The organism is Pseudomonas sp. TMW 2.1634, assembly GCF_001703595.1.
In the GTDB taxonomy this organism is placed as follows: domain Bacteria; phylum Pseudomonadota; class Gammaproteobacteria; order Pseudomonadales; family Pseudomonadaceae; genus Aquipseudomonas; species Aquipseudomonas fragi.
Genome location: NZ_CP016849.1, coordinates 4673187 through 4787601, shown reverse-complemented (window position 1 = coordinate 4787601; position 114415 = coordinate 4673187). Strand labels below are relative to the sequence as shown.

The following is a 114415-nucleotide window of genomic DNA, read 5'->3' as shown; positions in this document are numbered from 1 at the left end:
CAGAGCAATGATGTGCTGGGCGGCTGGATGTCCTTGGCCCTGGCCGTGAAGAGCGCCGGCACCCTGCAGGACCAACAGAACGCCATTGACCAGTGGCGCGCGCAGAACCCCACTCACCCGGCCGCCCTCCAGCTGCCAACACCGCTGATCAAGCTCAAGGAACTGGCCAGCCAGCCCCTGACCAGGATCGCCCTGCTGCTGCCCCAGGACGGCCAGCTGGCCTCGGTGAGCAAAGCCCTGCGCGATGGTTTCATGGCTGCGCACTACCAGGCCCAGCAAGCCGGGCAAAACCCGCCAAGCATTCAGTTCTATGACAGCTCGCGCCTGACCTCGCTGGACGACTTCTACCGTCAGGCCCAGGCCGACGGCGTGCAACTGGTGGTGGGCCCACTGGAGAAATCCCTGGTCAAGCAACTCAGCAGCCGTCAGCAATTGCCGATCACCACCCTGGCCCTGAACTACAGCGAAGGCACTCAAGGCCCGGCGCAACTGTTCCAGTTCGGCCTCGCGGCTGAAGACGAAGCCCGTGAAGTGGCGCGTCGCGCCCGGGCCGACGGCCTGACCCGTGCTGGCGCGATGGTGCCAGTCGGCGAATGGGGCGACCGCGTACTCAAGGCCTTCCGCCAGGAATGGGAAGCACACGGCGGCACCGTTGTCGGCGTTGAACATATCGACAAGCCTGTGGCCCTCGCCCAGCAAGTCGCCGATCTGGTGCAACTGCGCAAAAACGGCGGCTCGGCCGAGCCAACACGCCGCCAGGACATGCAGTTCCTGTTCCTCGCCGCCACCCCGCAGCAGGCCCAGCAGATCAAGCCGACCCTGAACTACCAGTACGCTGGCGACCTGCCGGTTTACGCAACGTCCCATGTGTTCAGCGCCAGCGGCGACCAGAACCAGTACAACGACATGAACGGCATCCGCTTCTGCGAAACCCCCTGGTTGCTCGACCCGAGCAACCCGCTGCGCCAGCAAGTGACCGCACAATGGCCACAAGCCGGCGGCAGCCTGGGCCGCCTGTACGCGATGGGCATTGACGCCTACCGCCTGGCCCCGAGCCTGGGCCAGCTCAAGGCCCTGCCCGACAGCCGGATTGACGGCATGTCCGGCAGCCTGAGCATGAGCCCGGCACAGCGCGTGGAACGCCAACTGCCGTGGGCCGAATTCACCAATGGCCAGCCCCAACGCTTGCCGGCTACGACCAACTGATGCCCGAACGCTCAAGCCAGCAAGCTGGCAAGGATGCCGAGCGCCTGGCGCTGCGGCATCTTGAGCAACAGGGTTTGCGCCTGCTGGCGCAGAACTGGTCATGCAAGCGTGGCGAGCTGGATCTGGTCATGCTTGACGGCGATACAGTAGTATTCGTCGAAGTTCGTTACCGCCAACATGCGCAATGGGGTGGCGCACTGGCCAGCATTGATGCACGCAAGCGTCAAAAGCTGGTACTGGCCGCCCAGCACTTTTTGCAGCAACAAGCGCGCTGGGCCAATCACCCGTGCCGCTTTGACGTAGTGACAATGGACAGCACAACACCCCGATTGAACTGGCTACGGAATGCCTTTGACAGCCAGTAGCGCTGCCAGGCCGATTCCAGCACCCTTTTTTAACGATTTTGCTTTGCTTTGCGGGCTGCACATTCTTGTGCCGGGAAGTCACCCAGCTACACCTGGATCACGCCCGACCAGCCGCCCTACTTAAGGTCACATAGATGGACATGCAATCCCGGATCCGCCAGCTTTTTCAGGCCAGCATCGACACCAAGCAGCAGGCAATGGAAGTGCTCGCCCCCCATATCGAGCAAGCCAGCCAGGTGATGGTTAACGCCCTGCTCAACGAAGGCAAGATGCTCTCGTGCGGCAATGGCGGGTCGGCAGGCGACGCCCAGCACTTTTCATCCGAGCTGCTCAACCGCTTCGAGCGCGAGCGCCCGAGCCTGCCCGCCATCGCACTGACCACCGACACGTCGACGATCACCTCGATCGCCAACGATTACAGCTTTAACGAGATCTTCTCCAAGCAGATCCGCGCCCTGGGCCAGCCCGGCGACGTGCTGCTGGCCATTTCCACCAGTGGCAACTCGGCCAATATCATCCAGGCGATCCAGGCGGCCCATGACCGCGAAATGATCGTGGTCGCCATGACCGGCCGCGACGGCGGCGGCATGGCCTCGCTGCTGCTGCCCGAGGACGTGGAAATCCGCGTTCCGTCCAATGTCACCGCACGTATTCAAGAAGTCCACCTGCTGGCGATCCACTGCTTGTGCGATCTGATCGACAGCCAACTGTTCGGGAGTGAAGAATGACTTTTAATCGACTAGGCCTGGTAGCCCTGACCCTGTGTCTTGGTCTGACCGCCGGTTGCAGTTCGGTACTGACCGCCACCCGCGACACCCCTATCGAAGATGATCGCGGCACCCGCACCTTCGGTAGCAAGATCGATGACTCCCTGATCGAAACCAAGGTCGCCGTGAACGTGGCCAAGGCCAACCCGGACCTGGACACCGGTTCGCACATCGTGGTCACCAGCTACAACGGTATCGTGCTGCTGGCCGGCCAGACCCCGCGCGCCGACCTCAAGGCCCAGGCCGAGCAGGCAGCAGCCTCCGTGCAGCGAGTGAAGAAGGTCAACAACGAGTTGCAGGTCATGGCACCGTCGTCGATCCTGGCACGCAACAACGACGCCTGGCTGACCACCAAGATCAAGACCCAGATGCTGACCGACAGCGCCATTCCCGGCTCGCGCATCAAGGTGGTCACCGAGAACGGTATCGTCTACATGCTCGGCCTGGTCACCAAGCAGGAAGCCGCCCGCGCCACCAGCCTGGTACAGAGCGTTTCCGGGGTACAGAAAATCGTCAAACTGTTCGAGTACATCGACTGACAGCCCCCTCTGGCAGGCACAAAAAAGGCGACCTCTTCAGGTCGCCTTTTTTATTACTTCACCACTTTCAGGCTCGGCCGGCCCGTAGGGCGCGGCGGCTCGGAGCCTGGTGGCGGACCGTCGTCATCCGGCTCAACCTCGTCATCAGCCTCCAGAGGCTCTTCCAGGTCGAACACCATGCCCTGGCCGTTCTCACGGGCATACACGCCCAGGATTGCGGCAATAGGCACATACAACGTGTGTGGCACACCACCAAAACGCCCTTCAAAGCTTACCGCTTCGTTGTCCATGTGCAGTTGGCGCACGGCGGTTGGCGAAACATTCAGGACAATCTGCCCGTCACTGGCAAAACCCGCAGGCACTTGCACCTTGGGGTAGTCAGAGTTAACCAGCATGTGCGGAGTGCAATCGTTATCAACGATCCACTCATAGAGCGCACGCACCAGATAAGGTCGACTTGAATTCATCGAGGGCTCCTAAGCCTTAGCGCATGTCGCGTTCGACACCAGACAGACTCGCCTGGAAAGCCTCACGCGCAAATTGGCGCTCCATATAGTCGAGCAACGGCTTGGCTGGCCGCGGCAATTCAATACCCAAAACAGGCAAGCGCCAGAGTATCGGCAATAGACAGCAGTCGACCAGACTTTGCTCATCACTGAGGAAAAAAGGTTTGTCGGCAAATAATGCAGAAACACCCGTCAGGCTTTCGCGCAGCTCCTTGCGGGCCTGCACACGCGCCGGCTCCTTGGTCCGCGAATCAAGGATCAGGTCAACCAGCGCACACCAGTCGCGCTGGATGCGATGGATCAACAGGCGGCTATTGGCCCGCGCTACCGGGTAAACCGGCAGCAACGGCGGATGCGGGTAGCGCTCATCCAGATATTCCATCACCACGGTCGACTCCCACAACGCCAGGTCACGATCGACCAGGGTTGGCAGGCTGCCGTAGGGGTTCACTTCGATCAGCTTCGGCGGCTGACGGCCCGCCTCCACACTGATGATCTCGGCGCTGACACCTTTCTCTGCGAGCACAATGCGTACCCGGTGGGAATAGTGGTCGGCGGGGTCGGAGTAACAGGCCAACCGATTGGTCACGCCCATGGCGGTCCTCCTCGCTTGTTGAAATTATCGGGAGCGGAAAAACGAACGCGCCCAAGGAACGCCTCTGATAACCACAACCCGGGTGGCAGGCAAGGTCATTGACCCCACCTGCCACCCGACCTGCACTGTTACCTTTTCAGAGACACCCTTGGGCGCGCACGATTAACAGCATTGCGTGTAACTATATCAGTGCACATCTTTCCAGTATTCGCGCTTGAGCAGATAAGCGAATACAAAGAGGAAGGCCAGGTAGATCAGCACGTAAGTACCGATGCGCTGATGCTCCAGCTTCACCGGGTTGGCCGAGTAGGCCAGGAAGGTCACAAGGTTCTTGATCTTCTCATCGAACTGCTCTTCTGTCAGGGCGCCGGTTTTTGGCAGCACTGTCAGCTGGTCGCACGCTTCATGGGTCAAAGGCGTACCGGTGAGCGGATCATACTGCTTCTTGCCGTCTTCGACGATCTGTACTTGCTTGCAACCGATCACCTGACGACCTTGCAGCGGCGCCAGCACGTTAGGCATGCCCACGTTCGGGAAGACCTTGTTGTTCACACCCCAAGGGCGTGACGGGTCTTCGTAGAAGGCACGCAGGTAGCTGTACAGCCAGTCGGTGCCGCGCACACGAGCTACCAGGGTCAGGTCAGGCGGTGCAGCACCGAACCAGGCCTTGGCGTCGTTGGGCTGCATGCCGATGTTCATGTGGTCGCCAATCTTGGCACCGGTGAACACCAGGTTATCAAGCATGACTTCATGGGGGATGCCCAGGTCGTCGGCTACGCGCTCGTAACGCTGGAACTTGGCACTGTGACAGCCCATGCAGTAGTTGGCGAATGTACGCGCGCCGTCCTGCAGGGCAGCCTTGTCAGAAACATCGATGTCGACCTTGTCGAGCTGCACACCCTGTTCTGCCGCAAAGGAGAACACAGGCATTACCGCGAGCATCAATACAGCAAATAGCTTTTTCATCAGCCAGTCACCCTTTCCGGAACCGGTTTGGTCTTCTCAAGCCTGGTGTAGAACGGCATCAGAATGAAGTAGGCGAAGTACAGGAACGTACACACCTGCGACAGCAGCGTGCGGCCCGGGGTCGGTGCCAATACACCCAACACGCCCAGGATCACGAAGGAGATGCAGAACACCCACAGCCATACCTTGCTCATCCAGCCCTTGTAGCGCATGGATTTGACCGGACTGCGATCAAGCCACGGCAACACGAACAGCACGGCAATCGCGGCGCCCATGGCAATGACGCCAAGCAGCTTGTCCGGGATGGCCCGCAGGATCGCGTAGAACGGCGTGAAGTACCAGACAGGGGCAATGTGCTCCGGCGTCTTGAAGGCGTTAGCCTGTTCAAAGTTCGGTTTTTCCAGGAAGTAACCGCCCATTTCCGGGAAGAAGAACACAATCGAGCAGAAGATAAACAGGAACACCACCACGCCGACAATGTCTTTGACGGTGTAGTACGGGTGGAACGGAATGCCGTCCAGCGGTATGCCGTTTTCGTCCTTGTGCTTCTTGATGTCCACGCCGTCGGGGTTGTTGGAGCCGACTTCGTGCAGGGCCAGAATGTGCAGCACCACCAGCCCCAGGATCACGATAGGCAAGGCCACCACGTGCAGGGCGAAGAAGCGGTTCAGGGTAATCCCGGAGATCAGGTAGTCACCCCGAATCCACTGGGTCAGGTCGTTACCGATCACCGGAATGGCACCGAACAGCGAAATGATCACCTGGGCGCCCCAGTAGGACATTTGCCCCCAAGGCAGCAGGTAACCCATAAAGGCTTCAGCCATCAGGGCCAGGTAGATCATCATGCCGAACAGCCAGACCAGCTCGCGGGGCTTCTGGTACGAGCCGTAGAGCAGGCCGCGGAACATGTGCAGGTAGACGACGATAAAGAACGCCGATGCACCGGTAGAGTGCAGCAAGCGCAGAATTGAACCGTATTCGACGTCACGCATGATGTATTCGACAGAAGCAAAGGCTTCTTCAGCCGACGGCGTGTAGCTCATGGTCAGCCACACACCGGTCACGATCTGGTTGACCAGAACGAGCAATGCGAGAGAACCAAAGAAATAGAAGAAGTTGAAGTTCTTCGGGGCGTAGTACTTGCTGAGGTGGTCTTCCCACATTTTGGTGGCGGGGAAACGGGCATCAACCCAATCCATGAACTTGCTCATTACGCGTTCTCCCCATCGAGGCCAACGACAACAATGTTGTCCGTCTCATAGTAGTAGGGCGGTACTGGCAGGTTCAGCGGGGCTGGTTGGGCCTTGTAGACGCGGCCGGCCAGATCATAGTGCGAACCATGACAAGGGCAGAAATAGCCACCGACCCAGTCCTTGCCAAGATCTACAGGCGCGACCTCAGGACGGAATGTAGGCGAGCAACCCAAGTGGGTGCAAATACCGATCAACAACAGAATCTCTGGCTTGATCGACCGCAACTCGGGGTTCACATAAGCAGGCTGATCAGATTGCTTGGAGTCCGGGTCAGCGAGCTGCCCTTCAATCTTCTTCAGGTTTGCCAGGATCTCCTCGGTGCGACGTACGATGAATACCGGCTGACCACGCCACTCAGCAATCATTTGCTGACCTGGCTCAACCTTTGCAATATTCACTTTCACCGGTGCGCCAGCGGCTTTCGCCTTGGCACTGGGAAACCACGACCCCACGAACGGGACCGCCGCCCCCACCGCTCCTGCAGCACCCACCACGGATGTGGCTGCTACGAGGAAGCGACGCCGGCCGACATTTACGCCGTCATTGCTCATTCAGTCCTCTCCCATCAGCTTTGTGGCCTGTTAAATCAGGCATCTACTAAATATGCATCTATTACTTATAAAAATTTTGCAGAATGGTAATGAAAAGCCCCTAGTCTTACAAGGTAATTACCGCTCTGGGGCGGCTACAAGCCTTGTAGTATAGGCGTTTGCTGGATGTGGCAAGTTGTCACACCGCTAAATCATCGCCCATAAAAAAAGCCCAGCTCCCGAAGGAGGCTGGGCTTTTTGAACGAAGCTGCGAATTAACGCTTCGAGTACTGCGGACGCTTACGCGCTTTACGCAGACCGACTTTCTTACGTTCAACTTCACGAGCATCGCGAGTAACGAAGCCAGCTTTGCGCAGAGCGCCACGCAGGGTTTCGTCATACTGCATCAGTGCGCGAGTGATACCGTGGCGGATTGCGCCAGCTTGACCACTTACACCACCACCGATCACGGTGACGTAGATGTCGAATTTCTCGACAGTCTCAGTCAGTTCCAACGGCTGACGAACTACCATGCGGGCAGTTTCGCGACCGAAGAAATTCTCCAGAGTGCGGTTGTTGATGGAGATGTTACCGGTACCCGGACGCAGGAAAACGCGAGCGGTTGCGGTTTTACGACGGCCAGTGCCGTAGTTTTGAGTCGCCGACATAATGAACTATTCCGTTAAAACTTCAGTTCTTGGGGCTGCTGAGCAGTATGAGGGTGAGCAGCGCCCGCATAGACTTTCAGCTTACGGTACATGTCGCGACCCAGTGGGTTTTTAGGCAGCATGCCTTTAACCGCGGTCTCGATCACGCGCTCAGGAGCTTTGGCGATCAGCTTTTCGAAGTTGATCGACTTAATCCCGCCCGGGAAACCGGAGTGAGAGTAGTACATCTTGTCAGTGGTTTTAGCACCAGTAACACGGATTTGCTCAGCGTTGATAACAACGATGTAGTCACCGGTGTCAACGTGCGGAGTGTATTCCGGCTTGTGCTTGCCACGCAGACGGCTCGCGATCTCGGTGGCCAGACGACCCAGGGTCTGACCAGCAGCGTCGACGACAAACCAGTCGCGCTTTACTGTTTCTGGTTTAGCAGTAAAAGTTTTCATTCTTTATAGCCTCAGGGGCCGCCCTGTAAATTAGACGGCGGATCTTACTGAATAGTGCGTACTTTGACAAGTCAAAGGCAGCCGGATACAGACGCTATCGGGGGCTCGGGTCAGCGCGTCCGTTCAACGGCAAGATTCTTCGGCAGGCGGCGCATCACTTCCACTGCAGAAAGAGGTGGGCAATTATCCAGATTGCGCAAAAAATTACAACCTGCTTTTATGTTTGTTTACCCGAAGGAGCACCCGATGGACTACCGAAAGCTTGGCCGCACCGACCTGAACGTAAGCGCAATCGCCCTCGGGACCATGACCTGGGGCGAGCAGAACACCCAGGCTGAAGCCTTCGAGCAGATCGCTTACGCCAAAGATGCCGGCATCAATTTTATCGATACTGCCGAAATGTACCCGGTACCGCCCAAGGCCGAAACCTACGCCACCACCGAGCGCTATATCGGCAACGGGTTCAAGGAGCGCGGTGATCGCGCCGACTGGATCCTGGCCAGCAAGATCGCCGGCCCCGGCAACGGTATCGACTACATCCGTGACGGTAACCTCAAGCACAACCGCACCCATATCGTGCAAGCCCTGGACGCCAGCCTCAAGCGCCTGCAAACCGACTGGATCGACCTGTACCAGTTGCACTGGCCGGAACGCAGCACCAACTTCTTCGGCCAACTGGGCTACACCCACGACGCCGACGAAGCCTTTACCCCGCTGGAAGACACCCTCGAAGCGCTCGACGAACAGGTCAGGGCCGGCAAGATCCGCCATATCGGCCTGTCCAACGAAACGCCGTGGGCCACCATGAAGTTCCTGCAACTGGCCGAAAGCCGCGGCTGGCCACGCGCCGTATCGATCCAGAACCCCTACAGCCTGCTCAACCGCAGCTTTGAAGTGGGCCTGGCGGAGATCGCCATTCGCGAACAATGCGGCCTGCTCGCCTACTCGCCCCTGGCGTTCGGCATGCTCACTGGCAAGTACAGTGGCGGCGCCCAACCGCCAAAAGGCCGCCTGAGCCTCTACAGCCGCTTCTCGCGCTATTCAAACCCGCAGGCCGTGGCTGCCAGCGAGCGTTATGTGGCCCTGGCCCGCGAACATGGCCTCGATCCGGCGCAAATGGCCCTGGCTTTCGTTACCCGCCAACCGTTCGTTACCAGCAATATCATTGGCGCCACGACGATGGAGCAACTCAAAAGCAATATTGCCAGCCACGACCTGAAGCTATCGGATGAGGTGCTGGCGGGCATTGAAGCGATCCACAAGGACCAGCCAAACCCGGCGCCTTGACCCACCGCCCCCCCTTGTGGGAGCGGGCTTGCTCGCGATGCAGACGCTGCGGTGTTTCAGGCAAACCCCCTGGATGCCATCGCGAGCAAGGCCGCTCCCACAAAAACAGCAACCTCTGGACACACAGGAAAAAACATAAGACGATCCAGCCGCAAGTTGACCAATTTCACCTATAAGAATAATCAAAATATGTCTATGTCTAATCAACTCTCCACGCCCCTGCGGCGCGTCAATATTTTGGCCATCGATCGGGTGTTCGCCTCGACCCTGATGCATGCCAAGGACTTCTTTCACCTCGCCAGCCTGCGTCACGGCAAGCAACTGGGCCAAGGCCTGACCCCCACCTTCGAGACCCGCCTGGTGAGCCCCGACGGCAAGCCGGCCACCAGCTTCAGCGACGTGGTGCTCCCCGTGGACGGCGCCCTGGAGGACACCGACATCATCATCCTCCCGGCCTTCGGTGATGACTTCGACACCCTCTGCCAGCGCTACCCGCAAGTAGTGCCCTGGCTGCGCGAACAACATGCCCGCGGTGCAGTGCTGTGCGCCGAGGCCACCGGGGTATTCTGGCTCGCCGAAGCCGGGCTGCTCGACGGCAAGGAGGCCACCACCTACTGGCGTTTTTTCGATACCTTCGCCCGTCGCTACCCCCAGGTACACCTCAACCAGGACAAGCACCTCACCGACGCCGACAACCTCTACTGCGCCGGCGGGCCGACCTCGGCCTGCGACCTCTATATCTACATGATCGAGCGTTTTTGCGGCGCCACCATCGCCCAGGCCGTGGCCCGCGACATCCTTTACGAAGTGCAGCGCAACTACACCCCGGGGCGCATCGGCTTTGGCGGCCAGAAGCTGCACCAGGACGTGATCATCCTGCAAATCCAGCACTGGCTCGAAGAGCACTTCGCCGACAAGTTCCGCTTCGAAGACGTCGCCCGCGATCACGGCATGAGCATCCGCAACTTTATGCGCCGCTTTCAGCTGGCCACCGGCGACAAACCCCTGCACTACCTGCAGCGCCTGCGCATAGAAACCGCCAAGGGCCTGCTCTCGGCCACCCGCAAAAGCATCAAGACCATCAGCTACGACGTGGGCTATGACGACGCCAGCTTCTTCGCGCGACTGTTTCGCCAACATACCGAGCTGTCGCCAAACCAGTATCGTCAACAGTTCCTGCACGCCGGTGTAAATCAAGTCGCTTAAAAACTAAGCGATGGACTACACACCAAGCAGAACAGTCTGATTTCTCCGCCCGCCCGAAAAGCCTCTGATAAAAAACGCCCTCAACAGGGGGCACCCACAAGAAGAGGCTTTACCGGCCCTGCGGCGGAGGTAAACAGCATGGCGCACACACTCAACCACCACACCCTGCCCACACTCTCCATCGGCGCCTTGGGGGGCACCGTGAGCATGCGTGCAACACAATCCGGCACGGGGGCCACCCCAGCGCTCACTGGCGAAGCGCTGCTTGAGGACATTTCGCAACTGCATGAGGGGCTGGAGGTGCGTGTCGACACCCTGTGCCTGATACCGAGCGCATCCCTGGACTTCAACCTGATGCTTGAAGTGCTGATCTGGGCCCAGGAGCAAGTGAAGCTGGGGGTGCAAGGCATCGTCATTACCCAAGGCACCGACACCCTGGAAGAAACCGCGTTTTTCCTTGATCTGCTGTGGAATGCCGATGTGCCACTGGTGTTGACCGGGGCCATGCGCCCCAGCGACCGCCCCAGTGCCGACGGCCCCGCCAACCTGCTCGATGCCGCCAGGGTGGCTATGGATACACAAAGCCGCAAGCGCGGCGTTCTGGTGGTCATGAACGACCAGATTCACCAGGCCCTGCATGTGCGTAAAACCTCATCGATGGCTCTGGAAGCCTTCAGCTCCCCCCTGTTCGGCCCCGTGGGGCTGATGATCGAAAACCGGGTCTGCTATCTGCGAAAAACTGGCGCACGCACCGTTCTGCCCATGCCCCGCTCCATTCATCACCGGGTGGCCCTGCTGCCCACCACCCTGGCAGCCGACACGGTGTTGCTGGAGCACATACTGGCCTTGGGATATGACGCGCTGGTGGTCAGCGCTTTCGGCGGCGGCCATGTCAGTGTCGACTGGGTGGACCTGATCGACCAGATCACCACCGAAATTCCGGTGCTGGTGGCAAGCCGCACAGGCTCAGGCCCAACCGCCGAAGCGTGCTACGGGTTTATCGGCAGCGAGATGGACCTGATCGACCGCGGCGCGGTGATGTGCGGGTTTCTGTGCCCGTACAAGGCGCGCATCCTGATATGGCTATTGATCGGCGCAGGCATGGGCCGCGAAGTCGCCAAACATGTACAGCGCCTGGGGTTCAAGGCTGCCGAAGCCTAGAAGCGAGCGCGCAAAAAAAAAGCCTGCAATGCAGGCCTGTTTCTCGACTAGGGTTTGTGCGCCCGCGTCAGGTATTCGTGAGACTGCATTTCCAGCAAGCGGCTGAGGGTGCGCTGGAACTCAAAGTTCAGGCGCCCGCCCTTGTACAGGTCTTTAAGCTCAACTTCGGCCGAGATGATCAGCTTGACGTTGCGGTCGTAAAACTCATCGACCATGTTGATAAAGCGCCGGGCGATATCGTCCGTTTTCACTTCCATTTGCTCGACACCGCTGAGAATCACAGCGTTGAAGATCTTGCCAAGCTCGATGTAGTCGTTCTGGCTGCGCGGGCCGTCGCACAACTCGCGGAACTCGAACCAGGCCACATCATCACAGGTGCGCAAGGCGCGGATGGTGCGGTTTTCGATGATCAGATCATCGTTTTCGATCGCCCTGTTGGAGTTATGCGTCAGCGCCTTGAAGCTCTCACGCAGGCTCTTCTCGGACTCTTCGTTGAGCGGGAAGTGAAACAGTTCGGCCTGCTCGAGGTGACGCAAGCGATAGTCGACGCCGCTGTCGACGTTGACGATTTCAGTGTTCTGCTTGATCAGGGCAATGGCGGGCAAGAAGCGCGCACGCTGCAGGCCGTCCTTGTACAGACCGTCCGGCACGATGTTCGACGTGGCCACCAGGGTGACGCCGTTTTTAAACAGCTCTTCCATCAGGGTGCCGAGAATCATGGCGTCGGTAATGTCCGACACAAAGAATTCGTCAAAGCAGATCACCCGCGCCTCATCGGAGAAGCGCTTGGCGATGATGGTCAGCGGGTTCTTTTCGCCATTGAGGGTGCGCATTTCTTCGTGCACGCGCTTCATGAAGCGGTGGAAGTGGGTACGCACCTTTTCCTTGAACGGCAGGGCGTCAAAGAATGTATCGACCAGATAAGTCTTGCCACGGCCTACGCCGCCCCAGAAGTAGAGGCCCTTGACCGGGGTCAGCTCCTTTTTGCCGAACAGCTTGCCAAACAGGCCGGGCTTGCTCTGCGAGGAAGCGACCAGGTCGTCATACAGACGCTGCAAATGGCGCACAGCGTTTTCCTGCGCGGCATCATGGAAGAAGTCCGGGCGTTTCAGATCTGCTTGATATCGTTCTAGAGGCGTCATAATTCGTTAGCAAGGCAACAAAAACGGGCCGACACTGTAGCGACGACCCTTGGGAATGGCAATCAAACCTGAGACGAAACGTCGCAGTTTCTCAGTCTTGCGCTGGCACCAGGGCCAGGCGCAAGGCTTCGATCGCCGCATCACGCGCCGCACTGTCGGCAAAAGCCGGGCTGTCGGCCACACAGGCGTCGCCCAGCCAGACGCTGAAGCTCAGCGCGTCGCTGCGTACATCCAGCGGCTCACCGGCTTGCAGCTGCTTGGTCACCTGCCCCGCCGTCTTGCCATCGGCAAAACTGCGCGACAACAGCAATTGCTCGCCATCGGCTGCCAGCAGGCGGAAACGGAAACTGCCGTCTTCGTCACGGAAGCTGACAAAACGCGGGCCCTTGACGGCTTTTTTCTTGCCGGAGGCGGCGGTTTGCGCGGCACTGACAAACGAACGCAGGCCAACCGCTTCGCGCAACTGGGTAAGGAAAGGTGCCGCGATTTTGCGAGCTTTTTGCGCGCCGGCCAGCAGGATGTCTTCCATATCGTCAGGACGCGACATCAGGTCGTGGTAACGCTCGCGGGACTCGCCCAGCTCGGCATCCAGCAACTTGAACAGACGCTCCTTGGCTTCGCCCCAGCCCAGGCCCTGCAACAGTTCGCTGCGGAACTCGGCCGCCTGCACGGGTGTCGAGAACGCCTGATACAGGGTGAACAGGTGCGCGTTGTCCGGGTCTTTGGCTTCGCCCGGCGCACGGGAGTCGGTGACGATGCGCGAGATCGCGCTTTTCATGTCCTTGGCGCTGCTGAACAACGGGATGGTGTTGTCATAGCTCTTGGACATCTTGCGACCGTCCAGGCCCGGCAAGGTGGCCACGCTTTCTTCGATCAGCGCTTCGGGCATGGCGAAAAACTCTTTGCCATTGCCGAACAGGTGGTTGAAGCGCTGGCCAATGTCGCGGGCCATTTCAACGTGCTGGATCTGGTCACGACCCACCGGCACCTTGTTGGCGTTGAACATCAGGATGTCCGCGGCCATCAGTACCGGGTAGCTGTACAGGCCCATGGTGATACCTGCATCCGGGTCTTCGCCGTTTTCCAAGTTCTTGTCCACCGAAGCCTTGTAGGCATGGGCGCGGTTAAGCAGGCCCTTGGCTGCCACGCAGGTCAGCAGCCAGGTCAGTTCGGGGATTTCCGGGATATCGGACTGGCGGTAGAAGGTCACACGCTCCACATCCAGGCCGGCGGCCAGCCAGGTCGCGGCGATTTCCTGACGCGAGCGCTGAATGCGCAGCGGGTCATCGCACTTGATCAGGGCATGGTAGTCGGCCAGGAAGTAGAACGAATCGGCATTGGGGTCGCGGCTGGCCACGATCGCAGGGCGGATGGCCCCGGCGTAGTTGCCCAGGTGCGGCGTACCGGTGGTGGTGATGCCGGTGAGGATACGAGTACGAGAGGTCATGGGTAATCGCTTATCAGGCTGCAATCAATTCGAAAGGCGTGGCGCTACCAACTCTTTGAGCTCGGGCAGCTTGCCGTGAAAAAAGTGTCCGCATTCTGCCACTTTCAGCAGCTCATGGGGGCGCGACAGCTCGTTTGACCAGTTATAGACCAGCTGCGGATCGATCACTTCGTCGGTTTCGGGCTGGATAACGGTGATCGGGCAGTTGTGGGGCAAGGTGTCTTCGTCACGCAGGCGCATCACTGCCGGTGCCACCATAAACAGCCGCGCCAGCTGCTCGCCTTCAGCTTCGAGCCGGCCACCCAGGCTGGCAGCAACAAAACCGCCGAACGAAAAACCGAGCAGGGTGATCGGCAAGTCCGGGTGTTTAGCCCGCAACCAGCGAGCGGCGGCCAACGCATCGTCCACTTCACCGCTGCCCATGTCGTGGCTGCCTTCACTGGCGCCGGTGCCACGGTAATTAAATCGCAAGGTAACCAGGCCAGCATCACGGGCAGTGCGCTGCAGGGTCGAAACCACTTTATTCATCATGGTGCCGCCCTGTACCGGATTGGGGTGGCACAGCAGCGCAAGGCCCTTGGGCTCAGCAGAATCAAGGTAGAGGGCTTCAAGCTGGCCGACCGGGCCAGCAATTACTACGGGGGTTTCGCGGGTAAGCAAGAGGGAACTCCGTGACCTCAGATGGGGTCGACTCGTCTAGCTGATAGATTCTGTCTGACATATTTGCGAGTGCATCGCGGTATACAGCGCAGGTCCGAGCCGTTAACGTAAAGCAAAGCCGTTTATAGAGGAAGGACTCGTGGAACACTCGCTCTTGATTTGGTTGTTGCCGACTCTCGCCCTGGTTGCCGGTGTCGCCATTGGTTTTCTGGTTGCTCGTCTGCTGCCCAATGCCGTGCCTAACCGCACGCAGCGTCAGCTGGACGACATCCAGGAACGTTTTGACAGTTACCAAAGTGAAGTGGTTACCCACTTCAACACCACCGCCAACCTGGTGAAGAAACTCACTCAGAGCTATCAGGACGTGCAAGAACACCTCGCCGAGGGCGCCAACCGTTTGGCCCTGGACGAGCAGACTCGCCAACGCCTGCTGGCTGCCCTGCACCCGGATGTGCCACAACCGCATCGCGAGCGCATCACCCCGCCGCACAGCACCGAGCCGCCTTTGGACTACGCACCAAAAAGCCCCAACGGCCCGGGCATGCTCGATGAGCATTACGGCCTGAAGAAGTAAAAGTTGCACACAACAAAAAGCCCCGCGATCTGCAAGGATCGCGGGGCTTTTTGTTGTGTGTCTTGCGCCCCCGTAGCAGCTGCCGCAGGCTGCGATCGACGACAAAGTCGTCGCAAGATCAGCCGTCACCGTGTATCAGGCAAACCCCGCACCCAGGGTTTGCGACTGCTGCGCAGCCGGACGCAGCCTTCGGCAGCTGCTACGAGGTACTGATCAAGGGTACTGCTGCACCTGACCCGGCTGCTGATACTGCATGCCCGGGATTGGCGCCAGGGTCACCTGCACGCGACGGTTCTGTGCGCGGCCATCTGCGGTGGCGTTGCTGGCAATCGGATCAGCCGGGCCCATGCCTTTGACCGACAGGTACTGGCCGCTGACACCTTGAGACGTCAGGTAGGTCGCTACGCTTTGCGCACGCTGCTGCGAGAGCTGCATGTTGTAGTTGTAGTTACCGGTGCTGTCGGTGTAACCCACGATCTGGATCAGGTTCTGGTTGTTGAATTGCTTGAGCGAGTTGGCCAGGTTGTTCAGCGGCTGATAGAAACTTGGCGCAATGTTGGCCGAGCTGGTTGCAAACGTGATGTTGCCCGGCATCACCAGGGTGATGTTGTCGCCCTGGCGCTGAACTTCAACGCCCGTGTTGGCCATGCTCGCACGCAGGGCTGCTTCCTGCTTGTCGGCGTAATAGCCATAACCCGCAGCCCCCAGGCCCGCCACAGCGGCGCCGATCAACGCGCCCTTGCCACGGTTGTTATGGTCGATCGCAGCACCCGCCACAGCACCGGCCAGAGCCCCCAGGCCACCGTAGGTGGCGGTCTTGCTCAAGCCCGTGCCGGAAGATGCCTGGCCCTGGTTGTCATACGGGTTGGGCGTAGCGCAGCCGGCCAGCAAGGCAACCGCACTTGCAGCAACAATCAAACGACGCGAAATGAACATGGTGAAGCTCCTGATCAATCTTTCTGGGGGCAAAGGCCATAGGCATTAGACCTTTATAGGCGTTGGAACACGACCAACGGTAAAAATTCCTTTGATCGAAAACATTTGCACTGAATCAACAATAGTCGCCCGATCGCCTGCCCACAAATCCCGATTCAGAACTTCACCCCCGCCGTCAGCGCCATGAAATCGCGATCACTGAGGGTGTTGTAGCGACCGCCAAAGAAGTTGGTGTATGACAGGCTGGCGGTGTAAGTGTTTTGGTACTCACCGTCCAGGCCCAGGCTGATGGCCTTGCGGCCTTCCTCGAAGCTGGCGTCAGGCCCCGGCGAGTAGCCGCTGACGTCATGGGACCACCCCAGGCTGGGCTTGAGGTTCACCCCGGGCAGCACGCTGTTGTATTGCCACACCGCCCGGCCACGGTAGCCCCAGGAAGTGGCCGTGGTGAAGCCGTCAGTGCCTGCGGAGCCAAACACCGGGTCACGCCCGTAGCGCAGCCCGGACGGGCTATCCAGGCCAGCCACATGTGTCACCCCCACTTCGCCGGTGACCGTCAGGCGATCGGCCCCCATCGCGTTATCGAACACATGACTCAGGGAGGTCTGCAACTGTGTGACTTCCTTGCGCCGATAACCCTGCACATCCGCGCCAGGCGTCACGGTCAGTGGCGATGCATCGGCAAGGCCGGGCAGCAACGTGACATTGGCGTACAACAGGTCGTTGCTGTTGAGTTGCACCGGGGCATTGGGCCGGTAGCTCAATTCACCTTTCCAGGCCGTGCCTGTGGATAACGTGGTGGCAAAACTCACACCGTACAGGCGGATATCTTCGGGGTACTCGACGTAATAGCTGGAATTACCGGCCACGATCATCGGCGCCAGCCCGCCCGCGCCCGCCGCTGCGTTGTAGGCCGATTGCGCTGCAGCGCCGGCGCTGAGGATCGGGTCGCGGCTGTGGTAATTCATGAAATAGGCGCCGAACTCGGTGTCCAGCGGCTCGAACATATAGTGCATGGCCAGGCCAAATTGCCCGCTGTTGCGCGCATTGCGGTTGGCGCCACGGCGCACCAGCACGCCCTCCTCGTTCACCTCTGCACCCGCCGATGTGAGCGCCGCCAGGTCAGCGACATCCAGGGCCGAGCGCTTGCTCATCACCCGGTAGTTGCCGCTGCAGCCGTCGGCAATCACGTCAGACTGGGAGAAAAATGTGCCGCAGTTGTCCGCCTCGGACGGTTCCCAGTCCAGTTGGTAGAAGGCGTCGGCCGAGAGGTTGTCGGTGAGGTTTTGCGACACATAGAACAGATTGACCGGTACCAGGCCGTCTTTGTATTCCGTGCCCGGCCGACGATAGGCCGCGGGGTCGGTGGGGTTGATGGCATTGATGCCACCGCCGATAAACGCACCTTCGCCCCAACTGACCACCTGCTTGCCCAGGCGCACCGCGCCGGGTTGATCGGCAATGGCGTAGTTGTGATACACGAATGCATCGAGCAGTTGCGCGCCGGCCGATTGCGCACTGGCCCGGCGACCACTGTCACTGATGGCCTTGAAGGGGCGGCTGTCGTCCTGCAGCTCGAAGTCGTACCAGTATTTGCCGCGCACATACAGGCCGCTGTCGCCGTACTTCAGCTCCAGGGCGTGCATGCCGGTGAAGATTTTCGAGAAAGTCTCGCCGCGCTTGAAATTGAGACGGCCATCATCGGAAATCTGCGACTGGCCCGTTCCGCCGTTATTGGCGCCGATCAGCTTGCTGTCGGCCCTGGCGGTGGACCAACTGGCGCCAATGGACAACTCGGAATCGATCTGCCCCTCGACCGGGCCGACATTGAAGCTCACGCCCCAGGCGGACGTCGACGCGAGGCTGACTGCCAGCGCCAGCTTGGCGTGGCGCCAGGACCGGTGGACTGAGGACATCGATACTTCTCCGTGGGCACACTGCGATAGGCCCGCAAGGATGAAGCAAATCTGGATTTTGACAAGAACACTCCTACCCTCGTAGCAGCTGCCGAGGAACGAAGGCTGCGTCCGGCGACGCAGTCGTCGTAAAACCTGAGTTCGCTGCCTACCTGTTAAGCCGCAGACAAAGGTTTTACGATCGCTTCGCAATCGGACGCAGCCTTCGTTCCTCGGCAGCTGCTACGGGATATTTGGCGATTAGTGCATCTCGGTAAATGCCAGTTTCACACCCAGCGCCACCAGTACCGCGCCCATCGTGCGGTCAAACCAGTGGCCCATGCGGGCAAAACCGGTACGCACGCGCTGATGGCTGAACAGCATCGCGACCATGCAGAACCACACCCCGGTGGCCACTGCCAGGTACACGCCATAACCGGCCTGAATCGACAGCGGGGTATGCGGGTTGATCACCACGGTAAACAGCGACAGGAAAAACAGCGTCGCCTTGGGGTTCAGCCCGTTGGTCACGAAGCCCGAGGTGAAAGCACCGCGCGCCGTGCGTTCGCCCACCGGCAAGCTGGCCGCCAGCGCTGCAGGGTCGGCCGGCTTGGCCCGCAAGGCCTTGATGCCGATATACAGCAGGTAAGCCGCCGCCAGCCATTTCAGGGCGTTAAACAGCACAATCGATTGCGACACGATAATGCCAATACCCAGCAACGAATAACCGACATGGACGAAAATCGCCGTGCCCACACCAAAGGCGGTAAACATCCCCGCGCGGCGACCGTGAGTGACGCTCTCGCGCACCACCACGGCAAAATCAGGCCCGGGGCTGGCCACCGCCAGCAGGTGAATCAGGGCAACAGTCAAAAATTCTGTCCAGTACATGCGCCGCTCCATTACAAATTGTTTCTTCTGTTAGGCTCGCCACATTACGCCTTCATTTCACAGCACAAAAGGTACAGTTGATGACTAACACTCAGCGCGCCGTATTCCTTGATTACACCTCACTGGACCTGGGCGATCTCGACCTTGAGCCGCTGCGTCGCGCCTTCGGCGACGTGCAACTGTGCGCAGACACCACGCCAGCCAATGTGATCGAGCGTCTGCAAGGCGCCCGTGTGGCCATCAGCAATAAAGTCGTGCTCAACGCCCAAACCCTGGCGGCCTGCCCGGACCTGAAGCTGATTCTGGTGGCGGCCACCGGCACCAACAACGTCGACCTTGAGGCCGCCCGCGCCCGGGGCATCACCGTGGCCAACTGCCAGGGCTACGGCACGCCGTCGGTGGCGCAACACACCCTGGGCCTGCTGCTGGCACTGGCCACGCGCCTGGTGGACTACAACAAGGCCGTGGCCGATGGCCAGTGGCAGCAGTCGAAACAGTTCTGCCTGCTGGATTTTCCGATTGTCGAGTTGGAAGGCAAGACCCTGGGCCTGTTCGGTCACGGCGAGTTGGGCAGCGCGGTGGCGAAACTGGCCGAAGCGTTCGGCATGCGCGTATTGATCGGCCAGATCCCCGGGCGCCCGGCCCGTGCCGGGCGCCTTGCGCTCGACGAACTGCTGCCCCAGGTCGACGCCCTGACCTTTCACTGCCCGCTCACCGAGCACACGCGTAATTTTATCGGCGCCCGCGAACTGGCCCTGCTCAAGCCCGGTGCCTTCGTGGTCAACACCGCACGCGGCGGCATGATTGACGAACAGGCACTGGCCGACGCCCTGCGCAGCGGTCACCTGGGCGGCGCCGCCACCGATGTGCTGAGCGTCGAACCGCCCCGCGACGGCAACCCGCTGCTTGCCGCCGACATTCCGCGCCTGATCATCACCCCGCACAGCGCCTGGGGCAGTCGTGAAGCCCGGCAGCGGATCGTCGGCCAACTGGCGCAAAACGCCGAAGCGTTCTTTAACGGTACAGCGCTGCGGGTCGTCAGTTGATAGACTGCGCCCCTTTTTGAGGAGCAGATTATGGATCCGCGCAGTGAAGTACTGCTTCGTCAGCCTGAATACTTTCAAGGCTCGGTGCTGTTGGTCGGCTTGCCGGCTGACGAGTTGCTGAACGAATTGCCCGATGCCCACGGCTGGTGCTGGCATGCCGGTGACCAGGCCGTGCTCGACGCCCGTTTTGCCGGGCGCGTGCAGTTCGGTGTCGATATCCCTGAGCGGGCGTTCGACACCGCCGTGGTGTTTCTGCCCAAGTCCAAGGAGTTGAGCGACTACGTGCTCAAGGCCGTGGCCGCCCGCCTGCCGGGTGCCGACGTGTTTCTGGTCGGTGAAAAAAAGGGCGGCATCGAAGGCGCCTCCAAGCAACTGATCCCGTTTGGCAAACCGCGCAAGCTCGACAGCGCACGGCACTGCCAGCTGTGGCAAGTGACCGTGGAAAACGCGCCTGCGGCACCGGTGCTGCATGAGCTGGCGCAACATTACGAACTGCCGCTGGCCGAAGGCCCGCTCAAGGTCGTGAGTTTGCCCGGCGTGTTCAGCCACGGCCGCCTGGATCGCGGCAGCGCCCTGCTGCTTGAGCATCTGGACAAGCTGCCCAGCGGCCACGTGCTGGACTTCGGCTGCGGTGCGGGCGTGCTCGGGGCTGCGGTCAAACGTTGCTACCCGCACAACAACGTCACCTTGCTCGACGTGGATGCTTTCGCCACTGCCAGCAGCCGCCTGACCCTGGCCGCCAACGGCCTGGAAGGCGAAGTGATTACCGGCAACGGCATCGACGCCGCGCCGATGGGGCTGAACACGATCCTGAGCAACCCGCCGTTCCATGTCGGGGTACACACCGATTACCACGCCACCGAGAACTTGCTGCAAAAAGCAGCCAAACATCTGAAATCAGGCGGCGAACTGCGGATTGTGGCCAACAGCTTCCTGCGCTACCAGCCGCTGATCGAAGAGCATTTCGGTGCCTGTTCGGTCAAGGCCGAAGGTCAGGGGTTTCGCATCTACAGCGCCAAGCGTCGTTGATACGTTGTAAAAATAAGGGCTTGCCGGATCGGATTTGCCTAGGCAGAATCCGCTCCGTCCTAGGGGAGTAGTCTCCCACGAGCGTCAAGCTCGTCCGGCATACGTCAACATACTTGGTCAACAGACCATGGCGTATGCGACCCAGGTGTCCGCACAGACGGACCGGGGTTTGACAAGACCTATGACACGAACACCTTACCCGGGGCGGGGAGGCTGTACGTGTCATAGCCGTGTCGACCCGCCCCTGGAAACCACCTGATGATGCTCGATTCCCTGCTTGTCCCTACTGCAATCGTTGCCTTGGCCGAAATCGGCGACAAGACACAACTCCTTGCCCTCATTCTGGCCGCACGCTTTCGCAAACCCTGGCCGATCATTGCCGGTATCGTGGTCGCGACCCTGGCCAACCATGCTGCAGCCGGTGCCGTAGGTGCCTGGTTCAGTACCTTCTTCAGCGATGCCATGTTGCACTGGATCCTTGCCGCGAGCTTTACCGCCACCGCGCTGTGGACCCTGGTGCCCGACAAGATGGACGACGACGAAGCCAGCACCGCACGCAAGTACGGGCCGTTCGTGACCACGCTGATCACCTTCTTCATTGCCGAAATCGGGGACAAGACCCAGGTGGCGACCGTCATGCTCGCCGCGCAGTACCCGGACTTGTGGCTGGTGATTATCGGTACCACCCTGGGCATGTTGATTGCCAACGTGCCGGTGGTTTTGGCGGGCAACTTTGCCGCCGACAAACTGCCGTTGACCCTTATCCGCCGCTTGGCTGCCACTGCGTTCGTGGTACTGGCCGTCGTGGCGGTGTACAAGGCAATGCAGATCAGCGGCTGGGTGTAACCCAGACTTTGTGTGGGAGCGGGCTTGCTCGCGATACAGGCACTGCGGTCTTTCAGTTGAACCGCGTAGACGCCATCGCGAGCAAGCCCGCTCCCACAACAAGCGTCACGATTTCGGCGCTTGCTGATACAGCGGCATGACTTTTGGAATGGCCGCTTGCAGCGCCGCGATCCGGCTGCTGGAGGCCGGGTGGGTGCTCATGAATTCCGGCGGTGCATTCTGTGATTGCTGGGCCATTTTCTGCCACAGGGTGATCGCCGCATTCGGGTTGTAACCCGCACGGGCTGCCAGCTCCAGGCCGATCAGGTCCGCTTCGTTTTCATTGCTGCGGCTGTTGGGCAAGGTCAGGCTGTAGTTCACCACCGTGTCAGCCAGCCCCAGGCTGTCCTGCCCCAACCCCAACAAGGCGCCAGCACCCTGCTTGGCGATCTCGATACCGTAGGCCTTGGACATGGATTCACGCCCGTGCTCACGCAAGGCGTGGGCAATTTCATGGCCCATGATCGCGGCAATTTCATCGTCGCTCAGATTGAGCTGTTCGATGATCCCGCTGTAAAAGATGATCTTGCCGCCAGGGCCGCAGTTGGCGTTAAGTTCATCACTCTTGATCAGGTTCACTTCCCAGTTCCATTGCGCGGCATCCGGGCGAAAGGCCGGGGCCTGGGCAATCAACCGGTTGGCAATGGCCTGCAGGCGCTTGGCGTTGGCGCTGGTTTTGTCCAGGGCGCCCTTGGTACTGGCCTCGCTGACCGTCTGCTGGTACGACTGCGCGTACATCTGATCAACCTGCTGGCTCGACAGCATGCTGAACATGTACTGCTTGCGCTCTACGCCCACGGCGCCGCCATTGGTGGTATTCACCGCCTGACAGCCGCCCAGCAACAACCCGGCGCCCACGGCGCACACTACCGCTAACTTACCCATCAAAGCTCTCCATAAAGATGCTGCGCATCGTATCTCAACCCGGCGTCAGGCACTCGGGGGCATTGAGTTTGGGATCATTGACCAGATTGGCCAAAGGCCGTTCGCGCAACGCCATCTGCTGGCTGGCCAGCAGTGCCTGCAGCACATGCAGCGGGGTTTGCGGGTCAAGCCAGGCCTGCTGGCCGGCCTCATCCAGAATCAGCGGGCGGCGCTGGCTGGCGGCAGCCTGGGTGATCACCGCAGTACTGAGCCACACATGCCCGGCCACCGGGTAGGCCTCCCAGATACCGGCAAAAAACAGCGAGGAGCCCTCCCCCGGGGTTAGCCAATAGGGGCGCTTGCGGGTCGTGCCGCGCCACTCGTAAAAGCCGTTGGCCGGGATCAGGCAGCGACGCTCGCGCAAGGCATCGCGAAACATGGGCTGTTCGACCACAGTTTCGGCACGGGCGTGGGCCGGGGTACGCGACAGGTCAGTGAGCCAGGCCGGGGTCAGGCCCCAGCGCGCCCGCGCCAGTTCTCGCTGGCCAGGCTCGGCCCCCGCACGCAGGATCAATACCGAATCATTGGGCGAAATGTTCCACTGGGCCTGCTGATCCGCCGGAAAACCGGGCAAGGCTGCAAACGCAGGGTTCCAGCGAAACAGGGCAAAACGTCCACACATGGGGCAGCACAACTCTTCTTTTATATAGCACTGAAAAAACCGCTGCAGGCGTCAGCAGATCAGTACATCTGCAACGCTGTCGGGCTCATCGCCCGCCACCGGCGTGGCCGCATTGTACGCATCGATCAACGCGCGTGCGCAGCGCGCCTGATCATCGGCTACCGCCAGCCCCAACAACCCCAAGGCCGGCAACTCCCCGGTACCGCCAATCAAATCACGGCCCTGCAGGGTCGCCGCTATGCCTTCACTGGCCAGCATGCCCAGCAACAATTCGGCTTCCATCAGGTTTTCCGGCTCGTAGATGCGTTGCATGGTCTTCACTCACTACTCATTCTCGGTCTGTACATCGAGCATCCATTCATGACCATCGGTCTGAAGATGGAAAAGGATCGGTCGGCAACACACCGGGCAATCTTCAATGTAGCTTTGATCGCCCCCCGAAAGATCCAGTACCGCTTCTGCCGGCTCGCCACAATAGGGGCATTCATAGCGTTCAGTTTCAAGCATCGCGGTCTCCAGAGTGACTTGTGCGTATAATCGCCGGTCTATTAGCAGGGCTATTATTTTTGCCCTGCCCTGCGTACCAACCCTAGTCGTTTCCAACAAGAGAGCATGATGGGCCAATTCGATAGCATCCGACCTTACGACGACGCCGAAGTACCAGCAGTGCTGGCCCGGCTGCTCAGCGACAAGGCGTTTCTGGATATCCTGACCCACTTTCGCTTTCCGCGCCTGGCTGGCGCTTTCGGCTGGCTGTTAAAACCACTTATAGCTCATCGCCTGCGCAAAGAGTTCGCCAGCGTCAATTCGGTTGCGTCCTTGCAGGACAAGGTCGAGGTTTACGTCGACCGCACCATCGAGCATGCCACCGACGGCGTGACCTACACGGGCGTCGAGCAACTGAAGTCTGGCAGCGCCTACCTGTTTCTGGCCAACCACCGCGATATCGTGATGGACCCGGCCTTCGTCAATTACGCCGTGTACCACGCCGGCCTGCCGACGCCGCGCATTGCCATTGGCGACAACCTGCTGCAAAAGCCGTTTGTCAGCGACCTGATGCGCCTGAACAAGAGCTTTATCGTGCACCGCTCGATCACCGGGCGCCGGGAAAAGCTCGCGGCCTATCAACTGTTGTCGGCCTATATCAACCACTCGATCCGTAACGACTGCCAGTCGATCTGGATTGCCCAGGCGGAAGGCCGGGCCAAGGACGGTGATGACCGCACCGACTCGGCGATCCTGAAAATGTTTCATATGAGCCGCAAGGACGAGCCGTTTGCCGAGGTCATCCAGTCGCTGAACCTGACGCCGGTGTCGATCAGCTACGAATACGACCCCTGTGACCAGGCCAAGGCCCGCGAGCTGTACATACGCGCCACCACGGGCACCTACAGCAAGGCCCCGGGCGAAGACGACACCAGCATCGCCAACGGCATTACCGGTTATAAAGGCCGCGTGCATGTGAACTTTGCCGCCCCGGTGACCGAACCTTTCGAGGACAGCAAATTGCTTGCCGCGGAAATGGATCGTCATATTCTCAGCGGCTACCGCCTGTTCCCGGCGCACTACCTGGCGTATGCGCAGTGGGCTGAGGCTGAGGCCGAGCTGCAAGTGCCCACCGCCGCCGAGGTATTCGGTGCCGAAGAGCTGGCCAAGGCCCAACAGGAATGGCAACGCCGCCTGGACGCCTGCCCGGCCGAGCATCGCCCGTATCTGGTGCTGCAGTATGCGATGCCGGTGCGTAACCAGTATCGGATCAAGGCGGGGTTGCCCCTGTAACCCCATCCACCCTTGTGGGAGCGGGCTTGCTCGCGATGGCATCAACACGGTCAAGCAGAACGACCGAGTCGTCAGCATCGCGAGCAAGCCCGCTCCCACAAGGGTAATTTCTGCTGTCACCGTATCGCCATGTAGAGAGGCCACTCTGTGGCCCCTCGACACCGACACGGAGCTTGTCATGTTGCACGCAGAAAACCAGGACCGCCTGTACCTTATCGCCCCCAGCGACGAACAGCAGGCATTGATCGAGGGCTTGGCCTTTAACGTGCAAGACCGCCACTGGCTGGTTTACTGCGCCCTGAGCGGCCACGCCCATGCCGACCTGCCCGAGACCGACCTGCTCACCGGCGTCAGCCGCCTGGAGCTGTACGCCGAAGCGGCCTGAAACCTTCGAACACAAAAAAGCCCGAACTCCACGAGTTCGGGCTTTTTGTTTTGCCTGCGATTACTCGCTGAGCAAACGACCGATGGTCGGGTCCTTGAACACCCGTGTCAGGGCGTCGCTGAGCACGTCACTCACCAGCTTGGTGTTGGTTTCCTGATTCGGCGCCATGCCGAAGCGCTGGTCCAGCGAGGCACCATAACGGCCGCTATAGGTACGGCCACCGTTCTTCACATCGGAGCGGAAGGTCGCGCCGATGGTAGCCTCAGTCACGTACATGGTGTCCTTGGGCGACTGGTACTTGAGTTCGGCCAGGGTCACGGTCAGGGTTGGTGCGTTCATCGCGTTGGCTGTCGGGGTGAAACCCAGCAGGCGCACGGCCGCTTCGGCCTGGGCTTGCAGCTTGGGAATCAAGTCGGCACTGCTGACGCTGATCGCGCTGGTTTCCGGGTACATACCACCGCGGGTGCCCAGGGTTGGCGAAGGACGACCGTCCACCACACGCACCACCACTGGCTGGCCACGACCCACGGGGGCGAGCTGGGTGGTCAGCTTGGGTTGCGGGCTGAGTTGTTGCGGGCTGTGGGCGCAGCCGACCAGGGTCAAACTGGTCACAGTAATCAAACCGAACAACAGGCGTTGCAACATGCTTATCTCTCCAGGACTGGGTATAACAGGCCGTCAGTATAGGGTGCCGGACGCCTGCGAACTAGCTGCAAGCTGTCACCCTCCTGTCATGGCCAATTCATCCTGATGTCACCTGCTCAGGGCATAGTCGCAACGACTGACTCAACAGGTGCCGCCATGAACATGCTCTTGACCCTGCTCGGCCTCAACCGCCCCAACCGCTGCTTCGCCCGCCTTGATCCGGCAGGCCGCTGCCAGGCCTTCAAGCAATGCAAACAACCGCCGGTCGGCGACAGTTGGGTCGAAATCGAAGAAATCCGCCTTAACTGGTTGCACCAGGTGCTACCCGCCAACGCCCGTATTGCCTCGCCCGCACGGCGTTCGACGGTGCAACCGCTGCTGGGCCTCTGACCGGCGCACCAATAAAAGTCATTTAACAGGATCAATTGCCCACGTTTCTTCGCTACAATCTCCCCCCGATTATAAGGACGTCTCCTGATCGGGCCCCGCAACATCGCTAATGCGCTTGCATTGGCACCCCAAAACCGCCCACAGAGAGCCGCCCACACAGATCATGTGAAGCTGGTGCGCTTGATTTTCATGGCGTAACCCCCACTTTTTGCATGATCTGCCAGAGCTGTCATCACGCTCGGCCCCTGGTTCGGTGCCTGGCTTGCGACAGCCCTTTTTTGAGGTTCACGTATCCAAAAGAGCGTGAAAAAAAAACGGGTTTCACAACTTCACAAGAGTGTGGCGAGCAAATGAAAAGTTTTGCGTCTGAACATGCACCATTAGCGTCTGAAATTGCTTCACCAAGCAGGATCGAAGTCGGCTCCACAGCACAAGACTGAAGCCTGTCCGCTCACGGATTTGGTTGCACGAACGGACGCTCTAGACATTAAGTCGAATTGCCTCCCGGGGACTGAAATGCGTTCATATGAACCTTGAAGGCCCGGTTGGTGGCGTCCGCTGAAGCTGCAAGAAATTGCGAAGAATCGGACATGGCGATCCTGGCCACGAGTGGCCCGGGGCTAATCAGACACACGCCCCGGACACCTGGCAGCTATGCCGTCAATTTGGTGCCGTAGATTTTGGAGACGCGTTAATGGCGCATAACGAAGCAGTCGACGTAGTACTGGTTGGAGCGGGCATCATGAGTGCCACCCTCGCCGTACTGCTCAAAGAGCTCGACCCCGGCATTAAGCTGGAAGTTGTTGAGCAGATGGACTCGGGTGCCGCGGAGAGTTCCAACCCGTGGAACAACGCAGGTACCGGTCACGCTGGCCTTTGTGAGCTGAACTACACACCGCAGGCCGCCGACGGTTCGATCGACATCAAGAAGGCTGTGCATATCAATGCCCAGTTCGAAGTGTCGAAACAGTTTTGGGCCTACCTGGCACAAAAAGGCACCTTCGGTTCATGCAAGTCCTTCATCAGCCCGGTTCCTCACCTGAGCTACGTTGAAGGCGAAAAAGGCGTGTCCTTCCTGAAAAAACGCTTTGAGGTGCTGAGCAAGCACCATGCGTTTGCCGACATGGAATACACCGAAGACAAAGCCACGATGGCCGAGTGGATGCCCCTGATGATGCCGGGCCGCCCTGCGGACCAGCACATCTCGGCCACCCGTGTGGAGCATGGCACCGACGTCAACTTCGGCGCCCTGACCCAGCAACTGCTCAAGCATCTGGCCAGCGCACCGGACACCCAGATCAAGTACAGCAAAAAAGTCACCGGCCTCAAGCGCAACGGCAGCGGCTGGACGGTGAGCATCAAGGACACCAACAGCGGCAACACCCGCCACGTTGATGCCAAATTCGTGTTCCTCGGTGCCGGTGGCGCGGCCTTGCCGCTGCTGCAAGCTTCGGGCATCGAAGAAAGCAAAGGCTATGGCGGCTTCCCGGTCAGCGGCCAATGGCTGCGTTGCGACAACCCGGAAGTGGTCAAGCTGCACCAGGCCAAGGTTTACAGCCAGGCCGCAGTGGGTTCGCCACCGATGTCGGTGCCGCACCTGGACACCCGTGTGGTGGATGGCAAAAAGTCGCTGCTGTTCGGGCCTTATGCCGGTTTCACCACCAAGTTCCTCAAGCACGGTTCGTTCCTTGACCTGCCGATGTCGATCCGCCTGGGCAATATCGGGCCAATGCTGGCCGTGGCTCGCGACAACATGGACCTGACCAAGTACCTGGTCAGCGAAGTGCGCCAGTCGATGGAACAACGCCTGGAGTCCCTGCGTCGTTTCTATCCGCAGGCCAAGGCTGAAGACTGGCGTCTTGAGATTGCCGGGCAACGGGTGCAGATCATCAAGAAAGACCCGAAAAAAGGCGGCGTCCTGCAGTTCGGCACCGAACTGGTTGCGGCCAAGGACGGCTCGCTGGCCGCTCTGCTGGGTGCTTCGCCAGGCGCTTCGGTCACCGTTTCGATCATGCTCGACCTGATCGAACGCTGCTTTGCGCAAAAAGCCACGGGCGAGTGGGCGGCCAAGCTCAAGGAAATCTTCCCGGCACGGGAAAAGGTCCTCGAAACCGACGCCGACCTGTACCGTGAAATCAGCACCCGCAACTCCGAGTTGCTGGAACTGGTTGCACCACAGAGCGCCAATACCAGCATCGCGTAATGCCACACTGACGTTTCACACGTCAAAAAAAGCCCCTCGCCCTGTTTCAGGGCGAGGGGCTTTTTTGTTGCCCTGTATCGGGGCGCTGCAAAGGCGTAAGCCCAATGCAAGGTAACTCGTGAATCAGAACGTAGCAGCTGCCGAAGGAACGAGGCTGCGTCCGACATGGTGCGGCACTCCGACGAAGCCGCCGGACGCAGCCTTCGATCCTCGGCAGCTGCTACAGGGGGTGGGTCAACCGCGAGCCTGGTCGATCAGCTCGATGTACTCGTCTGCATTGCGCTGGTCCTTGATGATGTCCACGAACGTCTGACCCTGTTCGTCTTTACCATCCAGGTCGTAGCCGGCTTCCTTGAAGAAAGTCAGGAAGCGCCCAAAGTCATCGATGCGCAGGCCACGGTAGGCCTTGATCAGTTTGTGCAGCGACGGCGAAGTGGCGTCCACGGGCTCAAAGTCCAGGAACAACTTGATCTGCTCGTCGCCGATCTCGTCACCAATCAACTGCTTTTTGTCTTTACGCATATCCGGCTCCAGCCTGCTGATACTTCACGGGGCCCGCAGTTTACCCAAGGCTTATCGCGCGCGCACGCTGCCGGTGTGCAAGTCGGCCCAAATATGGCCATTGGCATAGGTCAAAAATTGTACATAGAGCGTGTCGTTGCGCAGCAGGTCAATCACCACGCGGTACTGGCTCTGCGGGTAGGAAAGGCTCAGGGTTCGGGTCTTGCTGTCGAACGCGGGCTTTTTAAGGCTTTTGCTTTCACCATCGAACGAAATCAGCACCTGGCGCACGGTCGCACCCTGGCTCATGGGCTTGCCCTTCAGGCGCACCAGCAAGGGCGAAGTGACCGGGATCGGCTGTTGGTTGGACTGGCGCTGGCTGCCCACCACCACCGAGTACGAAGTGACCAGCATCAGTTGTTGCTGCTCGGGCACCTCGCTGCGTAACTGCAGGTCATCGGCAGGCAGAAACTGCCCATGCAACAACGGCGTAGCCACAGGTGCCGCCGCCAGAGGCAGGCTGGCCAGCAGCAGGCTCAGCGCCGCACTGCGAAATAGAAGGCTCATGTCAGGTTCCAGAAAGCGGGAAGCAGCACTCTAGCATGTTGCCCGCCCGCCCCTTCTACTGCGCAACCAGTTGCCCTTCGACGATCCGCACATGCTGTGGATGAAAGCGCGCAAGGCTGCTGCGATGGCCGACACTGACAATGCTCAAGCCCGGCAGTTGATCGATCAGGGCCTGGTACACCATCGCTTCGTCCTCCTCATCCATTGCCGAGGTCGATTCGTCCATATACAGCCATTGCGGGCGATACAGCAGCGCCCGGGCAAAGGCCAGGCGCTGCTGCTCACCACCCGACAGCAGCCGCTGCCAGTGGTTAACCTCGTCGAGCTTGGGGATCAGGTGCTCCAGGCGGCACGTGCGCAGCACCTGTTCATAACGTTCCGGCGCGTAGGCATCACCGGTCTGTGGATAACTCAGGGCATCGCGCAGGGTGCCAATGGGCAAGTAGGGTTTTTGCGGCAAAAACAACGCCCGCTCACGCGGTAAACGGATTGCCCCGCCACCCCGCGGCCATAGGCCGCCCATCGCCCGCAGCAAGGTACTTTTGCCGCTGCCGGAGCGCCCGCTGAGCATCAGCCGCTCACCGTCCTGCACCTGCAAACTGGCGCCATGCAACAGTGGCCGACCATCGGCCAGATCCAGGCTCAGGTCTTTGATCTGCAACTCTTCGCCCTGGTGCTGTACATCAATCGCCGGCAAGCGCTGCTCATTGTCGGTCATGGCCTGACGAAAGCTCAGCAGACGATCGCAGGTGGCACGCCATGCCGCCAGGGTCACATAGGCATCGATAAACCAGCTGAAGTTCTCTTGCACATTGCTGAAGGCCGAGTTGATTTGCATCAGCTCGCCCAGCTCGATCTTGCCGGAAAAGTAGCGCGGCGCGGCCACGACAAACGGAAAGATAATCGCGATCTGCGAGTAACCGGCAGTGAAAAACGTCAGGCGTTTTTGCACCTTCATTTGCGTCCAGAAGTTTTTCCAGACCTTGTTGAAACGGGTACTCAGGCGCTCATGCTCATTGGCCTCGCCGTTGTACAAGGCAATGCTTTCGGCATTTTCACGGACCCGCACCATCGAGAAACGCAAGTCAGCTTCGAAGCGCTGTTGCTGGTTGCTCAGGCCGATCAGCCGTCGACCGATCAAATGCGCCAGCCAGCTGCCCACGGCGGCGTACAACAGTGCGCACCAGAACATGTAACCGGGAATGGTGATGCCAAAAACCTCAATGCTGCCCGATACACCCCACAGGATGATCGAAAACGACACCAGACTGACTACGTTGCGGATCAACCCCAGGCCCAGAGTGAGCGTGCTGTCGGTGAACGAATTGATATCTTCACTGATGCGCTGGTCAGGGTTGTCGGTATAACCGCCCTGCTCCAGCTGGTAGTAGTTCTTGTGCGCCAGCCAGCGGGCAAAGTGCTGTTCAGTCAGCCAGCGACGCCAGCGAATGGTCAGCATCTGGGTCAAATAGAGCCTGTACACCGCACCGACAATACCTGCCGCGGCAATGATCCCGAAGTAACCAATCAGGCTCCAGAACGCCTTGGCGTCCTTGTTTTCCAGCGCGTTGTAGAAGTCCTTGTACCAGTGGTTGATCCACACCGAGATGCCCACGCTGACCAGCGACAGGGCCACCACGGCGATCAACAGCAACCACGCCTTGGCACGTTCTTCACTGCGCCAGTAAGGGGTTATGAGGCGCCAGACCCGAGGGATGAAATTCCCACGCACAGCATCATTCACGACAGAAGGCTCAGCGTTCTGATTCATCGTTCAGGCTCGTTGGGAGTAAAGAGCAACCTGCAAGCCGGTCAGGACGACCGGCCCACGACGCTGGGACACGTCTTGTTACAGGTTAGAAGCTGCAGCCGTCAGCATGCAAGGTGCATTGCACGCGACTACAGCTCCCGTTCAGCGTCGCACCGGACGCTTCTGCAATTTGCGCTGCAAGGTTCGGCGGTGCATGCCCAGGGCGCGGGCCGTGGCCGAAATATTGCCTTCATGCTCACCCAGCACGCGCTGGATATGTTCCCACTGCAGGCGATCCACCGACATCGGGTTATCCGGCACCAGGGTTTCGAGGTCGGCATGCTGGGACAACAAGGCGGCGAGCACGTCATCCGCGTCCGCCGGCTTGCACAGGTAGTTGCAGGCCCCGCGCTTGATCGCTTCGACAGCGGTGGCAATGCTCGAATAACCGGTGAGGATCACCACGCGCATTTCCGGGTCGAGCTCCAGCAGCTTGGGCAGCAGGACCAGGCCGGAGTCACCGTCCATTTTCAGGTCCAGTGCCGCGAAATCGGGCAGGTCCTGCTGGGCCAGGATCAGCCCTTCTTCGGCGGAGCCGGCGGTGCTGACGCGAAAACCGCGGCGGCTCATGGCGCGGGCCATCACGCGGGTAAAAGTGGCGTCGTCATCTACCAACAACAAATGCGGCAGTTCTTCGCCTTCGACCTGAATTTCTTCACTCATTTTCATTTCCTCGGGCGACACGTGGCAGGCGCAGCTCAGTGAGCGTACCGCCATCCTCATGACTGTAGAGTTTTACCGAGCCGCCAGCGCGGGTCACGCTGGCCTTGCTCAAGAATAGGCCCAGACCGAAGCCTTTGCCCTTGGTAGTAAAAAAGGGTTTGCCGATTTGCTCGGCGATGGCCAACGGTACACCCGGACCGTGGTCACGGATACTGATGGTCAGATCAACCGCATCCCAGTCCACCGTCACTTCCAGCCCTTCCGGGCACGCATCGGCGGCATTGTTGAGCAGGTTGAGCAGCGCCTGGGTCAAATCCGGAGGGGGCGCCAGGCGCGGAACCGGCGCGTGGCCCAGGCACTGGAAGCGATAGGTGGCCTCGGGGCGCATCAAGTGCCAGCGGTTCAGGGCTTCATCCAGCCATTGCGTAACGTCCTGGACTTCAATCGCCAGACGACGGTTGGCCTCGGCGGCACGCACCAGTTGCTGCAGGGTTTCCTTGCACAGCTTGACCTGATCCTGCAGCACGCTCAAATCGTCCTGCAATTCGGGATCAAGGTGATCGCGGCGCATCTCCTTGAGCAGCACACTCATGGTCGACAACGGCGTGCCCAGTTCATGGGCGGCACCGGCCGCCTGCGTGGCCACGGCCAGCAATTGCTGGTCACGCAGGCCTTCTTCACGGCGCAAGGCGCGCAGTTCTTCCTGGCGGCGCAGCTCTTCGCCCATCTTGGCGGCAAAGAACGTAATCACGGCCGCAGACAGGGCAAAACTCAACCACATGCCATAAATCTGCAGCTTTTCGCGGAAGAACGGCACCGTGTCTATCGGGAACGACTGCGACAGCAACAAGGTGTAGAGCGCCAGCGCAATCCCGGTCAACACCAGCGAATAGCGCCACGGCAGCGTGACCGCAGCGATGGTCAGCGGCACGAGGTAATACGACACAAACGGGTTGGCCGAGCCACCCGAAAAGTACAGCAGGGCACTGTGGATAAACAGGTCGCAAGCCAGCTGCAGGGCGTACTCCAGCTCGGTGACCGGCCAGGTGGTGCGTAACCGGATTGCGGTAAACGCGCACAACAGCATGGAAAACCCGAGGGTGATACTCAGCTGAAACCACGGCAGCGGCAGCAGGTTGAACAGATAGGCAAAGCCCACTGAACCCGCTTGCGCGGCCAGCACCAACATGCGGATAAACGTAAGACGCCAGAGGTTCTGGCGTGTTGCGGACAATAACTGAACGGGGGCGAGCATGAGCTCTCCTGATGAGCGCTCCAGGCGGATCACCGGGAGTATAACCAAGCAGGCGGCCTGACAGGCAAAAGTGCGGCAAAGAGCCACAGTGTTTTTTATGAAAAAGCGGCTAATGGCCTGCATCTGGGCAAACTGTGTGGGAGCGGGCTTGCTCGCGATGGCTTCGACGCGGTCTGGCTGACACACACCGGTGCCTGCATCGCGAGCAAGCCCGCTCCCACAGGGGACAAAGAAGTAGCCGCCAAATGTATCGAAAATGTAAGCGGGCGAACTGATAGCCGTTAATTAGAGTCATATGGCCATTACTGTCCTCATTCAAGGAGCTTCCATGTCCACTTTCCAACGCACCGCTGCCCTTTTGACCCTGAGCATCGGCGCGCTTGCCAGCCTGCCGGCCCTGGCTGACGACATTCACTACAACCAGATTTCCCTGCGCGCCGAAGCCAGCCAGGAAGTGCCTCGCGACTTGATGATCGTGACGCTCTACACCGAAGCGCAAAACACCGACGCCGCCAAGCTGGCCGCAGAAATCACCACCGCGATGAACAAGGCCATCGGCCAGGCTAAATCGGTCAAGGACGTCACCCTGCGCCAGGGCAATCGCAACAGCTACCCGATTTACGACAACAAAACCCAGAAGATCACCGGCTGGCGTGAACGTGCAGAGCTGCGCCTGGAAAGCACCGACTTTGCAGCCCTGTCCAAGCTTACCGGCGACCTGATGCAAACCCTGAAAATGGGCAGCATGCAGTTCACGGTCGCCAATGCCACGCGCAAAACCAGCGAAGACGCGCTGCTCAAGGACGCTGTCAATGCCTTCAAGGCCCGCGCCCAACTGGCCACCGATGCGCTCGGCGGCAAGGGTTACAAGATCGTCAACCTGAACCTCAACACCAACGGCTACCCGCAACCCTACCTGCGCAGCGCAATGATGATGAAAGCCGCCGCCCCGGCAATGGACTCGGCGCCCACGCCTGAAGTCGAAGCTGGCACCAGCGAAGTCAGCATGAGCGCCGACGGCGTGATCGAAGTCCAGATGCAGTAAACCTGGCTCCACCGCACAAGCCCCTGACGCCCCCGCGCGCCAGGGGCTTTTTTATGCCCGCGGGAAAAACCCGGCAGACCGTCCTAGTATTAAACAACGCTCCCAAGGCTCGATGTCACTAATCAGCATGTTCCTGGACGGTAGTCTGAATAAGTAACAACCCTGACCTGAAACAGTGCAGCCACCGTGGCTGGAGTCGCAAAACGTGTAAGCAAATACGTCAAAAACGCCGACGCAAACGATCAAATGCGTCATAACTTATATAAAAGCGACATTCTTGTACGATCGTTCCACGTTTTTAATCAGCAACCGCTTTCGGATATTGCATTGGGTATGGGCTGTGCATAAGTATCGCCGGGTCGACTCACAAGGTCGCCCTCAAACCAAAAATGATAAAAATCATGAGGCCACCATGTTCAAACACGCGGTCATTCCGTTTTTAGTAGGCGCCAGCCTGTTGGCAAGCGCACCTTTCGCCCACGCAGCGACCAACCTGGTGTTTTGCTCTGAAGGCAGCCCGGCGGGTTTTGACCCGGGCCAGTACACCACCGGTACTGACTTCGATGCGTCGGCCGAGACCATCTACAACCGTTTGAGCCAGTTCGAACGTGGCGGTACCAAGGTTGAACCCGGCCTGGCGACCAGCTGGGATGTCTCGCCGGATAACCTGACATGGACCTTCCACCTGCGTGATGGCGTCAAGTTCCACACCACGCCGTACTTCAAGCCGACCCGCGATTTCAACGCTGATGACGTGCTCTTCACGTTCAACCGCATGCTCGACAAGGACATGCCGTTCCGTAAGGCCTACCCCACCGAATTCCCATATTTCACCGACATGGGCATGGATAAAAACATCGCCAAGGTGGAAAAGATCGATGACAAGACCGTCAAGTTCACCCTGAACACGGTTGATGCCGCATTTATCCAGAACCTGGCCATGAGCTTTGCCTCCATCCAGTCCGCCGAGTACGCCGACAAGCTGCTCAAGGAAGGCAAAATGTCCGATATCAACCAGAAGCCGATCGGCACCGGCCCGTTTGTGTTCAAGAGCTACCAGAAAGACTCGAACATCCGCTACACCGGCAACAAGGACTACTGGAAGCCTGAAGACGTCAAGATCGACAACCTGATCTTTGCCATCACCACCGACCCGTCGGTACGTATCCAGAAGCTCAAGAAGAACGAGTGCCAGGTCACCCTCTTCCCGCGCCCGGCCGACCTCAAGGCCCTCAAGGAAGACCCCAACCTGAAGATGCCGGAACAGGCAGGCTTCAACCTCGGTTACATCGCCTACAACGTGATGGACAAGATCAAGGGCAGCAACGAGCCCAACCCGATGGCCCAGCTCAAGGTTCGCCAGGCCCTGGACATGTCGGTGAACAAGCAGCAGATCATCGACTCGGTGTACCAAGGTGCCGGCCAACTGGCCGTTGGCGCCATGCCGCCAACTCAATGGTCGTATGACACCACCATCAAGGACGCCCCCTTCGACCCGGTAAAAGCCAGGCAACTGCTCAAGGAAGCCGACGTGAAGGAAGGCACCGAGATCGTGCTGTGGGCCATGCCGGTTCAACGCCCGTATAACCCAAATGCCAGGCTGATGGCTGAAATGCTCCAGTCGGACTGGAGCAAGATCGGTATCAAGGCCAAGATCACCAGCTACGAATGGGGCGAGTACATCAAGCGTTCCAAAGGCGGCGAAAACGGCGCGATGCTGATTGGCTGGAGCGGCGACAACGGTGACCCGGACAACTGGCTCGGCACCCTGTTTGGCTGCGACTCGCTGGAAGGCAACAACTTCTCCAAGTGGTGTAACCCCGACTACGACAAGTTGGTCAAGGCCGCCAAGGCCACCACTGATATTGCCGAGCGCACACGGCTCTACAAAGAAGCCCAGCAGATAATCAAGCAGCAGGTGCCGATGACACCTATCGCACACTCGACGGTGTTTCAACCGATGCGCAAGAACGTAGAGGACTTCAAGATCAGCCCGTTCGGTCTGAACTCCTTCTATGGGGTCAGCATCAGCAAATAAACAGGACCGGTGAATGCGGCTACAGCTCCGCATTCATCTATCTACCAGGACGGTGGAAATCACCTACAGCCTAAAGCTACTTCTGACTACATCAGAGGCTATAGGACGCAGAGACAATTCCTACAGATTTGTCAGACCCCATGCATTTACCGCTGAATGCCGACTGCTTAACGTCGACAAACAGCCGGTCCATTGCAAGGGTGCGGTTGCGTAGATGATGAAATCGACGCCCTGACGCGTACGCCTTTGATCAAGGCGCGCTCAGGACTCAAAAACAAGAAGAAGGACAGGGCACGCCATGCGCAACCCTCTGGTTTTATCTGTACTTATCAGCGCCGGCGTACTTGCCGGCAGCCCGCTCGCCAGTGCCGCCAACAGCCTGGTGTTTTGCTCCGAAGGCAGCCCGGCCGGTTTTGATACCGCGCAGTACACCACCGCCACCGACAATGACGCGGCCGAGCCGATTTACAACCGCCTCGCCGAATTTGAAAAGGGCGGCACCGCTGCCGTCCCGGCCCTGGCCACGAGCTGGGATGTGTCCGAAGACGGCCTGACCTGGACGTTCCATCTGCGTGATGGCGTCAAGTTCCACACTACCAAGTGGTTTACCCCGACCCGCAACTTCAACGCCGATGACGTGCTCTTCACCTTCAACCGCATGCTCAACCCCGAGCATCCGTTCCGCAAGGCCTACCCGACCGAGTTCCCGTACTTCACCGGGATGAGCCTGGACAAGAACATCGCCAGCGTCGAGAAAACCGACCCGATGACCGTGGTCATGAAGCTCAACACGGTGGACGCCGCCTTTATCCAGAACCTGGCCATGAGCTTTGCCGCGATCCTGTCGGCCGAGTACGCCGACCAGTTGCTCAAGTCCGGCAAGCCCAGCGACATCAACCAGAAGCCTGTAGGCACCGGCCCCTACGTGTTCCAGCGCTATCAGAAAGACTCCAACATTCGCTACGCCGCCAACAAGGACTACTGGGACCCGAGCCAGGTCAAACTCGACAACCTGATTTTCTCGATCAGTGTCGATGCCTCGGCGCGCATGCAAAAGCTGCGTAAAAACGAGTGCCAGGTCTCGCTGAACCCACGCCCTGCCGACGTTGCCGGGCTCAAGGCCGACCCTAAGCTGCAGGTCATCGAAAAACCCGGTTTCAACCTCGGTTACATCGCCTACAACGTGCAGCACAAACCCTTTGACCAACTGCAAGTGCGTCAGGCACTGGACATGGCGGTCAACAAGGACGAGATCCTCAAGGCCGTCTACCAGGGCGCAGGCCAGAAAGCCGTCAATGCCATGCCGCCGACCCAGTGGTCCTACGACGAGACCATTACCGACGCCCCCTACAACCCCGAAAAAGCCAAGGAGCTGCTCAAGGCCGCCGGGGTCAAGGACGGCACCGAGATTACCCTGTGGGCCATGCCCGTACAGCGCCCTTACAACCCGAACGCCAAGCTGATGGCCGAGATGCTGCAGTCGGACTGGGCCAAGATCGGCCTCAAGGTCAAGATCGTCAGCTATGAATGGGGCGAGTACATCAAGCGCACCAAAAACGGCGAGCACGATATCAGCCTGATCGGCTGGACCGGCGACAACGGTGACCCGGACAACTGGCTCGGCACCCTGTACAGCTGCGACGCGATTGGCGGCAACAACTACTCCATGTGGTGCAACAAGGAGTACGACACCCTGGTCAAGAACGCCAAGGTCGTGACCGATCGCGACCAGCGCACGGTGCTCTACAAACAGGCCCAGCAGTTGCTCAAGCAACAGGTGCCGATCACCCCCATTGCGCACTCTACGGTCAACCAGCCGCTGAGCGCCAAAGTCGAAGGCTTCACGGTCAGCCCCTTTGGGCGTAACGCCTTCTCGGGCGTGAGCCTCAAGGACTAACTTGCCAACACCCCCCGGTATCAGCAGTGACGCTGGTCAAGTGTGGGAGCGGGCTTGCTCGCGATGGTCTTCAGGGCGCGGCATTTACTCAGTGAATACGCGTCATCGTTAACGACCATCGCGAGCAAGCCCGCTCCCACAGAGGCAGAAGCCGGTTCAGTGAACAACAGTGCGGTATCAGCAGGCCACTCTTCTGATGGCCCGCTCAAACTTCGCCTATCGGGTAGCTGGCAAACGTTTGCAATGCTTTAAAGCGTTTCACAACAGCCGAGTCAACACAAAAAAAGACCGGCCATAAAAAGAAGAAACCAAAGAGGAGCCTCAACCATGAAACTCTCCAGCCACGCGTTACTGGCCTTGTCCATCAGCAGCATCACGGCGATGGCCAGTGCCGATGAATTTATGCCCACCGAACTGAAAGCCAGCAGCGCTCAAAGCGAGACCAAGGGCTTTGTCGAAGACCAGACCCTGGGCGGCACTACCCGCAACTGGTACGCCAACGAGCTTCGCCGTCGTGATGACCGCTTTACTTACAACGACCACGGCACCCGCGAAAAAACCCCGCGCCGCATCAACTGGGTGCAGGGCACCATCCTTAACTACACCTCGGGCTTCACCGAAGGCACCGTCGGTTTCAGCACCCAGGTCGCGGCGTACAACGCCGTAGCACTGGACCGCGACGCCAAGGACATCGCCGGGCCAAACAACCGCACCCTGACCCACAGCGACGGCGATGCAGTCGGCCAGTGGAGCAAGCTGGGCCTGGCCAACCTCAGCGCCCGCATCTCCAACACCACGCTGACCGTCGGCCGACAGAACTTCAGCAGCCCGACCATCGATGTGATCGGTAACCGGGCACTGCCTTCAAGCTTTCAAGGGGTGGGCCTGCACAGTGCAGAGTTCAACAACCTGTCGTTCGATGCCGGCTCCTTTGACCGCGTATCCCCGCGAACCGAGTCGAGCCTGAGCAAGTTTCGCAGCGAATACGGCCCCTCCACGATCGAGACCGATCGCGCCAGCGTTGCCGGGCTCAACTACCAGCCGCTCAAAAGCCTGAAGACCACGCTGTACGCCACCCACGTTGAAGACTTCTGGAACCAGTACTACTTCGGCGCCGTCCACGACATGGGCGACAGCGCCACACTGGCCCTGAACACCAACTTCAACTATTACAAGACCCTGGACACCGGCAGCAAGGCCCTGGGCAATATCAACAACGATGCCTACAGCCTGGCCTTCGCCCTGAATCATCAGGCTCACACGGTCAGCCTGTCGTTCCAGCAAATTGTCGGTGACGAGTACTTCGACTACCTGCACGAGACCAACGGCATCTACCTGGCCAACTCACTGCTGTCGGACTTCAACGGCCCGAACGAGAAATCCCTGCAACTGGCCTACAGCATCAACATGGCGCAGTACGGCATTCCGGGCCTCAAGTTCAACGCCTACCACGCTCGTGGCTGGGATATCGACGGCACCAAGTACAAGGGCACCGCCTACGACGTGAAGAACATGGACGGCGAGACCCACTACGAGTACAGCGTTGGCACGTCCTATGCAATTCAAAGTGGCCCGCTGAAAGCGACCGCGATTCGTGCCACCTACACCACACACCGTGCCAGCAAAAACCAGTCTGACGGCAACATCAACGAGTTCCGCCTGGTGACGACCATCCCGTTCAACATTTTGTAAAAACGCTTACAACCCAAAGATCGCGGCTGATTCGACGAATCAGCCGTAGTCGTTACGCTGGCTCACCCGATTTGGAGAGGGTTGCTATGAAGAGACTTCCACTACGCACCGCCCTGGCAGCGGCACTGCTCAGCACCGCTGTCAGTGTGAGCGCGAAAAACCTGGTGGTCTGCACTGAAGCCAGCCCTGAAGGGTTCGACATCGTCCAGTTCACCACCGCCGTTAGCGCCGACGCCTCGGCTGAAACCATCCTCAACCGCCTGGCCGACTTTGCCCCCGGCAGTACCGATGTGGAACCGGCCCTGGCCGAGCGTTGGGACATCAGCCCCGACGGCCTTGAATACACCTTCTACCTGCGCCCCGGCGTGAAGTTCCATACCACCGATTACTTCAAACCGACCCGAAACCTGAACGCCGACGATGTGATCTGGAGTTTTCAGCGCCAGCTGGACCCGAATCACCCGTGGCACAAACTGTCGTTGGTCGGTTATCCCTACTTTGAAAGCATGGGCTTCAAGGATCTGCTTAAAAGCGTCGAAAAAGTGGACGACATGACGGTGAAAATCACCCTCAACCACCCTGAAGCGCCATTCCTGCGCGACGTGGCCATGCCGTTCAACTCCATCTATTCGGCCGAATACGCCGACCAGTTGCTCAAGTCCGGCAAAACCGCCGACCTCAACAACAAGCCCATCGGCACCGGCCCGTTTATCTTCGTGCGCTATAACAAGGATGCCCAGGTACGCTTCAAGGCCAACCCGGACTACTTCCGTGGCAAGCCGCCCAGCGATAACCTGATCTTCGCCATCGCCACCGACAGCAATGTGCGCCTGCAAAAACTCAAGGCCAACGAATGCCAGATCGCGCTGTACCCCAAGCCCGATGACGTCAAGAACATCCGCAAAGACCCCAACCTCAAGGTCGATGAACTGGCTGCCCTGATGACCAGTTATATCTCCATGAACACCAGTCACAAGTACTTGAGCGATGTGCGCGTGCGCAAAGCCATCGACATGGCCTTCGACAAGCAGACCTACCTGAATTCCGTACACGGCGAAGGCAATGCCCTGCTGGCCATCAACCCCTACCCGCCGACCATGCTGGGCTACAACACCAGCATCCCTCGGCCGCCCCGCGACCTGGACAAGGCCCGCGCGCTGCTCAAGGAAGCGGGGGTGCCCGAAGGCACGGTGCTGACCCTGTTCACCCGCAATGGCGGCGGCCCGACCAACCCCAACCCGATGCTGGGTGCGCAGTTGCTGCAGTCCGACCTGGCGCAAATCGGCCTCAAGCTGGATATCCGGGTCATGGAATGGGGCGAAATGCTCAAGCGCGCCAAAAATGGCGAACATGACCTGGTGTCGGCTGGCTGGGGTGGTGACAACGGCGACCCGGACAACTTCCTCACCCCGATGCTCAGCTGCGAGGCGGCCAGGAACGGCGAAAACTACTCGCGCTGGTGCAACAAGGATTTCGAAGCCCTGATCACCAAGGCCCGCGGCATCACTGAACCCTCGCAACGCGCTGCGCTCTACCAACAGGCGCAGGTGATATTTAATCAGGATCAACCCTGGATCAACGTAACCCATCCTATGCTGTTTACTGCGATGCGCAAAAATGTCGAGGGCTATACCCTTAGCCCCCTGACCAACAACAACTTCGCCACAACCCAGGTGAAGTAGAACAATAAATACCCGCCGGGGTTTACCTGAACCCTGGCGGACTTGCCTGACCGGCTGATAAGGAACACCGCGATGTTTAGTTTTATTGCCCGCCGAGTGGGGTTGTTGATTCCCACGTTCTTCGGCATCACCCTGCTAACCTTTGCCCTGATTCGCATGATCCCCGGCGACCCGGTCGAAGTCATGATGGGTGAGCGCCGGGTAGACCCTGAAATGCACGCCCAGGCCATGGAGCGCCTGGGTCTGAACAAGCCGCTGCACGAGCAGTACATCGACTACGTCAGCAAGCTGGCACATGGCGATCTGGGCGAGTCACTGCGCACCCGTGAAAACGTATGGAACGAATTTTCCGCGCTGTTCCCCGCCACACTGGAACTGGCCACCGCCGCCCTGTTGTTCGCCGGTATCCTCGGGCTACTGGCGGGAGTGATCGCAGCACTCAAGCGTGGTTCATTGTTTGACCACGGGGTGATGGGTATCTCCCTGGCGGGTTATTCGATGCCGATCTTCTGGTGGGGCCTGATCCTGATCATGTTCTTCTCCGTGGGCCTGGGATGGACCCCGGTTTCCGGGCGTATCGACCTGTTGTACGACATCGAGCCAAAGACTGGCTTCATGTTGATCGACACCCTGCTCAGCGACCAGCCCGAAGCCTTCTGGGACGCACTGCACCACTTGATCCTGCCCGCCATTGTGCTGGGCACCATCCCCCTGGCCGTGATCGCGCGGATGACCCGTTCATCGATGCTCGAAGTGCTGCGCGAAGACTATATCCGTACCGCCCGCGCCAAAGGCCTGTCCCCCGCCCGCGTGGTGTTTGTGCATGGCTTGCGCAACGCCCTGATCCCGGTACTGACCGTGGTCGGCCTGCAAGTGGGCACCCTGCTGGCCGGTGCCGTACTGACCGAAACCATCTTTTCGTGGCCCGGTATCGGCAAATGGCTGATCGAAGCCATCGGCGCCCGGGACTACCCCGTGGTGCAAAACGGCATCCTGCTAATCGCCTGCCTGGTGATTCTGGTCAACTTCGTAGTCGACATCCTCTACGGCTTTGCCAACCCACGCATCCGTCACCAGCGCTGAGATCCTGACCATGAGCACCTCCCCAAGCACGACCGAAGTGGATCAAAGCCTGCTTTATCCATCACCTTACAAAGAGTTCTGGCACGCCTTCTCCCGCAACAAGGGCGCCGTGGCGGGCCTGATCTTCATGACCATCATCGTGTTCTGCGCGATCTTTGCGCCGTGGGTTGCCCCCCACAGCCCGAGCGAGCAATACCGCGACTTCCTGCTGACCCCGCCGGTGTGGCTGGAGGGCGGCCAGTGGCAATTTTTGCTGGGCACCGACGAGTTAGGTCGTGACCTGCTGTCACGACTGATCGAAGGCTCGCGCCTGTCGCTGCTGATCGGTTTGTCGTCAGTAGTGATCTCGCTGATTCCGGGCGTGATCCTGGGCCTGATTGCCGGGTTTTTCCCGCGTTTTATGGGCCCGGGCATCATGCGGTTGATGGACATCATGCTGGCCCTGCCGTCCCTGCTGCTGGCCGTGGCGATTGTCGCCATCCTCGGCCCTGGCCTGATCAACACCGTGATCGCCATTGCCGTGGTCTCGCTGCCCTCGTACGTACGTCTGACCCGTGCCGCCGTGATGGGTGAACTGAACCGCGACTATGTAACCGCTGCCCGCCTGGCCGGTGCCAGCCTGCCGCGCCTGATGTTTATCACCGTGCTGCCCAACTGCATGGCCCCGCTGATCGTGCAGGCCACCCTGAGCTTCTCCTCGGCGATCCTCGACGCTGCAGCCCTGGGCTTCCTCGGCCTTGGCGTACAACCGCCAACCCCGGAGTGGGGCACCATGCTGGCCTCGGCCCGCGATTATATCGAACGTGCGTGGTGGGTCGTGAGCCTGCCCGGCTTGACCATTTTGCTCAGCGTGCTGGCAATCAACCTGATGGGCGACGGTCTGCGCGATGCGCTGGACCCGAAACTCAAAAACGCCGCCTGAGGAGATTCCCATGTCACTGTTAGAAATCAAGAATCTCAACGTCCGCTTTGGCGACGCAACGGCCGTGCCGGTCGTCGACGGTTTGAGCCTGTCGGTGGATAAAGGCGAAGTCCTGGCCATTGTCGGCGAGTCGGGGTCGGGCAAGTCCGTGACCATGATGGCGTTGATGGGCCTGATCGAGCACCCCGGTATCGTCACCGCCGACGCCCTGACCTTCGATGGCAAGAACATGCTGACCCTCAGCGCCCGTCAGCGCCGCCAGATCGTCGGCAAAGACATGGCGATGGTTTTCCAGGACCCCATGACCGCGCTGAACCCCAGCTACACGGTGGGTTTCCAGATCGAAGAAGTGCTGCGCCTGCACCTGAAAATGTCCGGCAAGGCGGCGCGCAAACGTGCGATCGAGCTGCTGGAAAAAGTCGAAATCCCCGGCGCTGCCAGCCGCATGGACGCCTACCCGCACCAACTGTCGGGCGGTATGAGCCAGCGCGTGGCAATTGCCATGGCCATCGCCGGCGAGCCCAAACTGCTGATCGCCGACGAACCGACCACCGCCCTGGACGTAACCATCCAGGCGCAGATCATGGACCTGTTGCTCAGCCTGCAACGGGAGCAGAACATGGGCCTGGTGCTGATCACCCACGACCTGGCCGTGGTGGCCGAAACCGCCCAGCGAGTGTGCGTGATGTACGCCGGCCAGGCCGTGGAAGTGGGCAACGTGCCGGGGCTGTTTGATGTGCCGGCGCACCCGTACAGCGAGGCGCTGCTGGCCGCGATCCCGGAACACAGCATGGGCGCTGCCCGTCTGTCGACCTTGCCCGGCATCGTGCCCGGCCGCTATGACCGGCCCAAAGGCTGCCTGCTGTCACCGCGCTGCCCATACGTACAAGAACAATGCCGTCAACAACGTCCTGCGCTGGAGCAACAGGCTCACAGCCAGGTGCGCTGCTTCTTCCCCTTGAATCAGGAGGTGGCGTAATGACTGTTGTTCTTACCGCCCGCGACCTAACCCGTCACTACGAAGTGTCCCGTGGCATGTTCAAAGGCCATGCCCTGGTGCGCGCACTTAACGGCGTGTCATTTGAACTGGAAGCCGGCAAAACCCTGGCCGTGGTGGGCGAGTCCGGTTGTGGCAAGTCCACCCTGGCCCGCGCCTTGACCCTGATTGAAGAACCGTCCTCGGGCTCGTTGAAAATTGCCGGGCAAGAAGTCGCCGGGGCCAACAAGGCCGAGCGCAAGCAACTGCGCAAAGACGTACAGATGGTGTTCCAGAGCCCCTACGCCTCGCTCAACCCACGGCAGAAAATCGGCGACCAGTTGGCTGAACCGCTATTGATCAACACCAAACTGAACGCCAGCGAACGTCGCGAAAAAGTCCAGGCCATGATGAAACAGGTTGGCTTGCGCCCCGAGCATTACCAGCGCTACCCGCACATGTTCTCGGGCGGCCAGCGCCAGCGTATCGCCCTGGCCCGGGCCATGATGCTGCAACCCAAAGTGCTGGTGGCGGATGAGCCGACCTCGGCGCTGGACGTATCGATCCAGGCGCAGGTGCTCAACCTGTTTATGGATTTGCAGCAGGAGTTCAACACTGCCTACGTGTTTATCTCGCACAACCTGGCGGTGGTGCGGCATGTGGCTGACACGGTACTGGTGATGTACCTGGGCCGCCCGGTAGAAATGGGCCCCAAGGAAGAGATCTACACCCGGCCGCTGCACCCCTATACCCAGGCACTGCTGTCGGCTACCCCGACCATCCACCCGGACCCGCTCAAACCGAAAATCAAGATCGTCGGTGAGCTGCCTAACCCGCTGAACCCGCCATCGGGCTGCGCCTTCCACAAGCGCTGCCCGTATGCGACCGAACTGTGCAGCACGGTAGAGCCGGCGTTGCGGGTGCTCGATAACCGTCAGGTTGCCTGCCATCACGCGGAGCAGTTTCTAACTAACTGACGCCTATGTGGGAGCGGGCTTGCTCGCGATGCAGCCAACTCGGTCTGTCTGGATGACCGAGTTGGCTGCATCGCGAGCAAGCCCGCTCCCACCGTTCAGAAACTACGTCTGGCTATCGCCTTCGTCACCCGCGTCACCCTCATCGCCGTTATCCCCACCGTCACCGCTGCCACCCCCATCGGCGCCGCCGTCACCATCGGTCTGGTCATCATCCCCCGAACTGCCGCCCTGCCCCTGATCACCCGGTTCCGAATCCGACTTGTAGATGGCATGAATCGTCGGCCCCGGTACGCCCGTCGCGGAGTAGCCGGCCCCGGCACTGCTCAGCGGGTTGCTCGCCCAAGCGGCCGAAGCACTCACCGTCAGCAGCACCAGCACCTTGAGCAACAGCACAATGCGTTGAAAAAGCTTCATGGAGATTTCCATCCTGTGTGTGAGAAATACCCTTTAAACCTAGTTCGCCCCCTTTAGCTTTTCCAGAAACACGCAGGTTGCGATATACCCATTCGGAGTAACGTTGCTGCGTTTATCGATACTTTGTGGCGGGGACTTGTCACCCTTGTAGCAGTTGACGAGCAGCGCGAGGCTACGTCCGGCTGCGTAGCAGTCGTAAACCGCTGCGGGCGCGATCGCAGCCTTAGCCAGCGACTACAAAATTTGCGCAAAAAAAAGCGAAGCCCAAGGGCTTCGCTTTTTTCAACCAGACACCGAAGTGTTTAGTGATGCTCGCGGGTTGCGCGGAATTTCACATCCGGCCAGCGTTCTTCCATCAATGCCAGGTTAACGCGAGTCGGGGCCAGGTAGGTCAGGTGGCCACCACCGTCCACAGCCAGGTTTTCCACCGCCTTGACGCTGAACTCTTCAAGCTTCTTCTTATCGTCGCAATCAATCCAGCGCGCCGAGTACACGGTGATCGGCTCGTAGGAGCATTCCACTTTGTATTCTTCCTTCAAGCGGCTGGCGACCACGTCGAACTGCAGCACACCCACGGCGCCCAGGATGATGTCGTTGCTGCGCTCCGGGAAGAACACCTGGGTGGCGCCCTCTTCGGCCAGTTGCTGCAAGCCCTGGCGCAATTGCTTGGACTTGAGCGGGTCGCGCAGGCGTACACGACGGAACAGTTCCGGGGCAAAGTGCGGGATGCCGGTGAAACTCAGGCTCTCACCCTCGGTGAAGGTGTCACCGATCTGGATGGTGCCGTGGTTGTGCAAACCGATGATATCGCCGGCAAAGGCCTCTTCCAGCTGTTCACGTTCGGAGGAGAAGAACGTCAGGGCATCGCCGATGCGCACGTCCTTGCCGGTGCGCACATGGCGCATTTTCATGCCCTTTTCGTACTTGCCCGAGCAAATGCGCATAAAGGCGATGCGGTCGCGGTGTTTTGGGTCCATGTTCGCCTGGATCTTGAACACGAAACCGGTGAATTTCTCTTCAACCGGCTCTACGGTGCGCTCGTTGGCAACACGGGCCAACGGCTTCGGCGCCCAGTCCACTACTGCGTCGAGTACGTGGTCAACACCAAAGTTGCCCAGTGCCGTACCGAAGAACACCGGGGTCAACTGACCATCCAGGAACTCCTGCTGGTTGAATTCATGGCAAGCGCCCTGAACCAGCTCCAACTGGTCAACAAAACGATCGTACTCGTCACCCAGGTGCGCGCGGGCTTCGTCGGAATCGAGCTTTTCGATGATCTTGGTTTCGGTGCGTTCGTGACCGTGACCGGCGGTGTAGACAATGATGTAGTCGTCCGCCAGGTGGTAAACACCCTTGAAATCACGGTAGCAGCCGATCGGCCAGGTGATCGGCGCTGCCTTGATTTTCAGGACTGCTTCGATCTCGTCCAGCAACTCGATCGGGTCGCGAATGTCGCGGTCGAGTTTGTTGATAAAGCTGACGATAGGCGTGTCACGCAGGCGACAAACGTCCATCAGGGCGATGGTACGAGGCTCAACGCCCTTACCGCCGTCGAGGACCATCAGCGCCGAGTCGACCGCCGTCAATGTGCGGTAGGTGTCTTCAGAGAAGTCTTCGTGGCCCGGGGTGTCGAGCAGGTTGATCATGTTGTCGCGATACGGGAATTGCATGACCGACGTGGTAATCGAAATACCCCGTTGCTTCTCCATTTCCATCCAGTCGGAGGTGGCATGGCGGTCGGACTTTCGCGATTTCACCGTACCGGCGACAGCAATCGCCTTACCCATCAGCAAGAGCTTTTCGGTGATGGTGGTCTTACCCGCATCGGGGTGGGAAATAATGGCGAAAGTGCGGCGTTTCGCGACTTCGGCGGCCTGGTTGGTCATGGGAAATCGCCTGACGATTGATTCAAAAAAGGGCGCGGATTATAGCCCAAATACGGGCTGCGCAGCCACCGTTGGAACCGTGGCTCGTCGGACAAGGGTGGCAATGTGCCGTAAAAAATGTGAACCTTTTAAACAGTGGAGGCGTCCACTCTCCTGATACGACAAAGCGTCAGGGGCTGAAATATCAGCAAGTTAGCCTGACGAGGCTGCGCTAATGACAGGTGCTGAGGGCGCATTTTCGCCACCACCTGTTGCTCTTCGCGAACATATTGCCGGCAGCCAGGAATGGCCTTGCCACACGACGATGTGTTCGCCGACTGAAAAAAAAGGAGTCCGTCTATGGCGAATCGCTATGGAAAAGGGCTTATAGGATGTGCGGTAGTTATCGCGCTTCTGGCCCTGTTGGTCCACTGGATCGGCATCAGCACTATCGAACACTATCAAGATGATTTGTTGTTCTACCTGCAAGCCCACCTGTACCTGGTACTCGCTTCAATGTTCGCGGCCCTCCTTGTAGGGATACCTGCCGGCATTTTCCTCAGCCGACCTTCAATGGCCGGACGTGCGGAACGCTTCATGCAAGTCTTCAACATCGGCAACACCGTGCCTCCACTGGCGGTACTGGCCATCGCCCTGGGGTTCCTGGGCATCGGCAGCGGGCCTGCCATCTTCGCCCTGTTTCTCGCCTCGTTGCTGCCCATTGTGCGCAACACCTATGAAGGCCTGAAAAACGTCCAGGGCTCGCTCAAGGAAGCCGCCGTCGGCATCGGCATGACCCCGCGCCAAGTGCTGTGGCGGGTCGAATTGCCCAACGCCGTGCCCATCATCATGGGCGGTGTGCGCGTGGCACTGGCGATCAACGTCGGTACCGCCCCCCTGGCGTTCCTGATCGGCGCCAACAGCCTGGGCAGCCTGATTTTCCCCGGCATCGCCCTTAACAATCAGCCGCAACTGATCCTTGGCGCGGCCTGTACTGCGCTGCTGGCATTGCTGCTCGACGGCCTGGTGATACTGGTCAGCCGCCGGTGGTTGGAACGCGGTCTGCGACCTGCTTAAGGTCTGGCTGAGAAAGGAATACCCATGAAAAAAATCAGCTTTTTACTAGGCTGCATCCTGCTGTGTGCAGGAATTGCACAGGCCGCCGAAAAACCCTTGATTCGCATTGGGGCGCGGGTGTTTACCGAGCAAACCCTGCTCGCGGAAATCACTTCGCAATACCTCAACAGCAAGGGTTACAACGCCCAGGTCACCGGCGGGCTGGGCAGCAGCCTGGCGCGCTCGGCCCATGAATCCGGGCAACTGGACATGGTGTGGGAATACACCGGTGTTTCGCTGGTGGCCTACAACCACATCACCGACAAGCTGGACAGCCAGCAATCCTATGACCGGGTAAAAGAGGTCGATGCAAAAAAGGGACTGATCTGGCTGCACCCGTCCAAGTTCAGCAACACCTACGCGCTGGCCCTGCCGCAAAAGGTGGCTGAGGAATTCCCGGGCATCAACAGCGTCAGCGACCTGAACAAGGCCCTGCGCGAACCGGAAAACAAAAAAGCGCTGGTGGCCCTGGACACCGAGTTTGCCAACCGCTCCGACGGTTTGCAGGGCATGGTCAAGCTGTATGACCTGGACCTGACCCGTCGCAATATCCGTCAGATGGACGCAGGCCTGGTCTACACCGCCCTGAAAAACGGCCAGGTGTTTGCCGGCCTGGTCTACACCACGGACGGTCGCTTGAGCGCCTTCAACCTGAAGCTGCTCGATGACGACCTGCATTACTTCCCGGACTACACCGCCGCCCCGGTGGTACGTAAAGAGTACCTGGACGCCCACCCGGACCTCGAAGGCCTGCTCAAGCCGCTGGCGGATCTGTTTGACGACGAAACCATGCGCCAGCTCAACGCCCGGGTCGACGTTGACCACGAAAGCCCGTCCAAAGTCGCCGCAGATTTCCTGCGCCAGCATCCACTGAACTGAATAGAGGAGAAGACATGGAATTTTTAAACGCCTTTTCCCACATGGACTGGTCGCAGGTCCTGCATCTGACCCTACAGCACATCAGCCTGGTCGGCATCGCGGTGATCCTCGCGATCCTCATCGGCGTGCCGCTGGGCGTGCTGATGACGCGCTTCCCGTCACTGGCCGGCCCGCTGCAGGCCAGCGCCACGGTGCTGTTGACCATTCCGTCCATTGCCCTGTTCGGCCTGCTGCTGCCGTTCTACTCCAAGTTCGGCCAGGGCCTGGGCCCGATGCCGGCCATTACCGCCGTGTTCCTGTACTCGCTGCTGCCGATCATGCGCAACACCTTCCTCGCCCTCACCGGCGTGGAACCGGGGATTCGCGAAGCGGCCCGCGGCATCGGCATGACCTTCGGCCAGCGCCTGCGCATGGTTGAACTGCCAATTGCCGTACCGGTGATCCTGGCCGGTGTGCGCACCGCCGTGGTGATGAACATCGGTGTAATGACCATTGCTGCCACCATCGGTGCTGGCGGTCTGGGTGTACTTATTCTTGCTGCAATCAGCCGTAGCGACATGTCGATGCTGATCGTCGGCGCCGTGTTGGTCAGTGTTCTGGCCATCATCGCCGACCTGCTTCTGCAATGGCTGCAACGCTCGCTGACTCCAAAAGGACTGCTCAAATGATCGAACTTCAAAACCTCAGCAAAACTTTCCAAAGCAACGGCAAAGACGTCAAAGCCGTGGACTCGGTGAGCCTGACCGTCAACGAAGGCGAAATCTGCGTGTTCCTCGGGCCTTCGGGTTGCGGCAAAAGCACCACGTTGAAAATGATCAACCGCCTGATCAAGCCCACCTCGGGCAAGATCCTGATCAACGGCGAAGACACCACTGACCTCGACCCGGTGACCTTGCGTCGCAATATTGGTTATGTGATCCAGCAGATCGGTCTGTTCCCCAACATGACTATCGAGGAGAACATCACCGTGGTGCCGCGTCTGCTGGGCTGGGACAAGCAAAAGTGCCATGAGCGTGCCCGCGAACTGATGAGCATGATCAAGCTGGAGCCCAAGCAGTACCTGCATCGTTACCCGCGTGAGCTGTCCGGTGGTCAGCAACAACGTATCGGCGTGATTCGCGCCCTGGCCGCCGATGCGCCGTTGCTGTTGATGGATGAACCCTTTGGCGCGGTCGACCCGATCAACCGTGAAATGATCCAGAACGAATTCTTCGAGATGCAACGTGCGCTGAACAAGACCGTGATCATGGTCAGCCACGACATCGACGAAGCCATCAAGCTGGGTGACAAGATCGCCATCTTCCGTGGCGGCAAGCTGCTGCAGATGGACCACCCGGACACCCTGCTGGCCCACCCGGCGGACGACTTTGTGAGCAACTTTGTCGGCCAGGACAGCACCCTGAAACGTCTGCTGCTGGTAAAAGCAGAAGACGCCGCGGACAACGCGCCGTCGGTGAGCCCGGAAACCCCGGTGGCCGAAGCGCTGGAACTGATGGACGAACTGGACCGCCGCTATGTGGTGGTCACCTGTGCCGACAACAAGGCACTGGGCTATGTGCGTCGTCGCGACCTGCATCGTCAGAGCGGCACCTGCGGCCAGTACCTGCGCGAGTTCAACGCTACGGCGGCGTACGACGAACACTTGCGCATCCTGCTGTCGCGCATGTACGAGTTCAACCGCTCGTGGTTGCCGGTGATGGATGCCGAGCGGGTGTTCCTGGGTGAAGTGACCCAGGAATCGATTGCCGCCTACCTGAGCTCGGGCCGTTCCCGGGGGGCCAAGACCAGTATTGTGTCGCCGGCGGATATCGCGCTGGCGTAACAACTGCGCCCCTCCCCTGTGGGAGCGGGCTTGCTCGCGATAGTGGCAACGCGGTTTTCCTGCAAGACCCCGTTGCTGCCATCGCGGGCAAGCCTCGCTCCCACACCCTGCCGCTCCCTAATCTGGCACTCCCCTGTGGGAGCGGGCTTGCTCGCGATAGTGGCAACGCGGTTTTCCTGCAAGCCCCCGTTGCTGCCATCGCGGGCAAGCCCGCTCCCACACCCTGCCGCTCCCTAATCTGGCACTCCCCTGTGGGAGCGGGCTTGCTCGCGATATTGGCAACGCAGTTTTCCTGCAAGACCCCATTGCTGCCATCGCGGGCAAGCCACGCTCCCACACCCTGCCGCTCCCTAATCTGGCACTCCCCTGTGGGAGCGGGCTTGCTCGCGATAGTGGCAACGCGGTTTTCCTGCAAGACCCCGTTGCTGCCATCGCGGGCAAGCCACGCTCCCACACCCTGCCGCTCCCTAATCCGGCACTCCCCTGTGGGAGCGGGCTTGCTCGCGATAGTGGCAACGCGGTTTTCCTGCAAGACCCCATTGCTGCCATCGCGGGCAAGCCACGCTCCCACACCCTGCCGCTCCCTAATCTGGCACTCCCCTGTGGGAGCGGGCTTGCTCGCGATAGAGGCAACGCGGTTTTCCTGCAAGACCCCATTGCTGCCATCGCGGGCAAGCCTCGCTCCCACACCCTGCCGCTCCCTAATCTGGCACTCCCCTGTGGGAGCGGGCTTGCTCGCGATAGTGGCAACTCGATTTTCCTGCAAGACCCCGTTGCTGCCATCGCGGGCAAGCCACGCTCCCACACCCTGCCGCTCCCTAATCTGGCACTCCCCTGTGGGAGCGGGCTTGCTCGCGATAGTGGCAACGCGGTTTTCCTGCAAGACCCCGTTGCTGCCATCGCGGGCAAGCCTCGCTCCCACACCCTGCCGCTCCCACATTCTGGCAACAACTCCTGCGCCGCGCCCCCAGGGCGAACCCATCAGCGTCATGACTGTCAGTTACTTATAGAACTGTCATGGCCCCCACGACGAACTCGTGCAAAAACGCGACATTTTTTGTTGATCTGCGGGCACTCACGCCCTAAAGTTCGCGCCGAACATCCATGCTGGAAACGATCCATCCGGCTCAAGTACTGACGACGAGACAGCAAGGTCCATTTACCTTTTTTGCTTTCGGCGGACATGCCTTGGGAAGTAGGCGAACCAAAGTGGGGATACGGAGGATGTTCAGCTGCACCCATTTATTTATGACGTTTGCCACAGGAGTCCCCCAGCATGTCGATTCAGGTCGAAGACTATTACGCGCGCGATACCTTCCAGAAAATGAAGGCCTTCGCTGACACCCAGGAAACCCCGTTCGTGGTGATCGACACCGCCATGATCAGCAAGGCTTACGATGACCTGCGTGCAGGCTTCGAATTCGCCAAGGTGTACTACGCCGTCAAAGCCAACCCGGCAGTCGAAATCATCGACTTGCTGCGCGACAAGGGTTCGAACTTCGATATCGCCTCGATCTACGAGCTGGACAAGGTGATGGCCCAAGGCGTTGGCCCGGATCGCATCAGCTACGGCAACACCATCAAGAAATCCAAGGACATTCGTTACTTCTACGAGAAAGGCGTTCGCCTGTTCTCTACCGACTCTGAAGCCGACCTGCGCAACATCGCCAAGGCCGCTCCAGGCTCAAAAATCTATGTGCGCATCCTGACCGAAGGCTCGACCACGGCTGACTGGCCACTGTCGCGCAAATTCGGCTGCCAGACCGACATGGCAATGGACCTGCTGATCCTGGCCCGCGACCTGGGCCTGGTGCCTTACGGCATTTCATTCCACGTTGGCTCCCAGCAACGCGATATCAGCGTGTGGGACGCAGCCATTGCCAAGGTCAAGGTGATCTTCGAACGTCTTAAAGAAGAAGACGGCATCGTCCTCAAGCTGATCAACATGGGCGGCGGCTTCCCGGCCAACTACATCACCCGCACCAACAGCCTGGAAACCTACGCTGAAGAAATCATCCGCTTTCTCAAGGAAGATTTCGGTGACGACCTGCCGGAAATCATCCTGGAGCCGGGCCGCTCGCTGATTGCCAACGCCGGGATCCTGGTCAGTGAAGTGGTACTGGTTGCGCGTAAATCGCGCACTGCCGTTGAGCGTTGGGTATACACCGATGTGGGCAAATTCTCGGGCCTGATCGAAACTATGGATGAAGCCATCAAGTTCCCGATCTGGACCGAGAAAAAAGGCGAAATGGAAGAAGTGGTGATCGCCGGTCCAACCTGCGACAGCGCCGATATCATGTATGAAAACTACAAGTACGGCCTGCCCCTGAACCTGGCCATCGGTGACCGCCTCTACTGGTTGTCGACCGGTGCCTACACCACCAGCTACAGCGCCGTCGAATTCAACGGCTTCCCGCCGCTGAAGTCGTTCTACCTGTAAGCACATGCCCCCCGCACTCGCGTGCGGGGGGCTGTTGATATCGTCTAGCGGCTGATGCGCCGCAAAAAGCCCAAAAACCCGACCAGCTCTGCCGACGTCTGACGCAGCAAGTGCTCATCGACTTCAGTGGTCGCACGCACCCGGGCAATGAACACCCCCATCCCCTTGGCCACCAGCCTCATATTGGCAACCCAGCAGGCACGCACCTCAACCAGCTCCGCGTGGCGCCTGATCTTTTGCGCGCGCTCCTGCAGCACTCGCGCATCCGTCTTGTTCTTGTTGCTCTGGGTTCTCAGGTCGACCAACCTGTCGCTTATCTTGTTGCGCGCTTCAGTCAGCGAAAACAGCCTGAACCCGCCGTCATAAACGCCCAGATACTGGGTCAAACGCTCAAGGGCAGTCATCACGGTATCTGCGTCCGCCCTTCCCACCAGGGCGGAGTTGACCAACCCCTGGATTTGCTCCGGGGTAGGCAGCAAGTCACGCACATGGTCGAGCCAGGTTCGTGATTGCAAAAGCGTTACCGCTGCGTCAATCACCTGCTTGTCTGCACGCAGCCGATCGTCTTCGACCTGCAGGTCAACGGCCTGCTGCTCCAGTTCTTCGAGCCTGGCCGCGTCATAAGCCAGCAGGGGGTCCGAATAATGCTCCAGGTTCAACCCTTCACCTTCCACTGCGCGCATTTCGATCTGTTCTTTTGCCGCCCTGGCGGCACTTGCAATACGGCTGACCCGCTGAAAAAAAGTATCACTTAACGTATTAATCGCCGACGCTTGTATACCGGCCGCCAGACGGGTATGGCCCTGAACAATGATCCACTGCTGGAGAAGTTCATCGACCCCGGTACTTTCAACCATAACTTCAAGCGCGCTGGCCTTATCAACAACAGCACGCACACTTTGACTCAAATACCTGGCGGCCTGCCCCAAGCGTTCCTGGAGCGACGGAATAAAATCGTACTCATGATTGACCGCCACCGCATTGAACTTCTTCAAGCCTTCGATAACACCCGGCATATCGGGATTTTCATAACCCATAATATCAATCTCCCTGTTCAAGTATTCACATCCTTGTTTACTGACGCCCATCCACCATGTCATCAAACACCAGTGCGATATAAAAACTGTAATCCTTGACACGCATCCAAGGGTTCAACAACTGAGCAAAATCAAGTTTGAACTTGTGTAATCGGGCAAGGGTATTGACCCCTTTGAGTTCAAACGCTGCTTCATCCAGATATTTGGCGATATAACCCCAAACCTGTGCCAGTTGCCTGGCGCCCTGCTCGGCGCCGAGCATGCGGCTGCGCAAATCCGTGAAGCGCTGCTGGGTGATGTCCAGGGCCACAGCCAGGCGTTCCTGCTCCTGACTGCCTTGCCTGGCAAGATCGCGCTCGGCGATCAGCTTGTTTTTTCGCGCCCGTATGCTCTCAGCCTTGACCCCGAAAATTCCGCCGGTAATCGCCAGCCCGATAGGCCCCAGAAAGATCCCCGAGTGCCCGTACAGCACATGCGAGCGGTAGTCCCTGATCAACTGCTCGATTTCACTGTCCAGCTCCTTGATGCGCGCAGTCAGCAACTTGCGCTCAGCCGATAGCCCCGCCTTGGCATACGCTTCGAGCTTGGCATTTACCTGGTGGATCAGCTCATCCGACAACACACGCTCAAACTCGGCCGCCAGCGCGCCCACGGCATGGGTTTTTTTGATGTAGGCCTCGGTATCCTGCTTGATAAGCAGCACATAGTCCCTGACGACACCCACAGCTCTCAGCTCGGTTGCGCTGAGCACAATCTTTTTAAGCTCGGCCTCTTCTGCCTGGGTCAGTTCGTCAAGCGTGCCACTGAGGAAACGGTCCAGTTCGACTTTATTGATCAACTCGATAATGCCGTTGGCCGTGGTGATGAACCCGTCGGAGAACCGGTTGAGTTGTCGGCTGAGTTCTTTGGTATCACGTTCCAGTACGGCCCAACTGGCAGCATGTTGCACCACACGCTGATGAAACGACTGGATACTGGCTGGCTCCAGCCCCGCGACACTCGCCGTGTCGGCGCCGAGCCAGGCCACGACCTTGTTGTACTCCACGGGCAATGCTCTGGACTCGCGCACATATGCACGGACACTCTGGATATCACTGCGCCGGACAATAAAGCCCAACTCGTCCCTGGAAACAGCAGCGGTTTTTTCACCCGCGAGCATTTGAATATACTGCGAAGGCAAGTAGATGGCCGCTTCCAGTGAACTCATCTCTTCAAGCGGGCGGGTATCTTCAGCGCCACCAGGGGGCGCAACATGTTGAACCTGCATATTAATTCCCTTTAAACAATGATCCTGCTGTGCAGCATCATGTTTTAAAGGGCATCAAACAATTACCGGCTAGCCTGCAACTGTGTAAGACCAGAGCGTAAATAAAAATGAATAGTTACCCCAACTAACCAGCGCTTACTCGGACGCGATAAACAACAGCGTACGAGTATTTACCGCCGCGCGGTCATCTGCTTTACACGGGGCTGCTCTGCAACGTATTGATGCGGGCTTGCCAGGCCTCACTCATGGCTCTGACCCGCAGGTCGCGAGCTTCAAGCAGGGTCCCCAGGCTTACCCGCAGAAAGTTCAGGTTGCCGCCGGCCAGGGCGCGCTCAAACCAGGTCAACGCTTCATCAATATGCCCGGCCTCGGCCAGGACCGAGGCATGGCTGAACTGGCCACGAAAATCACCGCCCCGGGCCGAGCGCTCGTACCAGAGCCAGGCCGCTGGCTTGTCGCCCGGGCAATACACCCCCTCTTCGAGGTAGCGACCCACCAGGTTCATCGACTTGGCATGGCCCGCCTGCGCCGCGACCTGGTACAGCTTGAATGCCGCCCCCTGGTCTGGCGCCACGCCACGGCCGGTGGCCAGCAGGTTGGCGTAGTTGTAAAGCGCCCAGTCCAGCCCCGCCTCGGCGGCCTGGCGGTACTCCAGGCTGGCCAGGGTGCAGTCCACAGGCCCGCCCCAGCCGTGTTCCCAGCAGCGCCCCAACATATTGCGGGCCATCAGGTGACCAGAATTGGCTGCGATCTGAAACCAGCGCTTGGCCAACACCGGGTCGCGCTCAATGCCCTGGCCGTCGAGCAGAATCTGCCCGAGCAAGGCCTGGCCATCGACGATGCCCTGCTTGGCGGCGATTAAAATGGCCTGGGCCGCCTTGCCCGGGTTTTCAGCCAGCATGGCACTCAGTTGCGCACCGTCGAGCACTTCTTCGCGACGTAATTGAAAGCTCATGACTTACACCTCGGCCCAGCGACGCAGCAGGTTGTGGTAGGTGCCGGTGAGCTGGATCAACGAGGGGTGATCTGGAACGTCCCGGGTCAGTTGCTGGATCGCGCCGTCCATTTCAAACAGCAGCGTGCGCTGGCTGTCTTCGCGCACCAGGCTCTGGGTCCAGAAAAACGACGCAAAGCGTGCGCCACGGGTAACGGCATTGACCTTGTGCAAGCTGGTGCCGGGGTACAGCACCATATCGCCAGCGGGCAATTTGACCTGCTGCACACCATAAGTGTCCTGGATCACCAGTTCGCCGCCGTCGTAGTCCTCGGGGTCGCTGAAAAACAGGGTGGCCGACAGATCGGTGCGCACCCGCTCGGGGTTGCCCTTGGGCTGGCGCACGGCATTGTCGATATGAAAGTCGAAACTGCCGCCCCCGGTGTAGCAGTTCACCAACGGCGGAAACACCTTGTGTGGCAAGGCCGCTGACATATACAGCGGATTTTTCCACAGCCGATCAATCATCGCCGCACCAATTTCTTTGGCCAGCGGGTGGTCTTCGGGCAATTGCAGATTGTGCTTGGCCTTGGCCGACTGAAAACCTGCGGTGATCTTGCCGTCAGCCCATTCAGTCTGCTGCAGCGCCTCACGGATGCGCTGCACCTCTTCACGGGAGAACAAGCCGGGGATATGCAGCAACATGACGCAATACCTGATAGCAAAGGGATGGCAATGGTATTGATTCTTATTGTCTGTGTAAAACTTTGTTAAGCGGCCTGTAGACGAACGAGTGTGAAAAAACCGTAAAGGCAATTTGTAAAGAATGTAAATTCAGCGCAAATAGTAATGCCTCTCAATTGATAGTCAGAATTGTTTGCCATATATTTCGCGGCTCAAATTCTGGGGGAAGGGATCTTCAAATGTCGCGCCAACAATTAAAATTACCCGTCAGCTCACCGCGTTTACTGGCTTCGGCCATCGGTGTCGCGATTACCGCGACTTCTGCAGGCCATCTGGTTCAGGCTGCCGAAAGCACTGACAGCAAGGCCCAGGGCAGCAGTATTTCCCTTGGCGCGACCACGGTTAATGGCGAACAGACCGACAAGTCTTATCAGACCGAGAAAGCCAGCTCCCAGAAGTACACCGCACCGCTGGTTGATACGCCGCGCTCTGTCACCGTGATCCCGCAGCAAGTGCTGCAGGACACTGCAGCCACCTCGCTGCAAGACGCCCTGCGCACCGTGCCGGGCATCACCTTCGGCGCAGGCGAAGGCGGCAACCCACAGGGCGACCGTCCGTTTATCCGTGGTTTTGACGCACAGTCCGACATGTACCTGGACGGCGTGCGCGATGCTGGCGGCCAGACCCGCGAAATCTTCGACATCGAATCGATCGAAGTCAGCAAAGGCCCGAACTCCACTTTCGGTGGTCGTGGCTCGGCTGGCGGCAGCCTGAACATGGTGAGCAAGACCGCCAAGGCGGGTGACTTCCTCAATGGCGGCTTCACCTACGGCTCCGACCAGACCCGCCGCTACACCCTGGATGTAAACCGTCAGTTCCTGGACACCGCAGCGTTCCGCCTGAACCTGATGAGCCACGAGCAAAACGTCGCTGGCCGCGAATCGGTCAACTACGACCGCTGGGGCGTAGCGCCATCGTTGACCTTCGGCCTGGGCACTGAAAACCGCCTGAACGTCAGCTATTACCACCTGGAAAGCAACGACCTGCCGGATTCGGGCATTCCATACGGCTACAGCAACAGCTCCAAGACCGCAGTTCACGTCCACGACAAACCGGATGATGGCGGCGACAGCAAAAACTTCTACGGCCTCAAGGACCGTGACTTCCGCAAGACCCGTGTGGATATCAGCACCATCTCGTTCGAGCATGACTTCAGCGATGCGATGACCCTGAAAAACACCTTCCGTCACGGCAACACCGGCCAGGACTACATCCTCACCCAGCCGGACGACAGCCAGCACAACGTCAACCAGTTCGGTACCGTGTGGCGTCGTGCCAACACCCGTGTTTCGACCACCGAAACCACCACCAACCAGACTGACCTGTTCGGCAACTTCCAGGTCATGGGCTTCAAGAACAACTACTCCACCGGTGTTGAATTCACGCGTGAAGAAACCCGCGCCAGCGGTTACACCGTGACCCCGAACAGCAACCCCAACTGCACACCGGACAAAGTCGGTAACAGCGGCGGCCAGTGCACCTCGCTGTCCAACCCGAACCCGAACGATGTGTGGACCGGTACTGAAGCGCGTAACTACTACGGCACCAACACCGTGGGCGTGACCAAAGCCGCCTACGTGTTCGACACCATCGAGCTGGATCCGAAGTGGCTGTTGAACGCCGGCCTGCGTTACGACGCCTTCAGCACCACCGCCAACACCAATGCCGCGACTGGCCGTACCAAGGTCTCGAACGACAGCCACTTCTTCAACTGGCAGACCGGCCTGGTCTGGAAGCCACTGGATAACGGCAGCGTTTACCTGTCCTACGCGACCTCGGCTACTCCGCCAGGCGGCGTGGTGGGTGAAGGCGTTGAAGGCAACGGCCTGGTTGCTCCTGGCAGCACCATCACCAGCGACCTGAAGCCGGAAGAAACCGTTAACTACGAACTGGGCACCAAGTGGGACGTGTTCCACGATCGTCTGTCGCTGACTGCAGCCATCTTCCGTACCGAGAAGAAGAACACTCGCGTCCTGACTGACTCGTTCACCTACGAAAACGCCGGTGAATCCCGCGTTGACGGTCTGGAACTGTCGGCCAGCGGCAAGATCACTGACAAGTGGCAAGTGTTTGCAGGCTATAGCTACCTGAAAAGCGAGCTGGTTGATCCGGGCCAGAAAGCCAACCGTAACGGCAGCGTAAACACCGCAGCAATTTCGGACAAAGGCAATGAAATGCCGAACACCCCGAAAAACAGCTTCAGCCTGTGGACAACCTATGAAGTGATGCCAAAGCTGACCATCGGCGGCGGTGCGTTCTATGTTGACGAAGTCTACGGCGACACGGCCAACACCGTTTACGTCCCGGCTTACACTCGCTACGACGCAATGGCCAGCTACAAGCTGACCAAAAACATCGACCTGCAACTGAACGTACAAAACCTGACCGACAAGACCTACTACGACAAAGCCTACGCTGCGCACTTCGCCAGCCAGGCCGCAGGCCGTACCGCCTTGTTGACCACCAGCTTCCACTTCTAATTCGAAGTTGAGCTGAACAAAAGCCCCGCCCATCTGATGGTCGGGGCTTTTGTGTGTAGCCGCTGACGAGGCACGAGGCTGCGATGCGGGCCGCAGGACCGCCAACGGGGGCCGCTGCGCAGCCCATCGCAGCCTCGTGCCTCGTCAGCGGCTACAGATTCTGAAACGTGTAGAACTGACGTACACGGCATACAGCGCCGTGATGAATTCAATTGAGCAAGCAAGGCGGTCGTTGTGTTTAAGAAAACACTTTTTCAGCTGCACTGGTTTTTCGGCATAACCGCCGGGCTGGTTCTGGCCCTGATGGGGATAACCGGTGCCACGGTGTCGTTTCAGGACGAGTTGCTGAACTTGCTCAACCCTTCGGTGCTCAAGGTCGAAAAGCTCGACAGCGGCGTATTGCCACCGGCCGAGCTGGTGCGCCGGGTCGAAGCCACCGAGGGTAAGCAAGTCGCCATGTTGTGGGTGGGCGTGGACAGCGGTACCGCCGCACGGGTTTTCTTCACCCCGCCACCGGGCGAACGCCGCGGCCAGTTGCGTTATGTCGACCCGTATACCGGCACCTATCAGGGAGAGGCCAATGGCCAGGGCTTCTTCGACCTGATGCTGCAATTGCACCGATTCCTGGCAATGGGCCAGAGCGGTCGCCAGATTACCGGCGCCTGTACCCTGATGCTGGTGTTCTTCTGCCTGTCGGGCCTGTACCTGCGCTGGCCGCGCCAGGCGCTGAACTGGCGCGCCTGGCTGACCCTGGACTGGGCAAAAAAAGGTCGCAGCTTCAACTGGGACCTGCACGCCGTGGCCGGAACCTGGTGCATGGTCTTTTATCTGCTGGCAGCCCTGACGGGCCTGTCGTGGTCATACGAGTGGTACAACCAGGGCCTGCAAAAACTCCTGTCCGATGCCCCGAGCGGTGAACAGCGCCAGGGCGGTGGTCGCGGCCCCCGTGGCCAGGGCGGCCCGACCGGCCCTGCGCCGGTCGCCGATTACGACGCCATCTGGGCCAGCATCCAGAAGACCGCCGGGCCGGACCTGAGCCTGTACAACGTGCGTATGCCGCCAGTGGCCGGCCAGCCTGCAACGGTGTTCTACCTGCTGAACACATCACCCCACGAGCGCGCCTTCAACCAGATCGTGCTCGACCCGGCCACCGGTACGGTCAAGAAGGTCGAGCGCTATGACGACAAGAGCTACAAGGCGCAATTGCTGACCAGTATTTACGCGCTGCACACCGGCAGCTACTGGGGTATCACCGGGCGCGTGCTGGTGACCGTCGCGAGCCTGACCATGCCGCTGTTCTTTATCACCGGCTGGTTGCTGTACCTGGACCGTCGCCGTAAAAAGCGTCAGATCAAGCAGGCCCGCCAGGGTTTTGCCGACACGGGCAGCGATGCCTCGTCATGGCTGATCGGTTTCGCTAGCCAGAGCGGCTTTGCCGAGCAACTGGCCTGGCAGACGGCCGGGCAATTGCAGTCTGCCGGTTTGCCAGTTCGGGTCCAGCCATTGGGCGCGCTCAGTGAAGAAGATTTGCAGCACGCCAATCATGCCCTGTTCGTGGTCAGCACCTTTGGCGATGGTGAAGCGCCTGACAGCGCGCGAGGGTTTGAACGCAAAATCCTCGGCCAGCCCTTGGGCTTGAATGCTCTCAAATACTCGGTACTGGCTTTGGGTGACCGTCAGTACCCGCACTTTTGCGGTTTCGCCACACGTATCCAGCAATGGCTGAGCGAGCGCGGCGCACAAGCGCTGTTTAGCCCGGTGCAAGTCGACAGCGGTGATGTCGAGGCCCTGCATCACTGGCAGCAACAACTCAGCCAGCTCACCGGCGGCGCACCGGGCACACACTGGCAGGCGCCGAGCTATAACAACTGGACCCTGACTGAGCGCAAGCTGCTCAACCCCGGTAGCAGTGGCTCGGGGGTTTACCTGTTGGGGCTCGACGCGCCAGACGCCAATGTTTCATGGCAGGCCGGTGACCTGGTAGAAGTCATGCCGCGACAATCGAGCTGGGCGGTTGAACACTTCCTGGAGGGGCTGGGCTTGTCGGCTGACAGCCTGGTGCAACTCGATGGTTTGCAAGAAACCCTGGCCCAGGCCCTGGCGGGGCGCCAGCTGCCGGACAATCGCGGCCATTTGGTGGGCATGCATGCCCAGGCATTGGTAGATGCGCTGATCCCGCTGAACATGCGCGAATACTCCATTGCCTCGATCCCGCAGGACGGTGTGCTGGAGTTGATCGTGCGTCAGGAGCGGCATGCGGATGGCAGTCTGGGGATAGGTTCGGGCTGGCTCACCGAGCATGCCGCCGTCGGTTCGGCGATCAGCCTGCGCGTGCGGCGCAACAGTGGCTTCCACCTGCCCGCTGAACCGGTGCCGCTGATCTTGCTCGGTAATGGCACCGGGCTGGCGGGATTGCGCAGCTTGCTCAAGGCCCGCATTGCCCAGGGCCAGCAGCGCAACTGGCTGTTCTTTGGCGAGCGCAATGCTGCACACGACTTCTATTGTCGCGATGAGCTGCAGGGCTGGTTGGCCAGGGGCGATCTGGCGCGGCTGGATCTGGCGTTTTCGCGGGATCAGGCGCAGAAGGTGTATGTGCAGGACCGCTTGCGCGAGTCTGCCGGGCAGGTACGCCAATGGCTGGACCAGGGCGCGGCGATTTATATCTGCGGCAGTTTGCAGGGAATGGCGGCGGGTGTGGATCAGGCGCTGATCGACATGCTGGGGGCTGAAGCGGTGGAGAGGCTGATCGAGCAAGGGCGCTATCGGCGGGATGTGTATTAGTCGGACAAGCTGCTCAGCTCTTGTGGGAGCGGGCTTGCTCGCGATGGCATCGCCACGGTTTGCCTGACAGACAACGGTGCCTGCATCGCAGGCAAGCCAGCTCCCACTGGATTTGCGGTGACATTGAGAGAGCGGGCTTGCTCGCAATGGCATCGCCACGTGCAGGGCTGGTTGGCCAGTGGTGATCTGGCGCGGCTGGACCTGGCGTTTTCACGGGATCAGGCGCAGAAGGTGTATGTGCAGGACCGCTTGCACGAGTCTGCCGGGCAAGTACGCCAATGGCTGGCCCAAGGCGCGGCGATTTATATCTGTGGCAGTTTGCAGGGAATGGCGGCGGGTGTGGATCAGGCGCTGATCGACATGCTGGGGGCTGAAGCGGTGGAGCTGCTGATCGAGCAAGGGCGCTATCGGCGGGATGTGTATTAGTCGGACAAGCTGCTCAGCTCTTGTGGGAGCGGGCTTGCTCGCGATGGCATCGCCACGGTTTGCCTGACAGACCACGGTGCCTGCATCGCAGGCAAGCCAGCTCCCACTGGATTTGCGGTGACATTGAGAGAGCGGGCTTGCTCGCAATGGCATCGCCACGTGCAGGGCTGGCTGGCCAGGGGTGATCTGGCGCGGCTGGATCTGGCGTTTTCGCGGGATCAGGCGCAGAAGGTGTATGTGCAGGACCGCTTGCGCGAGTCTGCCGAGCAGGTACGCCAATGGCTGGCACAAGGCGCGGCTATTTATATCTGCGGCAGTTTGCAGGGAATGGCGGCGGGTGTGGATCAGGCGCTGATCGACATGCTGGGGGCTGAAGCGGTGGAGCTGCTGATCGAGCAAGGGCGCTATCGGCGGGATGTGTATTAGTCGGACAAGCTGCTCAGCTCTTGTGGGAGCGGGCTTGCTCGCGATGGCATCGCCACGGTTTGCCTGACAGACCACGGTGCCTGCATCGCAGGCAAGCCAGCTCCCACTGGATTTGCGGTGACATTGAGAGAGCGGGCTTGCTCGCAATGGCATCGCCACGTGCAGGGCTGGCTGGCCAGGGGTGATCTGGCGCGGCTGGATCTGGCGTTTTCGCGGGATCAGGCGCAGAAGGTGTATGTGCAGGACCGCTTGCGCGAGTCTGCCGAGCAGGTACGCCAATGGCTGGACCAGGGCGCGGCGATTTATATCTGCGGCAGTTTGCAGGGGATGGCGGCGGGTGTGGATCAGGCGCTGATCGACATGCTGGGGGCTGAAGCGGTGGAGCTGCTGATCGAGCAAGGGCGCTATCGGCGGGATGTGTATTAGTCGGACAAGCTGCTCAGCTCTTGTGGGAGCGGGCTTGCTCGCGATGGCATCGCCACGGTTTGCCTGACAGACAACGGTGCCTGCATCGCAGGCAAGCCAGCTCCCACTGGATTTGCGGTGACATTGTGGGAGCGGGGATTGTTTTTATGCTTTGGCCGTCTCCAGCGCCATTTCAACCGGCTCCGGCCGCTTGATCACTGCGTACACCACCGCCGTCAGCAAGCTACCTGCCACAATCGCCAACAAGTACAGCAGCGCATGGTTGATCGCGTTCGGGATCAGCATGACAAACAGGCCACCGTGCGGTGCCATCAGCTTGCAGCCGAAGTACATCGACAATGCCCCCGTCAACGCGCCACCGACGATGCTCGCCGGGATCACCCGCAGCGGGTCCTTGGCAGCAAACGGGATTGCACCTTCAGAAATAAAGCACAGCCCCAGCACCAGCGCAGCCTTGCCCGCCTCGCGCTCAGTCTGGGCGAACTTGCGGCGCGCCAGGAACGTGGCAATGCCCAAGCCAATCGGCGGCACCATGCCAGCAGCCATTGTGGCCGCCATCGGTGCATAACTTTGCGAGGCCAGCAGCCCTACCGAAAACGCATAGGCCGCCTTGTTGATCGGCCCGCCCAGGTCGACGCACATCATGCCGCCCAGCAATACACCGAGCAGGATGGCGTTGGTGGTACCCATGCTGTCGAGGAAATGGGTCAGGCCTTCCAGCATTCCGGCAACCGGCTTGCCCACCACATAAATCATCACCAGACCGGTAAACAGGCTGGCGAACAACGGGATGATCAAAATCGGTTTCAACGCTTCAAGACTTTGCGGCAACCGCGCATAACGGTTGATCGCCTTGGCGCAGTAACCGGCGATAAAACCGGCAATGATCCCGCCGATAAAACCGGCCCCCAAGGTGCTGGCCAACAGCCCGCCAATCATCCCCGGCGCCAGGCCCGGGCGGTCGGCAATCGAGTAGGCGATGTAACCCGCCAACAACGGCACCATCAATTTGAACGCGGCATCGCCACCGATCTGCATCAACGCCGCCGCCAGCGTGCCAGGCTCTTTATAGGCCTCGATGCCAAACACGAACGACAGCGCGATCAGCAATCCGCCCGCCACCACCATCGGCAGCATAAAGGACACGCCCGTCAGCAAGTGTTTGTAGACCCCGGCCTTCTCTTGCTTGGCTGGTGCCCCGCCCGCAGCCGCGGCGCTCTCCTGCTGGCCTTCGCTCAACGCCTTGTTCAGCGTGGCTTCGGCCTGTTTCAGGGCGATACCGGTGCCGCAACGATAGATTTTCTTGCCGGCAAAACGCTCGGTTGGCACCTCGATATCTGCCGCCAGCAACACCACATCGGCATCGCGGATGGCTTCAGCGCTCAACGGGTTGCGCGCGCCTACCGAACCCTGGGTCTCGACCTGCAAGTCATAGCCCAAACGCTTGGCCGCTTGCTGCAAGGCTTCCGCCGCCATAAAGGTGTGCGCCACGCCCGTAGGGCAGGCGGTGACGGCAACGATTTTCGGGGCTTTCTGTGCGTTTTTATCCGCAGCCGATGGCGCCGCAGCCACGTAGACCTCGGCCTCCTGCACACCACGCTGCAACACCGCTTCTACATCTTGCAGGGCCTGGGCCGGGGTGCTCTGGAACACCCGCTTGCCGATAAAACGCTGCATATCCAGCGGTGTGCTGCTGACCACCAACACCCACTCGGCTTCGTCGATGGTCGCCGCCGACAACTGGCGTTCAGGGTGCTTGGGGTCGTGGACTTCAACGCTGGTGCTCCAGCCCTGGCGCTGCGCCGCAGCGTCAAGCAGGCGGGCACACAGCACGCTGGTTACCATGCCGTTGGGGCAGCCCGTCACAATGGCTAATTTCATGTGGATTCCTTTTATTCTTCTGTCAGGGGGCGAACGCGAACGCCGCTTTCGAGCGTCGCCAGGTGCGCCGCATCGCTGATACCAAAACCGATCTGGGTAACGGCCATTGCCGCAATGGCCGTGGCGGTGCGCAGGGTCTGCTCGGGGCTGTGGCCGCTGAGCAAACCGTGGACCATGCCCGCCAGCAGCGAATCGCCTGCGCCCACCGTGCTGGCGACGCTGACTGTGGGCGGCAACGCCTGCAAGGCCGGTGCGCGGCTGAACCAGTTCACGCCTTCTGCACCGTGGGAAATGACTACATGCTCGACGCCCTGCGCCTGCAAGCGAGATGCCGCAGCAATCTGCGCTGCAAGGCTGCTGATATCGCTGCCCAGGGCATCGCTGAGTTCTTCACTGTTGGGCTTGATCAGCCAGGGGCCCGCCGCCAGCCCTTGCTTCAAGGCCTCGCCGCTGGTGTCCAGGATCACTTTCAACCCCATGCCCTTAAGGCGCAGCAGCAGGTCATGCAACCACTGCGGGCTGACGCCCCGGGGCAAACTGCCAGCCACCACGACCGCGTCATGCCCGGGGGCAATGCGTTCAAGGGTGTCGAGCAACGTTTGCTGCGCCTGTGCGCCAACTTGCGGCCCCGGCCCGTTAAGGTCGGTGACGCGGCCGTCGTCTTCGGCCAGCTTGATATTGCTGCGGGTTTCGCCCGGTACGCGGATAAAGGCATCGACAAAACCGCGACGCTTGAACAGGGCATCGAACGCTTGCGCATTGTCTTCGCCCAAAAAACCGCTCACGGTCATGGTGTGGCCCAGGTCGGCCAGCACTTGCGCGACATTCAAGCCCTTGCCGGCGGCATGGGTCAGCATCAGCGGGCTGCGGTTGACTTCACCCGGCTGCAGCTGAGCAAGGCGCACGGTCAAGTCCAGTGCCGGGTTAAGGGTAACTGTCAGAATACGGGCCATCAGAGCGCCTCCACCAAGGCACGGACTTCATCCGGGCTGCCGACGCTCAATGCCTCGGCGGCCAGGGTTTTCAGACGGTCCATGCTCGACTCGCGAACCCGCGCCTTGACCTCGGGGATGCTGCGCGCCGAAACGCTCAGCTCGTCCACCCCAAGACCGACAAGTACTGGCACGGCCAGCGGGTCGGCCGCCAGTTCGCCGCAAACGCCCACCCATTTGCCGTGGGCATGGGCGGCACGCACGGTGATGTCGATCAGTTGCAACACCGCCGGGTGCAGACCGTCTGCCTGGGCCGACAGGGTCGGGTGACCACGGTCGATGGCCAGGGTGTACTGCGTCAGGTCGTTGGTGCCGACGCTGAAAAAGTCCACCTCCCTGGCCAGCACCGGCGCCAGCAAGGCGGCGGACGGGACTTCGATCATGATCCCCAGTTGCAGGTCAGCGACCGGGATTTCCAGACGCAGACGCTCGGTCATGTCGCGGGCGGCACGCCACTCTGCCACGCTGCCCACCATCGGGAACATGATGCGCAGCGGGCGGTTGTCCGCCGAGCGCAGCAAGGCGCGCAACTGGCTTTCCATCACTTGCGGGCGTTGCAGGGTCAGGCGAATACCCCGCACACCCAAAAACGGGTTTTCTTCTTTCTCGATCGGCCAGTACGGCAGCGGCTTGTCGCCACCCACGTCCAGCGTGCGCACGACCAGCGGTCGACCGGCCAGACCATCGAGCACACGGCGGTATTCAGCTTCTTGCGTCGCCTCGTCCGGCACTTGCGAATGGGCCATGAAAATCAGTTCGGTGCGCAGCAGGCCAATGCCTTCGGCGCCCTGCTCCACCGCCGTGGCGACGCCTTTGCTTTCGCCGATATTGGCAAACACTTCCACCGCATGCCCGTCCTGGGTCACGGCCAGTTCGTGGCGCCGCGCAGAGGCTGCCAGCAGACGCTGCTCACGACTGTCGCGCTCTTGCGTGGCGCGCTGCAAGGCGTCTGCGTCAGGGGATACATGCAGGCGACCGCGCTGGCCATCAATCAACAGCTCAGTACCCGGCGCCAGCAACAGCACCGCTTCCCCAGCGCCCACCAGGGCCGGAATGCCGAGGGCACGGGCAACAATCGCGCTGTGCGCCGTCGCACCGCCGCGGGCGGTCAAAATACCCGCCACCCGCGCCGGATCAAGGCGCGCAACATCCGAAGGCCCGACCTCATCCATCACCAGCACATACGGCTGGTCGGGTTCTGCAGGGGTTTCGACACCACACAGCTGGGCCAGCACACGACGGCCGATATCCCGCAAGTCGGCTGCCCGCTCGGCGAGCAGGGCATCCTGCAAGGACTCCTGCTGACGCGCAGCGGCCTCGATCACCGACATCCACGCCGCTTCAGCGCTTTCGCCCTGCTTGAGGCGCGAATCCACTTCATCGGTCAGCTCCGGGTCGTCGAGCATTTCCTGGTGGGTAATGAAAATTTCGCGGATAGCCTTGGACTGGCTGCGCGTAATCAGGCCTTCAATATCCTTGCGCACTTCACTCAGGGCTTTTTGCAGACGCTCTCGCTCGACCACGCAGGACTCACCACGCAGCGGGTAATCGAACGTTTGCAACACCAGTATATGGGCCGGGCCAATGGCAATGCCGGGCGAGGCAGCAATGGCCTGCACCGTGCTGCCAGCCGCTGGTGCGGTAAGCACCGTGGCAATTTCGGCTACCCCGGGTACAGCTTCGGCCACCGTCGGCAACGGTTCGACTTCTTCACCCAAACCGGCCTCAACTGCAGCCAGCAGTGCGGGCAAGGCGTCGTTGGCGATCGTCGGCTCAGCGACAAACTCCAGCACCTGACCGCGACGGGCACCCAGGCTCAGCAGCTTGCTCAGGCTCTTGGCCGAAACGGCCGAGTCCTGACCATCGACGATCCTGACGCGAATTTCGCCTTCAAAACTTTTTGCCAGTTGCGCCAGCACCTTGGCCGGGCGCGCATGCAGGCCGTGGGCGTTGGCCAGAGGGATACGGGCACTTGGCCAGTCGGCTGGCAGCTCACCGCCCAGTACTTCCAGCACGGCACGGCGACTGGTGGCATTGCCCAGTTCATGGCCGCGACCGGCAATCAGCAGCGCACACAAGCGTTCCAGCAAGGCCTGATGGGCTTCACCGAGGCTGGCCAGGCAAAACAGGCCGCTCAACGGTTGGCCCAGATAGCGCATCGGTTTGTCGGGGGTCACAAACGCCAGCCCCGGACGCTTGACGGTTTGCTCGCTGTGCAGCCACCACAGGCCATCACCCAGCGGCAGTGCATCGACTTGTTGCAAGACGGCAGCAAAGCCATTGCTCACGCAATCGGCCTGGCGCAACAGACGGGCGCCGCGCCATACCAGTTCCTCAAAGTCGTCAGCAGAAACACCCAGGCCAATCATCTGAGCATCCAGCGCCAGCTCTTGCGGTGCGCCCTGCAACAGCTTGAGCAACGCCTCGGCAGAGCTGGCGCGGCGCAGGGCCTCGCCCAGATCGGTTTCGCCCAGGGCACGGGTCAGCAGTTGCAGCAAGCGCAAATGTTCGTCGGACTTGGCCGCAATACCAATCGCCAGGTACACGATCTGGCCATCGCCCCAATCCACCCCTTCAGGGAACTGCAGCAAACGCACGCCCGTGGTAAACACCAGCTCGCGGGTTTCAGGGGTGCCGTGGGGGATGGCGATGCCCTGGCCCAGAAAGGTCGAGCCCTGAGCCTCACGCGCTTGCAGGCCGCTCAGATAACCTTCGGCCACCAGGCCATCGGCAACCAGTTTATCGGCCAGCAATTGCAGCGCCGCAGATTTATCCACAGCCGTCTGGCCCATGGATATCTGCTCTATAGTGAGCTCGAGCATGCGTTCTCCTTTCCGGTACTCAATGGCAACCGGTATTGTTTTGAATTAAGTCAGCTTAGGTCGCCCGTCCCGGGCTGCGTCAGCAGATGTGTGGCAAACACATAGCTACCAGCACAGGCGCCTTTAAATACGGTGGCTGAAACGTTTAATCAAGAATACCCGGCACGTTACTGCATAATTGCCCGCGCTTGAAGTCCAACTTGTCGTATTGCCTGGCGGCAGCGGGCAGATGTCGCAAATAAATACAGCGCACCCAAGGCAGACGATGGTCGGCTGCCTTTATCGGTTAGGATTGGCCAGAATGTCGACATGTACTACAAAAAATAAGGAATATTCGGCGTGAAACTCAGTGATATCGCTCAATTGGCAGGTGTTTCCGTAACGACTGCCAGCTATGTCATCAATGGAAAAGCCGAACAGCAGCGCATCAGCAGCAGCACGGTCGAGCGCGTACGTGCGGTGGTCGAGGAGCACGGCTTCACGCCCAACCCGCAGGCAGCCGGGCTGCGCAGCCGACACACGCGCACCTTGGGGTTTATCCTGCCGGACCTGGAAAACCCCAGCTATGCGCGCCTGGCCAAGCAGCTTGAGCAAGGTGCCCGTGCCCGTGGCTATCAGTTGCTGATCGCCAGCTCCGACGATGCGCCGGACAGCGAGCGCCAATTGCTCAAGTTGTTTCGTGCCCGTCGCTGCGATGCCCTGTTCGTGGCCAGTTGCTTGCCCGCAGACGATGACAGCTACCGCCAGTTGCAAGACCTGGGCATGCCGATCATTGCCATTGACCGGACTCTGGAGCCGGAGCGCTTCTGCTCGGTGATCAGCGATGATTGCGAAGCCAGCCTGCAACTGACCCGCAGCCTGCTGCAGCCATTGCCGCGTCAGATTGTACTGATCGGTGCGCGCCCTGAACTGAGCGTCAGCCAGGCGCGTGAAGCCGGCTTCAAGCAAGCGGTCGAAGGTTTCAAGGGCGACGTGTTGATTGAACACGGCAGCGCGTTCAGCCGCGAATGCGGACGGCGCATCATTGATGATCTGCTGGCACGCCAGGGGCACTTCCCCGATGCGCTGATCACCACCTCCTATGTGCTGCTGCAAGGGATGTTCGATGCATTGCTGGAACACCCGACTCAGCGCCCGCCATCGCGCCTGGCCACCTTTGGCGACACACAGTTGCTGGATTTCCTGCCGCTGCCCGTCAATGCGATGGGCCAACAACACAAACTGATTGCCGAAACAGCCCTGAACCTGGCGCTGGCTGCGATTGAAGAGCAAAACTACGTGCCCGGTATCCATGCCATTGCGCGTAACTTCAAACAGCGTATCCATCAGGCCTGAGCATGCAACTGATCGACACCCATACCCACCTCGACTTCCCGGACTTTGATGCTGACCGCCCGCAGTTACTGGCAGGCAGTCGGGCGTTGGGGGTTGAGAAAATGGTGGTACTGGGGGTCTACCAGAGCAATTGGCAGCGCGTGTGGGACTTGGTCCAAACCGACAGTCAGCTGTATGCCGCGTTTGGCCTGCACCCGGTGTACCTCAACGAGCATCGCCCCGAGCATGTGGTTGAACTGGGGCAGTGGCTGAGCCGTCTGGCGGGGCACCCGCAAGTGTGTGCCGTGGGTGAGATCGGCCTGGACTACTTTCTGCCCGAGCTTGACCGCGAGGGCCAGCAACAACTGTTTGAAGCCCAATTACAGTTGGCTGCCGACTTTGCCCTGCCCGCCCTGCTGCATGTGCGCCGTAGCCATGCGCAAGTCATTGCCACCCTCAAGCGCCTCAAGCTGCAGCGCGGCGGGATCGTGCATGCGTTTGCCGGCAGTCGCGAAGAAGCCCGCGAGTATATAAAGCTGGGCTTCAAGCTGGGCCTGGGCGGCGCGGCTACCTGGCCACAGGCCTTGCGCCTGCGCAAGGTGATCGTCGACCTGCCGCTGGACGCCATCGTGCTGGAAACCGATTCGCCCGATATGGCCCCGGCCATGTACCCCAACCAGCGCAACAGTCCGCAGCACCTGCCCGATATTTGCCGGGCACTGGCCGAGGTGATGGGGATTAGCCCTGACGCCCTGGCAAGTGCAAGTACCACCAATGCCTGCGAGCTGTTTGGCTGGAAGCACTGACCTGGCTCCCTGTAGTCGCTGACGAGTAGTACGAGGCTGCGTCCGAGCGCGAAGCGGTCGCAACCCCTGAAACTCCGTTATGCCTGCACCACCGGGTTACATGGTTTTACGACTGCTGCGCAGCCGAACGCAGCCTCGTGCCTCGTCAGCGACTACAGAGTATCGACAGGGGTTGCGTGCTGTCAGAGCAACAACGCCCACACCGCAAAGCACGCATACCACAGCACCGCCGCACGCAGCAGCAAGGCCCACAGGGTGTCGAGGCTGCTCACGCCTTCAGGCCCAAGCTGCGGCACAGGGATTTCGGCGGCGGCACAACCGGCCTTGTCGATCAGTTGCGCAGCACTGATGTCCCAGCTCAGCAATTCATGCAGCATCACCCGACTGACCGCCGCAAAGTTGCCCACCAGGGCAAAGCTGGCCGCCAGCAGCCGCACCGGCAACCAGTCAAAGGCATGGCGCAATTGCCCGGCACGTTCGACCAGCGCCGGGTTCTGGCTGTGCTCCTGCGCCAGGGCCAGCAGGCGATAACTCAAGACCGCCACCGGGCCCAGCAGGAAGTACCAGAAAATCACTGCAAAGAAGCTTTGATAAGCCTGCCACAGCAGATGCCTCTGCACGTTCTCCAGCAACTGCTCACCGCTGTCTGCAGTTACCCGCAGGTCACGCTCGGCCACATGAGCGGCCGCCTGCAGATCCCCCCGGCGCCAGGCGTCGCGAAACGGCCCCAGCCCCCCCAGCAGATCGCCACGCCCCAGGCTGTAAATCACCACCAGCAGATGGATTGGCAGCGCCAGCAGGCCATAAGCCACCGGGTGCAACACCACCAGCAGCAAACCCAATACCGCTGCAGGCAACGCAATCAGGATAAACAGCACCCACCAGGGCTTGTTGCCCAAACCAGGGCTGGCTTCCAGCTTGTGCAGCTCGCGCAACCAGCCGCCATCACGCTGCAGGCGCTGACGCACGCCCGAGAATTTCTCGACCAGAATCGCCAGCAGTAACACCACAAAACTCATTGTTTATCTCCTGTGTGCTGCAACGCGCTGCGAAAGCGCTGCCAGTCAAAAGCCGGCCCCGGATCGGTCTTGCGCCCGGGGGCCACGTCGCTGTGGCCACAAACCCGGTGCCCGCTGATGGCGGGAAAAGCCGCCTGCAATTGTCGGCTCAAGGCCGTCAGCGCCTGATATTGCGCATCCGTATAGGGCAGATCATCGGTGCCCTCAAGCTCAATGCCCAGGGAAAAATCATTGCAGGTTTCCCGGCCCTCGAAACTCGAAACCCCCGCATGCCAGGCACGATCAAAACAGGAGACAAACTGGGTGACTGCGCCGTCACGTTCAATCAGAAAATGCGCACTAACCCTCAGGTCAATGATGCCTGCAAAGTAAGGATGTTCTGTGACGTCCAGTTGATTCTGGAAGAACTCCTGCACCTTGCCGGTGCCGAACTGCCCCGGCGGCAAACTGATGTTGTGGATCACCAACAGGGAGATTTCGTCGCTCGGACGCGCATTGAAGTTGGGTGACGGGCAATGGCGCACGCCATGAAACCAGCCGCTCGCGGGGTCCATCTGCATACAGGCTCCTTCGACAGGCAAAACCAAAGGCCCAGTATGCCGCGATGCGCGCGTCGATGGGGAGCAATCTGTGCCGGGCGTGATTACTCCGCGCCGGACTGCCGCAAACTGTCTATCACCGACTCCAGCGCCCGGTCGACCAACAGACGGTCATCCACCAGCAAAAGACTGCCGTTGCGCAGTTGCACGATTAAATCATTGCGGCTCTTTTCCAGTACCTTGGCCCCGATCCGGTTTACAAAGATATGCGTACCGTCCGGCTCCAGAATCGTAATCAACTTACAACGCAGCTGTGCGCAGCCCTCTTCCTGCAACTCGATCCAGCTGCCAATACGCAGCTGGCTGACCAACAGCAAACCCAGGTGGCCCTGTTCATCGAGAGCCGGCAATGGCCACGGCTGCACCGGGTCCGGTTGCAGCGCCAGACGGCGCCTGGCCTGCTCGGCATCTCGGGTGCGCTGCTCAAGCAACTCGGTGCGGCTGCGTTCGCCGCGGGTAAACATCGAAAAGTCATGCAACAAGGACTCAAGCAACGCCGGGTTATTGCCGGCATAGCGGGTCAACTGCAGCACCACATGCTCGACCTTACGGTAGAGCGGATCGTTGCGGCTATCGGTGCAGGCATCCCAACCGATCGCGGCATCGGCCATGACGTTTAACAGGCGTCGGGCCGGGTGGCTGTCACAGCTGAAAAAATTCTGATCGCATTGAGCGATCTGCAACATCGGTTCACACAGCAGCGCGAGCAATTTGCGCAACGGTTGCGACAGGTTGCTGTCATCGTGGATGTACTCAAAAATCAGCCCCACCAGCTTGCTCGCGTCTTCGCTGGCCTCGGGCAATGCTTGCGCATGGATGCCCACCTTGGCGGCGCAGCATGAGGCCCGGTCGGACAGGTCTGGCAGCACGCCCGTGGCGATCAACAGCTGGTTGGCATCGGCGTACAGCTGCCCGGTCTGGTCAAGCAGGTACTTTTCGAACAGCCGCATCATGATCAGCTTGACCTTGATGTCCATGCCCTGGTCGCGCTTGGCCTGCAAAAAATACTCACACAACCTCGCCGGGCCCAGCGGGTTGTTGTGCTCATCCAGCGGTACACAGCTGAGGGTATTGAGACGCGTGCTTAACTGGCACAAGGCCAACTGGCTGCGGGTCAGTACCCGCGTCACCATCGCATGAGTCACTTGCGTGCGCTCAAGATCATTGGCCATCAGCGAGAACACCGCTTGCGCTGGAGCAATGCCCGGCAGGGTAGGCTCACTCACATCGGGTTGGGTCAGCCGGATAAAGGCCTCGAACAGACGCTCAAGAAACCCGCGCTCAATGCTTTTGCGTTTTAGCCGCACATCGCGCATGGCCTCGAAAAACAGACTTTGCTCGGTGTCGTTCTGCGCCTTGTCAGCCATTTTGAAGAGCGTGGCGTCAGCGTTTTCAAACAGCACCTGCAGGTCGTTTCTGAGCTGCTGGGCAGCCTTGTCATGAACCTGCAGCAGGATCACAGGCAGGCGGGCAAGCGGCGAGTGCATCGCCAACTCCGTGGCGGTCCTGTGCCCAGGCCCCACTTTCCCGTCATTTTGCATCCTGGCCTCCCTGAAGGGTCTCTTCGCTTGCCAGTGAACGCGCGTGGTCAGAGCCATTTTTGACGCTCACAAACAGAAACCGGCAGGCGCTCGAGCACTGGCCGGTTTATCGAAATTTAGAGCAATGGCAACACGTCAAAGCTATGGCGCCAATTGCAAGGCGGATTATCTTGTAAAAGATGGCGCTTGTACCAGCGGACTCTTCATTTGAATGAATGCAGGGGCAAATTAATGCTCAAAGTGCCGAAAACAGCACATTGCAGGTATTTGCATGTGACTCTTCGCACACCTTGGGTTCACCCGTGGCATGCCCCTATAATCGGCGCACTTTGTTTGTGGAGCTCGTTATGCCGAATTTACGCCTGGCCGACCTCACTGCCGAAATCGAAGCCAACGTGCGTCGTGCGTTAGCCGAAGACATTGGCAGCGGCGATATCACTGCACGGCTGATCCCGGCCGAGCGCCTGGCCAAAGCCACGATCATTACCCGTGAAGCGGCGGTGATCAGCGGTACCGCCTGGGTCGACACTGTGTTTCGCCAGCTTGACCCACGGGTTGCCGTGCATTGGCAGGTGGCTGATGGCGAGCGCGTAAGCCCTAACCAGGTGCTGTTTCACCTGGAAGGCCCGGCCCGTTCGCTGCTCAGCGGCGAACGCAGCGCACTGAACTTCCTGCAGATGCTGTCAGGCGTCGCCACCCATGCACAGCATTTGGCCGATCAAGTGGCGGACACACAGGTCAAGCTGCTGGACACTCGTAAAACCCTGCCCGGTTTGCGTATGGCGCAGAAATATGCGGTGACTTGCGGTGGCTGCCACAATCACCGCATCGGGCTTTACGACGCATTCCTGATCAAGGAAAACCACATTGCTGCGTGCGGTGGCATTGCCCAGGCCATCAGCGCTGCGCACAAGATCGCCCCGGGCAAGCCGGTCGAGATCGAAGTTGAAAGCCTGGCAGAACTCAAGGAGGCGCTGGCGGCAGGGGCCGACATCATCATGCTCGACGAATTGAGCATGGCTGACATGCGTGAAGCGGTCCGCCTGAACGCGGGCAAGGCCAAGCTGGAAGCCAGCGGCGGCATCAACGAGACGACCTTGCGGCCGATCGCCGAAACCGGAGTCGACTACATCTCCATTGGCGCCATGACCAAGGATGTAAAGGCGGTGGACTTGTCGATGCGGCTAAGCCTGTAACCCCCCCCACCTGTGGGAGCGGGCTTGCTCGCGATGGTATCGCCACGGTTTGCCTGACAGCCCTCAGTGCCTGCATCGCAGGCAAGCTAGCTCCCACTGGATTTACGGCGACATTGTGGGAGCGGGCTTGCTCGCGATGGTATCGCCACGGTTTGCCTGACAGCCCTCAGTACCTGCATCGCCGACAAGCCAGCTCCCACTGGACTTGCGGCGACATTGTGGGAGCGGGCTTGCTCGCGATGGTATCGCCGCGGTTTGCCTGACAGCCCCCTGTGCCTGCATCGCAGGCAAGCCAGCTCCCACTGGACTTGCGGCGACATTGTGGGAGCGGGCTTGCTCGCGATGGTATCGCCACGGTTTGCCTGACAGCCCCCTGTGCCTGCATCGCAGGCAAGCTAGCTCCCACTGGATTTACGGCGACATTGTGGGAGCGGGCTTGCTCGCGATGGTATCGCCACGGTTTGCCTGACAGCCCTCAGTACCTGCATCGCCGACAAGCCAGCTCCCACTGGACTTGCGGCGACATTGTGGGAGCGGGCTTGCTCGCGATGGTATCGCCACCGTTTGCCTGACAGCCCCCTGTGCCTGCATCGCAGGCAAGCCAGCTCCCACTGGATTTACGGCGACATTGTGGGAGCGGGCTTGCTCGCGATGGTATCGCCACGGTTTGCCTGACAGCCCTCAGTGCCTGCATCGCAGGCAAGCCAGCTCCCACTGGATTTACGGCGACATTGTGGGAGCGGGCTTGCTCGCGATGGTATCGCCACCGTTTGCCTGACAGCCCCCAGTACCTGCATCGCAGGCAAGCCAGCTCCCACTGGATTTACGGCGACATTGTGGGAGCGGGCTTGCTCGCGATGGTATCGCCGCGGTTTGCCTGACAGCCCTCAGTATCTGCATCGCCGACAAGCCAGCGGCCACAAAACCAAGGCATATGTATCAATCGTGCCGGCGGCACTTGATCTCATGTTCCAGCAGCCATTGTTTGGCTGCCAGACCACCGGCAAAACCAGTCAAGGTGCCATTGCTGCCAATCACCCGGTGGCACGGGATGATGATCGGGATCGGATTACGCCCGTTTGCCGCCCCCACTGCACGGGACGCTTTGGGCCGATGGATCTGCTGCGAAATCTGGCCGTAACTGGTGGTCAGCGCATAAGGAATGGTCGTCAGCGCCTGCCAGACCGACTGCTGAAAGTCGGTGCCCAGCGGTTTGAGAAACAGATCAAACGTCTGACGCTCACCCGCAAAATATTCCTCCAACTGACGGCGAACTTCTGCGAGCTTTTGTGGCGAATGCACCCAGCCCTCCTGCGGTGCATGGGGCCGACGGTCCAGCTCAAAACGCACTTCGCGCAAACCTGCATCATCGGCGACCAAGAACAACGGCCCAATCGGTGATGGCATGTACTCGTAGTAAATCTGTGTCATGTTCACACCTTGCGGGCAGCGGCCGAATCGGTCGCCGCACGCCATAAATACATCACTGAATAAGCTCGCCACGGGCGCCAGCTTTCAGCCAGTGCCTGCAGCCCCTTGGTACTTAACGGCTCGCCCTGGGGGTTGGCTTCGCGGCGCAGAATCAGGTCCGCCGCCGGAAACGCATCAGGATGCTTGAGCACGCGCATGGCGATGTAATGCGCGGTCCATTCGCCAATGCCGGGCAGTTGCACCCAGCGCTGGATAAAACGTTCCAGGGGTTGCTCCACGGCGAAGTCGACGCGGCCCTCCATCAGTGCACGCGCTATCCCCTGAATCGTGTTGATCCGTGCCTGGGTAATGCCCATTTGCCCAAGATCAGCCTGCGCCATCTGCTCGGGGCCGGGGAACAACCGATCCAGCCCCGGGCCCTGCTCGGCCTCAATGGCAACGCCATGACGCTGCACGATTCGACTGGCCAGGGTGCGTGCAGCAGCCACGCTGACTTGCTGCCCCAGTACGGCTCGTACCGCCACTTCAAAACCATCCCAGCCACCCGGCAAGCGCAGCCCCGGATAACGCCCGATCACAGGCGCCAGCAGCGAGCTGGCACTCAAGGTGCGGGCGATAGCCAGCGGGTCGGCATCCAGATCGAACATACGCCGGATCCGCGTGACGACCGCCAGCATCTGCCCGGGCGGCACATTGCGCAGTTCCAGTTGCAACGCATGCTGTTCACCCGGCCAGGCACTGACCCGCAACCAGCCGGGGGCGTCAGCACGGCCAAACACCCGCTGATAGCTGCACTCATCGACCTGTTCGATACCGGGCAAGGCCCGGGTCTGCAAAAACCCCAGCAAGGCCGCGAAGTCATAAGGCGGGCGATACCCCAGGCGCAACACCAGAGCCTTGTCGGCCCCTGCCTTTGGGCTGCGCCTGAAGGCACGCGGCTCGGCATGATTGGCTTCGGCAAACGCCGCATTGAAACGACGCAGGCTACCAAAGCCGGATGCCATTGCCACTTCAGTGATCGACAGGTCGGTTTCGGTCAACAGTTGCTTGGCAAACAGCAGGCGCTGGGTGGCATGCACGGCCATCGGCGGCGCCCCCAGGTACTGAACAAACAGGCGACGCAATTGCCGCGCACCGATGTTCATGCGCTCGGCCAACCCCTCCAGTGAGTGCTCAGCCAGGTAACCCTCATTAATAAGCTTCAAGGCTCGCGCCACCAGATGCTCGCCCTGCAACCAAAGCTGATTGCCCGGTGCCAGCTCGGGCCGACAACGCAAACAGGGGCGAAAGCCTTGGGCTTGAGCCGCTGCTGCGCTGGGGTAATAGACCACGTTTTCGGCTTTTGGCGCTCGGGCCGGGCACACGGGGCGGCAGTAGATCCGGGTGCTGAGCACGGCCGTGAAAAACACCCCGTCAAATCGCGCATCGCGGCTCAGGCGAGCGATTTCGCAGGCTGCGGTGCTGGGCGTAGACAGGCTGTTATCTGTGGTCATGGGCCGCAGAATAGCATCGCGCTTTTGCCGCTTCTCGCCATTTTCGGACGTCAATGTGCCAGGCGTTGCGCCAGAACGAAAAAAGCCACCCGGCATTGACCGGATGGCTTTTAAAATGGTGCCGGAGACAGGAATCGAACCTGCGACCTTCGCGTTACGAGTGCGCTGCTCTACCGACTGAGCTACACCGGCGGTATGTGTAACGCTAGCACCGACGCAAAAACCCGGCAATTACGGTGATGCGGGCCGCGGTAAAAGCAGGCCTGCACATCGGTAGTGGGCCAATCATTGGCTATTTGCAGGCACCGCTGGCCAGGCAAGTACCGTTTTGCGTCCAGATCAGGGTGCTGCCTGAATTGCCTGGGGTCGGTACCAGTACGCTGACCCAACCGCCTGCGGCCTGGGTCCCGGCCAGGGTGATCACGCCATCGATCACGGTCATGCCCGCGGCCAGGTTTTCCGTGGCTTCGGCTGGCCCCGGGATACCGTTGGTGCCCGCATCACAGGCCATCAAATCATTGGTCTGGCTGTAGCACAGGGCAACGGCCGTCTTGTAAGTGTTGCTGATGGTGTTCACCTCGGCAAAACGGGTCTTCATCACATGCTCGTGGTAAGCCGGAAAAGCGAACGAAGCAATCAGACCGATGATGGCAACCACAATCATCAGTTCGATCAGGGTGAAGCCTTGTTGTTGTTTCACATGAAGTCTCCAGAAAAGGGGCACCCACGGGTGCCAGGCAATGCTGTGCAGGCAAAAAAGTGCGCACAGGCTATCAAGGTTAGTGGGCCGTTGCTCCACAACTGCATCGCAGACACGTTTGCTCACCTTCCAGTTGCCGGGCCAACGCGCGGTGCATCTAGTCTTTGATCTTAAAACACAGCCGGGCGCGCAGCGCTCCAAGGATCGATGCATGGCAACACAGGCCGTTAAAAACACCCTCTACCGCTGGCAAGGCACAGATGGCAACGGCGTTAAAACCAGCGGCCAGATCTCGGCTGACAGCCACGCCATGATCAGGGTCCAACTACGCCGCCAAGGTATTACCGTTAGTAAAATCCGCCGCCATTACAGTCGCGATCGCGATGCAGGCAAATCCATCACGGCGCTGGATATCACCCTGTTCACCCGCCAGTTGGCAACCCTGATCAGCGCCGGTATTGCCTTGCAGCAAGCCCTGGGGGTGATCGCCGACGGTTTCGAGAGCCGGGCCATGCGCCAGCAGGTCACCGAACTCAAACAGGACATCGGCGCAGGCACCAGCTTTACGGCAGCACTGCGCAAAAAACCGGCACATTTCGACCCGCTGTTTTGCAGCCTCGTGGAAGCGGGGGAACTGGCCGGGGCGCTGGACGTCATGCTGCAACGGGTGGCGACCTACAGGGAAAAAACCGAAGCCCTGAAAAGGAAAATCAAAAAAGCCATGACCTATCCCAGCGCCGTGCTCTTGGTGGCGCTGGGGGTGTGCAGTATTTTGCTGATCGCAGTGGTGCCGCAGTTTCAGGGCGTGTTCCGCTCATTCGATGCGCAACTGCCGGCGCTGACCTTGTGGGTCATCGGCCTGTCTGATGGCTTGCAGGCACATGGCCTGTGGCTGCTGTGTATGAGCGGCGTCATTCTGGCCGGCCTTCATCATCGCTACAAACATTGCCCAGCCTTGCGCCAGCGCATTGATCGCTGGCTGCTGCATTTACCCGTCCTGGGCAATCTGCTGCACATGTCAGCCATCGCCCGTTTTGCCCGTACGCTGTCGACCACCCTGGCTGCCGGGGTGCCATTGCTCGAAGCGCTGAACAGTGTCGCCAGCGCCACGCGCAATAACCTGCACAAGGACGCGGTGCTGCGGCTCAAACAACAGGTTGCGACTGGTAGCCCGATCCATGTGGCAATGGCTGCCGTCGGAGTATTCCCGAGCATGGCAATTCAGATGACAGCAATTGGCGAAGAATCCGGCACATTAGACAGCATGCTGGACCACGTTGCCGCCTATTATGAAAGCGAGGTCGACACACAGGTCGACCACCTGACAACGTTGCTGGAGCCGATCATCATGGTGGTACTTGGAGTCATGGTTGGCGGGCTGGTCATCGCCATGTACTTGCCGATCTTCAACCTGGGCCAGGTAATCTAAGCATGATTGAATTGCTGAGCCATCACCCCGACGCATTTATCGCCTGCGCCCTGATTCTCGGCTTGCTGGTGGGCAGCTTTATAAATGTACTGGCGTGGCGCTTGCCCCAGATGCTTGAACGGGACTGGCAGGCCCAGGCGCGCGACATCCTGGGCTTGCCCGAGCCGGCCAGGGGCCCTGTGTATAACCTGCTGCGCCCGCGCTCCCACTGCCCCGATTGCCAGCATTCACTGCGCGCCCGAGAGAACATTCCGCTGCTGAGCTACCTGTTTTTACGCGGCAAGTGCTCACACTGCAAAACCCCGATCAGCCTGCGTTACCCCCTTACTGAGCTGGCCTGCGCGGCATTGTCGGCTTTTGTTGCCTGGCATTTCGGTTTTGGCGCCCAGGCGGGCTGGATGCTGGTGCTGACCTGGGGGTTATTCGCCATTTGCCTGATCGATGCCGAGCATCAAATCGTGCCCGACGTGCTGGTTTTCCCGCTGCTCTGGCTGGGCTTGTTGCTCAACAGCTTCTCCCTGTTCACCACACTGGGGCAGGCCGTATGGGGCGCAGCGCTGGGCTATGCAAGCCTGTGGTCGGTGTTCTGGATGTTCAAACTGATCACCGGCAAGGACGGCATGGGCTACGGCGACTTCAAGCTACTGGCCGTGCTCGGCGCCTGGGGCGGGGTTGCGGTTCTGCCGCTGACCATCCTGCTGTCTTCAATGCTGGGGGCCGCTGCAGGGGTTGGGCTGTTGCTCTTGCGCCGGGCCAGGACCAGTACCCCGATCCCCTTTGCACCGTATCTGGCAATTGCCGGCTGGATTGCATTGCTCTGGGGTGGTCAAATAACCGGCTTCTATTGGCAGGTTTCGGTTTGACATGATGACTCCACCCTCCAAACCCTGGATTCTCGGGCTTACCGGCGGTATCGGCAGTGGCAAAAGCGCCGCTGCCGAGCACTTTGCCGCGATGGGCGTACATGTGGTGGACGCTGATCATGCGGCGCGCTGGGTCGTTGAGCCGGGGCGCCCGGCGCTGGCCAGGATTGCCGAACACTTTGGCACGCAGGTGCTGCAAGCCGACGGGCAACTCAACCGCGGCGCATTGCGCAACCTGATCTTTGCCGACCCCGAGCAACGCCGCTGGCTTGAAGCACTGCTGCACCCGCTGATTCGTGAAGAGATCGCAGCCAATCTGGCGCAGGCACAATCGCCTTATGCCATTCTGGTTTCGCCGCTGTTGATCGAGTCCGGCCAATACACGACAACCCAACGCGTACTGGTGATCGATGCACCGCAAGCCTTGCAGATACAACGCACGCTATTGCGCGACAACACCAGCGAACAGCAGGTCCAGGCCATTCTCAAGGCACAGGCCAGCCGCGAAGATCGCCTTCGCCACGCTGACGATGTGCTGGTCAATGACAAGGATCTGAAGGCGCTGCAGACTGAGGTCGAGCGCCTGCATCACTTTTATTTAACTCTGCGTGGAGGCCAACCATGACCAAACCTATGACCATCGACTGCCCGACCTGCGGCACAGCCGTGCAATGGGATACCACCAACGCGTTTCGCCCGTTTTGCTCTGACCGCTGCAAACTGATCGACCTGGGCGCCTGGGCCAGCGAGGAGCACAAGATCCCGGTCAGCCCGGATGCTGAAGATGATCTGTTTTCTGAAGACCTGAGCGAACGCCTGCACTAATAACGTGGGAGCGGGCTTGCTCGCGATTCAGGCAACCCGGCCTGTCAGGTAAACCGCAGCGATACCATCGCGGGCAAGCCCGGCTCCCACAGGGCAAGGCCATTTATTCGGGGCCATCATCCTTCCACGGTGCCGCCAGGTAGCGAGTGCGGTTGAAGGTCTCAAGCCACTCGGGGCAGAACACCACCAGTGCGGTAACCAGCATCCCGTTGATAAACGCCTCGGGAAAGATGATCAGCCACAGATAACCGACAAAGTCCTCCAGCCAGAACGGCATCACGAACAACCCGTCCAGCCACAACACCCCAAGCACCGCCCCGATACACAGCAACGCCGCCAACGCTGCGGCAAAAAAACCCGAACAAAAGATATACACAAAGGGATTGCGCGGCTGCGCCCGCTCGACCATGCGCGCACAGCCTTCGGTCACGGCGATTGGCAACAGAATCAGCAGCACGCCATTGACCCCCATCGCGGCCAGTTCCTGACGCCCCAGCAGCACCAGCCCCACTTGCGCCAAAAGCGCACCGACAACCGCCAGTGGCCAGTCGAGGAGCAACGTGACCACTGTCAGGCCAATAAAGTGATACGACACCCCGCCCTCAAAGTCGCGCCGTACCAGCCACAGCAAAAACAGCCCGAACACCGTGCCAAACAACAGGTGCTGGCGCCGTGTGTCGCTAAACAGCTCAACCCAGGGCGTGCGCCAGATGGCCCACAGCACAACGGGAACATAGATCAGCCAGCCGATCACCAGCGTTTGTGTGGATAACACCTGCGTACTGATCATCTGCCTTGCCCTGCCTGTTCAAAACACACCGCTCAACCCTCCCTGGTGGATGTGCCTGAGTCTACACCCGGACTTTCAGTAACACCTGTTTCAAGGCTAAGCTGCGTGCATGGACGACTCAGATTATCTACGCCTGCTCACCATCCAGGCCGAGCAAGCCAATGCCTTTTTATCCAATGCCCGCAAATGGGAGCGTGAGCGTTGGGTCTGCCAGCGCCTGCTGCAAGGCCTCAATATCCCCTACCACAGTGAAGATTTCCTGCAGGCGGGCCAGGAACCTCCTGACGTGCTGTTCGGCGACGCACGCTTTGAAGTGTTCTTTGTGCTCGATGAAGGCCGACGCCTGAACGATGAATGGCGTGCAGAACTGCAGCGCAGGCGCAGTGCCTATTCCCTGAGCCAACTGGTCAGGCGCGAAGCCCGGCCCAAACGGATTCCGGCGAGCAAGCTGTTGCAGCGGCTGGGGCCGACCCTGCATAAAAAAGCCACCAACTACAAAGAGCGTGATATCGACCTGGGGCAGCTGGATATCATTGCGTTTTCCAGCCTCAAGCGCGAAGTGCTGGACCTTAACAGCCACTTTCCGCCGCCTACTGAATATTTGCGCCAGGGCTGGCGTTCGCTGTCGCTGGTAGGCCCGACCTTTGCCCGGGTGCTGTTTGCCCAGCCGGACGCACCGGACTTTTTGCGCAACAACCTGGGGCGCAGCATTATTTTTGATGTGGGCATCAGCCTGTGAGCCCGCTGCAGGAACTTATGGCCGAAGTCCCGCAAACCGGCCGCGTGCGCTGGATTGGCGTACGCCCCGAGTCCCGGGCAGACATGCTCGAACTGGACGCGGTAGAAGCCCGCCGCGAAGCCGGACTGACCGGCGATCATGCCCGGCCCGGCGCCCGTAATGCCCGCCAGGTGACCCTGATACAATGGGAACATCTGGCCGTCATCAACTCGCTGCTGGGGCGCACTGCGGATCAGCCGATCCTGGCGCAGGACTTGCGGCGTAATCTGGTGGTCAGCGGGATTAACCTGTTCAGCCTCAAAGGCCGGCGCTTCAGGGTTGGCCAGGCCATCCTCGAAACCACCGGCTGGTGCCAGCCCTGCGCGCGCCTGGAACAGCGCCTTGGCCGCGGGACGTTCCAGGCGGTACGCGGCCACGGCGGGATCACGGCACGGGTAATCGAAAGCGGGATCATTCGTCTAGACGACGAACTGCGGGTCGAGCCGCTGGGGCCGCACGGCTATGCTTCTTTTCATCCAGGTTGATCAATGCTGTAGCTTTTACACACCCTGCAACGTCTATTTGACGAGGCCAAAAATATGCCCAGCCGTCTGAACCCCGATGATCTGAAGCGTGTCGAAGAGTACCTTCAACTGCCACAAAACCAGGTTGAGCGCCGGCCTTTCAGGCCCTGGCTGCTCCTTGCCATTGTGGTGATCGCGGTCATCGGCATGGGCCTTTTGAGCCGCCTCCTGAGTTACCTGGCGCTATGAGCTGCATTGCGCTCGCCCAGGCCCCCTCAGGCACAGAATTCTTTTCAAGCCTTGTGAGTGATACCCATGACCCATCGTATTGTTATCGTCGGCGGCGGCGCCGGCGGCCTGGAGTTGGCGACCCGCCTGGGCAAGACTCTGGGCAAGCGCGGCAAGGCCAGCGTCACGCTGGTCGATGCCAACCTGACCCATATCTGGAAACCGCTGCTGCATGAAGTCGCTGCCGGTTCGCTGAACTCATCGGAAGACGAGCTCAACTATGTCGCCCAGGCCAAATGGAATCACTTTCAATTCCAGCTGGGCCGCATGAGCGGGCTGGATCGTGAACTGAAAAAGATCTCATTGTCGGCAACCCTCGACGAAAACGGCGAGGAACTGGTGCCTGCCCGCGAGCTGGCTTACGACACCCTGGTGATTGCGGTGGGCAGTACCACCAATGACTTCGGCACCCTGGGCGCGGCCGAACACTGCCTGTTCCTCGATACCCGCAAGCAGGCCGAGAAATTTCACCAGCAACTGCTCAATCACTACCTGCGTGCCCACGCCGGGCAAAGCGATACGCTCGAACAGATCAGCGTGGCCATTGTCGGTGCAGGCGCAACCGGGGTCGAGCTGGCAGCCGAACTGCACAATGCCGCCCACGAACTGGCAGCCTACGGCCTGGACCGGATCAAACCGGAAAACATGCATATCACCCTGATCGAAGCGGGCCCACAGGTACTGCCTGCCCTGCCGGACCGTATTGGCGGGCCTGTGCATAAAACCCTGGAGAAGCTCGGGGTCACAGTGCTGACCAACTCCGCCGTCAGCGAAGTCACAGCTGACAGCTTGATCACCAAAGATGGTCAGGTGATTCCTGCGAGTTTGAAGGTTTGGGCTGCGGGGATTCGTGCGCCAGGATTTCTCAAGGACATCGCGGGCCTGGAAACCAACCGCATCAACCAGTTGGTGGTCCGCCCTACCCTGCAAACCACCCGTGACGACAATATTTTTGCCTTTGGCGATTGCGCCGCCTGCCCGCAGCCAGGCACCGACAAGCTGGTGCCGCCTCGCGCCCAGGCCGCTCACCAGCAGGCGTCGTTGCTGGCCAAGTCGCTGAAATTGCGCATTGAAGGCAAAACTCAGCTGCCGGACTACACCTACCGCGATTATGGCTCGCTGATTTCCCTGTCGAGCTTTTCGGCTGTGGGTAACTTGATGGGCAGCCTGATGGGTACGGTCATGCTGGAAGGCTGGTTGGCGCGGATGTTTTACATCTCGCTGTACCGCATGCACCAAATGGCACTGTACGGCACCTTCCGCACCTTGATGCTGATGCTGGGCAGCAGAATCGGACGCGGCACCGAGCCGCGCCTGAAACTGCATTAATACCGTGGCGCTTGTAGCCGCTGCCGAGCCTGCGAGGCTGCGTCCGGCTGCGTAGCAGTCGTAAAATCAAGCACTACGGAGCGTCAGTTACACCCTGCACTCAGTGTTTACGATTGCTTCGCTATCGGACGTAGCCTCGCAAGCTCGGCAACTGCTACGAAAGCGGCTTGCAGCGCACCCTAGAATTGCGGGGCGGGTTAACGCCCCGCGTGATTCCCCGCCTCGGCTTCACGGCCTTTAAAGCCGTGGGGCTGATGCTCGTCAAAGAATTGCACCGCACGCACAAAATCCTCCAGCAGCAACTTGGCCATGTCGATCGACATACCCTGCTTCACCAAAATCCGCTGCACCACGACGTTCTCGACATTTGCCGGCAAGCTGTACGCGGGCACCAGCCAACCACGGGTACGCAACCGATCTGCCAGGTCATACAGCGAGTAAGAAGTTTTCGCCCCCGGCTTCAGACGCCAGGTCAACGCCGGAATGCCTAACTGCGGATCACCGTTATAGAGCATCTCGAACGGTCCGACCTTGACCAGCTCAGCCGCGAGAAACTGCGCCGTCTGGTAGCAGGCGGAATGAATACGCTCATAACCTTCACGCCCAAGGCGCAAGAAGTTGTAGTACTGCGAGATGATCTGCCCGGCCGGGCGTGAAAAATTCAGGGCGAACGTCGGCATGTCGCCCCCCAGATAATTCACATGGAACACCAGCCCTTCAGGCAACTCCTTCTCGTCGCGCCACACTACCCAGCCTGCGCCCAGTGGCGCCAGGCCGAACTTGTGCCCGGAGGTACTGATGGACTTGACCCGCGGCACGCGAAAATCCCAAAGAATATCCGGCGCACAAAACGGCGCCAGCATCGCGCCACTTGCGCCGTCGACGTGCAGGTCAACGTTCAGCCCGGTGCTTTTTTGCAAATCATCCAGGGCATCGGATAACGGCTTTACGGTTTCATACAGCCCGGTGAACGTCTGGCCAAAGGTCGGCACCACCACGATGGTGTTTTCATCGACCCGCTCCAGCATGTCTTCAGGCGTCATAAACCAATGCCCTTCAGACATCGGCACTTCACGAATTTCTACGTCCCAGTAGCGGGCAAATTTGTGCCAGCACACCTGTACCGGGCCGCACACCATATTCGGGGCAGTTGTCGGCTTGCCTGCCGCCTTGCGTACCGCACGCCAGCGCCACAAGGCAGCCAGGCCACCCAACATGCAGGCTTCGCTGGAACCGACCGTGGAAGTACCGATGGTGGTGGCCGCCGCTGGCGAATGCCATAAGTCCGCCAGCATATGAATACAGCGGTTTTCCAGTTCCGCAGACTGGGGGTACTCATCCTTGTCGATCATGTTTTTGTCGATCGACAGGTCCATCAGTTTGTGGACCTCGTCCTCTTCCCAGGTCTGGCAAAAAGTCGCCAGGTTCTGCCGGGAGTTGCCATCCAGATACAACTCATCGTGGACCAGCTGATAAACCTCCCCTGGCGCTTGCTCAGCCTCGGGGAACAGCTTGATCGCAGCGGCATGAGCCAGCGCAGAAGAACCAAATACGGGATCGACGTCCTTGTTGCGCTTGATACGGTGCAGTGCCATATGAACTCTCCTTGAGTAGTGGTCAACCTGTGAGCCCGCCCTGGTCACTCTGGCTCAACTTCGGCCCAGCCAGCATAGACAAGCATTTGAGGTCTGCTGTCCGATTTCCGACCATCGTGCATTTTCCGATCTATAGTCTCGGATCTTGAAAGTACTCACGGAGCGAGCACGATGAAGCAAAGACCCACGACCGTCGACACCACGGTAAAACAGGCGCTGGACCAAGCCCTGCAACGGTTTGCCAGCAACCAGCACGGCAAGAATGCCAGCTACATTCCTTACCTGGCCTCAGTGCCATCCCATCTGTTCGGCATCAGCATCATGTTCTGCGACGGCACCCATGCCGAGGTGGGCGATACCGAATATGCCTTCGCCATCGAGTCGATTTCCAAGGTATTCACCCTCGCCCATGTGCTCGATGAAGTGGGGCCTGAAGCCTTGCGCAGCAAGATCGGTTGCGACCCTACCGGCGAGCCGTTCAACTCGGTAATTGCCCTGGAATTGCACAAGGGCCGACCGCTCAACCCATTCGTCAACGCTGGGGCGATGGCCACCGTCAGCTTGCTTGAGGCCGACACGGCGCAAGCCCGCTGGGACCAGATCCAGGCGACCTACAACCTCTTCGCCGGGCGCGGCCTGACAGTCAACGACGAGGTGTATCAATCCGAAGCCAAGACCAACCAGCACAACCGCGGCATTGCCTGGCTGCTGCAGAGTTACGGCTATATGCACGCCGACCCGATGGAGGTGTGTGCCGTCTACACCCGCCAATGTTCCGTGGCGATCACCTGCCATGACCTGGTGATCATGGGGGCAACCCTGGCCAATGGCGGCGTCAATCCGATTACCGGAAAACGCGCGGTGCAGGCCAGGAACGTGGCGCCAATCCTCTCCGAAATGACCTTGAATGGCCTGTATGACACCACGGGGGACTGGTACTACAAAGTCGGCTTGCCGGGTAAAAGCGGGGTCGGCGGCGGGATTCTGGCTGTGGTTCCGGGCGTGTGCGCCATCGCCGCCTTTGCCCCACCACTGGATGTGGCCGGTAACAGCGTTCGCGGCCAACTGGCCGCTGAATACCTGAGCCGCACGCTCAATCTGAGCCTGCTGCACGAATTCGCGTAAGGGGGCGGAATATTTATGGCTACCACCAGCAAAGCTAAAACCTACATGTCCTGGCTGACCATCTGCTTCATGATGGTTGCCGCTGTTGCCAGTATTCGTTCGTTGCCCAGCATGGCCGTCTATGGCCTGGGTTCAGTGTTTCTCTATGTCATCCCGGCACTGCTGTTTTTCATTCCGGTCTCCCTGGTCGCCTCTGAACTGGGCACAGGCTGGAACGGCGGGATTTATGGCTGGGTCCGGCAAGCCTATGGCGATCGCCCGGGCTTTTTCATCATGTGGTTCATGTGGGTACAAGTGGTGGTCTGGTACCCCATCGTGCTCGGGTTTGGCGCCAGCACGATGGCGTACCTGATCAACCCGGAGCTGGCCAAAAGCGGGGTATTTACTGCTGCTGTCATCATCGTGTTGTACTGGTTATCGACCTTTGTGGCACTGAACGGGCTGACCGCACTGTCGAAACTGACGTCATGGTTCATGCTGCTGGGCACCGCATTGCCCGCCGCACTTCTGGTTTTGCTTGGCGTGGCCTGGCTGGTGCTGGGGCATAAATCGGCAACGCCACTGACCTGGGACGCCCTGATCCCGGCCATTTTCGATACTCACTCCACGGTCAAATCCGGCTCGCGCAACCTGCACCCGGACTTCTGGCAGGAATTTACTGGCGCCATCACCGGGCTGGTCCTGATTGTGAGTAACTTCCTGGCGTTTGCCGGTATCGAAATGAACGCCATTCACGCCCGCGAACTGCGTAACCCGCAAAAGGAAATGCCCCGGGCGATTCTGCTGGCCTTCTTTATGATCCTGCTGGTGTTTATCCCGCCTACCGTGGCGATTTCGCTGGTGGTGCCTGCGGACTCAACCAGCCTCACCGCCGGGGTTATCCAGGCTTACGCGGCGTTCTTCCAGGGTTTCGACATGCCGTGGGCCACCCCGATCATGGCCATCTTGCTGATTATCGGCGCACTGGGCGGCGTACTGGCCTGGACTGCCGGGCCGTCTACCGGCTTGCTGTTTGTCGGCAAGGCCGGGATGCTGCCTCCGGTGATGCAGGAAGTGAACAAAAAAGGCGTGCAAAAAAACATTCTGTATTTACAGGCCATTATCGTCACCTTGCTGTCGACGATTTACATCTTTCTCGACAACGTATCCGATGCCTTCTGGATGATCAGTGCGATGGCAGCACTGATGTACCTGATCATTTACGTCTTTATGTTTATGGCGGCCATGAAGTTGCGCAAAACACAACCCAATGTAAAACGTGGCTATGTACTCAAGGGGCTGCACGGCTGGTGCTATCTGGGGTTGTTTTCGACCTGCGTGGCACTGATTTTCGGCTTTATACCGCCCAACAGCTTCAGCAGCATGCCGTTTTTCGAATATGCGGGGATCTTGTTGCTGGGGTTGATCGTGGCAGGTGTACCGCCGTTTATCTTCTATGCGCTGCGCAAGCCATCATGGCAGATGGTGCCCAAGGCAGAAGCGGATCAGTATTCGGCCGCGCTGCAGGATCTTCAGGACGCGGATGACAAGGCTGCAAACCCAAGCTGAAGCAAAAACCTCGTAGCAGCTGCCGAGGAACGAGGCTGCGTCCGGCGGCGTAGCCGTCGTAAAGCCTGAGATTTGACTTTAACAGGCACACCGCGGTACTCGACGCTGCGACGGCTCCGCCGCCGGACGCAGCCTTCGTTCCTCGGCAGCTGCTACGCGTGTTTGTAGTTGTTGCGGCACCTATGCAGCGACAGGGCTGCGTTTATTGCAGGCATAAAAAAAGCGTCCAATGGACGCTTTTTTTATGGCTACTGGAGCCGAACATGGTGGGTCGTGTGGGATTCGAACCTACGACCAATTGGTTAAAAGCCAACTGCTCTACCAACTGAGCTAACGACCCAAAACTGCATTGAAAATGGCTCCACGACCTGGACTCGAACCAGGGACCCAATGATTAACAGTCATTTGCTCTACCAACTGAGCTATCGCGGAACTACATGCTTCAATTAAAACATAAATAAAAAAGCGTCCCTGCGGACGCTCTTTTATGGCCTCTGATGCGACTGGCATCAGCGCCTTATTTTCTACACCCATTACTGCCGGGCAGAAAATGGTCGGGGTAAGGGGATTCGAACTCCTGACATCCTGCTCCCAAAGCAGGCGCGCTACCGGACTGCGCTATACCCCGGTAAAAAAAAGCACCTTCAAGAGGCGCCTTCCTCGATCAGTGCTTTTGGCCTCTGATCTTAAGATCTAACCCCAGCGAACTGGAGCCAAAAATGGTGGGTCGTGTGGGATTCGAACCTACGACCAATTGGTTAAAAGCCAACTGCTCTACCAACTGAGCTAACGACCCAAAAATGGTCGGGGTAAGGGGATTCGAACTCCTGACATCCTGCTCCCAAAGCAGGCGCGCTACCGGACTGCGCTATACCCCGGCTTGAAAATGGCTCCACGACCTGGACTCGAACCAGGGACCCAATGATTAACAGTCATTTGCTCTACCAACTGAGCTATCGCGGAACTACATATTTCAATTTGTAACGTTGTTGCCTTACTGCTTTGCAACACTCTTCGAGTTCTACGCATCGCTGCGTTGGCGTCTCTGAGGTCGGCTATTCTACAAGCTTTAGAAGCCTTGTCAACCCTTATTTTTCGTTAGAAGACAATTACTTAGCGCTTCTAGCGGGCGTCTCGGTTTGGGCCAAGTTGCCGTTCCGGGTTGCTTGCTGCGGGGCGCATATTACAAGCGTTTTCCTTACAGATCAACACCCTAGAAAAAAAAGGCCTCGCAAAGCGAGGCCTCTCTCAAAACACCGGTTTCAAACCTTATGCGAAGACGATTTCGTCGTCCTTCACGCTGGCTGTCACGGTGGTGCCTGGCAAGAACTGACCGGACAGGATCAGTTGCGCCAGCGGGTTTTCGATCCAGCGCTGGATCGCCCGTTTCAGAGGGCGTGCGCCATAAACCGGGTCGTAACCCACCGCAATCAGCTTGTCCAGAGCATCCTGGTTCAGCTCAAGGCTCAGGTCACGTTCCGCCAGACGGCTGCGCAGACGACCCAACTGGATCTCGGCGATGCCGGCAATCTGATCACGGGCCAGAGGCTCGAAGATCACCACTTCGTCGATCCGGTTCACAAACTCCGGACGGAAGTGGGTGCTGACCGCATCCATCACCGCTGCACGTTGCGCTTCGCGATCGCCCACCAGCTCCTGGATCTGTGCAGAGCCCAGGTTGGAGGTCATCACGATCACCGTGTTGCGGAAGTCTACGGTGCGACCATGGCTGTCCGTCAGGCGACCGTCTTCCAGCACTTGCAGCAACACGTTGAACACGTCCGGGTGAGCCTTCTCGACCTCATCCAGCAGGATCACCGAGTAAGGCTTGCGCCGTACCGCTTCGGTCAGGTAACCGCCTTCCTCGTAACCCACATAGCCGGGTGGCGCACCAATCAGTCGAGCCACGGAATGTTTCTCCATAAACTCGGACATATCGATCCGCACCATCGCCTCTTCAGTATCAAAGAGGAACTCGGCCAGCGCCTTGCACAACTCGGTTTTACCCACACCGGTCGGGCCGAGGAACATGAACGAGCCGCTTGGCCGGTTCGGGTCACTCAGGCCGGCACGGGAACGGCGCACGGCGTTGGACACCGCCACAACCGCCTCGTCCTGACCGATCACGCGCTCATGCAACAGGCTTTCCATTTTCATCAGCTTGTCGCGTTCGCCTTCGAGCATCTTGGAGACCGGAATACCCGTCCACTTCGATACCACTTCAGCGATTTCCTCTTCGGTCACCTTGCTGCGCAACAACTGGTTCTCAGTTTTTTCGCTGTGCTCGTCGACCATCTGCAGGCTGCGTTCCAGATCAGGGATGATCCCGTACTGCAACTCGGCCATGCGGTTGAGGTTGCCGCTGCGGCGGGCCACTTCAAGCTCCTGGCGCGCCTGCTCGATTTTTTGCTGGATCTGGGCAGAACCCTGCACTTCGGCTTTTTCCGAGGTCCAGATTTCTTCCAGGTCCGAGTATTCACGCTCGTGACGCTCGATTTCTTCCTGCAATTTCTCGAGGCGTTTTTTCGCTGCCTCGTCTTCTTCTTTCTTCAGCGCCTGGGCTTCAACTTTAAGTTGAATCAAGCGACGTTCAAGACGGTCCAGTACCTCAGGCTTGGAGTCGATCTCCATGCGGATGCGGCTGGCCGCTTCGTCCATCAGGTCAATCGCCTTGTCAGGCAACTGCCGGTCAGTGATGTAACGATGGCTGAGCTTGACCGCGGCAATGATCGCGCCGTCGGTAATCGCCACCTTGTGGTGAACCTCATAACGCTCTTTGAGGCCACGCAGGATCGCGATGGTGTCTTCTTCGCTCGGCTCGTCCACCAGTACTTTCTGGAAGCGACGCTCAAGTGCGGCGTCCTTCTCGATGTATTGGCGGTACTCGTTGAGCGTGGTCGCACCCACGCAGTGCAACTCACCGCGAGCCAATGCAGGCTTGAGCATATTGCCCGCATCCATTGCGCCCTCGCCTTTACCGGCGCCGACCATGACGTGCAATTCGTCGATAAACAGGATGACCTGGCCTTCCTGTTTCGACAGCTCGTTGAGCACCGCTTTCAGACGCTCTTCAAATTCACCGCGGAACTTGGCACCGGCAATCAACGCACCGATGTCCAGCGACAGCAGGCGTTTGCCTTTAAGACCGTCAGGCACTTCGCCGTTGATGATCCGTTGTGCCAGACCTTCGGCAATCGCGGTTTTACCCACGCCAGGCTCACCGATCAGTACCGGGTTGTTTTTGGTACGGCGCTGCAGGACCTGGATGGTGCGACGAATTTCATCGTCACGACCGATAACCGGGTCGAGCTTGCCTTCTTCGGCGCGCTTGGTCAGGTCAATGGTGTACTTGTCCAGCGCCTGGCGCGACTCTTCAACGTTGGGGTCATTGACCGCTTCGCCGCCACGCAGGTTGTTGATGGCGTTTTCCAGGGCTTTCTTGCTCACGCCCTGGCCCAGCAACAACTTGCCCAGCTTGCTGTTGTCGTCCATCGCGGCCAGCAATACCACTTCGCTGGTGATGTACTGATCGCCCTTTTGCTGCGCCAGGCGGTCTGCCTGGTTCAACAGACGCGCCAGATCCTGCGACATATTCACGTCGCCAGTCGGGTTCTGGATTTTTGGCAGTTGATCCAGCTCTTTGGTCAGCTCTTTACGCAGGCTGTTTACATCGAAACCGACTTGCATCAGCAGCGGCTTGATCGAACCGCCCTGCTGTTCCAGCAATGCCTGCATCAAGTGCGCGGGCTCGATCGCCGGATGATCGAGGCCAACGGCCAATGACTGGGCATCGGACAACGCCAATTGCAACTTGCTGGTTAATCTATCTATACGCATTCGTCACCTTCCTTATGAGCAGGCCGGAGGGATGGAAACTCCTGAATGAAGAAACCTGCCAGATACCATAGTAGATGCGGGCGATTACGAGAGTTTCAAGCGTTGGTCGAATGACCTGGATCAGCTGGACGGTCTTTCGATCCAGACCAGTGATGCGAAACGGCCAGTATTGGGGCTGCGCCGATAGGAGAAGAAACGCGGGTCGGTCACGGTACAAAAACCGCCACCGTACACAGCCGTGATACCGAAACGGGCCAGGCGCAGACGCGCCAGCTCATAGATATCAGCCATATAACGCCCGGCATTGATGCTGGGCACAAAGGCGGCTTCAGCCTGGGGCAGGTCGTTGATAAAAACCTCCCGCACCTCGCCCCCGACCTCAAACGCCTTGGGGCCAATGGCCGGGCCAAGCCACACAAGAATCTCCCGGGGCTCTACATTGAGGCTTTGCGCTGCGGCTTCAAGTACGCCTGCCGCCAGCCCGCGCCAGCCGGCATGGGCGGCCGCCACACGGGTACCGGCACGGTCGCAAAACAGCGCAGGCAAGCAATCCGCCGTCATTGCCGTGCAGGCAATTCCAGGAGTTGCAGTCCAGCTGGCGTCAGCTTCGACAATCAGTTCGGGATTGGCAGGTGCGACCACAACCCCGTGAACCTGACTAAGCCAGGCGGGCTGTACGTCAAAAATATGGGTAAGGCGTTGGCGATTATGTGCAACGGCAACTGGATCGTCGCCCACATGGTCGCCCAGGTTGAAGCTGTCGAACGGCGCCACACTGACGCCGCCCGCACGGGTGGTCACACAGGCCCTGATGCCTGCCGGCGCAGGCCAGTCAGGAATCAGGAAGGTATTCACCCGATAAATGCCTCACGGTCTTGCTTGAGCAGGGTCAACAACCAGACAAAGTCGTCTGGCAGAGGCGATTCCCAGCTCATGCGCTTACCGGTCGTCGGATGATCCAGCTCGAGGAAACGGGCATGGAGCGCCTGACGCGGGAAGTTTTTCAGGGACTCGACCATCGTCACGCTGGCAGACGGCGGAATACGGAAGCGACCGCCGTAGGCAGGGTCTCCGACCAACGGGAAGTTGATGTGAGACATATGCACACGAATCTGGTGCGTGCGCCCGGTTTCCAGCTTGACCCGCACATGGGTGTGGGAACGGAAGCGCTCAAGCACACGGTAATGACTGACCGCCTGCTTGCCGCCTTCCATTACCGCCATGCGCTGGCGCTGCTGGCCGTGACGGCCGATGGGCGCGTCGATCTTGCCCCCGGCGGTGACGACACCGATAACGATGCACTCATAGATACGGCTGACACTGCGGCTCTGCAACTGTGTAACCAGTTGCGTCTGCGCCTGGATGGTCTTGGCGACCACCATCAGACCGGTGGTGTCTTTGTCCAGGCGGTGCACAATCCCCGCACGCGGCACATTGATAATGTCCGGTACGTGATGCAGCAAGGCGTTGAGCAAAGTACCGCTGGCATGCCCCGCAGCCGGGTGCACCACCAGGCCCGCAGGCTTGTTGATGACCAGGATGTCATCGTCTTCGTAGACGATGTCCAGGGGGATGTCTTCAGCGATCCACTCACCCTGGGCTTCCTGCTCTGCAGTCAGCTCCAGGATGGCACCGCCGTGTACGATGTCACGGGGGCGTATGACGGCTCCGTCCACAGTCAGGCGGCCGTCTTTGATCCAGGCGGAAAGGCGCGAGCGCGAGTGCTCAGCGAATAATTGTGCGGCGACTTGATCGAGGCGTTGGCCACCCAGTTCGGACGGCACCTCTTCGCGAAGTTGAATTTTCTCGGACATGCTCATCAGGACCGCGCCAAGCCTTTGGTTTCGGCTGCGCGCTTGTGGTTAAATACGGCGTCTTTTGCCCCGAGGCTTTTCACGGGGCACTCATCATAACAGGACGGACCCGCCCAAGACAGCGGCCGTCATAGGGACGCAAGCCGCCATGCAAGTGAGACACCTGCTGCTGATCGCCATCCTCGCACTGACCGCCGCTTGCTCGTCGACTAAAGAAGTCGTTGACGAAAACCTCAGCGAAGTGGAGCTGTACCAGCAGGCACAGGCCGACCTGGACAACCACAGCTATACCAGTGCTACCGCCAAACTCAAGGCTCTGGAGTCACGCTACCCGTTCGGGCGCTACGCCGACCAGGCCCAGCTTGAACTGATTTATGCCTACTACAAGAACTCCGAGCCCGAAGCGGCCAAGTCGGCTGCCGAACGGTTTATCCGCCTGCATCCACAGCACCCCAACGTTGATTACGCCTATTACCTCAAGGGCCTGACTTCGTTTGACCAGGACGTGGGCCTGCTGGCGCGCTTCCTGCCGCTGGACATGACCAAGCGTGACCCGGGCGCTGCACGCGACTCCTACAACGAGTTCGCCCAGCTCACCAGCCGCTTCCCCAACAGCCGCTACGCACCCGACGCCAAGCAGCGCATGATTTACCTGCGCAACCTGCTGGCCGCGTATGAGATCCACGTAGCCGATTACTACCTGACCCGTCAGGCTTATGTTGCCGCCGCCAACCGTGGTCGCTATGTGGTCGAAAACTTCCAGGAAACCCCTTCGGTCGGCGACGGCCTGGCGGTGATGGTCGAGGCTTACCAGCGCATGCACCTCGACCAGCTGGCCAGCACCAGCCTTGAAGTGCTCAAGACCAACTACCCAGACCACCCGAGCCTGGTAGACGGCCAGTTTGTGCCGCAGGTTTCCGACTCGGATAACCGCTCGTGGCTGAGTAAGGCCACCCTGGGCCTGATCGAATCCAGCACGCCGCTGCCACCGGGTGAAACCCGTGCAAACATGGACATCCAGAAGCAGTATCAGGATGCCAAGGATGCAATCCCGGCCGAGCTGAAGCCAAAAGATGCCGATGGCAACATCATCGAAGAGCCAGAGGCACCCGGCAAAAGCCGTTCGTGGTTCAGCTACATGACCCTGGGCCTGTTCGACTGATTGTTCAGCGCCTGAAAAAAGAGCCCTGCGGGGCTCTTTTTTTATGTTTGATTTGCCGCTGTGCGCCTGCCAGGTCCTTGGCTAAACTGGTGCATCTTTTCTCGAATAGCGAATAACCATGCTTCGTTTACTGATCTGGGCTGCGCTGATTGCTGCGGGTGTTTGGCTGTGGCGCAAATACAAGGCCGGCATGGCCGAGAGCAAAAAACCGGTCGACCCGGGCGCTCAGCCAATGGTGCGCTGCGCCCACTGTGGCGTGCACCTGCCCCGTGACCGCGCCCTGAGCCAGCAGCAGGAGTGGTATTGCACCCAGCAGCATCTGGAGCAAGGACCAAAGCCAAGGCGTTAAGCCCAATTCGCCACTACACGAAATACTCGTAGCAGCTGCAGAAGGAACGAGGCAGCTACCATCTGGGGAAAAAGTGATGGCTGAAAGCCCCTCACCCCAACCCTCTCCCGGAGGGAGAGGGAGCTGATCTGTGGAAATTTTGAGGCCACGTGCAGTCAGTCCCCTCTCCCTCCGGGAGAGGGCTAGGGTGAGGGGCTTTTGGCTGGGCTTGACCTGCAACAGAGTATCTACATGGATTTTTTGTTTACCAATGATCAGACCCGCCCCTCTGGCGCATAAGGCGCCGGGTCGATAATCGGTTCACGCCCCAGCAGCAAGTCTGCAAATAACTGGCAGGACGCCGGCGCCAGCACCAGCCCGTTGCGGTAATGCCCGCAGTTAAGCCACAAGCCGTCAAAGCCCGCTACCCGGCCAATATACGGAATGCCTTCGGGAGAGCCCGGCCGTAGCCCGGCCCAGTGCCCCACCACTTGCGCATCGGCCAATGCCGGGATCAATTCGACTGCCGAAGCCTTGAGGCTCTCAAGGGCCGTGAGGGTCGGGGTCTTATCAAAGCCTTCATGCTCCAGCGTGCTGCCGATCAGGATATGACCGTCGCGACGCGGAATGGCATAACGCCCTTTTGCCAACACCATGCACGACAAAAAGTCAGCCGCGCACTTGTACAGGATCATCTGGCCCTTGACCGGTTCCACAGGCAACTCCAGCCCCAGCCCGCCCAACAATTCGCCGCTCCAGGCACCCGCCGACAACACCACCTCATCGCCGCGAATCTCACCCCGGGCCGTATTGACCCCACATACCCTGTCGCCCTCGCGCACAAACCCGAGCACCTCGCACTGTTCATGCACAGTGACATTCGGCATGGCCTGCAACGCAGCCTTCAGTGATTTGACCAGCCGCGGGTTGCGCACATTGGCCACATTGGCCATATAAATTGCGTGCGCATAGCCGCTGCCCAGCACGGGCACAGCATCATGAACGGCCGACATATCGACCGCAGCCAGTGGTCGCCCTTCACGCCCGGCCCACTCCAGCGCCTGGGCCTCATCGTCCAGATCCAGCCAGTACAGCCCGGTGGTGTGTACTTCAGGATCAATCCCTGTCGAGGCAAACAAACGCTTGGCCAATTGCGGGTAAAAGTCCTGTGACCAATGCGCCAGTGCCGTAACGGCACGGTTGTAGCGCCACGGATAAAGCGGCGAAACAATACCTCCGCCCGCCCAGGAGGACTCCTGCCCTGCCCCACCACGTTCCAGCACAATCACCTGCTCTACATCCGCAGCCAGATTAAACGCAGTCAGCAGGCCAATTACCCCGCCCCCGACAATCACCACCCGTTGCTGCCTAGCCATCTGTTAATCCAGCCCGTCATTCAAAATCAATCGTTAGCGCCCCCAACACTGCTGCAGTGTCAGGCCAGGGGCGGCCTGGGTTATTGCTGCCATACCGGTGTGGGCCAGCCTGATACTCCCGCACGGATCCCCAGCCATTGCCGAACCTTGCCTGGGGTCGCCTCCAGCCAGTAGCCGTGATCGGTAAGCTCTGCACTTATGTGGTAGTGCTGATTACCTGAACTGAGGCCTTTCACACCGCTATATACCGCGTTCCTGGTGTAAAAGCGCTCAAGACTTTGGGCTTGCTCCATCATCAGGACGATGATTTGAGAGCGATAGGCCCGCTTCACATAATCGCCATACAACGGATAAACGAATGCACCAAGGATACCGATGATCACCACAACGATCATCAGTTCGATCAGGGTAAAACCTGCTGCAGGTCGATACATTGGGTGTTTCCTATTGCAGCTGCCGCCACATGACCCGTTGAAAAACGTGGGTACCAGTCGCTTGCGAAGCGTTATCTGCCCCTTGATAACGCGCATAAATACTTTCCAGCACCGTGCGTGATTGCCCCTGCCAGCCAATGCCGGTCACTCGATACAAACCCGTTGTGGTGGTCGCCGGTAAATGGGCCGGGGTAATGCTTGGGCCAAGGTTCTGGACGCCATATAACCCATCCGCAACGCTGACCCAAAGCACACGGGATACCGGATCAATGCCCGCCACCGCCTGGGTGCGTGCTTCCAGGGGCGGGTTGCAGCTTGCAGGCGAAGCGCAGGGCAAAAGCCTGGCCCATGCGCTGTGAAGCCACGCCTCGCCGCTGCCAAGCGCCGCTTCCGCCGCCTCAAATGAGTGGTTGGCGTGCTGAATGCCAGCTGCCATTTTTTCCTGTTGCGTCGCACTGACCATCGCCGCCATCCCGATCAGGCCGAGCAGTACCATGCCTACCAGGCTGACCAGCAGTGCCATGCCGCGCTGGCACTTCAATGACACAGGCATAGGCACCCCCTAAGCCAGGCGGTTACGCAAGGCGACTTCCAGCTGATAGGCCTGGTCTTTGGCCCGCCCTGCTCGGTCGCGCAATATCAGGCCTATACGGATGCTGCGCAGTCGGCTCCCCTTGGCCAGGTGACGCTCATAACGCAGCACAGAGTGCGCACTTACCGAATCAGCCACGCCAAAGCTCACGTCAAATGCCGCCACGTTGTCGAGCAGCACCGCTTTATTGGGCCCGACCTTCAACTGCCCCTGTTCAAAACGGTAAAACAACTCACGCAGGGGGAACGCCGTTTCACCCGGCGCCAGGCTCGACCTTGCCCCCGGGTAGGCCCTGGCGACGGTTGTGCAGTCCGAAACCACTGTCCAATCTGGCTTGGCAGACTGCAGCCCCCCGTCCGAACTGATCATGCGCAACACCCCCCCTTGCCAGGAAACCGGGGTCTTGAACGCCGCAGGCGCATCAACAATATGATCGGCAGACAAACAGCCCAGCATGCCCGCCATACGAATCTCCCGAGCCAGTTTGCTCAGCACATAGCGCGCATCCTCTTGCAGCATGGCCGATGACTGCTGGCCCAGATAAGCCTCGCGACTGCTTGCAAACAACTGCGTCATGCCCAGTACCACCAGCATCCCCAGGGCCAGGGCCACCATCAGTTCAATCAGGCCAAAACCTGAACGCGGACCGCTCATGATGAACCCGTCTGCGCGCGGACCTGTTCCTGCCGGCTGTAGGCAATAAAACTGTCCTGGGTAGTTATCAGCGCGCTGGCCGTGTGTTTCAAGGCACTGAGTTGCATACCGGCAGAGCCCAACAGGCTGATAAACAGAATCAACAGCGCGATAAGCACTTCGATCAGGCTCATCCCGTGTTGCCGGCTTTTATCTAATCGAGGCATCCGAATCGTCCATATCAGAAAAGTCGACGGCACGCCCTGTGCCGCCCAGATAAAAGCCTAGCCTCCTCCACGGCGCTGCAAGGTAGGACGAAGCCAAGCAAGCCGAACCGATTTTTCACCTGGCTTCGTGAGCAGTTAAGCGTCAGAAAACATGATGAAACCATTGCCTGAAACCTCTAGTGCCAGGCTCAGCTATACCGAGAAAACACACCTGCAAGGTCCAGGGAGGACAAGGTGCATCAACGTGGCATGAGTTTGACCCAGCTGCTGCTGACGCTGATGATCGTGGCGATTACGGCCCGATTTGCCAGCCCGGCCTATAACACCCTTATCGAGCATCAACAGCGCCAGGTCGCTGCCGAACAACTGGCCAGCAGCCTGCGCAACGCCCGCGCCCAAGCACTGCTGCGCCAGCAATTTGTAGTGGTTTATCCACGCGAAAATAACTGGAGCCGAGGCTGGCGGACGATTCTGGACGTGAGCGGCCAAGGCCATCTGGACAAGAGCAACCCGGTGCTGGTCGAATCACAGGGCAGTGGACGCATACCCATTGCGGGCAATGCACCGGTCAAACAGTATGTGCGGTTCAACCCGCTGGGCGAACCACAGCTGATTGGGGGTGCTTTTCAAGCAGGCACACTGCATGTTTGTCAGACAAGGACTGCACAGAGCCACTATCAAGTGGTGCTGGCAAAGAGCGGGCGCATCAGCCTGCGCAGCGATAAAACCGCACAGGCGTTATGCAGGCACGCTTAGGTGATGGCGCGAACACGCAACTCTTTGGGCATGGAGAACGTAACATTCTCTTCACGGCCGGCCAGCTCATCGGCACCGGTTGCACCCCATGCATGCAATTGCTGGATCACACCCCGTACCAGTACCTCCGGGGCCGATGCACCAGCAGTAATACCGATGCTCTTCACGCCGTCGAACCAGCTTTTTTGCAGGTCTTCGGCACCGTCGATCAGGTAGGCGGGGGTCTGCATGCGCTCAGCCAGTTCACGCAGGCGATTGGAGTTCGAGCTGTTCGGGCTGCCCACCACCAACACCACATCGCACTCGTCGGCCAGTTGCTTGACCGCGTCCTGACGGTTCTGCGTGGCGTAGCAGATATCATCCTTGCGTGGCCCGCCAATGGCCGGGAAGCGCGAACGCAGGGCGTCGATCACTCGGCTGGTGTCGTCCATCGACAAGGTCGTCTGGGTTACAAAGGCCAGTTTTTCCGGGTCTTTGACCTGCAGGTTAGCGACATCCTTTTCATCTTCGACCAGGTAGATCGCGCCGCCATTGCTGGCGTCGTACTGGCCCATAGTGCCTTCGACTTCCGGGTGACCGGCATGACCAATCAGGATGCACTCACGGCCGTCACGGCTGTAGCGCGCCACTTCGATATGCACCTTGGTGACCAGCGGGCAGGTCGCATCGAACACCTTGAGACCACGCCCGGCGGCCTCTGTCCGCACGGCCTGGGAAACCCCGTGGGCACTGAAGATTACGATGACGTCGTCCGGCACCTGATCCAGTTCTTCGACAAAGATCGCGCCACGGGAGCGCAAGTCTTCAACGACAAATTTGTTGTGCACCACTTCGTGGCGAACATAGATAGGCGGACCGAATACTTCCAGAGCGCGATTGACGATTTCAATCGCACGGTCCACCCCGGCGCAGAAGCCACGGGGGTTGGCGAGTTTGATATGCATGCTGGGCCTCGTGGGACGCGCAGAAAAATAATGCCAATCAGGCCCGGCCGCAGCCGGGCACTGGATTACAGCGCTTGAACGTCTTTGATTTCCACGTCGAAGGTCAGGGTCTTGCCTGCCAGCGGGTGGTTGAAATCAATGGTGACCTGCTCATCATCAAACGCTTTGACCACACCCGGAAGCTCGGTGTTGGCCGCGTCGTTGAAGATCACCAGCAAACCTTGCGACAACTCCATGTCCTTGAACTGCGAACGTGGAATGATCTGTACGTTTTGCGGGTTGGGCTGGCCAAAAGCGTTTTCCGGAAGAATCTCCAGTGTGCGCTTGTCACCCGCCTTGAAACCGAACAGCGCCGCTTCAAACCCTGGCAGCAAGCTGCCATCACCGACCTTGAAGGTGGCCGGGGACTTGTCGAAGGTGCTGTCGACGGTGTCGCCGTTTTCCAGACGCAAAGCAAAATGCAGCGTGACCTGCGTGTTCTGACCAATACGCTGCTCAGTCATGAGCGGTTTCCTCGGACTTTTTACTTTTGAACATATCCAGTGCCAGCATCACGGCACCTACGCAAATCGCACTGTCGGCGAAATTGAACGCAGGGAAGTACCAGCGATTTTGCCAATGCACCAGAATGAAATCGACGACATGGCCGTAAACAATACGGTCATACAAGTTACCCAGCGCGCCGCCCAGGATCAGGGCAAGGGCAATGGCCAACCAGGTGTCATTGCGCCCCAGGCGCTTGAGCCAGACCACCAGCACGGCACTGACCACCACCGCGATCAATGCAAACAGCCAGCGCTGCCAGCCGGCACTGTCGGCCAGGAAGCTGAAAGCCGCGCCGGTGTTGTAGGCCAGGGTCCAGCTGAACAGGTCCGGGATCACCACGATCTGCTGGTACATCTGCAGCGCGTTGTCGAAGTAGACCTTGCTGGTCAGGTCGATGACCAGGACCAGCACCGTCAACCAGAGCCAGCCCAGGCGCCCGAAGCGCCCGGTAGTGCTGGTATTAGGCATAGTGACGTACCTCACCGGCGCCGCTGATGTTGTCGACGCAACGACCGCAGATTTCCGGGTGCTCCGGGTTCACGCCGACGTCTTCACGGCAGTGCCAGCAACGGGCGCACTTGGCGTGGGCCGACTTGACCACCTTGAGCTTGAGGCCGGCGACTTCGGTCACCACGGCATCCGCTGGAGCCTGCACCAGGGGTGCAACGCTGGCGGTGGAGGTGATCAGCACAAAGCGCAGTTCGTTGCTCAGCTTGGCCAGGTCCGCTGCCAGGGCATCTTCGGCGAACAGGGTGACTTCCGCCTGCAAGTTGCCGCCAATGGCCTTGGCTGCACGCAGGTTTTCCATCTCCTTGTTGACCGCAACCTTGACCGCCATGATCCGCTCCCAGTAGGCGCGATCCAGTTCGGTGCCTTCCGGCAGCTCGCTCAAACCTTCATACCAGGTGTTGAGCATGACCGATTCGTTGCGCTCGCCCGGCAGGTATTGCCACAACTCGTCGGCAGTGAATGCCAGGATCGGTGCGATCCAGCGCACCAGCGCCTCGGAGATGTGGAACAGCGCGGTCTGGCACGAACGACGGGCCTTGCTGTCAGCACCGGTGGTGTACTGACGGTCCTTGATGATGTCCAGGTAGAAACCGCCCAGCTCCTGCACGCAGAAGTTGTGCACCTTGGAGTACACGTTCCAGAAGCGGTATTCGCCGTAGTGCAGTTCCAGCTCGCGCTGCAGCAGCAGGGCGCGGTCCACGGCCCAACGGTCCAGTGCCAGCATTTCTTCGGCAGGCAGGATGTCGGTGGCCGGGTTGAAGCCGGTCAGGTTCGACAGCAGGAAGCGTGCGGTATTGCGGATACGCCGGTAGGCATCTGCGCTGCGCTGCAGGATCTGGTCGGAAACCGCGATTTCACCCGAGTAGTCAGTCGAGGCAACCCACAGACGCATGATGTCGGCGCCCAGGGTGTCGTTGACCTTTTGCGGCGCAATCACGTTGCCCAGAGACTTGGACATCTTGCGGCCCGCCTCGTCCACGGTGAAACCGTGGGTCAGCAGCTCGCGGTACGGCGCGTGGTTGTCGATGGCGCAACCGGTCAGCAGCGAGGAGTGGAACCAGCCACGGTGCTGGTCGGAGCCTTCCAGGTACAGGTCGGCACGCGGGCCGGTCTCGTGACCCATAGGGTGCGAGCCGCGCAGTACATGCCAGTGCGTGGTGCCCGAATCGAACCATACGTCCAGGGTGTCGCTGATCTTGTCGTACAGCGGCGCTTCGTCGCCCAGCAGTTCGGCGGCGTCCAGCTTGAACCAGGCCTCGATGCCTTCAAGCTCAACGCGCTTGGCCACTTCTTCCATCATTTCGACAGTGCGCGGATGCAGTTCGCCGCTTTCCTTGTGCAGGAAGAACGGGATCGGCACACCCCAGTTGCGTTGACGCGAGATGCACCAGTCCGGACGGTTGGCGATCATCGAGTGCAGGCGGGCCTGCCCCCAGGCCGGTACGAACTGGGTATCTTCGATAGCCTGCAGCGCACGGGCGCGCAGGGTATCGCCTGTGGTCGGCTGCTTGTCCATGCCGATGAACCACTGCGCGGTAGCGCGGTAGATCAGCGGGGTCTTGTGGCGCCAGCAGTGCATGTAGCTGTGGCTGATGGTTTCGGTGAACATCAACGAGCCGACTTCGATCAGCTTGTCGATGATGTTCTGGTTGGCCTTCCAGATGAACTGGCCACCGAAGAACTCCAGCGATGGCACATACACGCCATTGCTTTGCACCGGGTTGATGATGTCGTCGTTGACCATGCCATAGGCTTTGCAGGTCACGAAGTCGTCTACGCCGTAGGCCGGGGCGGAGTGAACCACGCCGGTGCCGGCGCCCAGTTCAACGTACTCGGCCAGGTAAACCGGCGACAGGCGGTCGTAGAACGGGTGACGGAAGTTGATCAGTTCCAGCGCCGAACCGGTGGTGGTGGCGATCACCGAACCTTGCAGGTTGTAGCGCGCCAGGCACGACTCGACCAGCTCTTCAGCCAGGACCAGCAGTTTGTCACCTACATCGACCAGCGCGTAGGTGAATTCCGGGTGGACGTTAAGTGCCTGGTTGGCCGGAATGGTCCACGGGGTGGTGGTCCAGATAACGATTGCGGTCGGCTTGCTCAGGGCTGCCAGGCCAAAGGCCTCGGCCAGTTTGGCCTCGTCGGCAACCGGGAAGGCAACGTCGATGGCCGCGGACTTCTTGTCCTGGTATTCAACTTCCGCTTCGGCCAGGGCCGAACCGCAATCGAAGCACCAGTTCACCGGCTTGAGGCCCTTGAACACGAAACCGCCCTTGACGATTTCGGCCAGGGCACGGATTTCGCCGGCTTCGTTTTTGAAGTCCATGGTTTTGTACGGGTTGGCAAAGTCACCCAGCACACCCAGACGGATGAACTCGGACTTCTGGCCCTCGATCTGCTCGGTGGCGTAGGCACGGCACAGCTCGCGGGTCTTGTCCGCAGGCAGGTTTTTACCGTGAGTCACTTCAACCTTGTGCTCGATCGGCAAACCGTGGCAATCCCAGCCCGGCACATACGGCGCGTCAAAACCCGACAGGGTCTTGGAGCGGATGATCATGTCTTTCAGGATCTTGTTCAGCGCATGACCGATATGGATAGTGCCGTTGGCATACGGAGGACCGTCGTGAAGTACGAACTTCGGACGATCCTTGCCAATCTCGCGCAACTTCCCGTACAGGCCAATGCTGTCCCAGCGCTGCAAAATTTGCGGTTCGCGCTGTGGCAGGCCGGCCTTCATTGGGAAGGCGGTGTCCGGGAGGTTTAGCGTGGCTTTGTAGTCGGTCATTTCAGGCTCTTTTTAAGCGGTTGACCCAGCCAATAGGCTCGGGCGGCGGCGACGTCCGCATTGATCGCCGTCTTGAGCGCCTCCAGGGAGGCGAAACGCTGCTCATCACGCAGCTTGTGGTGGAATGCCACGTTCAAACGCCGACCATACAGATCGCCGGCGAAATCCAACAGATGTACTTCAAGATGGGCGCTGCCATCCCCTGCTACGGTTGGCCGCACGCCGATATTGGCGACGCCGGGCCAGGTCTTGCCATCGATCTCGACGCTGGCCAGGTACACCCCGGTCAACGGCACACGACGACGCTTAAGCTGGATATTGGCGGTCGGCGTGCCCAGTTGGCGCGCCAGTTTTTGCCCGTGCAATACCCGGCCAGCGATTTGAAAAGGACGCCCCAGCAAGCGCTCTGCAAGGGCGAAATCGCCGCCAGCCAGGGCATCACGCACCTTCGTGCTGCTGATGCGTACACCGTCAAGCTCGACGGTTTGCGCCGCCTCGACGGTAAAGCCCTGCATCTGCCCGGCCTGTTGCAAGAAGTCAAAGTCGCCGACGCGGTCGCAGCCAAAACGGAAGTCGTCACCGACCTCCAGGTGCTGCACACCCAGGCCGTCGACCAGGATGGTATCGACGAATTCGGCGGCGCTGAGCTTGCACAGGCGTTGATTGAACGCCAGGCACAGCACCCGGTCGACACCGGCGTCAGCCAGCAGTTGCAGCTTGTCGCGCAACCGGGCCAGACGTGCCGGCGCCGTGTCCGGGGCAAAGAACTCGCGCGGCTGCGGCTCGAAAATCACCACGCAGCTGGGCACGCCCAACTCCAGCGCACGCTCACGCAGCCGGCCCAGGATTGCCTGGTGACCACGGTGTACACCGTCAAAGTTGCCAATAGTGGCGACACAGCCCCGATGCTGGGGCCGCAAATTGTGAAGGCCTAGAACCAGCTGCATAACGCGCTTCTTGCTCATAAAGTGGTCGATTATAACCACACCCGGCCCAGTACGACAGGCAACAGCGCAAGGCAAATCAGGTCATTTCGACAAAATCGACGTCTGACCCGTCATTAGCTTACATAAGTGACTTGCGCGCGAAATCTTTCAAACGCAGGCCCAGCAACAGCAGCATGCCGAAATACGCCAGCACACCCGCGACAACCAAGCCGCCCAGGCGAATAAAGCGCTCCAGCATATTGCCGTGATCCCAGGCCGGCATCACCTGCATCAAGCCCAGCAATACCGCTGACATCACGGCCACGGCCAGCACCAGCTTGAACAGGTACTTGGTCCAGCCTGGCTGGGCGACAAACAGTTTTTGCCGACGCAACTGCCAAAACAGCAACCCGGCATTGATGCAGGCGCCCACGCTGATGGCCAGCGCCAGGCCCGCATGCTGCAACGGCACAATAAACACCAGGTTAAGCAACTGCGTCACTACCAGGGTAAATACCGCGATCTTCACCGGGGTACGAATATTTTGCTGTGCATAAAAGCCTGGGGCCAGCACCTTGATAATGATGATCCCCAGCAGCCCCAGCGAATAAGCGATCAATGCTCGCTGGGTCATGGCCGCATCCAGCGCCGTGAACTGGCCGTACTGAAACAGTGAAACCGTCAGCGGCTCGGACAAAATGGCCAGCGCCAGCGAGCATGGCAGCACCAGCACAAAACACAGGCGCAGGCCCCAGTCGAGAATCCGCGAATATTCCTGGCGGTCTTTATTGGCGTAGGTCTTGGACAGGGTTGGCAGCAGGATCGTGCCCAGCGCCACGCCCAGAACCCCCGACGGCAACTCCATCAGGCGGTCCGCGTAGTACATCCATGACACCGAACCGGCGACAAGGAACGAAGCAAAAATCGTATTGATGATCAGCGAAATCTGACTGACCGACACCCCCAGGATGGCCGGCAACATCTGCTTCATCACGCGCCACACACCGGTATCGCGCAGATTGAGGCGCGGAAGTACCAGCATGCCGATTTTTTTCAGGTGCGGCAGCTGGAACAGCAATTGAGCCAGGCCACCGACCAGCACCGCCCAGCCCAGGGCCATGATCGGCGGGTCGAAGTACGGCGTCAGGAACAGCGCAAAAATGATCATGCTGACGTTGAGCAGGGTCGGCACAAAGGCCGGCACGGCAAAACGGTTCCAGGTATTGAGGATCGCCCCGGCCAGGGACGACAGCGAGATCAGCAATATATAAGGGAACGTGACCCGCAGCATGTCACTGGTCAGTTCGAATTTTTCGGGGGTGGTGGCAAACCCCGGGGCGGTTGCCCAGATGACCCAGGGGGCCGCCAGCATGCCAAGCACAGTGACAATGGCCAGTGCCAGAGTCAAAAGCCCGGCGACATAAGCGACAAATGTGCGGGTCGCCTCCTCGCCCTTCTGGCTTTTATATTCGGCCAGGATCGGCACAAAGGCCTGGGAAAACGCGCCCTCGGCGAAAATTCTGCGCAGCAGGTTGGGCAACTTGAAGGCAATAAAGAACGCATCCGTGGCCATTCCGGCACCGAAGGCACGGGCAATAATGGTGTCGCGAATGAAGCCCAGAACCCGGGAAATCATGGTGATTGAGCTGACGGCAGCCAACGACTTGAGCAAATTCATTGAAAGAGTTTTTGCCTATTAGAGAAAGAGCTGGCGAACAAAGCGCCCACTTATGCGATACTGCGCGCCGCAACAGCACAGAGCCAAGCTCGCGAGTTTACAGGTCAAGCGCCGGAAATAAATATCCCGTCTGCCTCGATCCACCACTCAGCGGATCGCATCAAACGCCCTTGACAAGAGTTCTCGTCATCGGCATGATTCGCGGCCTATTTTGTTTGTTATTTCCCAAAAGTCTTTCGAGGAGCTCGACGGTGGCCAACACACCTTCCGCCAAAAAACGTGCAAAACAGGCTGAGAAGCGTCGCAGCCACAACGCCAGCCTGCGTTCCATGGTTCGTACCTACATCAAGAATGTAGTTAAAGCCATCGACGCAAAAGACGCTGCTAAAGCGCAAGCTGCTTATGTTCTGGCTGTACCTGTTATCGACCGTATGGCCGATAAAGGCATCATCCACAAGAACAAAGCTGCTCGCCATAAGAGCCGCCTGAATGGCCACGTCAAGGCGTTGAACCTTGCGACTGCCGCTTAAGCGACAAGCTTGTTAAAAAACCGACCTTAGGGTCGGTTTTTTATTGCCTGTGATTTAAGCGACACCCTTGTAGCAGCTGCCGAAGGAACGAGGCTGCGTTCGGTTGCGCAGCGACCGCAAATATTCAAACCCAAGCTTGCCTGACACACAGCAAAACCCGGTTTTACGACGGCTTCGCCGCCGAACGCAGCCTCGTTCCTTCGGCAGCTGCTACAGATCCGGAATAAAAATCGGCAAAAAAAAAAGCCGCGACAAGCGCGGCTTTTCTTGAACAACGTTACTCGTGCGGCCACGGCAAAATCGGAATTGCCGTTACAGCATTCTGCGGACTGCCTTCGATCAAGCGGTCGCTGTACACCAGGTACACCAGCGTATTGCGCTTTTTATCGAGAAAACGCACCACCTGCATGGTCTTGAACACCAGCGAAGTGCGCTCCTTGAACACCTCATCACCATCCTTCAGGTCGCCTTTGAAGCTGATCGGCCCGGTCTGACGACACGCAATCGACGCCTCGGCACGATCTTCGGCCAACCCCAGTCCACCCTTCATGCCGCCCGTCTTGGCGCGAGACAGGTAGCAGGTCACACCGTCCACCTTCGGATCATCAAATGCTTCGACCACAATGCGGTCATTGGGCCCGACAAATTTGAAGACCGTCGATACCGAACCAATCTCTTCAGCCGACGCCAGCAACGGCATTGCCAGCATCAGCCCCAACAAACCGCCAATCAAGCGCATATCACACCTCAAAATCAAACCAGAATCAGGTTATCGCGGTGCACCAATTCAGGTTCCGCCATATACCCCAGCACAGCGACAATCGCATCCGACGGCTGCCCGATGATTTTTTGCGCCTCAGCAGCACTGTAGTTGGCCAGGCCACGGGCAATTTCCCGCCCGTCCGGCGCCACACACACCACCATCTCGCCACGACGGAAACCGCCCTGCACCGCCTTGACCCCAACCGGCAGCAGGCTTTTATTACCCTTGGCCAAGGCCGCTACAGCCCCCTCATCCAGCACCAGCGTGCCACGGGTCTGCAAATGCCCGGCCAGCCACTGCTTGCGCGCAGCTAACAAACCACGCTCAGGGGACAGCAAGGTGCCCAGGCGCTCGCCCGCCTTCAGGCGATCCAGCACCCGCTCCAGACGCCCACCCACGATAATCGTGTGCGCCCCGGAACGCGCCGCCAGCCGCGCTGCACGCAGCTTGGTCTGCATGCCGCCGCGCCCCAGCGCACCACCGGTACCGCCCGCCACAGCATCCAGCGCCGGGTCATCGGCACGGGCTTCGTAGATCATCTTGGCATCAGGGTTATTACGCGGATCAGCATCAAACATGCCGTCGCGATCGGTCAGGATCACCAGCAGATCAGCCTCGACCAGGTTGGCCACCAGCGCCGCCAGCGTATCGTTGTCACCAAAACGGATTTCGTCGGTGACTACCGTGTCATTTTCGTTAATGACCGGGATCACACCCAGCTCCACCAGCGCACGCAACGTGCTGCGGGCATTGAGGTAACGCTTGCGATCAGACAGGTCGTCATGGGTCAGCAGGATTTGCGCGGTATGCCGGGAGTGCTCGGCAAAGCTCGACTCCCAGGCCTGCACCAGGCCCATCTGGCCAATGGCCGCAGCCGCTTGCAGCTCGTGCATGGCACTCGGTCGTACCGTCCAGCCCAAACGGCTCATGCCGGCCGCCACAGCACCCGAAGACACCAGTACCAGCTCAACGCCAGCCTCGTGCAACGCCACCATCTGCTCCACCCAAACGCCCATCGCTGCGCGATCCAGGCCTTTGCCATCCGCTGTCAGCAACGCGCTGCCGATCTTGACAACCCAGCGCTGCGCACCCGTCACCTTGCTCCGCATCTTCATCCAACCTATGCCTGAGAGCAGCGCGACCGAGCGCTGCCATGGAATTATTTATGATTACCCATTCGTAGATGCTAAAACGCCGCTCATTGAGCGGCGCTGTAGTTTACTGCAACGAATCAGTCGCGGACGTAAATGATTTCCGGACCATCTTCATCATCTTCATCATCTACATCTTCTTCGTCCCAATCATCTTCACCGATGTCATGGACGCTCTTCACGCCGCTGCGACGCAGGGCACGCTTGTCATCCAGGGCCTGCAACTGCGCACGGGCTTCATCTTCGATGCGCTGATCCAGCTCGGCCAACTCTTGCTTGTAAGCAGGGTCAGCAGCCAGACGATCAGCACGATCCTCCAGATAACGCATGATGTCGTGGCAGAGCTTGTCGGTACCGATCTTGGCAATCGCCGAGATCACATACACCGGGCCGGTCCACTCAAGACGATCAACCACTTCCTTGACGCGAGCATCGTGCTCGTCTTCAGGCAGCGAATCGCACTTGTTCAGCACCAGCCAGCGATCACGCTCAGCCAGCGAAGGGCTGAACTTGGTCAGCTCATTCACGATGACTTCAGCGGTATCAGCAGCACTTTCAGTACCTTCCACCGGCGCCATGTCGACGAGGTGCAACAACAGACGGGTACGCGCCAGGTGCTTGAGGAAGCGAATGCCCAGGCCCGCGCCATCGGAAGCCCCCTCGATCAAGCCAGGAATATCGGCAATCACAAAGCTCTTCCAGCGATCCACGCTGACCACACCCAGGTTTGGCACCAGGGTAGTAAACGGATAGTCCGCCACTTTTGGCTTGGCTGCAGACACCGAACGGATAAAGGTACTTTTACCGGCGTTCGGCAAGCCCAGCAGGCCAACGTCAGCCAACACCTTCAATTCCAGCTTCAGGTCACGCTGCTCACCGGGTTTGCCCGGGGTGGTCTGGCGTGGCGCACGGTTGGTACTGGATTTGAAACGGGTGTTGCCCAGCCCGTGCCAGCCACCATGCACCACCAGCAAACGCTGGCCGGCCTTGGTCAGGTCACCAATGATTTCCTGGGTGCCAGCGTCGATCACCGTGGTACCGACCGGAACACGCAGCTCCAGGTCTTCACCCTTGCGACCGGTGCAATCCGTACTGCCGCCGTTCGAGCCACGCTGGGCATCGAAGTGACGGGTATAACGGTAGTCAACCAGGGTGTTGAGGTTTTCGTCGGCGATCATGTAGATCGAGCCGCCATCACCACCATCACCACCGTTTGGACCACCGTTCTCGATGAATTTCTCACGACGGAAACTCATGCAACCGTTACCACCGTCGCCTGCTTTTACTTTGATCGATACTTCATCAACAAACTTCATATCAAAACGCGCCTCTCGTCATTAGGACGAGCCGTTAAAAACCAAGACATAAGACTCTTGCAAAAATGAGCGCAGCGACCTCAATCAACGACCGTTAAATCCAGCGCCAGCAGCCCATACAAACAGTTTTGCAAGAGACTCACCCCACAAACGAAAAAGCCCCGTCGCAAGACAG

The 114415-nt window shown here is 59.6% G+C and carries 105 protein-coding genes, 7 tRNA genes, 3 pseudogenes and 1 riboswitch (1 of these 116 running past the window's edge); of the genes and pseudogenes, 51 read left to right on the top strand and 64 right to left on the bottom strand.

The window, feature by feature from the left end; genetic code table 11:
- The 4 genes from BFC21_RS22775 to BFC21_RS22760 form a co-directional block, all read left to right on the top strand.
- Positions 1–1206, top strand: partial view of a penicillin-binding protein activator gene (locus BFC21_RS22775; protein WP_088379002.1) — the 3' portion only. The gene continues 567 nt to the left of window position 1, outside the view; the window shows 1206 of its 1773 coding nt (coding positions 568–1773); its start codon lies beyond the left edge, outside the window; the stop codon is at positions 1204–1206.
- Complete coding sequence (locus BFC21_RS22770) at positions 1206–1571, top strand: YraN family protein (RefSeq protein ID WP_088379001.1); 366 nt, start codon at positions 1206–1208, stop codon at positions 1569–1571. The genes BFC21_RS22775 and BFC21_RS22770 overlap by 1 nt, the downstream gene beginning before the upstream one ends.
- 134 nt (positions 1572–1705) lie before the next feature.
- Positions 1706–2299 (top strand): phosphoheptose isomerase, encoded by a 594-nt coding sequence (locus BFC21_RS22765; RefSeq protein WP_016779517.1) that lies wholly within the window; start codon positions 1706–1708, stop codon positions 2297–2299.
- The gene (locus BFC21_RS22760) at positions 2296–2877 is read left to right on the top strand and encodes a BON domain-containing protein (RefSeq protein ID WP_095005047.1); all 582 of its coding nucleotides are present in this window, start codon (positions 2296–2298) and stop codon (positions 2875–2877) included. The genes BFC21_RS22765 and BFC21_RS22760 overlap by 4 nt, the downstream gene beginning before the upstream one ends.
- 53 nt (positions 2878–2930) lie before the next feature.
- Here the strand turns inward: BFC21_RS22760 and BFC21_RS22755 are convergent, their stop codons facing one another.
- The 7 genes from BFC21_RS22755 to rplM all read right to left on the bottom strand — a co-directional run bounded on the left by BFC21_RS22755 (position 2931) and on the right by rplM (position 7838).
- On the bottom strand, positions 2931–3344 hold the full coding sequence (locus BFC21_RS22755; RefSeq protein WP_016779515.1) for a ClpXP protease specificity-enhancing factor: 414 nt from the start codon (positions 3342–3344) through the stop codon (positions 2931–2933).
- A gap of 16 nt (positions 3345–3360) precedes the next feature.
- Positions 3361–3978, bottom strand: a complete 618-nt coding sequence (locus tag BFC21_RS22750; protein ID WP_016779514.1) for a glutathione S-transferase N-terminal domain-containing protein — start codon at positions 3976–3978, stop codon at positions 3361–3363.
- A 186-nt stretch (positions 3979–4164) separates the two neighbouring features.
- Positions 4165–4944, bottom strand: a complete 780-nt coding sequence (locus BFC21_RS22745; RefSeq protein ID WP_088379000.1) for a cytochrome c1 — start codon at positions 4942–4944, stop codon at positions 4165–4167.
- Positions 4944–6155: a cytochrome bc complex cytochrome b subunit gene (locus BFC21_RS22740; protein ID WP_016779512.1), complete on the bottom strand. Its 1212-nt coding sequence runs from the start codon at positions 6153–6155 to the stop codon at positions 4944–4946. Before BFC21_RS22740 ends, BFC21_RS22745 begins: the two co-directional genes overlap by 1 nt.
- Positions 6155–6748: a ubiquinol-cytochrome c reductase iron-sulfur subunit gene (gene petA, locus BFC21_RS22735; protein ID WP_083369776.1), complete on the bottom strand. Its 594-nt coding sequence runs from the start codon at positions 6746–6748 to the stop codon at positions 6155–6157. The genes BFC21_RS22740 and petA overlap by 1 nt, the downstream gene beginning before the upstream one ends.
- A 254-nt stretch (positions 6749–7002) precedes the next feature.
- Positions 7003–7395 carry a 30S ribosomal protein S9 gene (gene rpsI, locus BFC21_RS22730; RefSeq protein ID WP_003216038.1) on the bottom strand — a complete coding sequence of 131 codons (393 nt, stop codon included), beginning with the start codon at positions 7393–7395 and terminating at the stop codon, positions 7003–7005.
- Positions 7396–7409: 14 nt separating this feature from the next.
- Entirely contained in the window at positions 7410–7838 is a 429-nt protein-coding gene (gene rplM / locus BFC21_RS22725) for a 50S ribosomal protein L13 (protein ID WP_007917032.1), read from the bottom strand.
- Positions 7839–8084: 246 nt separating this feature from the next.
- Here rplM and BFC21_RS22720 point away from each other — a divergent pair, with 246 nt between their 5' ends.
- From BFC21_RS22720 to BFC21_RS22705, 3 genes are all read left to right on the top strand, one after another.
- Complete coding sequence (locus BFC21_RS22720) at positions 8085–9125, top strand: NADP(H)-dependent aldo-keto reductase (protein ID WP_088378999.1); 1041 nt, start codon at positions 8085–8087, stop codon at positions 9123–9125.
- A 270-nt stretch (positions 9126–9395) separates the two neighbouring features.
- On the top strand, positions 9396–10331 hold the full coding sequence (locus tag BFC21_RS22710) for a GlxA family transcriptional regulator (RefSeq protein WP_177342616.1): 936 nt from the start codon (positions 9396–9398) through the stop codon (positions 10329–10331).
- Between the two features lie 138 nt (positions 10332–10469).
- Entirely contained in the window at positions 10470–11492 is a 1023-nt protein-coding gene (locus BFC21_RS22705) for an asparaginase (RefSeq protein WP_088378998.1), read from the top strand.
- A 47-nt stretch (positions 11493–11539) separates the two neighbouring features.
- Here the strand turns inward: BFC21_RS22705 and zapE are convergent, their stop codons facing one another.
- From zapE to BFC21_RS22690, 3 genes are all read right to left on the bottom strand, one after another.
- Positions 11540–12634, bottom strand: coding sequence for a cell division protein ZapE (zapE, locus tag BFC21_RS22700; protein WP_029611241.1), 1095 nt, complete (start codon positions 12632–12634; stop codon positions 11540–11542).
- A gap of 91 nt (positions 12635–12725) precedes the next feature.
- Positions 12726–14081, bottom strand: a complete 1356-nt coding sequence (locus BFC21_RS22695) for a tryptophan--tRNA ligase (RefSeq protein WP_088378997.1) — start codon at positions 14079–14081, stop codon at positions 12726–12728.
- A 24-nt stretch (positions 14082–14105) separates the two neighbouring features.
- Positions 14106–14741, bottom strand: coding sequence for an alpha/beta hydrolase (locus BFC21_RS22690; RefSeq protein ID WP_120266506.1), 636 nt, complete (start codon positions 14739–14741; stop codon positions 14106–14108).
- 139 nt (positions 14742–14880) lie between these two features.
- Between BFC21_RS22690 and BFC21_RS22685 the strand changes: the two genes are divergently transcribed.
- A complete protein-coding gene (locus tag BFC21_RS22685; RefSeq protein WP_016779504.1) occupies positions 14881–15315 on the top strand; it encodes a YhcB family protein in 435 nt (144 codons plus the stop codon).
- A gap of 213 nt (positions 15316–15528) precedes the next feature.
- Here BFC21_RS22685 and BFC21_RS22680 read toward each other — a convergent pair whose 3' ends face one another.
- From BFC21_RS22680 to BFC21_RS22670, 3 genes are all read right to left on the bottom strand, one after another.
- Positions 15529–16251 (bottom strand): OmpA family protein, encoded by a 723-nt coding sequence (locus tag BFC21_RS22680; protein ID WP_088378995.1) that lies wholly within the window; start codon positions 16249–16251, stop codon positions 15529–15531.
- A gap of 155 nt (positions 16252–16406) precedes the next feature.
- On the bottom strand, positions 16407–18164 hold the full coding sequence (locus BFC21_RS22675) for a DUF1302 domain-containing protein (protein ID WP_088378994.1): 1758 nt from the start codon (positions 18162–18164) through the stop codon (positions 16407–16409).
- A gap of 240 nt (positions 18165–18404) precedes the next feature.
- On the bottom strand, positions 18405–19034 hold the full coding sequence (locus BFC21_RS22670) for a LysE family translocator (RefSeq protein WP_016779501.1): 630 nt from the start codon (positions 19032–19034) through the stop codon (positions 18405–18407).
- An 80-nt stretch (positions 19035–19114) separates the two neighbouring features.
- On the opposite strand from BFC21_RS22670, the gene BFC21_RS22665 reads away from it, so the two are divergent.
- The 3 genes from BFC21_RS22665 to BFC21_RS22655 all read left to right on the top strand — a co-directional run bounded on the left by BFC21_RS22665 (position 19115) and on the right by BFC21_RS22655 (position 21955).
- Positions 19115–20080 (top strand): 2-hydroxyacid dehydrogenase, encoded by a 966-nt coding sequence (locus BFC21_RS22665; protein ID WP_095005053.1) that lies wholly within the window; start codon positions 19115–19117, stop codon positions 20078–20080.
- Between the two features lie 30 nt (positions 20081–20110).
- Entirely contained in the window at positions 20111–21109 is a 999-nt protein-coding gene (locus tag BFC21_RS22660; protein ID WP_088378992.1) for a class I SAM-dependent methyltransferase, read from the top strand.
- A gap of 50 nt (positions 21110–21159) precedes the next feature.
- A riboswitch (yybP-ykoY riboswitch) is annotated at positions 21160–21279 on the top strand.
- Between the two features lie 91 nt (positions 21280–21370).
- Positions 21371–21955: a TMEM165/GDT1 family protein gene (locus BFC21_RS22655; RefSeq protein WP_086799543.1), complete on the top strand. Its 585-nt coding sequence runs from the start codon at positions 21371–21373 to the stop codon at positions 21953–21955.
- A 105-nt stretch (positions 21956–22060) separates the two neighbouring features.
- Here the strand turns inward: BFC21_RS22655 and BFC21_RS22650 are convergent, their stop codons facing one another.
- From BFC21_RS22650 to BFC21_RS22635, 4 genes are read right to left on the bottom strand one after another with little or no spacing between them, the layout of a single operon-like run.
- Positions 22061–22879: a M48 family metallopeptidase gene (locus BFC21_RS22650; RefSeq protein WP_095005055.1), complete on the bottom strand. Its 819-nt coding sequence runs from the start codon at positions 22877–22879 to the stop codon at positions 22061–22063.
- A gap of 34 nt (positions 22880–22913) precedes the next feature.
- The gene (locus BFC21_RS22645; protein ID WP_088378990.1) at positions 22914–23540 is read right to left on the bottom strand and encodes an SOS response-associated peptidase; all 627 of its coding nucleotides are present in this window, start codon (positions 23538–23540) and stop codon (positions 22914–22916) included.
- 51 nt (positions 23541–23591) lie between these two features.
- Positions 23592–23852, bottom strand: coding sequence for a putative signal transducing protein (locus BFC21_RS22640; RefSeq protein WP_088379578.1), 261 nt, complete (start codon positions 23850–23852; stop codon positions 23592–23594).
- 12 nt (positions 23853–23864) lie between these two features.
- Positions 23865–24047, bottom strand: coding sequence for a CPXCG motif-containing cysteine-rich protein (locus BFC21_RS22635; RefSeq protein WP_088378989.1), 183 nt, complete (start codon positions 24045–24047; stop codon positions 23865–23867).
- A gap of 105 nt (positions 24048–24152) precedes the next feature.
- Here BFC21_RS22635 and BFC21_RS22630 point away from each other — a divergent pair, with 105 nt between their 5' ends.
- Together BFC21_RS22630 and BFC21_RS22620 are read left to right on the top strand one after the other, a co-directional pair.
- Entirely contained in the window at positions 24153–25319 is a 1167-nt protein-coding gene (locus tag BFC21_RS22630) for a 1-acyl-sn-glycerol-3-phosphate acyltransferase (protein ID WP_088378988.1), read from the top strand.
- Between the two features lie 178 nt (positions 25320–25497).
- On the top strand, positions 25498–25704 hold the full coding sequence (locus BFC21_RS22620; RefSeq protein WP_016779492.1) for a hypothetical protein: 207 nt from the start codon (positions 25498–25500) through the stop codon (positions 25702–25704).
- Between the two features lie 60 nt (positions 25705–25764).
- Here the strand turns inward: BFC21_RS22620 and BFC21_RS22615 are convergent, their stop codons facing one another.
- A complete protein-coding gene (locus tag BFC21_RS22615; RefSeq protein WP_016779491.1) occupies positions 25765–26349 on the bottom strand; it encodes a YajG family lipoprotein in 585 nt (194 codons plus the stop codon).
- Between the two features lie 156 nt (positions 26350–26505).
- Between BFC21_RS22615 and BFC21_RS22610 the strand changes: the two genes are divergently transcribed.
- Both BFC21_RS22610 and mqo read left to right on the top strand, forming a co-directional pair.
- Complete coding sequence (locus BFC21_RS22610; protein ID WP_088378987.1) at positions 26506–26739, top strand: hypothetical protein; 234 nt, start codon at positions 26506–26508, stop codon at positions 26737–26739.
- 694 nt (positions 26740–27433) lie between these two features.
- On the top strand, positions 27434–28942 hold the full coding sequence (mqo, locus tag BFC21_RS22605; protein WP_088378986.1) for a malate dehydrogenase (quinone): 1509 nt from the start codon (positions 27434–27436) through the stop codon (positions 28940–28942).
- A 234-nt stretch (positions 28943–29176) separates the two neighbouring features.
- Here mqo and BFC21_RS22600 read toward each other — a convergent pair whose 3' ends face one another.
- From BFC21_RS22600 to BFC21_RS22580, 5 genes are all read right to left on the bottom strand, one after another.
- Positions 29177–29464, bottom strand: a complete 288-nt coding sequence (locus BFC21_RS22600) for a PA4642 family protein (protein ID WP_016779488.1) — start codon at positions 29462–29464, stop codon at positions 29177–29179.
- A gap of 51 nt (positions 29465–29515) precedes the next feature.
- Positions 29516–30010: a hypothetical protein gene (locus BFC21_RS22595; RefSeq protein ID WP_095005057.1), complete on the bottom strand. Its 495-nt coding sequence runs from the start codon at positions 30008–30010 to the stop codon at positions 29516–29518.
- A gap of 55 nt (positions 30011–30065) precedes the next feature.
- On the bottom strand, positions 30066–31781 hold the full coding sequence (locus BFC21_RS22590) for an ABC transporter ATP-binding protein/permease (RefSeq protein WP_120266504.1): 1716 nt from the start codon (positions 31779–31781) through the stop codon (positions 30066–30068).
- A gap of 141 nt (positions 31782–31922) precedes the next feature.
- Positions 31923–32483 (bottom strand): response regulator transcription factor, encoded by a 561-nt coding sequence (locus tag BFC21_RS22585; protein ID WP_016779485.1) that lies wholly within the window; start codon positions 32481–32483, stop codon positions 31923–31925.
- Entirely contained in the window at positions 32476–33738 is a 1263-nt protein-coding gene (locus BFC21_RS22580; RefSeq protein ID WP_088378983.1) for an ATP-binding protein, read from the bottom strand. Before BFC21_RS22580 ends, BFC21_RS22585 begins: the two co-directional genes overlap by 8 nt.
- A gap of 328 nt (positions 33739–34066) precedes the next feature.
- Between BFC21_RS22580 and BFC21_RS22575 the strand changes: the two genes are divergently transcribed.
- The 9 genes from BFC21_RS22575 to BFC21_RS22535 all read left to right on the top strand — a co-directional run bounded on the left by BFC21_RS22575 (position 34067) and on the right by BFC21_RS22535 (position 46050).
- Positions 34067–34783, top strand: a complete 717-nt coding sequence (locus BFC21_RS22575) for an SIMPL domain-containing protein (protein WP_088378982.1) — start codon at positions 34067–34069, stop codon at positions 34781–34783.
- A gap of 412 nt (positions 34784–35195) precedes the next feature.
- A complete protein-coding gene (locus BFC21_RS22570; protein WP_120266503.1) occupies positions 35196–36821 on the top strand; it encodes an ABC transporter substrate-binding protein in 1626 nt (541 codons plus the stop codon).
- Between the two features lie 298 nt (positions 36822–37119).
- Positions 37120–38718, top strand: coding sequence for an ABC transporter substrate-binding protein (locus BFC21_RS22565; protein WP_120266502.1), 1599 nt, complete (start codon positions 37120–37122; stop codon positions 38716–38718).
- Between the two features lie 327 nt (positions 38719–39045).
- Entirely contained in the window at positions 39046–40410 is a 1365-nt protein-coding gene (locus tag BFC21_RS22560) for an OprD family porin (RefSeq protein ID WP_120266501.1), read from the top strand.
- Positions 40411–40496: 86 nt separating this feature from the next.
- The gene (locus BFC21_RS22555; protein ID WP_095005062.1) at positions 40497–42092 is read left to right on the top strand and encodes an ABC transporter substrate-binding protein; all 1596 of its coding nucleotides are present in this window, start codon (positions 40497–40499) and stop codon (positions 42090–42092) included.
- A gap of 72 nt (positions 42093–42164) precedes the next feature.
- Positions 42165–43175 carry an ABC transporter permease subunit gene (locus BFC21_RS22550; RefSeq protein WP_088378978.1) on the top strand — a complete coding sequence of 337 codons (1011 nt, stop codon included), beginning with the start codon at positions 42165–42167 and terminating at the stop codon, positions 43173–43175.
- A gap of 10 nt (positions 43176–43185) precedes the next feature.
- Positions 43186–44097, top strand: a complete 912-nt coding sequence (locus BFC21_RS22545) for an ABC transporter permease subunit (protein WP_088378977.1) — start codon at positions 43186–43188, stop codon at positions 44095–44097.
- Positions 44098–44107: 10 nt separating this feature from the next.
- Entirely contained in the window at positions 44108–45076 is a 969-nt protein-coding gene (locus BFC21_RS22540) for an ABC transporter ATP-binding protein (RefSeq protein ID WP_095005064.1), read from the top strand.
- Complete coding sequence (locus BFC21_RS22535; protein ID WP_120266500.1) at positions 45076–46050, top strand: peptide ABC transporter ATP-binding protein; 975 nt, start codon at positions 45076–45078, stop codon at positions 46048–46050. The genes BFC21_RS22540 and BFC21_RS22535 overlap by 1 nt, the downstream gene beginning before the upstream one ends.
- Before the next feature lie 102 nt (positions 46051–46152).
- On the opposite strand, the gene BFC21_RS22530 is transcribed toward BFC21_RS22535, so the two are convergent.
- The gene (locus BFC21_RS22530) at positions 46153–46464 is read right to left on the bottom strand and encodes a hypothetical protein (RefSeq protein WP_088378976.1); all 312 of its coding nucleotides are present in this window, start codon (positions 46462–46464) and stop codon (positions 46153–46155) included.
- Between the two features lie 302 nt (positions 46465–46766).
- A complete protein-coding gene (locus BFC21_RS22525; protein WP_016779471.1) occupies positions 46767–48350 on the bottom strand; it encodes a peptide chain release factor 3 in 1584 nt (527 codons plus the stop codon).
- A 339-nt stretch (positions 48351–48689) separates the two neighbouring features.
- On the opposite strand from BFC21_RS22525, the gene BFC21_RS22520 reads away from it, so the two are divergent.
- From BFC21_RS22520 to BFC21_RS22500, 5 genes are all read left to right on the top strand, one after another.
- A complete protein-coding gene (locus BFC21_RS22520; RefSeq protein ID WP_016779470.1) occupies positions 48690–49406 on the top strand; it encodes an ABC transporter permease in 717 nt (238 codons plus the stop codon).
- 24 nt (positions 49407–49430) lie between these two features.
- The gene (locus BFC21_RS22515; protein ID WP_088378975.1) at positions 49431–50324 is read left to right on the top strand and encodes a glycine betaine ABC transporter substrate-binding protein; all 894 of its coding nucleotides are present in this window, start codon (positions 49431–49433) and stop codon (positions 50322–50324) included.
- A 14-nt stretch (positions 50325–50338) separates the two neighbouring features.
- The gene (locus BFC21_RS22510) at positions 50339–50992 is read left to right on the top strand and encodes an ABC transporter permease (RefSeq protein WP_088378974.1); all 654 of its coding nucleotides are present in this window, start codon (positions 50339–50341) and stop codon (positions 50990–50992) included.
- Entirely contained in the window at positions 50989–52146 is a 1158-nt protein-coding gene (locus tag BFC21_RS22505) for a betaine/proline/choline family ABC transporter ATP-binding protein (protein ID WP_016779467.1), read from the top strand. The genes BFC21_RS22510 and BFC21_RS22505 overlap by 4 nt, the downstream gene beginning before the upstream one ends.
- Positions 52147–53422: 1276 nt before the next feature.
- The gene (locus BFC21_RS22500) at positions 53423–54586 is read left to right on the top strand and encodes a type III PLP-dependent enzyme (protein WP_083369775.1); all 1164 of its coding nucleotides are present in this window, start codon (positions 53423–53425) and stop codon (positions 54584–54586) included.
- 44 nt (positions 54587–54630) lie between these two features.
- On the opposite strand, the gene BFC21_RS22495 is transcribed toward BFC21_RS22500, so the two are convergent.
- From BFC21_RS22495 to BFC21_RS22480, 4 genes are all read right to left on the bottom strand, one after another.
- Entirely contained in the window at positions 54631–55623 is a 993-nt protein-coding gene (locus BFC21_RS22495; RefSeq protein ID WP_120266499.1) for an alpha-xenorhabdolysin family binary toxin subunit B, read from the bottom strand.
- A 37-nt stretch (positions 55624–55660) separates the two neighbouring features.
- Positions 55661–56890, bottom strand: a complete 1230-nt coding sequence (locus BFC21_RS22490) for an alpha-xenorhabdolysin family binary toxin subunit A (protein ID WP_088378972.1) — start codon at positions 56888–56890, stop codon at positions 55661–55663.
- 193 nt (positions 56891–57083) lie between these two features.
- Entirely contained in the window at positions 57084–57845 is a 762-nt protein-coding gene (locus tag BFC21_RS22485; RefSeq protein WP_120266498.1) for a tetratricopeptide repeat protein, read from the bottom strand.
- Positions 57846–57848: 3 nt separating this feature from the next.
- Positions 57849–58529 (bottom strand): Fe2+-dependent dioxygenase, encoded by a 681-nt coding sequence (locus BFC21_RS22480; RefSeq protein ID WP_088378970.1) that lies wholly within the window; start codon positions 58527–58529, stop codon positions 57849–57851.
- Positions 58530–58747: 218 nt separating this feature from the next.
- Between BFC21_RS22480 and BFC21_RS22475 the strand changes: the two genes are divergently transcribed.
- The 5 genes and pseudogenes from BFC21_RS22475 to BFC21_RS22455 form a co-directional block, all read left to right on the top strand.
- Positions 58748–61048 (top strand): TonB-dependent siderophore receptor, encoded by a 2301-nt coding sequence (locus BFC21_RS22475; RefSeq protein WP_120266497.1) that lies wholly within the window; start codon positions 58748–58750, stop codon positions 61046–61048.
- A gap of 234 nt (positions 61049–61282) precedes the next feature.
- A complete protein-coding gene (locus BFC21_RS22470) occupies positions 61283–63829 on the top strand; it encodes a sulfite reductase flavoprotein subunit alpha (protein ID WP_120266496.1) in 2547 nt (848 codons plus the stop codon).
- Between the two features lie 159 nt (positions 63830–63988).
- Positions 63989–64255 (top strand): annotated as a pseudogene (locus BFC21_RS22465) (flavodoxin); the annotation flags it as partial.
- Between the two features lie 159 nt (positions 64256–64414).
- Positions 64415–64681 (top strand): annotated as a pseudogene (locus tag BFC21_RS22460) (flavodoxin); the annotation flags it as partial.
- Positions 64682–64840: 159 nt separating this feature from the next.
- Positions 64841–65107, top strand: a pseudogene (locus BFC21_RS22455) (flavodoxin); the annotation flags it as partial.
- A gap of 144 nt (positions 65108–65251) precedes the next feature.
- Here BFC21_RS22455 and BFC21_RS22450 read toward each other — a convergent pair.
- From BFC21_RS22450 to ptsP, 3 genes are read right to left on the bottom strand one after another with little or no spacing between them, the layout of a single operon-like run.
- The gene (locus tag BFC21_RS22450) at positions 65252–66988 is read right to left on the bottom strand and encodes a PTS fructose-like transporter subunit IIB (protein ID WP_120266495.1); all 1737 of its coding nucleotides are present in this window, start codon (positions 66986–66988) and stop codon (positions 65252–65254) included.
- 11 nt (positions 66989–66999) lie between these two features.
- Positions 67000–67941 carry a 1-phosphofructokinase gene (pfkB, locus tag BFC21_RS22445; RefSeq protein WP_088378966.1) on the bottom strand — a complete coding sequence of 314 codons (942 nt, stop codon included), beginning with the start codon at positions 67939–67941 and terminating at the stop codon, positions 67000–67002.
- Positions 67941–70802: a phosphoenolpyruvate--protein phosphotransferase gene (ptsP, locus tag BFC21_RS22440; protein WP_088378965.1), complete on the bottom strand. Its 2862-nt coding sequence runs from the start codon at positions 70800–70802 to the stop codon at positions 67941–67943. Before ptsP ends, pfkB begins: the two co-directional genes overlap by 1 nt.
- 339 nt (positions 70803–71141) lie before the next feature.
- On the opposite strand from ptsP, the gene cra reads away from it, so the two are divergent.
- Complete coding sequence (gene cra, locus BFC21_RS22435) at positions 71142–72137, top strand: catabolite repressor/activator (protein WP_088378964.1); 996 nt, start codon at positions 71142–71144, stop codon at positions 72135–72137.
- 2 nt (positions 72138–72139) lie between these two features.
- Positions 72140–72922: a TatD family hydrolase gene (locus BFC21_RS22430; protein ID WP_120266494.1), complete on the top strand. Its 783-nt coding sequence runs from the start codon at positions 72140–72142 to the stop codon at positions 72920–72922.
- 182 nt (positions 72923–73104) lie between these two features.
- Here BFC21_RS22430 and ampE read toward each other — a convergent pair whose 3' ends face one another.
- From ampE to BFC21_RS22415, 3 genes are all read right to left on the bottom strand, one after another.
- The gene (gene ampE / locus BFC21_RS22425) at positions 73105–73941 is read right to left on the bottom strand and encodes a regulatory signaling modulator protein AmpE (protein ID WP_088378962.1); all 837 of its coding nucleotides are present in this window, start codon (positions 73939–73941) and stop codon (positions 73105–73107) included.
- Positions 73938–74501 carry a 1,6-anhydro-N-acetylmuramyl-L-alanine amidase AmpD gene (gene ampD / locus BFC21_RS22420; protein ID WP_016779453.1) on the bottom strand — a complete coding sequence of 188 codons (564 nt, stop codon included), beginning with the start codon at positions 74499–74501 and terminating at the stop codon, positions 73938–73940. The genes ampE and ampD overlap by 4 nt, the downstream gene beginning before the upstream one ends.
- A gap of 83 nt (positions 74502–74584) precedes the next feature.
- Positions 74585–76027: a DUF1631 family protein gene (locus BFC21_RS22415; RefSeq protein WP_371914922.1), complete on the bottom strand. Its 1443-nt coding sequence runs from the start codon at positions 76025–76027 to the stop codon at positions 74585–74587.
- 401 nt (positions 76028–76428) lie between these two features.
- Here BFC21_RS22415 and nadC point away from each other — a divergent pair, with 401 nt between their 5' ends.
- Positions 76429–77277 carry a carboxylating nicotinate-nucleotide diphosphorylase gene (gene nadC, locus BFC21_RS22410; RefSeq protein ID WP_016779451.1) on the top strand — a complete coding sequence of 283 codons (849 nt, stop codon included), beginning with the start codon at positions 76429–76431 and terminating at the stop codon, positions 77275–77277.
- A gap of 939 nt (positions 77278–78216) precedes the next feature.
- Here the strand turns inward: nadC and BFC21_RS22395 are convergent.
- From BFC21_RS22395 to BFC21_RS22380, 4 genes are all read right to left on the bottom strand, one after another.
- Positions 78217–78708 carry a methylated-DNA--[protein]-cysteine S-methyltransferase gene (locus BFC21_RS22395; protein WP_088378960.1) on the bottom strand — a complete coding sequence of 164 codons (492 nt, stop codon included), beginning with the start codon at positions 78706–78708 and terminating at the stop codon, positions 78217–78219.
- Between the two features lie 2 nt (positions 78709–78710).
- Complete coding sequence (locus tag BFC21_RS22390; RefSeq protein ID WP_162939367.1) at positions 78711–80201, bottom strand: DNA-3-methyladenine glycosylase 2; 1491 nt, start codon at positions 80199–80201, stop codon at positions 78711–78713.
- Positions 80202–80317: 116 nt separating this feature from the next.
- Positions 80318–80393 (bottom strand) — tRNA-Thr (locus tag BFC21_RS22385).
- Between the two features lie 100 nt (positions 80394–80493).
- On the bottom strand, positions 80494–80901 hold the full coding sequence (locus BFC21_RS22380; protein WP_088378958.1) for a prepilin-type N-terminal cleavage/methylation domain-containing protein: 408 nt from the start codon (positions 80899–80901) through the stop codon (positions 80494–80496).
- A 211-nt stretch (positions 80902–81112) separates the two neighbouring features.
- Between BFC21_RS22380 and BFC21_RS22375 the strand changes: the two genes are divergently transcribed.
- From BFC21_RS22375 to yacG, 4 genes are read left to right on the top strand one after another with little or no spacing between them, the layout of a single operon-like run.
- Positions 81113–82330 carry a type II secretion system F family protein gene (locus BFC21_RS22375; protein ID WP_088378957.1) on the top strand — a complete coding sequence of 406 codons (1218 nt, stop codon included), beginning with the start codon at positions 81113–81115 and terminating at the stop codon, positions 82328–82330.
- 2 nt (positions 82331–82332) lie between these two features.
- On the top strand, positions 82333–83193 hold the full coding sequence (locus BFC21_RS22370) for an A24 family peptidase (RefSeq protein WP_088378956.1): 861 nt from the start codon (positions 82333–82335) through the stop codon (positions 83191–83193).
- A gap of 1 nt (position 83194) precedes the next feature.
- Complete coding sequence (gene coaE / locus BFC21_RS22365) at positions 83195–83818, top strand: dephospho-CoA kinase (RefSeq protein WP_088378955.1); 624 nt, start codon at positions 83195–83197, stop codon at positions 83816–83818.
- Positions 83815–84018, top strand: a complete 204-nt coding sequence (gene yacG, locus BFC21_RS22360) for a DNA gyrase inhibitor YacG (RefSeq protein ID WP_016779444.1) — start codon at positions 83815–83817, stop codon at positions 84016–84018. The genes coaE and yacG overlap by 4 nt, the downstream gene beginning before the upstream one ends.
- 103 nt (positions 84019–84121) lie before the next feature.
- Here the strand turns inward: yacG and BFC21_RS22355 are convergent, their stop codons facing one another.
- Complete coding sequence (locus tag BFC21_RS22355; protein WP_088378954.1) at positions 84122–84808, bottom strand: energy-coupling factor ABC transporter permease; 687 nt, start codon at positions 84806–84808, stop codon at positions 84122–84124.
- Between the two features lie 109 nt (positions 84809–84917).
- Between BFC21_RS22355 and BFC21_RS22350 the strand changes: the two genes are divergently transcribed.
- From BFC21_RS22350 to BFC21_RS22335, 4 genes are all read left to right on the top strand, one after another.
- On the top strand, positions 84918–85547 hold the full coding sequence (locus tag BFC21_RS22350; protein WP_088378953.1) for a DUF1780 domain-containing protein: 630 nt from the start codon (positions 84918–84920) through the stop codon (positions 85545–85547).
- A complete protein-coding gene (locus tag BFC21_RS22345) occupies positions 85544–86071 on the top strand; it encodes an MOSC domain-containing protein (RefSeq protein ID WP_086795850.1) in 528 nt (175 codons plus the stop codon). The genes BFC21_RS22350 and BFC21_RS22345 overlap by 4 nt, the downstream gene beginning before the upstream one ends.
- Before the next feature lie 54 nt (positions 86072–86125).
- Positions 86126–86299 (top strand): DUF3094 family protein, encoded by a 174-nt coding sequence (locus BFC21_RS22340; RefSeq protein ID WP_088378952.1) that lies wholly within the window; start codon positions 86126–86128, stop codon positions 86297–86299.
- Between the two features lie 66 nt (positions 86300–86365).
- Positions 86366–87667: an NAD(P)/FAD-dependent oxidoreductase gene (locus BFC21_RS22335; protein WP_088378951.1), complete on the top strand. Its 1302-nt coding sequence runs from the start codon at positions 86366–86368 to the stop codon at positions 87665–87667.
- A 197-nt stretch (positions 87668–87864) separates the two neighbouring features.
- On the opposite strand, the gene BFC21_RS22330 is transcribed toward BFC21_RS22335, so the two are convergent.
- Complete coding sequence (locus tag BFC21_RS22330; RefSeq protein WP_088378950.1) at positions 87865–89262, bottom strand: glutamate decarboxylase; 1398 nt, start codon at positions 89260–89262, stop codon at positions 87865–87867.
- A 171-nt stretch (positions 89263–89433) separates the two neighbouring features.
- Between BFC21_RS22330 and glsA the strand changes: the two genes are divergently transcribed.
- Together glsA and BFC21_RS22320 are read left to right on the top strand one after the other, a co-directional pair.
- Positions 89434–90387 (top strand): glutaminase A, encoded by a 954-nt coding sequence (gene glsA, locus BFC21_RS22325; RefSeq protein WP_088378949.1) that lies wholly within the window; start codon positions 89434–89436, stop codon positions 90385–90387.
- A 15-nt stretch (positions 90388–90402) separates the two neighbouring features.
- Positions 90403–91935, top strand: a complete 1533-nt coding sequence (locus BFC21_RS22320; protein ID WP_083369771.1) for an amino acid permease — start codon at positions 90403–90405, stop codon at positions 91933–91935.
- A gap of 264 nt (positions 91936–92199) precedes the next feature.
- Here BFC21_RS22320 and BFC21_RS22315 read toward each other — a convergent pair.
- The 9 genes from BFC21_RS22315 to rluD form a co-directional block, all read right to left on the bottom strand.
- Positions 92200–92275: transfer RNA gene (locus tag BFC21_RS22315), tRNA-Lys, on the bottom strand.
- Positions 92276–92291: 16 nt separating this feature from the next.
- A tRNA-Asn gene (locus tag BFC21_RS22310) sits at positions 92292–92367 on the bottom strand.
- A gap of 119 nt (positions 92368–92486) precedes the next feature.
- Positions 92487–92563 (bottom strand) — tRNA-Pro (locus BFC21_RS22305).
- A 92-nt stretch (positions 92564–92655) separates the two neighbouring features.
- Positions 92656–92731 (bottom strand) — tRNA-Lys (locus BFC21_RS22300).
- Positions 92732–92736: 5 nt separating this feature from the next.
- A tRNA-Pro gene (locus BFC21_RS22295) sits at positions 92737–92813 on the bottom strand.
- 9 nt (positions 92814–92822) lie between these two features.
- A tRNA-Asn gene (locus BFC21_RS22290) sits at positions 92823–92898 on the bottom strand.
- A 306-nt stretch (positions 92899–93204) separates the two neighbouring features.
- On the bottom strand, positions 93205–95772 hold the full coding sequence (gene clpB / locus BFC21_RS22285) for an ATP-dependent chaperone ClpB (protein ID WP_016779436.1): 2568 nt from the start codon (positions 95770–95772) through the stop codon (positions 93205–93207).
- A 120-nt stretch (positions 95773–95892) separates the two neighbouring features.
- Complete coding sequence (gene pgeF, locus BFC21_RS22280; RefSeq protein WP_120266491.1) at positions 95893–96627, bottom strand: peptidoglycan editing factor PgeF; 735 nt, start codon at positions 96625–96627, stop codon at positions 95893–95895.
- A complete protein-coding gene (gene rluD, locus BFC21_RS22275; RefSeq protein WP_029611231.1) occupies positions 96624–97586 on the bottom strand; it encodes a 23S rRNA pseudouridine(1911/1915/1917) synthase RluD in 963 nt (320 codons plus the stop codon). The genes pgeF and rluD overlap by 4 nt, the downstream gene beginning before the upstream one ends.
- A gap of 148 nt (positions 97587–97734) precedes the next feature.
- On the opposite strand from rluD, the gene BFC21_RS22270 reads away from it, so the two are divergent.
- Together BFC21_RS22270 and BFC21_RS22265 are read left to right on the top strand one after the other, a co-directional pair.
- Positions 97735–98748: an outer membrane protein assembly factor BamD gene (locus BFC21_RS22270; RefSeq protein ID WP_016779433.1), complete on the top strand. Its 1014-nt coding sequence runs from the start codon at positions 97735–97737 to the stop codon at positions 98746–98748.
- A 118-nt stretch (positions 98749–98866) separates the two neighbouring features.
- Positions 98867–99097 (top strand): PP0621 family protein, encoded by a 231-nt coding sequence (locus tag BFC21_RS22265; RefSeq protein ID WP_088378947.1) that lies wholly within the window; start codon positions 98867–98869, stop codon positions 99095–99097.
- 254 nt (positions 99098–99351) lie between these two features.
- On the opposite strand, the gene thiO is transcribed toward BFC21_RS22265, so the two are convergent.
- The 5 genes from thiO to pilV form a co-directional block, all read right to left on the bottom strand.
- Positions 99352–100452, bottom strand: a complete 1101-nt coding sequence (thiO, locus tag BFC21_RS22260) for a glycine oxidase ThiO (RefSeq protein ID WP_088378946.1) — start codon at positions 100450–100452, stop codon at positions 99352–99354.
- A gap of 80 nt (positions 100453–100532) precedes the next feature.
- Positions 100533–100886 carry a type IV pilin protein gene (locus tag BFC21_RS22255; RefSeq protein WP_256557596.1) on the bottom strand — a complete coding sequence of 118 codons (354 nt, stop codon included), beginning with the start codon at positions 100884–100886 and terminating at the stop codon, positions 100533–100535.
- Between the two features lie 10 nt (positions 100887–100896).
- Positions 100897–101439, bottom strand: coding sequence for a PilX N-terminal domain-containing pilus assembly protein (locus BFC21_RS22250; RefSeq protein WP_120266490.1), 543 nt, complete (start codon positions 101437–101439; stop codon positions 100897–100899).
- A gap of 9 nt (positions 101440–101448) precedes the next feature.
- Positions 101449–102132 carry a PilW family protein gene (locus BFC21_RS22245; protein ID WP_120266489.1) on the bottom strand — a complete coding sequence of 228 codons (684 nt, stop codon included), beginning with the start codon at positions 102130–102132 and terminating at the stop codon, positions 101449–101451.
- Positions 102129–102338, bottom strand: a complete 210-nt coding sequence (gene pilV, locus BFC21_RS22240; protein ID WP_088378942.1) for a type IV pilus modification protein PilV — start codon at positions 102336–102338, stop codon at positions 102129–102131. Before pilV ends, BFC21_RS22245 begins: the two co-directional genes overlap by 4 nt.
- A gap of 249 nt (positions 102339–102587) precedes the next feature.
- Here pilV and BFC21_RS22235 point away from each other — a divergent pair, with 249 nt between their 5' ends.
- Positions 102588–103094: a GspH/FimT family protein gene (locus BFC21_RS22235; RefSeq protein WP_088378941.1), complete on the top strand. Its 507-nt coding sequence runs from the start codon at positions 102588–102590 to the stop codon at positions 103092–103094.
- Here BFC21_RS22235 and ispH read toward each other — a convergent pair.
- From ispH to murJ, 6 genes are all read right to left on the bottom strand, one after another.
- Complete coding sequence (ispH, locus tag BFC21_RS22230; protein WP_016779425.1) at positions 103091–104038, bottom strand: 4-hydroxy-3-methylbut-2-enyl diphosphate reductase; 948 nt, start codon at positions 104036–104038, stop codon at positions 103091–103093. The genes BFC21_RS22235 and ispH overlap by 4 nt on opposite strands.
- A 65-nt stretch (positions 104039–104103) precedes the next feature.
- Complete coding sequence (fkpB, locus tag BFC21_RS22225; RefSeq protein ID WP_088378940.1) at positions 104104–104541, bottom strand: FKBP-type peptidyl-prolyl cis-trans isomerase; 438 nt, start codon at positions 104539–104541, stop codon at positions 104104–104106.
- Positions 104534–105052, bottom strand: a complete 519-nt coding sequence (gene lspA / locus BFC21_RS22220) for a signal peptidase II (RefSeq protein WP_016779423.1) — start codon at positions 105050–105052, stop codon at positions 104534–104536. The genes fkpB and lspA overlap by 8 nt, the downstream gene beginning before the upstream one ends.
- Complete coding sequence (gene ileS / locus BFC21_RS22215) at positions 105045–107876, bottom strand: isoleucine--tRNA ligase (RefSeq protein WP_088378939.1); 2832 nt, start codon at positions 107874–107876, stop codon at positions 105045–105047. The genes lspA and ileS overlap by 8 nt, the downstream gene beginning before the upstream one ends.
- Entirely contained in the window at positions 107873–108823 is a 951-nt protein-coding gene (ribF, locus tag BFC21_RS22210) for a bifunctional riboflavin kinase/FAD synthetase (RefSeq protein WP_016779421.1), read from the bottom strand. The genes ileS and ribF overlap by 4 nt, the downstream gene beginning before the upstream one ends.
- A 118-nt stretch (positions 108824–108941) precedes the next feature.
- A complete protein-coding gene (gene murJ / locus BFC21_RS22205; RefSeq protein ID WP_120266488.1) occupies positions 108942–110480 on the bottom strand; it encodes a murein biosynthesis integral membrane protein MurJ in 1539 nt (512 codons plus the stop codon).
- Between the two features lie 251 nt (positions 110481–110731).
- On the opposite strand from murJ, the gene rpsT reads away from it, so the two are divergent.
- A complete protein-coding gene (gene rpsT, locus BFC21_RS22200) occupies positions 110732–111010 on the top strand; it encodes a 30S ribosomal protein S20 (RefSeq protein ID WP_003443902.1) in 279 nt (92 codons plus the stop codon).
- Positions 111011–111287: 277 nt separating this feature from the next.
- Here rpsT and BFC21_RS22195 read toward each other — a convergent pair whose 3' ends face one another.
- The 3 genes from BFC21_RS22195 to cgtA form a co-directional block, all read right to left on the bottom strand.
- A complete protein-coding gene (locus BFC21_RS22195; protein WP_016779419.1) occupies positions 111288–111749 on the bottom strand; it encodes a CreA family protein in 462 nt (153 codons plus the stop codon).
- Positions 111750–111763: 14 nt separating this feature from the next.
- Positions 111764–112882 carry a glutamate 5-kinase gene (proB, locus tag BFC21_RS22190; RefSeq protein ID WP_088379576.1) on the bottom strand — a complete coding sequence of 373 codons (1119 nt, stop codon included), beginning with the start codon at positions 112880–112882 and terminating at the stop codon, positions 111764–111766.
- Between the two features lie 122 nt (positions 112883–113004).
- Positions 113005–114240 (bottom strand): Obg family GTPase CgtA, encoded by a 1236-nt coding sequence (cgtA, locus tag BFC21_RS22185; protein WP_120266487.1) that lies wholly within the window; start codon positions 114238–114240, stop codon positions 113005–113007.
- Positions 114241–114415 lie beyond the last annotated feature (175 nt).

Coding starts and splice junctions, on each gene's coding strand:
- BFC21_RS22480 (WP_088378970.1), bottom strand. CDS start 58,529: ATGTTGCTGCATATCCCCGGCTTGTTCTCCCGTGAAGAGGTGCAGCGC.
- pfkB (WP_088378966.1), bottom strand. CDS start 67,941: ATGGCCCGTATTCTGACAGTTACCCTTAACCCGGCACTGGACTTGACC.
- BFC21_RS22545 (WP_088378977.1), top strand. CDS start 43,186: ATGAGCACCTCCCCAAGCACGACCGAAGTGGATCAAAGCCTGCTTTAT.
- BFC21_RS22270 (WP_016779433.1), top strand. CDS start 97,735: ATGCAAGTGAGACACCTGCTGCTGATCGCCATCCTCGCACTGACCGCC.
- ileS (WP_088378939.1), bottom strand. CDS start 107,876: ATGACCGACTACAAAGCCACGCTAAACCTCCCGGACACCGCCTTCCCA.
- BFC21_RS22235 (WP_088378941.1), top strand. CDS start 102,588: ATGAGTTTGACCCAGCTGCTGCTGACGCTGATGATCGTGGCGATTACG.
- BFC21_RS22615 (WP_016779491.1), bottom strand. CDS start 26,349: ATGTTGCAACGCCTGTTGTTCGGTTTGATTACTGTGACCAGTTTGACC.
- BFC21_RS22340 (WP_088378952.1), top strand. CDS start 86,126: ATGCCCAGCCGTCTGAACCCCGATGATCTGAAGCGTGTCGAAGAGTAC.
- clpB (WP_016779436.1), bottom strand. CDS start 95,772: ATGCGTATAGATAGATTAACCAGCAAGTTGCAATTGGCGTTGTCCGAT.
- BFC21_RS22595 (WP_095005057.1), bottom strand. CDS start 30,010: ATGAGCCTTCTATTTCGCAGTGCGGCGCTGAGCCTGCTGCTGGCCAGC.
- zapE (WP_029611241.1), bottom strand. CDS start 12,634: ATGACGCCTCTAGAACGATATCAAGCAGATCTGAAACGCCCGGACTTC.
- BFC21_RS22710 (WP_177342616.1), top strand. CDS start 9,396: ATGCATGCCAAGGACTTCTTTCACCTCGCCAGCCTGCGTCACGGCAAG.
- BFC21_RS22520 (WP_016779470.1), top strand. CDS start 48,690: ATGGCGAATCGCTATGGAAAAGGGCTTATAGGATGTGCGGTAGTTATC.
- BFC21_RS22575 (WP_088378982.1), top strand. CDS start 34,067: ATGTCCACTTTCCAACGCACCGCTGCCCTTTTGACCCTGAGCATCGGC.
- BFC21_RS22560 (WP_120266501.1), top strand. CDS start 39,046: ATGAAACTCTCCAGCCACGCGTTACTGGCCTTGTCCATCAGCAGCATC.
- BFC21_RS22635 (WP_088378989.1), bottom strand. CDS start 24,047: ATGCTTGAAACTGAACGCTATGAATGCCCCTATTGTGGCGAGCCGGCA.
- BFC21_RS22665 (WP_095005053.1), top strand. CDS start 19,115: ATGACTAACACTCAGCGCGCCGTATTCCTTGATTACACCTCACTGGAC.
- BFC21_RS22760 (WP_095005047.1), top strand. CDS start 2,296: ATGACTTTTAATCGACTAGGCCTGGTAGCCCTGACCCTGTGTCTTGGT.
- BFC21_RS22755 (WP_016779515.1), bottom strand. CDS start 3,344: ATGAATTCAAGTCGACCTTATCTGGTGCGTGCGCTCTATGAGTGGATC.
- BFC21_RS22330 (WP_088378950.1), bottom strand. CDS start 89,262: ATGGCACTGCACCGTATCAAGCGCAACAAGGACGTCGATCCCGTATTT.
- rplM (WP_007917032.1), bottom strand. CDS start 7,838: ATGAAAACTTTTACTGCTAAACCAGAAACAGTAAAGCGCGACTGGTTT.
- BFC21_RS22430 (WP_120266494.1), top strand. CDS start 72,140: ATGCAACTGATCGACACCCATACCCACCTCGACTTCCCGGACTTTGAT.
- BFC21_RS22390 (WP_162939367.1), bottom strand. CDS start 80,201: ATGACCACAGATAACAGCCTGTCTACGCCCAGCACCGCAGCCTGCGAA.
- BFC21_RS22370 (WP_088378956.1), top strand. CDS start 82,333: ATGATTGAATTGCTGAGCCATCACCCCGACGCATTTATCGCCTGCGCC.
- BFC21_RS22720 (WP_088378999.1), top strand. CDS start 8,085: ATGGACTACCGAAAGCTTGGCCGCACCGACCTGAACGTAAGCGCAATC.
- BFC21_RS22580 (WP_088378983.1), bottom strand. CDS start 33,738: ATGCTCGCCCCCGTTCAGTTATTGTCCGCAACACGCCAGAACCTCTGG.
- BFC21_RS22510 (WP_088378974.1), top strand. CDS start 50,339: ATGGAATTTTTAAACGCCTTTTCCCACATGGACTGGTCGCAGGTCCTG.
- BFC21_RS22630 (WP_088378988.1), top strand. CDS start 24,153: ATGATGGGCCAATTCGATAGCATCCGACCTTACGACGACGCCGAAGTA.
- cgtA (WP_120266487.1), bottom strand. CDS start 114,240: ATGAAGTTTGTTGATGAAGTATCGATCAAAGTAAAAGCAGGCGACGGT.
- BFC21_RS22585 (WP_016779485.1), bottom strand. CDS start 32,483: ATGAGTGAAGAAATTCAGGTCGAAGGCGAAGAACTGCCGCATTTGTTG.
- ispH (WP_016779425.1), bottom strand. CDS start 104,038: ATGCATATCAAACTCGCCAACCCCCGTGGCTTCTGCGCCGGGGTGGAC.
- BFC21_RS22750 (WP_016779514.1), bottom strand. CDS start 3,978: ATGGGCGTGACCAATCGGTTGGCCTGTTACTCCGACCCCGCCGACCAC.
- BFC21_RS22495 (WP_120266499.1), bottom strand. CDS start 55,623: ATGGGTTATGAAAATCCCGATATGCCGGGTGTTATCGAAGGCTTGAAG.
- fkpB (WP_088378940.1), bottom strand. CDS start 104,541: ATGACTGAGCAGCGTATTGGTCAGAACACGCAGGTCACGCTGCATTTT.
- BFC21_RS22320 (WP_083369771.1), top strand. CDS start 90,403: ATGGCTACCACCAGCAAAGCTAAAACCTACATGTCCTGGCTGACCATC.
- thiO (WP_088378946.1), bottom strand. CDS start 100,452: ATGGCTAGGCAGCAACGGGTGGTGATTGTCGGGGGCGGGGTAATTGGC.
- BFC21_RS22500 (WP_083369775.1), top strand. CDS start 53,423: ATGTCGATTCAGGTCGAAGACTATTACGCGCGCGATACCTTCCAGAAA.
- BFC21_RS22570 (WP_120266503.1), top strand. CDS start 35,196: ATGTTCAAACACGCGGTCATTCCGTTTTTAGTAGGCGCCAGCCTGTTG.
- BFC21_RS22640 (WP_088379578.1), bottom strand. CDS start 23,852: ATGCAACGCATCTACGAGCCGGAAAACCTGATGGAAGCCGAATTGTTG.
- BFC21_RS22485 (WP_120266498.1), bottom strand. CDS start 57,845: ATGAGCTTTCAATTACGTCGCGAAGAAGTGCTCGACGGTGCGCAACTG.
- murJ (WP_120266488.1), bottom strand. CDS start 110,480: ATGAATTTGCTCAAGTCGTTGGCTGCCGTCAGCTCAATCACCATGATT.
- BFC21_RS22490 (WP_088378972.1), bottom strand. CDS start 56,890: ATGCAGGTTCAACATGTTGCGCCCCCTGGTGGCGCTGAAGATACCCGC.
- BFC21_RS22565 (WP_120266502.1), top strand. CDS start 37,120: ATGCGCAACCCTCTGGTTTTATCTGTACTTATCAGCGCCGGCGTACTT.
- BFC21_RS22650 (WP_095005055.1), bottom strand. CDS start 22,879: ATGGGTAAGTTAGCGGTAGTGTGCGCCGTGGGCGCCGGGTTGTTGCTG.
- BFC21_RS22265 (WP_088378947.1), top strand. CDS start 98,867: ATGCTTCGTTTACTGATCTGGGCTGCGCTGATTGCTGCGGGTGTTTGG.
- BFC21_RS22355 (WP_088378954.1), bottom strand. CDS start 84,808: ATGATCAGTACGCAGGTGTTATCCACACAAACGCTGGTGATCGGCTGG.
- BFC21_RS22255 (WP_256557596.1), bottom strand. CDS start 100,886: ATGTATCGACCTGCAGCAGGTTTTACCCTGATCGAACTGATGATCGTT.
- ribF (WP_016779421.1), bottom strand. CDS start 108,823: ATGCAGCTGGTTCTAGGCCTTCACAATTTGCGGCCCCAGCATCGGGGC.
- BFC21_RS22590 (WP_120266504.1), bottom strand. CDS start 31,781: ATGAATCAGAACGCTGAGCCTTCTGTCGTGAATGATGCTGTGCGTGGG.
- BFC21_RS22695 (WP_088378997.1), bottom strand. CDS start 14,081: ATGACCTCTCGTACTCGTATCCTCACCGGCATCACCACCACCGGTACG.
- BFC21_RS22680 (WP_088378995.1), bottom strand. CDS start 16,251: ATGTTCATTTCGCGTCGTTTGATTGTTGCTGCAAGTGCGGTTGCCTTG.
- BFC21_RS22620 (WP_016779492.1), top strand. CDS start 25,498: ATGTTGCACGCAGAAAACCAGGACCGCCTGTACCTTATCGCCCCCAGC.
- BFC21_RS22660 (WP_088378992.1), top strand. CDS start 20,111: ATGGATCCGCGCAGTGAAGTACTGCTTCGTCAGCCTGAATACTTTCAA.
- lspA (WP_016779423.1), bottom strand. CDS start 105,052: ATGCCTAATACCAGCACTACCGGGCGCTTCGGGCGCCTGGGCTGGCTC.
- BFC21_RS22250 (WP_120266490.1), bottom strand. CDS start 101,439: ATGCCTGTGTCATTGAAGTGCCAGCGCGGCATGGCACTGCTGGTCAGC.
- BFC21_RS22670 (WP_016779501.1), bottom strand. CDS start 19,034: ATGTACTGGACAGAATTTTTGACTGTTGCCCTGATTCACCTGCTGGCG.
- BFC21_RS22600 (WP_016779488.1), bottom strand. CDS start 29,464: ATGCGTAAAGACAAAAAGCAGTTGATTGGTGACGAGATCGGCGACGAG.
- ampE (WP_088378962.1), bottom strand. CDS start 73,941: ATGAGTTTTGTGGTGTTACTGCTGGCGATTCTGGTCGAGAAATTCTCG.
- BFC21_RS22740 (WP_016779512.1), bottom strand. CDS start 6,155: ATGAGCAAGTTCATGGATTGGGTTGATGCCCGTTTCCCCGCCACCAAA.
- nadC (WP_016779451.1), top strand. CDS start 76,429: ATGCCGAATTTACGCCTGGCCGACCTCACTGCCGAAATCGAAGCCAAC.
- BFC21_RS22530 (WP_088378976.1), bottom strand. CDS start 46,464: ATGAAGCTTTTTCAACGCATTGTGCTGTTGCTCAAGGTGCTGGTGCTG.
- BFC21_RS22770 (WP_088379001.1), top strand. CDS start 1,206: ATGCCCGAACGCTCAAGCCAGCAAGCTGGCAAGGATGCCGAGCGCCTG.
- BFC21_RS22645 (WP_088378990.1), bottom strand. CDS start 23,540: ATGTGTGGACGTTTTGCCCTGTTTCGCTGGAACCCTGCGTTTGCAGCC.
- rpsI (WP_003216038.1), bottom strand. CDS start 7,395: ATGTCGGCGACTCAAAACTACGGCACTGGCCGTCGTAAAACCGCAACC.
- rluD (WP_029611231.1), bottom strand. CDS start 97,586: ATGTCCGAGAAAATTCAACTTCGCGAAGAGGTGCCGTCCGAACTGGGT.
- BFC21_RS22765 (WP_016779517.1), top strand. CDS start 1,706: ATGGACATGCAATCCCGGATCCGCCAGCTTTTTCAGGCCAGCATCGAC.
- BFC21_RS22540 (WP_095005064.1), top strand. CDS start 44,108: ATGTCACTGTTAGAAATCAAGAATCTCAACGTCCGCTTTGGCGACGCA.
- BFC21_RS22550 (WP_088378978.1), top strand. CDS start 42,165: ATGTTTAGTTTTATTGCCCGCCGAGTGGGGTTGTTGATTCCCACGTTC.
- BFC21_RS22245 (WP_120266489.1), bottom strand. CDS start 102,132: ATGAGCGGTCCGCGTTCAGGTTTTGGCCTGATTGAACTGATGGTGGCC.
- BFC21_RS22505 (WP_016779467.1), top strand. CDS start 50,989: ATGATCGAACTTCAAAACCTCAGCAAAACTTTCCAAAGCAACGGCAAA.
- coaE (WP_088378955.1), top strand. CDS start 83,195: ATGATGACTCCACCCTCCAAACCCTGGATTCTCGGGCTTACCGGCGGT.
- BFC21_RS22350 (WP_088378953.1), top strand. CDS start 84,918: ATGGACGACTCAGATTATCTACGCCTGCTCACCATCCAGGCCGAGCAA.
- BFC21_RS22675 (WP_088378994.1), bottom strand. CDS start 18,164: ATGTCCTCAGTCCACCGGTCCTGGCGCCACGCCAAGCTGGCGCTGGCA.
- ptsP (WP_088378965.1), bottom strand. CDS start 70,802: ATGCTCGAGCTCACTATAGAGCAGATATCCATGGGCCAGACGGCTGTG.
- BFC21_RS22415 (WP_371914922.1), bottom strand. CDS start 76,027: ATGCACTCGCCGCTTGCCCGCCTGCCTGTGATCCTGCTGCAGGTTCAT.
- BFC21_RS22610 (WP_088378987.1), top strand. CDS start 26,506: ATGAACATGCTCTTGACCCTGCTCGGCCTCAACCGCCCCAACCGCTGC.
- proB (WP_088379576.1), bottom strand. CDS start 112,882: ATGCGGAGCAAGGTGACGGGTGCGCAGCGCTGGGTTGTCAAGATCGGC.
- BFC21_RS22395 (WP_088378960.1), bottom strand. CDS start 78,708: ATGACACAGATTTACTACGAGTACATGCCATCACCGATTGGGCCGTTG.
- BFC21_RS22475 (WP_120266497.1), top strand. CDS start 58,748: ATGTCGCGCCAACAATTAAAATTACCCGTCAGCTCACCGCGTTTACTG.
- BFC21_RS22525 (WP_016779471.1), bottom strand. CDS start 48,350: ATGACCAACCAGGCCGCCGAAGTCGCGAAACGCCGCACTTTCGCCATT.
- BFC21_RS22705 (WP_088378998.1), top strand. CDS start 10,470: ATGGCGCACACACTCAACCACCACACCCTGCCCACACTCTCCATCGGC.
- BFC21_RS22515 (WP_088378975.1), top strand. CDS start 49,431: ATGAAAAAAATCAGCTTTTTACTAGGCTGCATCCTGCTGTGTGCAGGA.
- BFC21_RS22535 (WP_120266500.1), top strand. CDS start 45,076: ATGACTGTTGTTCTTACCGCCCGCGACCTAACCCGTCACTACGAAGTG.
- BFC21_RS22335 (WP_088378951.1), top strand. CDS start 86,366: ATGACCCATCGTATTGTTATCGTCGGCGGCGGCGCCGGCGGCCTGGAG.
- ampD (WP_016779453.1), bottom strand. CDS start 74,501: ATGCAGATGGACCCCGCGAGCGGCTGGTTTCATGGCGTGCGCCATTGC.
- BFC21_RS22195 (WP_016779419.1), bottom strand. CDS start 111,749: ATGCGCTTGATTGGCGGTTTGTTGGGGCTGATGCTGGCAATGCCGTTG.
- BFC21_RS22655 (WP_086799543.1), top strand. CDS start 21,371: ATGCTCGATTCCCTGCTTGTCCCTACTGCAATCGTTGCCTTGGCCGAA.
- petA (WP_083369776.1), bottom strand. CDS start 6,748: ATGAGCAATGACGGCGTAAATGTCGGCCGGCGTCGCTTCCTCGTAGCA.
- BFC21_RS22555 (WP_095005062.1), top strand. CDS start 40,497: ATGAAGAGACTTCCACTACGCACCGCCCTGGCAGCGGCACTGCTCAGC.
- mqo (WP_088378986.1), top strand. CDS start 27,434: ATGGCGCATAACGAAGCAGTCGACGTAGTACTGGTTGGAGCGGGCATC.
- pilV (WP_088378942.1), bottom strand. CDS start 102,338: ATGCCTCGATTAGATAAAAGCCGGCAACACGGGATGAGCCTGATCGAA.
- BFC21_RS22745 (WP_088379000.1), bottom strand. CDS start 4,944: ATGAAAAAGCTATTTGCTGTATTGATGCTCGCGGTAATGCCTGTGTTC.
- BFC21_RS22450 (WP_120266495.1), bottom strand. CDS start 66,988: ATGAAATTAGCCATTGTGACGGGCTGCCCCAACGGCATGGTAACCAGC.
- glsA (WP_088378949.1), top strand. CDS start 89,434: ATGAAGCAAAGACCCACGACCGTCGACACCACGGTAAAACAGGCGCTG.
- BFC21_RS22375 (WP_088378957.1), top strand. CDS start 81,113: ATGGCAACACAGGCCGTTAAAAACACCCTCTACCGCTGGCAAGGCACA.
- yacG (WP_016779444.1), top strand. CDS start 83,815: ATGACCAAACCTATGACCATCGACTGCCCGACCTGCGGCACAGCCGTG.